The organism is Marivita cryptomonadis (genome assembly GCF_002115725.1).
GTDB classification, from domain to species: domain Bacteria; phylum Pseudomonadota; class Alphaproteobacteria; order Rhodobacterales; family Rhodobacteraceae; genus Marivita; species Marivita cryptomonadis.
Genome location: NZ_JFKD01000008.1, coordinates 111,244 through 202,269 on the forward strand (window position 1 = coordinate 111,244; position 91,026 = coordinate 202,269).

Consider the following 91,026-nt stretch of genomic DNA (forward strand, 5'->3'; position numbering starts at 1 on the left):
CGCGGTATTCTGCCCCCAGCGCATAGACCAGTTCGATCAGCGCATCGCCATTGCCGATAGACCCGTCCACACCAGTCGGCACATAGCCAAGATTGCCCCAGGTCCAGACATCATTGTCCACCGCGCCATGGTTCAAAATCCCGCGCGGCTTGTCATTGCCATCACCGTCGATGAAAGCCCCCGCTTCGGCACGTGCAAACGTGTCCGCAATCTTGCCAGCCAGCCAAGTCTCGATGTCGAACGCCGTATCGTCCAGCAAACGCTGGCTCGCTTTGGGCATCGCGCTCAGCTCGTGCAGCTTGATGGAAATACGGTCGATGGTCGGTGTCCCGGTCTCGGACCGCGACGCAACTTCATCGGCCCAGCCCGCCCCGGCATTGCCCTGGTCGATCAGCACGTCATAGCTCGACGCCTCGACATTCACGACCGAGGCCACCGCGCGCAGCGACGCGCTGCTTTTCAGAACACCCTGGATGGTCTCCGATGTCGCCGGATCGATCAGGAACCCGCCATCGCCGTTCACATTGGTGGACATGGATTTCACATCCATCTCCAAACCGCGCAAGGCATCATCGTCACCACTGCGCAGATAGGCGTCGAACGCCTGGTAATGCACGTCTTCGGTCTTAACACCACCCGCCAACGCAGGACGCCCCGCATAGGCCGTCTTTCGATCAATCTTGGTCATTCGCTCTTCCTGTTCCTGTAGCTTTCTGTCGAAGTCATCGCGCTGTCGGCGCATGTCGCCCACCAGCCCTGCCAACGCGGCACCCACCTGGGTGAACGGAGACAGATCTTCCCCGCTCCGCGACGTTGTCCCGGTCTCACTCATCCCGATTTTCCCATCTCTGAAGGGTGGCCCTAGCCGTCCACCAAGTCCCGGCGCGCCTCTTCGATCAGGCGTGCCATCTCCCGCAGGTCAGCCTCCACCGGGGTCTCCCCCTTGGCGGCCACCCGCGCACTGGGCAGCATCGGGAAGGTCACCAGCGACACCTCCCACAGCTCCAGTTCCGTCAGAACCCTGCGGCCCTGCTTGTCCTTCGTCGCGGCCTTGGTGCGATAGCCGATGGACAGCCCGTCAATCGCCCCCGCCGCCACCAGCGCCGCCGCCTCCCGACCGCGTGCGACCGTCTCTAGCAATCGGCCTTTCACGTACAAACCGACGCCGTCCTCGCGCACCACGTCCCAAATGCCGATGGGCTGCGCCGGATCATGCTGCCACAGCATCTTGACCGCCCGACCACTCTCGGCCAGTCGCTTCAACGACGCACCATAAGCCCCTGAAGAAACAACATCATTGCCCTGATCGCACTGCCCGAACCGCGACGCATAGCCTTCGATCACGCAGCCATCCGTGACCGTGATATCCGCATCGAACCGGCAGAATTTCCGTTCCAAATCCATCCCGTACTCCCTCATGGCGTCACCTGAACGAATTTCAGGAACACATCCGCCAACACCGCCGCCGCCACGCCGTAGACCGCCAGCCACACCCGCCGCTCCAGCCGCTCGATCAACACCTCGATCCGGTCCAGCCGCGCCGAGATCCCCTCGAACCGCAGCTGCGTCACCCGTTCATGCGCCTCAAGCCGCAAGGCAGGCGCACAGTCGAACGGCTCGTACCCGCCCCGCATGTCACTCATCGGCCAACACCGGCAGACCCAGCAGCGCACGCTTTTCCGCCGACGTCAGGAACTCCGCCCGCGCCACCCGCGCCCATTGCGCATCGCGTTCCGCCGCCAGTGCAGGCACCTGATCCAGATCGGGCTTCAGCACCAAATCCTGACCGGCATGCTCCGACAACCACGCCGATAGCGCCGCCGTCACCCGTGTCACCAGCGGCAACACCGTCAGGCGGTAGAACGCCCGATGCGCCTCTGCGTAATTGGCAAATGTTGCCTCTCCGGGAATCCCCAACAGCATCGGAGGAACTCCAAACGCCACCGCAATCTCCCGCGCCGCCGCTTCCTTGGTCTTCTGGAACTCCATATCGGACGGCGAAAACCCCATCGGTTTCCAGTCCAGCCCGCCTTCCAGCAGCATCGGCCGCCCCGCATTGCGCGCTCCCATGTGATGGCTCTCGATCTCCTCGACCAGCCGGTCGTACTGATCGGTCCCCATCCCCGACACACCATCGGTGCCGTGATAGACAATCGCCCCCGAAGGCCGCGCCGCGTTGTCGAGCAACCCCTTCGACCAACGCGACGCCGCGTTGTGCACATCGAGCGCCTGCGCCGCCGCCACCATCGGGCTCAGCCCGTAATGATCGTCCTGCGGATGAAACGCCTTCACATGGCACACGGGCCGGGCCCCCTCACCCATCTCGAACCGATGCGCCTTACCGCCCACACCGTATTCATAAGCCACTGGCCAGCCGTCCTGTCCCGGCACCAGCTTCATCCGGTCCGACCGCAGCACATGCAACTCGCCCGGAACGCCACCGGCGCCCACCGCCTCGAAATACCCGTCACCGGACAAGAGCAACTGACCGTAAAACGCCTCGAACAGCTCCGCCTGCCCCTGCGCCGGGTTCGGACGACGCAACAGGTCCAGCACCGGATGCACCTCGTAGCGCTGGCTTGCATCCTGCAACACCAACGGCATCGCCGCCGACGCCTCCGCAATCAGCTTGACCGCCCGGAACCCCACCGGGTTGCCGGTGAACCCCGTCCGCGTCAAAGACGCCGTGTCCCGCGCCGACCACGCCACGCGCCCCATGTTCTGCCAGGCCACGACTGGCCCGGTGGCACTTGCCTTGGCCTCGATCCCAGCCTCTTCTTTGCGTCTTTGACGAAAGATGTCCCACACCATGCTGCTGCGCTCCTCGCAAATCCCGTTTCAATTTCGGCGCGGTCGGGACGGTCTCTCGAACCTTCCCGACCGGCCTCGTGCCAAAGGCCCAAGCCCCCAAAGGCCCCCGGCACACCAGACACAGCGTTCCCGTCCTCAGCCTGCCCAAAGGCAAGGCCGGGCCCCCACTTCACCGCTCTGTCAAATTGCTTGGCGCGTCCCGTCCTGCGCCGTCTTGATGAAACCAACCTAGCCAGCAAAGGTTAACGGCTGGAAACCATACCGTGCGCTCAGCGGCGCAACGTCCGAACACGCGGCACACGCCATTCCGCCGCCCGCGCGATCACCAGATCGGTCAGAGCCCAAACCAGCGCGTCCAGACGATCCGGAGACCCCGTCCCTTGATAGCCCAACCGCGTCATCTGACACATCTCGTCCTCCAACGCGTCAAACGCCCCGTAATGCGCTACGCGCCCCTGCTCATACAAAGCCGCCACAGGCTCGGCCCGCGCGGCCTTGGACCGTGACGCATGGACCCGCACCACCGGCACCATCGGATCGACCTGTCGCAACACGGCCTCCACCATGTCACCGCCCTGATTGACCTCGGCCACCAAGGCATGCGCGCCCCACCGCTCCATCGCCGTGATCGCGCGGCGCGCCCAGACCAGAGGCGACACGCCCTGCACCGTGCAATCCTCCAGCACCACTGCGCGCCAGTCCTGCGGCGGCCCGTCCGTGACGACCCCCGCCACCACAATCCCACAGGCATCCGACCCCTTGCCGCTCGACGCCGTCGGATCAACCGCAACCACGATCCGGTCGAACACCGGCACCACCGAACAGCGCGCCGCCTCCAGCGCTTCCATCGACCAAAGCGCACCCTCGGCCTGATCCAGCAGATCGCCGTCCAACTCCTGCCGCCCCAGCCGCGTGCCCGCATAGCGCGCCCGCACCTCGTCCAGAAACGACGAGGCCAGATAGGCCCGGTTCGACTCGGTCGGGGCGCGCGTCACAACCGTCGAACGTGCCGCCAACAAATCCTTCAAAACACCCACATTCCGCGGCGTCGTTGTCACGCAAACCCGCGGATGCGTCCCCAGTCGCAGCGTGAACTGCAACATGTCCCACGCCTCCTGCGCACGCTTCCATTTCGCAAGCTCATCCACCCACGCACCGTCAAACTGCGGTCCACGCAAACTCTCGGGGTCATGCGCCGAACACGCCACAGCCTCGGCCCCGTTGGGCCAGCGCAACATCCGTCGCGTCGCCAACCATTCTGGTCGTCGGTCGGGCGGCGAACAGGCCATGATCCCGCTATCACCAAAAATCATCACCTCGCGCACTTGATCCAAGGTCTCACCCACAAGCGCCACGCGCCGGGCAGCCCCCTTGTCCAAAGGCCGCGATCCCTCGACCATCTGTCTCACCCATTCGGCACCGGCGCGGGTTTTCCCCGCGCCGCGCCCACCAAGGATCACCCACGACCGCCAGTCCCCCTCTGGGGGCAACTGGTGCGGATGCGCCCAGAACTCGAACAGGTAGGGCAACGCCAAAAGCGCCCCGTCCACCTCTTCAAGACTGCTCAGAAACGCGTCCCTCTCGGCAACACTGGCGGAGGCGATCAAGTCTGCACCCGACCGCAACCCGCGCCGCATCGAGGTCAAGCCCGTAAGCCCCTTCAATCGCGGCATGTTCTCGGCGATGTCTTTCAATCTGAACCTCCGTATCCTTGGCGTGTTTCAGCCAGGCCCGCAATTCGCTCAGCGCTTTGGCTGCCTCGGTTGCAGTGCCCGTTTCTCCGGCCTCCACCTTGCTGCGCAGGGCCGCCACCATCTCGCGGATGGTCCGCAGTTCCTGCGCAATAGCATCGCGCTCGGTCTCAAGCGCGCTGCCCGTCTCTTCTGCAGTGATCAAAACCATGCGATCCCTGCCTCCTGTGCTGAATGGATCTCCGTCCATCGACGCACCGGCAAGCCGCGGAATATCCCGCAACCTGTTGATGCCTAGCAGGCACGAAGCAATAGACAGTCAACAAGGAAACAAGCGCCTAACGCGCCGCGCGGAGGTTTAAGACCTCGGCAAGACCTCGCGTTTGAGGCCACAAAACCCATGGTCAGGTCACAAATTGAAGTGATTCAGGTTTCCTTAACCACAACAGACGCGGTTCAGAAAATCCCCCGCCGCAACAGGTTCAGCCCAAGGATCAGGAACACGTAGAGCACCAGCTTGCGGAAACTCTCGTTCGAAAACCTCGACCGCAGCTTTGCCCCCAAGGTAAAGCCCAGCAATGTCGGCACGACCAACGCCAACGACATAGCGCCCAGCTCTGGCGTCAGAAACCCCTGCTGCACATAGGCCAGCGCAAACGGCACCCCGCCGATCAACAAGAGCAATCCCACCGCGCGCACAAACTCGTCCTTGGGCACCTGCCGCGCGCTCATATACATGATGACGGGTGCCACCCAGACGCCGGACAACCCGCCAAGGATGCCGCCGGCTGTCCCGAACCCCAGCTGACCCAGCTTGTCGAACCGATCCGGCAAGCGCGGCATTGTGAACCGCAGGTTCAGCGCGGCAAACGACACAATAGAAAGCCCCAGTGCAAGGAAAATCACCCGATCAGAGATCTCTGCCGACAGGACAACCGTGACGAACACGCTGACCCCAAGCGCCAAGGCAAAAATCCAATAGCGCTGAAACGCGCCCCGGATATCGCCCATGGTCCAGACCTGCCACGCGTTGGACACAACGATCGGCACCAAGCCCATCGCAATCGCGGTTCGTGGATCAATGAACATGGTCAGCATGCTGATCGCGGCTGTCGGCAGCCCGATGCCCACCAGCCCCTTGACCGACCCGGCGATGACAAACACCACCGCTCCAATAAGCAGCAGTTCGATCATCCCCATGTCGAGGACGCGTCATCAGGCAAGATCAGGCTCAATTGTCCCGCTGCGCTTCAAGCGCCCGGTACGCCGCAACATTGGCATTGTGCTCGGCCAGCGTGACCGCGAAATTATGACCATCTGAAGGGTCCAGTGTCTTGGCCACGAAGAAGATGAAATCCGTATCATCCGGGTTCAAAGCCGCCTCAATGCTGGCCCGGCCCGGATTGGCAATCGGGGTCGGCGGCAGCCCGTCGATCACATAGGTGTTCCACGGGGTTTCGGCCCGCAATTCGCTCTGCCGGATACCGCGCCCCAACACACCCTGCCCGCGTGTGATGCCATAGATCACCGTGGGGTCGGTCTGCAGTCGCATCCCCTGTTCAAGGCGATTGACGAACACGCTCGACACAAGGAAGCGCTCATCCGGCGTGCCGGTTTCCTTTTCGATGATCGACGCCATCACCAATGCCTCTTCCGGGCTGTCATACGGCAACCCATCCTGACGGTTCGCCCATGCCTCGGCAAGAATACGCTCCTGCGCCGATTCCATCCGCGCCAAAAGCTCCGCCCGGTCGCTGCCCGGCGTGATCTCATAGCTGTCCGGGGCCAAAGACCCTTCGGCGGGGATCTCTTCGATCTCGCCCTCAAGAATGTCGATCTGCCCCAATTCCTGCACGATCTGCCAGCTTGTCACACCCTCGGCCAAAGCCACCCGATACCGCGTGTCTGCTTCGGCCTTCACATTGGTGTAGGCTTCAGGCGCGTCGTCTTCCGCCGGGTTGAATTCCGCAATCTCGACAAACCGCCCCGTCGCCGGGTCCAGCTCACGCACCTGCACCGTGGCGCGTGCAATGCTCACACGGTACACGACTTCCGTGCCACAGGTGCTGGCCCCGCCGCGCGTGACGATGTCGACAATCTGCTCCATCGAGGCGCCTTCGGGCACAAGGAACGACCCCGCCTTCAACTCGGATGTCTTGCCCGCATAATCCGCCCCGATCCGCAGCAACGACGCACTCGACACAGCACCGTCGTCGGCCAAGGCGTCGGACACGCGCCGAAAGTTCGACCCGCGATCGACCTGCACACAGATCGCCTGCTCCAACGGCCCTTCAGACACGTATTCATTCTGCGCCCAGATCAGGACGCCGCCAAAAAGGAAAACCAGCACGACCAAAAAGGTCAATGCGTTGGACGCGATGTGACGCCACATGACTTAGCGATCCACCTTTCCGAAGATGACGCTGGCATTGGTGCCGCCAAACCCGAACGAGTTGGACAGCGCATAGGTGATCGGACGTTCCCGCTTTTTCTTCGGCGCAAGATCAACCTTGGTCTCGACCGCAGGCGTATCAAGGTTCAACGTCGGCGGTGCCACCTGATCGCGGATCGCAAGGATCGAGAAGATCGCCTCGATCGCGCCAGCCGCACCCAACAGATGCCCCGTCGCGGATTTGGTCGACGACATCGTCACCTTGCCCGCAGCATCCCCCATCATCCGCTCAACCGCCGCCAGTTCGATCACATCCGCCATGGTCGAGGTGCCATGCGCATTGATATAGTCGATATCCGCAGGCTCTAGCCCCGCATGTTTCAACGCCGCGCGCATCGAGCGCTCTCCACCCTCGCCATCCTCGGACGGCGCAGTGATGTGATAGGCGTCACCCGACAGACCATAACCACAGACCTCGGCATAGATCCTCGCACCGCGCGCCTTGGCGTGCTCGTATTCCTCGAGCACCACGATGCCCGCGCCCTCGCCCATGACAAAGCCATCGCGGTCCGCATCATAAGGACGGCTCGCCGCCTTGGGATCGTCGCCGCGCTTCGTCGACAGCGCCTTGCAGGCGTTGAAGCCCGCGATCCCGATCTCGGAAATCGCCGCTTCGGCACCTCCGGCCACCATCACGTCGGCATCCCCGAACATGATCAACCGCGCCGCGTCGCCAATCGCATGCGCGCCCGTGGAACAGGCCGTGACAACCGCGTGGTTCGGCCCCTTGAAACCGTATTTGATCGAAACATTGCCAGAGATCAGATTGATAAGCGCGCCCGGAATAAAGAACGGTGACACCCGGCGCGGACCTTTGTCCCGGATCAGCAGCGCGGTTTCAGCGATGGAGTTCAGCCCCCCAATGCCCGAGCCGATCATCACACCGGTGCGCAAACGGCTTTCCTCGTCCTCAGGCATCCAGCCAGCGTCCGTGACGGCCTGCTGTGCTGCTGCCATACCGAACAGGATGAATTCGTCGACTTTGCGCTGTTCTTTCTTTTCGAGATAGGCATCCGGGTTGAACGTGCCATCGGTCCCGTCGCCATACGGCACTTCGCAGGCATAGGTCGTCACCAGATGGCTTGCATCGAACTTGCTGATCGTTCCCGCCCCGGACTGACCGTCCAGAATGCGCGACCAACTCGCCTCGACGCCGTCCGCCAGCGGTGTCACCAATCCCAAGCCTGTCACAACTACTCGACGCATGGTGTTGCCCTTCCCTCGAATGCACTTGCCCGCTCTTACCCCGTTCGCGGCGGCACCCGCAAGAGTCCAGCCGCCCGGCAGGGAATTCTTGCCGGTTCAACCTGCCGTCCGCCCTGTTTCCGTCAAAAGAAACACGCGATGCGTCGACGCATCGTCCGCCTACCCCCAGCGATTCCCCAGATCCGCCTTGGCCAGATCGACCCAGTGTTTCTGCAACCACGCTGTCGGCTTGGCGTAGCGGATCAGCGACCCGCGATAACCCTCAATCGCTTCCGGCATCTTGGGGCGTCCATGAAAGCACACCACCCGCGCGTCCTCAGGCAAACGCGCCGGATGCACGTAATTGCCCGGAAACGGATTGCAGTCATATTTGAAGCTCACCACCCAATTCCCCGGAATATAGGTGAATACCTCGTTCTCCATCGCCTTGTGCGACGTGTAGCGCTGCTCAGACCCACGCGCGATCTCGACCTCCGCATAGGCATCCGCCGCCAGATCGTGATAAAGAAACCCATGCACCGCCGGATCATACCGAAACACCGATCCGTGCCCCGTGGGCCGGCCCTTGCGCGCCTCAGTCCAATCGTGGCGCATCACCACGTGGCCCGGCGCCAAGGTCAGCAGATCATCCAATGAACCGGTGATCACCACATCCAGATCGAACCCCAGAACCGGCCCCTCCAGATCGGGGATCAACCCCGGCCGGAACAACGACACCTTGCGCATCGCCCCTTGCCGGTTCGCCACCTTGAGCGCCGCCGCCATTGGTTCAGCAAAGGGCTCCACTGGCAGGTCCAGCACTTCGATATCCGGGTGCAGCCCCTCGGCATGTTCCGTCATGCACACAAATCGCACCGCACAGGACAGGTTGCGCCGCACGCCAGAATAGAGCCGGTTCACGTATTCCGGCCCGAACAGCGTGCCCCATTTGATGCAAGCGACAGTGGCATGAGATGGCATGGTCATGCGTCCGCTTAGCAACGGTTTGACCGAATGACCAGATGTCGCTTGGCGCGCTGCACCCACACACGTATACTCCGAGTAAATCAAAGCTGAGATGCAGGAGGACATGATGGAGACTGTGTGCGCCCTGCGGGTGACAGGCTGATCGCCACACCCGGACCATGTGAACGCCCCACCGGGGCAGGTTTCTCAGCGACAGGATCAAACCCTTGACCAAATACACACGCGCCGACCTTGGATGGTCGGACCACTTTGCGCGTCAGCTCACCGAAGAGGACGCCCCCTTCATCCCTGCCCGCATCTCCGAGGTGCACCGCAGCCAGCTTGTCGCCTTGTCCGAAGCGGGCGAAATGCGTCTGATCCCCACCGACAGTGCCGGGGCGTATGCCGTGGGCGACTGGGTTCTGACCGATGGCACCAGCGCGATCCGCCGCCTTGACCCGGTCACCGACCTGCACCGCCGCGCAGCAGGCCACGCCGTGGGTGCCCAGCGCATGGCGGCCAATGTCAACACCGTGGGCCTTGTCACCAGTTGCAACGCCGATTTCAACGTCGCACGTTTGGAGCGCTATCTGGCGCTTGCCCTCGCATCGAACGCGCTGCCGCTGGTGATCCTGACCAAGGCCGACATATGCGATGATCCCGACAGCTACAGACGGAAAGCCGAACGCCTCTCCCCGCTGGTCACCGCCATCGCCGTCAACGCCAAAGACCCCGAAGACGTGGCACGCCTCAACGCGTGGTGCAGCAATGCGAAAACCCTCGCTCTGCTTGGCTCGTCAGGCGTCGGCAAAACCACCCTGCGCAACGCCCTGACCGGAGAGGCCGAGGCGACGCAGAACGTCCGCGAGGACGACGCCAAAGGCCGCCACACCACCACCCACCGCGCTTTACGGCCGACAATGTCCGGCGGCTGGCTCATCGACACGCCGGGAATGCGCGAACTGCAGCTCTCGGGAACCAGCGACGGTCTGGAAGAGCTGTTTGACGACATCGAATCCCTCGCGGCTCAGTGCAAGTTCTCCAATTGCGCCCATGACAGCGAACCGGGTTGCGCCGTCAAGGCCGCTCTCAAGGACGGCACGCTTGATCAAGCGCGGTTCGACCGCTGGCAAAAACTGCGGCGCGAGGATCAGCACAACTCGGAATCCATCGCCGCCGCCCGCGCCCGGCAGAAATCCTTTGGCCGGGTGGTGAAAGAGGCCGTCAGCACCAAGAGCCGCTACAAACGCGGGTATGAGGATTGACCAAATCAGCCGGCCGCAAGACCCGCTCATTTTTTCTGCCAGCCCAATCGAAGGTTCATCAGCCAAAAGCGTTATGGCTGCTAAGAGCCCTGATTGACCGATGCTATACTTTGCACCAATGGCTGCTATCCTTATGTCTCGGGCAACAATTCGCCTGTAATAAAGGTGTATGACCCACGCACCAAATTTAGCACCACGTCCAATTCAGCTTCGGAGATCGGAGTATAGATCATCACGAACCCCTCCCATCCTGTGCGCTGATCGGCCCATGGATGCGCCACGGCCCAACCGGCGTCTATCGCGGCGCGGGCTGTGTCTGGATGCAGCGACGCATGAAGGCTGCCATCAGGATGGAGATGCGCAAACTCACGCCCCCCGACAATTGCCTGTGGTTGGGCTAAAGAGACATCGCCTGCCAGTTGAAACCCGACGGCACCGGGGAGAGACACGCGGGTCGCTCCAAGAACAACTCCGGGAAACTCTGCGACCTGACGCAGCATCTCTTCGGATAGTTCGGGAACCGGCTGAATGCCAATCTGGACATGCGGCACGCCGCTCGTCGTCTCGGGGCGCACACCGTCGCGCACCGGGAAATTGATATTTTGGGCAAATACTGGCGCGGCAAGGGCGATTTCCATCGCCACTACGGCAGAGGCAATCCGTAGCCATATTCGCTGCATGATACTTTCCTTTCTCGAAGCTGAACTTTTTAAAACCAATCCGCTGTGGAGTCGTGCCGGTCTTCGACAGGGTGAAGACCGGCACAACTTGCGTGTCAGGGACATACCAGCGAACGCCGTCGATGCTGTGTCTTGGCAACGATTATTCTGCCGTTTCCGCCGGAACCCAAGGGTAAGGCCCCATCCATAGATCCAGCAGGACCCGCTGCGCATTCATGGCGAGCCAGTCATCGTAATGTGCCCAATGAGCATATTGTGGCAATTCGATGGATGTGGGGATTTCTGAAGCAGGCGTGCCTTTCTCGAATTCAGCAAAAATTGCACCCCGAAGGTCTTGAATATACGCACGTTCTTCGGCGACATGCTCTTTCGTACAACCGTTTTCGACTTCTCCAGCCGGCAGTTCGCTATGCGAGCAGACCGCGGTTTCGAAATTGAGCTCAAGGATTTCGCCCAGGGAACGTTCCCATTCACCGATATTAAAATCGGGCACGATGTTGAACATCACACGGTTGGGGGTGACAAGGTCACCGATATAGGCCACCTCCAACTCCGGCACGACAAACACCGTCATACCAAGGCCATGGTTGAGACCCAGATAATGATGCTCGATGGTAACCCCACCCAGTTCAATATCATGACGATCACCCGACCACACGATGTCGGGCGGAGAGGTGTCACGACCAGGATTGGCCTCGAGCCATTCCGCTGCCTGACGATGCATTACCGTTTCAGCTCCGGCGGATTGCAGCACTGCACCGCCACTCGCATGATCCCAATGGTTATGCGTCTGAAAGCCATATACGACTGGCTGATCGGTGATGCCGTTTATGGCTTCCAGCATTGATGTTGAGTGTTGGGAGTTTACAGTCTCAAATACGGCAACGCCCTCTTCGGTGACGACGAACATCGAGTGATAGCCATTGCCGGGGCTGTAGCTGTAAACGTTGGGAGCAATCTCATTGACGTATTCACCGCTTTCACCTGCGGCGATTGCGGCCGTCCCGCTGATCGAAGCGATGCTGGCGATGGTGATCGCACAGGATTGTAAGTATTTATTCATTTTAGGCCTCATTAATTGGGGGATGTGAGGTGATGCGAGGCGGGCTTGCCTCGACATCAATTAGTGGCCTCGCGGTACCGCCAGTTCGGGTGCCGCGAGGAATGGTGGGCTTAGTTGCCTGCAAGCTGCTGCAACGCACCGGCCCAGTCTTCGACGTGGTAGGTGCGGATCACCTTGCCGTCTTCAAGCTCGTGAATATCGATCGTTAGGATATCAAAGCCGCGACCTTCACCATCCACGCCAAACAGCGGGCCGACGGGGGTGCCTGTGGCACGGCTGCGCACGGTGACGAAATTGCCGTCTTGGTGCATCGCCTGAACGGACCATTCAAGATCGGGCATCAACTGGTCAAAGAAACCCATCTGGCCGACGAATTCATCGCGCAACTCGTTTGTGCCGGAATAGTTGCCGATGCTTTCCCAGTCTTCCGTGGTGGCGTCCAGAAAGGCCGCAACATGGGTTTCTGAGCCGGGATTGCTGAGTAGATCGTAGAAGGTTTGCACGGTGGCCATGTCGTCGGCTGCGGCACTTGTTGCGATGGATGCGAGGCCAAGTGAGGCTGCTGCGAGAGTTGTTTTGAACGTATTCATGGATTTATCTCCTGGTCTGCATATACAGGTGCCGCGCAACTGTGCGGGCGGTGTGCTACCAAGATGGACAAATTGCCATAAACTCATAAGATAGGACGGATAAATTTAACTGTTCGGAATTTTTGCATAATGATTGATCGCCTGCGTCAAATGGCAATCTTCGCCAAGATCATTGACCACGGGTCATTCCGTGGCGCAGCGCGCGAGCTTCGGCTGTCACCATCGGTGGTAAGTCATCATGTTTCACAGCTGGAAGAGAGCCTTGGTGTTGCCCTAATCTACCGATCTACCCGAAAGTTGACGCTGACGGCTGAAGGGCACAGGCTCCTCGCGGCGACCCACAAAATGCTGGAGGCTGTAGAAGGTGAACTGGTCGACCTTTCGGTATCCGCAAGTGCACCAAGCGGCGAGCTGCGGCTGACCGTACCATCCGTCCTATCACAGTCACTTTTCACCCAGCAGATTGCAGCCTTTTCGCAAGCGCACCCTCGGATAAAACTGTTTTTGGACTTCTCGGACACGCGGCGCGCATTGATTGATGACGGCTTTGATATTGCTATCCGAATGGGCCCGAAGGTCAAAAACTCTGCCACCACACGCAAACTTTTTTCGGTCGAGCGCAAGTTGGTTGCGTCTGCGGAGTACCTTGCAGAACGAACGAGTCCAAATGATCCCAACGAACTTGTCGACTGGGATTGGCTGGCACTATCACCCGCTCAAAATGTCCCGTTGGTGTTCAGCAAAGCAAAGGGCACTCATACAACAATCAGGCCGCAAGCGCGTATTTCTGTGAGTGATGCGCAAGCGCTCTATCAATTGGCGAAAGCAGGCGCAGGGCTTGCTATCGTTCCAGACTTTTTGGCAAACGAGGATGTCGGCTCTGGATCAATGAAGTACGTGCTGCCCAATTGGGAACTACATGCGATTGACGTTTTTGCAGCTTGGCCTGCAAATGCGCCGAAGCATGGTCTTATTCATCTGGCGCTGGATGCTCTGAGCCATAACATGTCCTGAAGCTGCCGCTCGCGCAATTGCGGCGAATGACGGCTTCGTCCGCAAAGCAGTCATTGGTCCTCTTTGGCTGAAAAGGGTTTCGCGAGGCTCTATCTCAGAAAACCGCTCACCAGCCCAGATAAGCACAAAACGCAAAACGGCGGGCCATCACAGCCCGCCGCTTCAAACCTACTGACGCAATCCTTATGCCGCAGGCATGCGCTGTTCGACAATCTCGGCCCACCAGGAACAGCCTGCGGGGATCGCCTCGTCGTTGAAGTTGTATTCCGGGTGATGCACTGCTGCGCTGTCGCCATTGCCGACAAGGATATACGCGCCGGGACGTTCTTCGAGCATGAAGGCGAAATCTTCGCCCCCCATGACCAATGGGGCCTCTTCACAGCCGCCAGACACGGACTTGGCCACCTCTGCGGCGAACTCGGTCTGTGCGTCGTGGTTCACCATGACCGGGTAACCGCGATGGTATTTCACGTCGGCCGACCCACCAAAGGTCGCGGCAATGCCCGAACAGATCGCCTTGATCCGGGTTTCCGCCAGATCGCGCATTTCCGTCGACATGGTGCGCACTGTGCCTTTCAGATGCACCCGCTGCGGGATCACGTTGAACGCCTTGGAGGAGGTTTCGAACGAGGTGACTGACACAACCACCTGATCAATCGGATCGGCATTGCGGCTGGCGATGGTCTGCAAGGCCAGCACCGCTTGCGAGGCCATTACGGTTGTGTCTACGGTTTCCTGTGGTTTGGCCGCATGGCCACCCTTGCCCTCGAAGGTGATATCGAACTGGTCGGTCGCGGCAAAGAATGCACCCGGGCGAATGGCAAAGCTGCCCACAGGACGGCCCGGCCAGTTGTGCATGCCGTAGACCTCCTGAATGCCCCAACGCTCCATCATCCCGTCTTCACACATCTCGCGGCCACCGCCACCGCCTTCTTCGGCGGGCTGGAAGATCACAACGACAGTGCCGTCGAAATTGCGCGTCTCGCTCAGGTACTTGGCCGCGCCCAGCAGCATCGCGGTATGGCCGTCGTGGCCGCACGCATGCATCGCGCCGTCGGTCTTGGATTTATACTCCAACCCCGTTTGTTCGTGGATCGGCAGCGCATCCATATCGGCCCGCAAGCCAATGACCTTGCCCGACGTGTCGCTCTTGCCCTTGATCACGCCGACCACACCAGTGCGCCCGATGCCGGTGACGATTTCATCGCAGCCAAATTCCTTGAGCCGCTCTGCCACCAAGGCGCTGGTGCGGTGCGTCTCAAACAGGATTTCGGGGTTTTCGTGCAAATCCCTGCGCCATGCGGTGATTTCGTCCTGGAGTTCGGCAAATCGGTTCTTCACGGGCATGAACTGCCTCCTTTCGTTGCGTGTCAGGCCGAGACCGGCATCCGGCATTCGACCAGTTCCGCGAACCAGCTACAACCAAGCGGGATCGCGTCATCTGAAAAAACATAGGCGGGATGGTGGCACATCGGGGTGTCGCCATTGCCAAGGAACATATAGGCTCCCGGTCGGGCTTCAAGCATGTAGGAAAAGTCTTCCGCCGGCAGGATCGGATCGGTGTCGTCATCCACATGGTCCGACACCGCCCGCGCCGCCTCGACCGCAAACGCGGTCTGGTCGGGGTGGTTCACCGTCACCGGATAACCCGGCGTCCAGATCACCTCGGCTGTCGCGCCATAGGCCGAAGCCGTATGTTCGCACAAGGCGCGTATCCGCTCTTCGGCCTGTGCCCGCACCTCGGTCGCCAATGTCCGCACTGTGCCTTCCATCCGCACCGAATGGGCGATCACGTTCGACGCGTTGCTGTCGGTCTGGAAGGTGCCGACGGTCACCACCGCAGGCCGCACCGGGTTGACGTTGCGCGACACCACCGATTGCAACGCAACCACGATCTGCGCCGCAACCAGCGTGGTGTCCACAGCCTCATGCGGAGCCGCCGCATGGCCGCCGCGCCCGGTCACAAGGATTTCGAATTCGTCGGAAGAGGCCAGCAACGGCCCCGGTCGGATTGCGAAGTGGCCCACGGGAATGCCCGGCGAATTGTGCAGGCCGTACACCTCTTGAATGTTCCAGCGGTCCATCAAACCGTCTTCGACCATCGCGCGCCCACCTGCGCCGCCTTCTTCGGCAGGCTGGAAAATCAGCACGGCAGTCCCGTCGAAATTCCGGGTCTCGCTCAGGTACTGTGCCACCCCCAAAAGGATCGCCGTATGCCCGTCATGGCCACAGGCGTGCATCTTGCCCGGAACGGTGCTCGCATAGTCCACACCCGAGGCTTCGCTGATGGGCAAAGCATCCATGTCAGCCCGCAGCCCGATCACTCGCCCCTTGGTATCGGTGCGCCCCTTGACAACCGCGACAACCCCGGTCCGGCCAATCCCGGTGACGATCTCGTCCGCGCCAAAGCTGCGCAGCTTGTCTACCACGAAAGCCGCAGTCTCATGGACGTCATACATCAGTTCGGGATGCTGGTGCAGATAGCGCCGCCACTCCGTGATGGTGCCCGAGTTTTGTGCAATGCTGTTCTTGACTGGCATGGGCCCTCCAATTTCACAGCGGCACACTGACCGACGCCAACATCGAGGACAAGCGCCTTAAAGCGCCGGCCCCAAATCCATCGCGCTGCCATCGCTGAAACGCGAGAGACGAAACCGCCGAAGGTCATGCCCCGGAGCGTCGCCGCAGACCAGATCGGCCAGCACCCGGCCCATGCCCGGCCCGATGCCGAACCCGTGCCCGCTCATACCCGTGCCAATGGTCAGGCCGGGGATCGCGTCCACCCGGTCCACCACCGGCACCACGTCCGGCATGGTGTCGATCATACCAGCCCACATCGCGCGATACCGGATCGGCCCCACCTCGGGGAACAGCTTTTCCACCTCTGCCGCCACCTTGCGCAGCTTGCCTGCATTGGGTTTCGGGTTCAGCACGCGGATGCCTTCGAAGGGGGTCACCTCGTCGCCGTCCCACTGCCGCTTGGTGCCCCACGCATCGGGATAACCCTTGGGCGCTGCAGGCAGAAACCGCGTCCCAAACGGAGACGCCATCAATTGCGCGCGGAACTTGGGCAGCGCGCGGAACGCGTCAGGCCCGACGAACAACTCGTGAAAGCCCCCTGCCGCCAGTGAGGCCCCATCATCGGCCCGCGTGCGAAAGGCATACTTGCCCGCAGCCGCCGCCCCTTGATGGGGCAGATGCACAGGCTCGGTCGCCCCGGCACTCGCCCGCACCGACAATTGCGGGATCGACACCCCATGCGCCCGCAGGAAGAGCGAGGACCACGCCCCACCTGCGACCACAACATCCGAACAGGCGATGCGCCCGGCTTCGGTGAACAGCCCGGTGATGCGCCCCGCCTCAAGGTCCAGCTTGCGCGCGGCACAGCCTTCGACAATCACTGCGCCCTCGCGCACGGCGATCCCGGCCAACGCGGGAACCGCGACCCACGGCTCGGCCCGCATGTCGGACGGGGTGGTGATCGCCCCGGAATAACCGCCCTTGGCCAATTCCGGGAACCGCGCCTTGAGGCCCGCCCTGTCCAAAAGGACCGTATCCACACCCTGCGCCGTGGCGTACGGCAACCAATCGGCAAAGCCCTGAAGCTCTTTCTCGCTTTCGGCCAAATAGGTCACACCTGACCGTTTCAGCCCGATATCCACATTGGTCTGGCTGGCAAGCTCGGTCCAGAGGCGGTTCGCCTCGACCATGATTGGCAACTCATCCGGGTCCCGCCCCTGTTGCCGGATCCAGCCCCAGTTGCGCGAGGATTGCTCTCCCGCGATGCGTCCCTTCTCCAACAGCACCACCCGCCGCCCCTTGCGGGCAAGGTACAGCGACGTGCAAACGCCTATGACGCCACCGCCGATCACCACAACATCGGTCTCGGACGGAGGCGGCCCGGCAAAGGCAATCGGGCTTTGTTCGGAAATCGGGAATGGGATCATGTCGAGAGGTGATCCAGCAAACGCTCCATGAACGCCTGTCCTTTGGTGAACTGATCAACGGTGATAAATTCGTCTGGCTGGTGCGCCACGGCAATGTCACCGGGGCCGCATACCACAACCGAATAGCCCGCACTTTGAAAGTGGCTCGCCTCGGTCCCGTAGGACACGTATTGCTTGCCGTTGTCGCCGGTCAGCTGGCGCACAAGCGTCTCGGCACTGCCCGCATCGTCAGACTTGAACGGCGGCAAGGCAGAGTTCGGCGTGATCTCGATCCATGTTTCGGGGCGCACGGCCTGCATCTGCGCTTCGACCTCGGCCACGGCGGCGCGCAAGCTGTTGTCCCAGTCCTCAAGCGATTCACCGGGAACGACGCGGATCGTCATGACCAGTTCACAATCCTTAGCCGTGATGTTGTGCGCGGTGCCGCCGTGGATCACGCCGACATGCACATTTGTATAAGGCGGATCGAACATCGCTGCGACTGGCGCGGGCGTTGCGGCGGCACTTTCGTCGTTCATGCGGTTGGCCCATTCGATCAGTTTGCCACCATACATGATCGCACTCACCCCGGTGTGCAGAACCGAGGAATGCACCTCAAACCCGTGCACGTGAATGGTGTAGCTGACACTGCCCTTATGCCCCGTCACCGCCTTGAGCATGGTCGGCTCACCCACGATCACCGTGTCAGCGCGCGGAACAATGCCCTGCATCGCCTCGATCAAGGGCGGCGCACCGGTGCAGCCGATTTCTTCGTCATAGCTCAGCGCGATCTGCACGGGGCGTGTCACGCCGCGATGCTGCGCCTCGACCAACGCCCAGATGGCGAGCGCATCAAAGCCTTTCATATCGGTGGTGCCGCGCCCGTACAGCTTGCCGTCCTTCTCGGTCACCGTGAAGGGATCGGTGCTCCACGGTTGACCATCGGTCGGCACAACATCCGTGTGACCCGACAGCACCACTCCGCCCGCAACCTCTGGCCCGACATGGGCAAACAGCCCAGCCTTCAAGGGATCATCGGATTTCACATGCCGATGGCTTTGAACGCCGTGTTCGGCCAGATAGGCCTCGACCCAGTCGATCAAAGGCAGGTTGGTGTCACGGCTGACAGTGGGAAATTTGACCAATTGGTCAAGAATGGCACGCGGGCTCAGGCGGTTTGGCATGGTCTCACTTTGCGGATCAGGGGAGCAGATAGTCGGCGTAGACGGGATGATGGTCCGAAGGCCATTCGCCGTCAAACTTCTCTTGCAGAACAACCGGCCCTGCGTCCAGCGTCACGTTCGGTGTGCGCGACAGATGGTCAATCGCCCCAAGCACATGCACACCACGATTGAGGTGATACGTTGCAGCGGGCGAGCGGTCAAAGACGACACCCGCCTCTTCCAGAATGTCCATCGTCTGCGCCCCGTGCAGCGCGTTCAGGTCACCCACAAGAAAAACGGTTTCACCAGCGTCGATCCACGGCTTCAGACGATCCCGCACCAAAGCGGCAGACAACAGCCTGTTCGACCGGCTGGAATATTCGAAATGTACGTTGGCCACACGGAACCTTTGCCCCGTCTCGCGATCTTCGAACTGCGCCCATGACGCAAAGGCTGGGAACGAGCCATTGAAGGTCCGCGAATAGATCACATCGGGTGTGTCAGAAAAGAAAAACCATCCCTGATCAACGGGTTGCAACCGCTCTTTCAGGTAAAATATCGGCTGCGTGGTGGGGAATGTCTGCCAATCACCCGTGGCGGCAACGCCGTAGGCCGGGTTGCCAGCCGTCAAGTGATCCCGGCCCAGATTAACCGATCCATCATCACCGCGCCGAAAGCTCTCCATTTCCTGAAACGCCACCACATCGGCGCGCAACGCCTTGAACGCGCTGTCCAAAGGCCCTTTGCGCCGTTCCCAATCACCGACCGACCACGCGCCGGTTTCCTTATCCAGCCGAATATAGTGCACGTTGTAACTGGCGATCCGCAGCGCCGCCCCTTCAGGCGGCGCGACAGTTACATTGCCTTCGGTCTGGGTCACGTGCAGCGCACATGCCACCAACGTCAAAAGCGCGAAGACCGCAATCAGGCCGCGGGAAAGCCATCTGAACACTCGTACCATGTGCGGACCTTAGCGGCGTTTACAGCAGGTTTCAGTAGCCGCTGTCGGTGATCAGCACTTTGTGACCGGGCTCCACCTCGCGGTAGATCGACGGCTCCGGTTCGTAGTCCAGCCCGTGTATCGGCGACGGAATCGGTTTGAAGTTCAAATCCTTCTCGGATTTGCGCTTGCGCGGATCGGCAATCGGCACCGCCTTCATCAATGCCTGCGTATAGGGGTGCTGCGGGTTTTCGAACACCGCGCGACGCGGGCCGATTTCCACGATCCGGCCCAGATACATCACGCCGACATGGTGGCTGACCCGTTCGACCACGGCCATGTCATGGCTGATAAACAGGAAGGAAATTCCCAGTTCCGCCTGCAATTCCAGCATCAGGTTCAACACCTGCGCCTGCACCGACACGTCCAGCGCCGACACCGCCTCGTCTGACACGATCAGCTTGGGGTTCAACGCAAGCGCCCGCGCAATCGCGATCCGCTGGCGTTGACCGCCGGACAGTTCGTGCGGATAGCGCTGCATGAAGCTGCGCGGCAGTTCCACCCGGTCGAACAGCATCTCGACCCGTTTCTGCATCTCGGCGCTCGATCCCATGCCGAAATTGCGCATCGGTTCGGACACCTGATCGGACAGCTGCATCTGCGGATTGAGCGAGGCAAACGGATCCTGAAACACCATCTGCATGTCGCGCCGCGCCTCGCGCAGTTCGGACTGCGTCAGCGACATGATGTCTTTGCCGTCAAGGAACACGCTGCCCTGCATCGGTTCGACCAGCCGCAGGATTGACCGGCCCGCCGTGGACTTGCCACAACCGGATTCACCCACAAGGCTAAGGGTCTGGCCCTTGTTCACCGAAAAGGACAAATCCTCGACCGCGTGTACATTCGCCACCGTCCGCCGGAAGAACCCGCCTTTGACTTCGAACCGCGTGGTCAGGTTCTTGACTTCGAGCAGGACCTCGTCCGACCCGGTGATCGGCGGCACTTCGGATCCGTCGCGCCCCAAAAGGCGCATCGGTCGCGGCAGGTCGGTGCCCGTCATCTCGCCCAGCTTGGGCACCGCCGCCAGAAGCGATTTCGTGTAAGGGTGCTGCGGGTTCTCAAAGATTTCTTCGACCGTTCCCTCTTCTACCTTATTGCCGCGGAACATCACCACCACCCGGTCGGCCATCTGTGCCACCACCGCCATATCGTGGGTGATGAACATCACCGCCGTGCCGGTCTCACGTTTGAGCCGGTCCATCAGGGCAAGAATCTCGGCCTGAATGGTCACGTCCAGCGCCGTCGTCGGCTCGTCCGCGATCAGCAATCGCGGCTCGCACGCCAACGCCATCGCAATGACCACGCGCTGTCGCATCCCGCCGGACAGTTCGTGGGGATATTGTTTTAACCGGCGCTCTGGTTCGGGAATCCGCACCTGCCGCATCAGGTCCAGCGCACGCTCTTCGGCCTGCGATTTGCTCATGTTCTTGTGTAGCCGCAGCCCTTCTGTCAGCTGCTTGCCCACGGTGAAGACCGGGTTCAGCGCTGTCATGGGTTCCTGAAAGATCATCCCGATCTCGTTGCCACGGATCGTGCGCATCAGGTCCTGATCAGTCTCAGACAGGTCCACCTCGCCCGCATCCTTGCGGTCGAACAGCAAACGTCCGCCCGCAATGTCACCGCCGCCATATTCAATCAGGCGCATCAGTGCCAGCGACGACACCGACTTGCCCGAGCCGGATTCGCCCACCACGCAGACGGTTTCACCGGGATTGATGTGGAACGAAACATCCTCGACGCCGACGACGGTGCCGGACTTGGTCTGAAATTCGACGCGAAGATTCTCGATTTTGGCGATGCTGCCATCCGGCATGGGCGCGGTCCTTTTTCATTCGTTGCTCAAACGCTAACCGACGCAGGGCCAGAGTCAAACTCTGTCTCGACGTCGTCCATGTTATCGCTCCCGCGGGACTTGCATTTTGCTCAAAAGCTGTTTCGATGCGCACACAGGGGGAAAAACCTGCGCGTTTTCAGGGCGGTTTCCGGGCTTTTGCACCGAAAACCTAACAGAACACGCGCCCAAGGCTCCCACCAAGGAAAACGACATGGGTAAACTATGTCCAACAAGGAGAGACGAATGAAACTCAAATCCGTACTTTTGGGGGCTGCTGCTGCCGTAGCCCTGGCGCCCGCCGCATTTGCCGAGCGTGGCTCAGACGGCGAAGTCAAAATCATTTACTGGCAAGCGCCTTCGATCCTGACACCGTTCCTGTCGGGCGGGACCAAGGACGTCGAAGCGGCGTCGATGATTCTGGAACCGCTGGCACGGTACAACGAACAAGGCGAACTGGTGCCGTGGCTGGCCGCTGAAATCCCGACCGTGGCCAATGGCGGCGTCAGCGAAGACCTGACCTCGATCACATGGAAAATCGCACCGGGCCTGCTGTGGTCTGATGGGACGCCTTTCACTTCGGCGGATGTGGCATTCACACATGAATACTGCACCCACCCCGAAGGCGGCTGTGCACAGCTGACCAAGTTCAACGGCGTGACAAGCGTTGAAACCCCGGATGACCTGACCGTGGTCGTCACCTTTGAGGGACCAACACCGAACCCGTATGGCCCGTTCGTTGGCGGCGAAAGCCCGATCCTGCAGGCTGCACAGTTTGCGGACTGCCTTGGCGCTGCGGCATCGACCTGCACCGAACAGAACTTCAACCCGATCGGCACCGGTCCCTTTGTCGTTGACGAATTCAAACCGAACGACGTGATCACCATGTCGGCCAACCCGAACTACCGCGACCCGGCCAAGCCTGCCTTTGCAAGCGTGACTTTCAAAGGTGGCGGCGACGCCCGCGCGGCGGGTCAGGCCGTGATGGAAACCGGCGAATTCGATTACGCGTGGAACCTCCAGCTGGCGCCCGACGTGATCGCGCAGATGGAAGCAGGCGGCAAAGGTGTGCCGGTGGCTGGCTTTGGCCCGCTGCTCGAGCGCATCATGATCAACCAGACATGGGCCGATCCGAGCCTGCCTGAAGGCGAACGCTCGACCGCGACCCACCCGCACCCGTTCCTGCAGGAACCGGCGGTCTACAAAGCGATGTCCATGGCCATCGACCGTCCTCTGCTGGTGGAAATCGGCTATGGTCAGGCCGGCAAGGTCGGGTGTTCCTGGGTTCCCGCGCCTGAAGCCTTCGCGTCCACATTCGAAGGCTGCGACGTGCAGGACATCGACGGCGCAAAGGCAATGCTGGATGAAGCTGGCATCGTCGACAGCGACGGCGACGGCGTGCGCGAACACAATGGCGTGCCGCTCTCGATCCTGTACCAGACATCGACCAACGCTGTTCGTCAGGATTTCCAGGCGCTGATCAAGGAATGGTGGGAACAGATCGGCTTTGAGGTCGAACTGCGCAACGTCGACAGCTCGGTGTTCTTCGGTGGTGACGCGGGTTCGCCCGACACGTTCCAGAAGTTCTATGCCGACGTGCAGATGTACGCCAACACCTTCAACGGCACCGACCCGCAATCCTATCTTGGCAACGGTCTGTGCGCCAACGCACCGCGCCCCGAAACGCAGTGGCAGGGTGAAAACATCAGCCGCTTCTGCATGGAAGAGTTCGACGCGCTGCATGCAGAGCTGAGCGCAACCGCCGATATGGCAGAGCGTCAGCGCATCGGTCGTGAACTCAGCGCGATGATGACCGACAATGGCGGGATGATCCCGCTGGTCCACCGTGGCCGTCTGTCCGCACATGCCAACACGCTTGGCGGTGTTGTGCTGAACGTTTGGGACAGCGAACTCTGGAACGTTGCGGACTGGTACCGCATCGAATCCAACTGATCGCAAACAGCGTTTCTCGTAGGGTGGGCCCCGTGCCCGCCCTACACGTTGCTTCCCTGTAAAAGACTTATGACCCGAGGCGCCATCCGATGCTGACCTTCGCCGTCCGACGACTTGTTCTCGCCGTTCCGACGCTTCTGTTCATCAGTTTTGTCATCTTCATGCTACTGCAACTCGCCCCCGGAGATCCGATGGCGCAGGTGCCGCTGACCGTTCCACCCGAGGTCAAGGAAAAGATGCGCCAAGCTCTTGGCGTGGGTGAACCGCCGCTGGTGCAATATTGGAAATGGCTGGTTCAGGTCTTTTGGATCGAACCCAAGGTCTTTATCGACTACCTGACCAATTCCAGCACCCTTCTGGGCTGGTTGCCCGACACGCAGCTGTACCAGAACGAACTGCGCGTGATCTCGTGGCAGACCCGCAGCCCGGTGATGGACATCGTGATCCAGCGTATTCCGCAAACCCTCTGGGTGGTCGGCATGGCCTATGTGGTGGGCATCCTGATCGCCTTGCCCATCGGCATCTATTCCGCCTACCGCCAGTATTCGGTGTTCGACCAATCCGGCACGTTCATCACGATGATCGGCTTTTCGATCCCACCCTTCTTCACAGGCCCACTGTTGATCGTGATCTTTTCGGTGCAACTGGGCTGGTTCCCGTCGATCTATGATACGACCCACGTGGTCAATGACTGGGCTAGCCTGAAATTCCAGTTAAGCCAGATGATCCTGCCGGTGATGGTATTGGCACTTCAGACGACGGCCCAGATCAGCCGCTACATGCGTGCCTCGATGCTCGACAACCTCAACCAGGATTATGTCCGCACCGCCCGCGCGAAGGGGCTTTCCGAAGCCGTGGTTGTGACGGTCCACGTCCTGCGCAACTCGATGATTCCGGTAATCACCGTGATCGCGCTCAACGTCCCGTCGATCTTCGGCGGCGCGATCATCACGGAAAACGTGTTCAAGGTGAACGGCATCGGGCAATTGCTGATCACAGCACTCTTTGCCAATGACCTGCCCATGGTGATGACACTGACCTTCATCTTTGCCGTGCTGATCGTTCTCTTCAACCTGATTGCCGATATCCTCTACGGCCTTCTCGACCCGAGGATCCGCTATGACTGAGCCCGTGCAAGCCACACCCACCCCGATTGAAGCGCTGGCCGACAAAGGCCCACTTGAGCCGCCGCGCAGCCAGTGGAAAGACGTCTGGGACCAGTTCCGCAAACATAAGGGCGCGATGTTCGGCGGCGGGTTCCTGCTGTTCATCACGTTGGCCGTGCTTCTTGGTCCATACATCTGGCAGGTCGACGCGCAAAAGCTCGACATCCGCAACAAGGACCTGCGCCCGATCTGGACAGCCCTGTGGGACGCCGGGGCCAAGACCGCGTGGAGCCGCCCTTTCGGCACCGACCAATTGGGACGCGATCAACTGGCCCAGATCATTCAGGGCGGGCGCACGTCGATGGCCGTGGGCTGGGCCGCCATGATCCTGAGCCTGATCATCGGAACAACCGTGGGCGTGCTGGCTGGCTTTGTTCGCAAAGCCGACGGTCTGCTGATGCGCCTGACAGACCTGTTCCTGTCGCTGCCGATCCTGCCGCTGTTGCTGGTTGCGGTGACGCTTTTCCGCCAGCCCCTGCGCGAGGCGTTCGGCCCAGAGGGCGGCATGTTCGTGCTGATCGTCGGCATCATTGCCATCACGAGCTGGATGCCCACCGCCCGCATCGTGCGCGGCGATATACTTGCCCTCAAGGAACGCGAATTCATCCTTGCCGCGCGTTCCATTGGCACGACGCCGTTCCGCATCGTACAGCGCCACCTGCTGCCCAACGTGCTGTCACCTATCATGGTCTCGGCCACTTTGGGCCTTGCGACCGCGATCATCACGGAAAGCGCACTCAGCTTTCTTGGCGTCGGCTTCCCGTCGGACTTCCCGACATGGGGCAAGATGCTGGCCGACGCGGTGCAGCGGATGCAGCAGTTCCCGGAACGGGTCTACCTGCCGGGCATCGCGATCTCGCTCACGGTGCTCAGCGTGAACTACCTTGGTGACGGTCTGCGCGACGCGCTCGACCCACGTATCCGGGGCCGCTGAACGGCGGGACCTAAAATAAGATCAATCGGCACGGCAAGCGGGTGATCCCTTGAACGTCCGTCACGGCGACAAAGCGGAAATCGGAATTCTGTTCCGGTTTCTGCGCTCGCGCCAAGATACCTTTCCTGAAATCCCGCCGTATACTGGCCGTGTATGCCTTGCCCAAAGGAAACTTTCCCTCCATCTGGCAGATCAACAGACGGAAGGACCGACCCATGTTCGAATCCCTTGGCTTTGAAAACTACACAGCACCGCAAGTCGCAGTGGGTGTTGCGCTGATCCTTGGCGCAGCCTTTGGCCTTCTGGCCGAGCGCACAAAATTCTGCTTCCGTCGCGGACTGGTCGGAGACGACCGCAAACAGGCGTTGGGGGTCTGGCTGACCGCTTTGGCCGTGGCCGTTCTGGGCACGCAAGCTGGTGTGCTGTCGGGCCTGATCACATTCGACGATCACCGCTTCATGGCCGGAGACCTGCCGATCCTTGCCATCGTTCTGGGTGGCCTGATGTTCGGTGCGGGCATGGTGCTGACACGTGGCTGCGTATCTCGCCTCACTGTTTTGTCCGCCAGCGGAAACCTGCGTGGCGTGTTTGTCCTGTTGGTCTTCGCAATCACCGCCCATGCCACGCTGAAAGGCGTGCTGGCTCCGGTCCGCACCACGCTTGGGTCGTTCACCGTCCCTCTGGGAGACACGGTGTCCTTGGCCACCCTGCCCGGCGGCGCGCTGGTCTGGTCGGTGCTGATCGCACTTGCGGCGCTGGCTGTGGCACTGCGCTCTGGCAACCGGGCGACCACGCTGGTCATGGCGGCCCTGCTGGGCGCGCTGGTGCCTGCGGGCTGGATTGGCACTGGGTTTGTGCTTTATGACGACTTCGACCCGGTCGCACTGGAAAGCCTATCCTTCACCGCGCCGTATGCTGACACACTATTCTGGACCGTGGCCTCCACCTCGATCCCCGCGAATTTCGGTGTCGGTCTGATCGGTGGCACCGTGATCGGCGCGCTGGTGGCCTCGTTGATCTTTGGCAGCTTCCAGTGGCAGTCGTTCCACACCCCGGCGGAAACAGGCCGCTATGCAGGCGGTGCAGTGCTGATGGGCATCGGCGGCGTTCTGGCCGGCGGCTGCACCGTGGGCGCGGGTCTGGCCGGTGTGCCGACGCTGTCCATTGCGGCACTTCTGGCGATCCTGTCGATCGCAGCAGGCGCGCTTTTGGCCAATGCGGCGCTCAAGCCATCACGTCAAAGCGCCTACGCCCAACCAGCGGAATAAGTCTTAAATGTCGATCTCGTCGCCCTCGGGCGGCGGGAGACCTTCCAGCGGCGGCGCATCCTGTTTGCGTTTGAGCAGGATATCCCCGTTGGGCAAAACCACCGGAGGCTCATAGGCAGACCAGTCTTCCACCTGATCCATCAGATCGCGCAAAGCGGGGCCCATCTCCTCGGCAAAACTGCGCAACGCGGGCTCCATTTCATCAGCAAGGTTTTCAAGCTCGCGCAAGGCGGGCTCCATCTCGCTCATCAGCCCACGAAAGAAAAGCTTTGCGCCCTCTTCCATGAGGCTGGTGCCTTCGTCGTCCTGTGCCACAGCCCCAAGAGGGGTTAGCGCCACGGCGAGTGCAAGTGCGGAAATCTGTTTCATAAGACCAATATAAGCGATCTCACCCGGGATTTCACCTAAAGGTCGATATCCAGTGTCACCGGGAAATGATCCGACGCTGTCAGCAGCGCCTCTCGCAGCTCCGGCGTCTTCCAGCAGGTCGGATCGTCGAACGGATGCCAGATGCGCCACCGCTTGGCCTTGGATCGAAGATCCCGCGACACCATCACGTAATCCAACAGTGCCTGTAAAAACCGATCATCGTGCGGGATATAGAACCGCGCCGTGGTGGGCTGCGGCCCGATCCGCCGCAACAAGGCTTTTGACGCGTGCGGGTCGTAAAGCACTGCGTCCCCATCGCCAAGAATGATCTCGACCGAACTGCGCCCGAAAAGATGCTCGTACTCGTCAAGACCGGGGCCATCGTTCAGATCGCCCATCACGATCAGCGGATCTCCCAGCTCCAGATGTTCCGCCACCCGCGCCCGCAGCCAGATCGCCTGCGCCAATTGCTTGCGTCGATTGGCAATGGACAGCCGCATGACCTCATCGCGGTTATGCGCCCCATGTGGGGCTTTCGATTTCAGATGTGCGCCGATCAGGCGGATCACCTGTCCGGTCGCCAAAACGGTCATTTCGACCTCAAGCGGCGGTTTGGAAAACACGACCCGGTCCTCGGTCGCGTCGATATCAAGGTCGATGCGAAACGTCCCGTCAAAGCGCGGCGCACCGGCGATCTGGGGTGCACCGGGCACAGGCGCCTGCCCTTTGGGATCATGGCGCATATCCACAACGTAAGGATCATACATCACCGCGATTTCCTGCTGGGTGTCATTGCTGAACCCCAGAACCGCAGTGTGTGCGCGCAGATCGAACGCCTTGGCAAAGGTTTCAAGTGCGCGCACCGTGTCGCGCTGGCGGTTGGTGTCGGGCGCTTCGACAACCATCACCACATCCGCATCCATCGCAGTGAATACGATACCCAAGGCTTCGGTCTGCATCGCTTTGGTCACATTATGCCGTGCCGACCATGACCCGTCTGCGATCAAAGCACCTGTGTCATCGAACAGGGCGTCAAACCATTCGACGTTGTAGGTGGCAATTCTCATCGAAATCGCATCCGTACGGCATCAGGCATGTTCGCGCGCTGCGATCTCTTCCCACGCGCGGTTGATGTCGATCAGCCGCCGTTCCGACAGCTTGACCGCCTCTTCCGGCACACCCCGGGCGATCATCCGATCAGGATGGCTCTCGCGGACAAGCTGCCGCCAAGTGGCGCGGATTTCCTTCAGCGTCATACCCGGTTCGACCCCCAGAACGTCATAAGGGTCAGGTGCCGCATCCGGCACAAAGCGCGATTTCAGACGGCGAAAAGATCCGTCGGGCAGATCGAAAATCTCGGCCACGCGCAGCAGAAACGCATCTTCGCCGGGATGATAAGTGCCATCCGCCATAGCAATGTGGAACAGCCCCTCCATCAGATCGCACAGCGTGCCCTGATCCTGACCGAACATCGCACGAATGCGCTTGGCATATTCTTCAAAGCCCGCGACGTCCTGACGGGCAAGGTTGAATACGCGCGCCGCGCCCTCTTCGTCTTCGCGCGGGATGTGGAAGACTTCGCGAAAGGCCATCACCTCGTCGCGGGTCACCAGACCATCCGCCTTGGCCATCTTGGCGGAAAGCGCAATCACGGCAATGGTGAAGGCCACGGTCTTTTCCGGCGGTGAGCGCAGCCTGTCGAACACAGCTGTAAGGCCCTCGCCCGAGGCAAGGGCCGAAAGAGCATCCGCTATGCGCGACCAGATCGACATGCGCGCAGTTTACGGGAAAGCGCGAATTTTGTCAGTGCGGCATCAGAGCTTTTTCTGCATCAGCACAAGGTCGATCCACCGATCGAACTTGAACCCCACCTCGGGCAAAGTGGCGACCTCCACAAACCCGATTGCGGCATGAAACGCGCGCCCCGTGGGGTTTTCAGCGCTCACACCGGCCCAAAGCGAATGCACCCCTTCAGCCCGCGCCACGTTTTCAAGCGCCGCCATCAGCGCCCGCCCGGCCCCGGTGCCCCGCGCCTGCGCTGCCAGCGCAATGGAATGTTCCTTGGTCCGCGCATAGCCCGGCCCGTTGCGGAACGGGAAATAAGTGGCATAGCCCACCGCACGCCCATTGATCTCGGCCACGACAAACGCAGGGCCTCTTGCAGCGATGTCATCGCGCACGAAGTCGACGGTTTTCGGGGTCGAGGTAAATGTGATCGTGGTGTTCTCGATCACGTCGTTCAGGATCACCGTCAACGCCTCAGCATCATCGGCGCGCGCAGGCCGTATGATCATGTAAGAATACGCCGCCCGCTTGTGGTCAGGAACACAGCCTGCATCATCCGGTCCGCCATTGTCCGATAGATCACCCGATCATCATCCAAAACCGGAGCCAGCCGTTCTTGCAACGCCGCAACGTCTGGACCGCAGATCGTCAGCGCCTCAAGCCGCAGCCCTGCGCTGTGCAGCGTCATGCCCGGCGGCGTTTCCGTGTGCCACTGGATGATGGCGGGGAACAAACCGCCAAACGGCAAGCGCCCATCGGGCGGCACCAACATGGTCCAACTCAGGTCACCCCGGCTCAGATGCACCGGCTCGCCTGCTTCGGGGAACATGCGCTGTGCGGCGTCGATGTCATCACAGCGCAGAATCCATTTGTCGAGCTGTGCCGGACCGTCGAAATCGTCCAGCCCGAACCAGCGCGGATAGTCCGGCTTGGGTTGCGACGGGTCAGGCGCAATGGCTTCGAAATAGAGGTCTTGCTCCAGCCCCAACAAACGGTTGTGGGTGGCGTAGTGCGCGTGCTGCCCGCCAGCACCAAGCGTCACGCCCAGTGCCTCTTCACTGTGCGCAACCGCCTCGTCCAGCGTTTCGCCCGCAACCGCGATGTGATCCAATTCGAACTTCATGCGCACATTCACACATGCGGGCGGTATTCCGTCAACGGAAAATCGCGGACGCTGCCACGCGTCCGCGCGCCCCGTGCTTACCCGCGCGCCTCGCGGATCAGCCGCAGAATGTCCTGCGCCGCCTCGGGAATGTTGGTGCCCGGCCCAAAGATTGCCTTCACACCAGCATCATAGAGGAACTGATAATCCTGCTGCGGAATAACTCCGCCACAGATCACCAGAATGTCCCCCGCACCCTGCGCCTTCAGCTCCTGCACAAGCTGCGGCGCCAGCGTCTTGTGCCCGGCCGCCTGAGAGGAAATCCCGATCACGTGCACATCGTTGTCGATGGCATCTTGCGCGGCCTCGGCCGGGGTCTGGAACAAAGGCCCCACATCGACGTCAAAGCCGATATCGGCAAACGCCGTGGCGATCACTTTCGCGCCCCGGTCATGCCCGTCCTGTCCCATCTTCACCACGAGCATCCTCGGACGGCGACCCTCATCCTCGGCGAACGCCTCGACCGACCGCTGGATCGCGGCAAAGCCTTCGTCGCCCTCATAGGCCGCGCCATAGACGCCAGCCAATGTCTTCACCTCGGCCCGGTGACGGCCGAACACCTTTTCCATTGCCATGCTGATCTCTCCTACCGTGGCGCGTGCGCGAGACGCCTCGACCGCCGCCTCCAACAGATTGCCACCCTCGGCGGCGCGTTTCTCAAGCTCGGCCAAAGCCGCATCGCAGACGGCCTGATCCCGCGTGCTGCGAATGCTCTCGAGCCGCGCAATCTGGCTTAGGCGCACCTTGACGTTGTCCACGTCCAGAATGTCGAGCGCATCTTCCTTGGCGAGCCGGTACTTATTCACCCCGACGATCACATCGGTGCCCCGGTCGATCTGGGCCTGCCGCATCGCCGCGGTTTCCTCGATCCGAAGCTTGGGCATGCCGGACGCCACAGCCTTGGTCATGCCGCCCATCTCATCGACCTCTTCGATCAACGCCCACGCCGCTTCGGCCAGATCATGGGTCAGCTTTTCGACGTAGTAAGACCCTGCCAATGGGTCGACCACTTTGGTCACGCCGGTTTCTTCCTGCAAAATCAACTGCGTGTTCCGCGCAATCCGGGCCGAGAATTCAGTCGGCAAAGCAATCGCTTCGTCCAAAGCGTTGGTGTGCAGCGACTGGGTGCCGCCCAGAACCGCGCTCATCGCCTCGTAGGCGGTTCGGATCACGTTGTTGTACGGGTCTTGCTCGGCCAACGACACACCCGAGGTCTGGCAATGGGTGCGCAGCATCTTTGACTTGGGGTCTTTTGCGCCAACATCGGACATGATCCGATGCCACAGCAACCGTGCCGCCCGCAGTTTGGCCGCTTCCATGAAGAAGTTCTTGCCAATGGCAAAGAAAAACGACAACCGCCCTGCGAACTTGTCCACATCCATACCGCGATCCATCGCGGTTTTCACGTATTCCTTGCCGTCCGCCAGCGTATAGGCCAACTCCTGCACAAGGTTCGCACCGGCCTCCTGCATGTGATAGCCGGAAATCGAAATCGAGTTGAATTTCGGCATGTTGTCCGAAGTGTATTCGATGATATCCGCAATGATCCGCATCGACGGTTCGGGCGGATACACATAGGTGTTGCGCACCATGAATTCCTTGAGGATGTCGTTCTGAATGGTCCCCGACAGAACAGCCCTATCGTGCCCCTGTTCTTCACCGGCCACAATAAAGGACGCAAGGATCGGAATAACCGCGCCATTCATCGTCATCGACACCGACACCTGATCCAGCGGAATGCCGTCAAAAAGGATCTTCATGTCCTCAACGCTGTCGATGGCCACACCGGCTTTGCCGACATCGCCCACGACACGCTCGTGATCACTGTCATAGCCCCGGTGCGTCGCCAGATCGAAGGCGACCGACACACCCTGCTGCCCTGCCGCAAGGTTTTTGCGGTAAAAGGCGTTCGATTCCTCGGCGGTGGAAAAGCCCGCATATTGCCGGATCGTCCAAGGACGCCCCGCATACATCGTCGCCTTCACGCCGCGTGTGAACGGAGCCTCACCCGGAATGGTGCCCAGATGCGGCAAATCCTTGATGTCGTCCTCGGTATAAAGCGGCTGCACCTCAATCCCTTCGAGGGTCTTCCACGTCAGAGCATCCAGCGGCTTGCCACGCAGCTCTTTCTCGGCCAAGGCGCGCCATGTGTCTTTTTTGGCAGTCATAGGTCTGTTGTTCCTCTTGTCTTCAATGGCCCTGTGTCCTTGTGGAACCAAGGAACCAAAAGCATGGGTTCGGGTGCGCGCAGAATGGCATCGGTCACTTTTTTGCGGGCTGACCCGCTTCGTGCCTTCGCTTTGCGCAATGCGCGCCCTATATTTCGAGGCATGAACAAAGTCTTACCCGCGATGCTGGCCGCACTTCTGTTTGCCGTTCCCGTAATGGGACAGGCGCAGGATGACAGCGCGACAATAGATGATCTGTCGATTGACATGATCCGGTCTGCTGAAAACGTGACGCTTGAGGAATTCCTTTGGATCAAGCGTCCGATTGTGGTGTTTGCCGACAGCCCGGCAGACCCGCGATACGTGCAACAAATGCAGTACCTGACCAGCGATCTGAACGCGCTTGATCTGCGGGACGTGGTGATCATCACCGACACCAACCCGTCAGAACGCTCCTCCGCGCGCATCGCGCTGAGGCCGCGCGGCTTCATGCTGGCCATCATCGACAAGGATGGCGGCGTCAAACAGCGCAAGCCCCTGCCGTGGAGCGTTCGGGAAATCAGCCGCGCCATCGACAAGATGCCGACGCGCCAGCAGGAAATCCAAGACCGGACCGAGGAATCGCCGCGCGGGTGACATGAGTCACGTCCGGTGCGGTCAAACCGCACCGGACCAAAGACGTTTATGCTCGCCGCGCATGTCACAGGCTTATTCGAACTCCATGATAACATCGTCCACAGCAAGGCTGTCGCCCGCTGCTGCGTTGATCTTGGACACCGTGCCCTTGCGTTCGGCGCGCAGGATGTTTTCCATCTTCATCGCCTCAACGGTGCACAGCGCCTGACCTTCCTGCACCTCGTCGCCCTCTTCCACGTCGATCTTCACGATCAGACCCGGCATCGGGCAAAGCAGCAACTTGGACGTATCCGGGGCCACCTTTTCAGGCATCATACGGGCCAGCTCGGCCTGACGCGGGGTGCGGACATGCACTTTGAGTTCAGCGCCGCGTGACCGGATGCGGAACCCGCCCGACACCTTGCCCACCTTCATCACCAGCGGATCGCCATTGACCGTCATCCGGGCAAGCTGATCACCCGGCGTCCAGTCTCCGCTCACACGAATTTCGGTGCCATCGCCAAAGCGCACGGTAGACCCGTCATGGTCGGCGGCGATGGTGACGTCGAAATCCTGACCTTGCAGCGCAACGTTCCACTCTTCGCCCACCCGGCGTTCGTGGTTGTCGAGCGTTCCCGAGATGCGCGCCCGCCGGATCTCGGCCACCCGGTTCATCGCCGCACAGGCCGCCGCGATGTTGCGCAGTGCCACGTCGCCCAGCGTCACACCTTCAAAGCCCTCGGGATATTCCTCTTCGATAAAGGCCGTCGTCATCTCGCCCGCGATGAATTTCGGGTGATCCATCACAGCCGCCACAAACGGCAGGTTGTGACCGATGCCTTCGACCTCGAAACTGTCCAACGCGTTACGCATCGTCTCGATCGCCTCACCGCGCGTCGGTGCCCAGGTACACAGCTTGGCGATCATCGGATCGTAATACATGCTGATCTCGCCGCCTTCGAACACACCTGTGTCGTTGCGCACGATGCCGCCTCCCAGCGGGCCTTCGGCAGGCGGACGGTAGCGGGTCAAGCGGCCAATCGACGGCAGGAAACCGCGATACGGGTCTTCAGCGTAAAGCCGGTTTTCAATCGCCCAGCCGTTGATCTTCACATCGTCCTGCGTGATCGTCAGCGGCTCGCCGTTGGCCACGCGGATCATCTGTTCCACCAGATCGACACCAGTGATCAATTCGGTCACCGGGTGTTCCACCTGCAAGCGGGTGTTCATTTCGAGAAAGTAGAAATTCCGGTCACCGTCGACGATGAATTCGACTGTCCCTGCGCTGGTGTAGCCAACCGCTTTGGCCAACGCGACCGACTGTTCACCCATCGCCTTGCGGGTCGCCTCGTCCAGAAACGGGCTGGGCGCTTCTTCGACAACCTTCTGGTTGCGGCGCTGGATCGAGCATTCGCGTTCGTTCAGGTAAATCCCGTTGCCATGCGCATCGCACAGCACCTGAATTTCAATATGGCGCGGCTGGGTGACGAATTTCTCGATAAAGATCCGATCATCGCCAAAGCTGTTGGCCGCCTCGTTCTTGGACGACTGGAAGCCTTCGCGACATTCGGCGTCGTTCCACGCGATCCGCATGCCTTTGCCGCCGCCCCCGGCAGAGGCCTTGATCATCACCGGATAACCAACCTCGTTCGAGATCTTGACCGCCTCGTCCGCATCTTCGATCAGGCCCATATAGCCCGGCACGGTCGACACATTGGCCTCCTGCGCGATCTTCTTGGAGGTGATCTTGTCCCCCATCGCCTCGATGGCTTTCACCGGCGGACCAACGAACGCGACGCCAGCCGCTTCCAAGGCCTGCGCGAATTTCGGGTTTTCCGACAAGAAGCCATAGCCCGGATGCACCGCCTGCGCGCCAGACTGCTTGATCGCGTCCATCACCTTGTCGATGACGATATAGGACTGGTTCGCCGGCGGCGGGCCGATATGCACCGCCTCGTCTGCCATTTCGACATGCAGCGCGTGTTTGTCGGCATCCGAATAGATGGCCACCGTTTTGATGCCCATCTTGCGGGCGGTCTTGATCACGCGGCAGGCGATCTCGCCCCGGTTGGCAATCAGGATCTTGTCGAACATGTCTGTCCCTTTCCGTCAGTCTTTTCTTGGCCGGGGACCAATCCCGCAGCGATGGCATAAAAAAGACCGCCCGGACGTGTGGTCCGAACGGTCGAAATCCGTGAGTGGTTTGGGCGCGCTGAGGCGTCAGCAGCGTTCCGGGTAGGTCTGGCAATAGGCAACGTTGGCCGCAGCCCCGACCGCAGCCCCGGTGAGCGGATCGCCCCCCGCCGCAACGGCTGTGCCACCGCCAGCCGCGCCGCCAAGCAGGGCCTGTTCGCCAAGAGTGTCACCGCAGGCCGCGAGGCCCAGCAGCGCGACAAGGGCGAAAACGGGCGCCGGTTTGATTGTATGAGTGTCCATGTGTCTGCTCCTTTGCAGGTCTTTGCCTGTGCAGGAGTAACACCCCGGATAAGGTCTTGGTTCCAGCCCCTCGTGTCACAGGACGCGTTTTGGGCAAAACCTTGCCCGTCACTGTAACATACTGATTTAGAATGTAAAAAGTCGGGCCCTTGGCATGGGGTATGACCAAGGAGCCCGACAGGGGAAGGGTAACGGTGAACAAATGGCGCAATCTGCCAACGCCATGTCACTAGGAACATCTCCACAGTGCCACAACCGCCTAACGCGTCAATGGAAAATGCAACACAACCTATGGTATCGGCTTTTTCCCGCGCAAATTGACCAAAGGTAAGCGACATCACGCCCAATCCTCATTGTCATCGAACGCTTCTGGGAACGCGGCCCGCGCCACTGGTTCGTTGATGATCAACAGCGACTCGTAGCTGACAGGATCGAACGAATCGCCATAGGGCAGCACTTCCCGCCCGAAAAGCCAGCTCAGACGTCCGGCATCCAGATTGCCCCGCTCGAACGGCTCTGTTCCGAAATGTGCCCACAACGCTGCTATAAAGGCTGTGTCGGCCCGTTTGTCAGCCGGACGCCGGTCGCGATAGCGCTCTCGCTTGATCAGCGGCGTGACCCCCTTGGGGTTCGGTCTGCGAATGACAAATTGAAAATCTGAGCCCGGAAGACGGCCCGGGAAGCCGCGATGCTTCAGCATGGGACACCCCCGCTGCGCATCTGTGAAAAGGGGGCGGACGCCTCTGCCCGCCCCGTTTCAAGGTTACTTGTACTTGCCTGTGTGCATCGGCTCGTGGCTGATCGGCTCTGGGTCGATAACCACAAACTCTTCTTCGGCCTGCTTCTGTCCGCACGCGGACAAGACTGCAAAAAGACCGAACGCGGCAAGAAGCTTGATGCTCTTTGACATCTAGTTCTCCTGTCAGGTTCAAAAAAGGACCCAACAAGACCTGCTGGTCCTGCCTGTCCTCGGTTCGAGGTAATGACTGCTTGGGTGCAGTCCACCTCAGAATACCCTGAAATCACGGACAAAAGATATCCACAGCCCGCAACATCGCGGTCCTGTGACGCAAAAGACTCAACCCGAACGCGGCCTGAACGATGTGTCGCAACATATGGTGGAAGCATCAAAAAAACTCCAAGATGCAGGTCTCGTCTTCGACGCGATACGCTTCGAAAAACTGGGTGACGTCTTCAGTGGCGACGCCGAATTCGGTTTCTTCCTGGCTAAAGGAAATCACGATCTGGTTTGGCTGCGGGCCGACATCCGGGGACAGGCGCGGAATCGCGAAGGTTTCGCACAGATGATGCATGTCGATTTCCACATCCTCGTATTCCCGGCCATCCTGCCCGATCTCGGGCGTCACAAAACGAAAGCGGTAGACGAGGCCATTTCCCGGTCGGTCCCACAGCATTTCGTGGAACGTCACCGGTTGGCCCGAGGGCACATCCAGCGGCTCGGAGGCGAAAACAGGCAGCGCCAGCATCATTGCGAACACATGCACGGAGTGCTTGCACGCACCAGCCCAACAAAGCCAGCGATCCCGTTTACGCGGGTCGTTCAGCACCGCATCCAGCCGCTCGGACACCCAGGCGGACTGACTGGACCGGGGCAAACGGCCCCCTGCCGTGACGCGCATCACATCCTCAAGACGCTCCACGCGCACAACGGGCGAAAAGCCCCTCACCCGCTGCAACGCCCGCCACATATCCTGCCGAACCTGTCGCGCCAGACGGCCCGCATCACACAGCGGAAGGTCTGACACAACCGACACATCAAAGCGCGCAGGAAGGTGCCGCGCCATAGTAAGCCCTCCCTCATCGCGCAAAATATGCCACCCGTTTCGAGCCATTTGATCCCATTTGCCGCGCGCGTGGTTACACGCACCGCACCCCTTAAAGCGGAATGTTGTCGTGTTTCTTCCACGGCATTTCTTGCTTCTTCGAGCGAAGCGCAGCGAACGCCCGCGCGACCCGTTTGCGCGTGCTGCGCGGCTGGATCACCTCGTCGATGAATCCGCGCTCTGCCGCCACAAACGGGTTGGCAAAGCGGTCTTCATATTCCGCAGCATGGGCGGCAATCTTTTCGGCATTGCCCGAATCTGCGCGGTGAATGATCTCGGTCGCGCCTTTTGCCCCCATCACGGCAATCTCGGCGGTGGGCCAAGCATAGTTCACATCCGCCCGCAGGTGCTTTGACGCCATAACAACATAGGCCCCGCCATAGCTTTTGCGGGTGATGACCGTCACCTTCGGCACTGTCGCTTCGCCATAGGCAAACAGTAGCTTCGCTCCGTGTTTGATCACGCCGTTATATTCTTGGCTTGTTCCCGGCAAAAAGCCTGGCACATCCACCAGCGTCAGGATCGGGATACCAAAGCAATCGCAGAAGCGCACGAACCGTGCCGCCTTGCGGGCACTGTCGATGTCCAGAACACCCGCCAGCACCATCGGTTGGTTCGCCACCACACCCACGGTCTGCCCTTCGAGGCGAATAAAGCCGGTGATGATGTTCTTGGCGAAGTCTTCCTGAATCTCGTAGAAATCGCCCTCATCCGCGAGCTTGAGGATCAGCTCTTTCATGTCGTAGGGCGAATTCGCATTTTCTGGCACCAACGTATCAAGCGATGTTTCCACCCGGTCCACATCATCAAAAAACGGCCGTGTCGGGCTGGGCTGTTGGTTGTTGAGCGGCAGGAAATCCACCAGACGTCTCACCTCGGCCAACGCCTCTACATCGTTCTCGAATGCGCCGTCAGCGACCGAGGACTTCTTGGTGTGGGTGGACGCACCGCCCAGTTCCTCGGCTGTGACATGTTCGTTGGTCACGGTTTTGACGACGTCGGGGCCCGTCACGAACATGTAGGATGAATCCTTCACCATGAAGATGAAGTCGGTCATCGCAGGGCTATAAACCGCCCCACCCGCGCACGGCCCCATGATCACGCTGATCTGCGGCACGACGCCGGACGCCATGATGTTGCGCTGGAACACCTCACCATATCCCGCAAGGCTGTCGACGCCTTCCTGAATACGCGCACCACCTGAATCGTTGATGCCGATCACCGGCGCGCCGTTCTGCATCGCCATATCCATGATCTTGCAGATCTTCATCGCGTGGGTCGCGGACACTGATCCCCCCAGAACCGTGAAGTCCTGACTGAACACGTAAACCATGCGGCCATTGATCGTGCCCCACCCTGTGACCACGCCATCACCTGCGGGGCGGTTCTTTTCCATCCCGAAATCGGTGCAGCGGTGGGTGACGAACATGTCGTATTCTTCAAAGCTGCCTTCATCGAGCAACAGCTCGACCCGCTCTCGTGCTGTCAGCTTGCCGCGAGCGTGCTGCGCGTCGATGCGTTTTTGCCCGCCACCCAGACGGGCATCGGCGCGGCGGGTTTCCAACTCTTGCAGAATATCTTTCATGGACCGTCCCTTTGTCGCTTTGCGGCGAACATACTGTGGTGCGGCTATGCCTCAAGCGTTAATGAGCAAATTTGCAAACTCTGAAAATGGGTGCCTTTGCAAATTGCAAATCTGCAAATTGTATCGTTACGCCTGTGTATATGGACATTCCTCAACCGCAGGCGTAGCGATAGGTAATGAGTTACGCCTCTAAGGTCCGATTTCTCGACCGTTCCACACCGCCGCATATTGTCACACTGATCCTGCTCGCAGGGCTTTCGGCGTTGGTGATGAACATTTTCCTGCCGTCCCTGCCAAACATGACGGCCTATTTTCAAACCGAATACTGGCTGATGCAACTGTCGGTGGCGGTTTATCTGGCGGTGAACGCGGTTTTGCAAATCCTGATTGGTCCGATCTCGGACAAGATGGGCCGCCGCCCGGTGATCCTGTGGGGAATCGGCGGGTTCTGTGTGGCGACCTTGGGCTGCATCTATGCGCCTGACATCTACACCTTCCTCGGCTTCCGCATGGCGCAGGCTGTGATCGTGACCGCGATGGTCCTCAGCCGCGCCGTGGTGCGCGATTGCGTGCCGCAGGATCAGGCGGCGTCGATGATTGGCTATGTGACCATGGGTATGGCCGTGGTACCGATGATCGGCCCGGCCTTCGGCGGCGTGCTGGACCAGTATTTCGGCTGGCAGGCGAATTTCTGGCTTCTGTTGATCCTTGGGATTGCCCTGTTCTGGCTGACGTGGAGCGATCTTGGCGAAACCGCGAAAGTCAGCGGACTAAGCCTTGGCCAACAATTCGCACAATATCCCGAACTGCTGACCAGCCCGCGCTTTTGGGGCTACGCCATTGCGTCGGGCATGTCGTCAGGCGCGTTCTTCGCCTATCTCGGCGGCGCGCCTTATGTCGGCACCGAGGTGTTCGGGATGTCGCCTGCCGTTCTGGGCTTCTTCTTCGGCGCACCGGCCATCGGGTACTTCTGCGGCAACTTTATCTCTGGGCGCTTTTCAGCCCGGATCGGCGTGAACCGCATGGTGCTCGTCGGCACGCTGATCAATTGCACAGGCATCCTGTTGTCGATGCTGGTCTTCTGGCTTGGCCTTGGGTCGGAATGGACCTTCTTCGGCTTCATGACCTTTGTTGGCCTCGGCAACGGCATGACCATTCCAAATGCCACAGCAGGCATGCTGTCGGTGCGGCCGCATCTGGCAGGCACCGCGTCCGGCTTGGGCGGGGCGATCATGCTCGGCGGCGGCGCGGGGCTGTCGGCACTTGCGGGCGCATTGCTTGTTCCGGGCACCGGTGCATGGCCTCTTTTGTGGATCATGCTTGCCACGGCCATCTGCGCCATCATCGCAATCCAACTGGTGATCTGGCGGTCGGCACGGCTCGCGGGGCTGGACAGCGCGTAGCGAATTTGCAAACTCGGAGGTGACAGGCTGCAAAGCTGCAAACCCCCGAGGATGCCATGCCGACCCAGAAACTCTATGCAGGGGCCAAACTGCGCGAAATCCGAACCCGGCTTGGCATCACCCAACGGGATTTTTCGGCCAAGCTGGGCGTGTCCTTGCCCTATCTGAACCAGATGGAGAACAACAAGCGCCCGCTGTCCACCACGGTGGTGTTGGCCCTGGCACAGGAATTCGGGGTCGATGTCACCGAACTGGGTCAGGGCGATGCAGAGCGCATGATCTCGGACATGCGCGAGGCACTGGCTGATCCGGTCTTCGCTGATGCAGCCCCCCCGATCGCCGACCTGCGCCTGACCGCATCCAACGCGCCTGGTCTGGCGCGCGCGTTTCTGGAACTGCACCGCGCCTACCGTCAGACCCATGAACGGCTGGCATCATTGGATGAGGCTTTGGGCCGTGAAGGGGCACAGCTCCAACCCAGCCCTTGGGAAGAGGTCCGCGACTTCTTCCATTACTGTGACAACTACATCGACGCGGTGGACAAGGCTGCCGAACGCGTGGCCACCAAGCTGACCGGAACCGACCGGGTCCGCGCCGCCATTCGCGGGTTGGAGGCGGAAGGGCTGCATGTGCGCTTTGCCAACGTCCCAGACCTGCGCCGGTTCGATGAGTTGCGACAGGAACTGACCCTGTCGTCGCTGGCAGCACCTGAAACCCAAACCTTCCAGATGATGCTGCAACTGGCGTTGACACGGCATGGCAAGCTGCTGGATGCAACGCTTGATCTGGGCCGCTTCCAATCCGACGCCGCCCGCGACATCGCGCGGCTGGGGCTTGCGAATTACTTTGCCGGAGCGGCGGTAATGCCCTACGGCCAATTCCTGCAGGCTGCCCATGACACGCGCCACGATCTGGAGCTGATGGCCCGCCGCTTTGGCGCCTCTATCGAGCAGGTGGCGCATCGTCTGTCGACGCTGCAACGACCCGGCGCAAAGGGTATTCCGTTCTTTTTCGTGCGCGTCGATCAGGCGGGCACGATCACCAAGCGCCACTCGGCCACGCGGTTGCAATTCGCGCGCTTTGGTGGAGCCTGTCCTTTGTGGAACGTGCACCGCGCGTTCGAGACACCGGGGCGCTTCCTGCGCCAATTGGCGGAAACGCCAGACGGGGTACGGTATATCTCGCTCGCGCGGGATGTGTCCAAGACCGGCGGTCATTTCGGAGCGCCCGTGCGCCGCTATGCGATTGCTTTGGGATGTGAGGTCAAACATGCGGGCGCGTTGGTCTATGCGGATGGTCTGGACCTGAACAGGGATGGGGCCTTTGAGCCCATTGGGATCTCCTGCCGCATCTGCGAGCGGTCGAATTGTCATCAGCGCTCGGTCCCGCCGTTGGAGCGCAAACTGACGATCCAGACGCACCGACGCGGGATCTTGCCTTACGAGTTGAATTGAGCGCAGGGCGATGCGTCACCGCATCGCGTGTTTCCGTTGACGGAAACACTGGGGGCCAGCCCCCAGACCCCCGAAGTATTTTGAAACCAGAGAAGATCAGGACGCCGCGACAGGCCAGCGCAGTGCGAGGTTGGTCATGATCGCGCGGTCGGTAGCATCCAGCGGACCAGCCGCATAAGGGCGGAACCGCAGGCGAAAGCTGTGCAGCAGGGTGTCAAGCGGCACATCGGCGGTATAGCCGAAGCGGCGGGCGTTTTGTGTGAAATCACCATCGCCTTGCGCTTCGGGCCAGACCGCCAGCCCTTGGCGTGCAAGCCGCAGCCAGTCGAACCGTGCGCCCGGGTCGATCTTGCGGCCCGGCGCCATGTCGGAGTGACCGATCACCCGTTCCGGTGGAATGGCGTGGCGCTGCATGATACCCGCGACCAGCGTGTCGAGCGCATCCATCTGTTTCGCTGCAAAGGGCGTGCTGCCGGTGTTGGAGATCTCGATCCCGATAGAGCGGGAGTTCACATCCGTAACCGGCCCCCACGCCCCTGCCCCGGCATGCCAAGCGCGGTCGCTCTCGTACACCAACTGCCACACTGTGCCATCCGGCCCCAGCACGTAATGGGCCGAGACCTGCGCATCGGTATGGCAGAGCCAGTCCCGTGCTTTTTCAGCGCAGGTCATGGCGGTGTAGTGCAGAACAATCAGATCAGGCCGCGCGCCGTCGCGTCGCGGCCCGCAATTTGGCGAGGGATGCCAGAGCGGCGTCAGTTGCGCACCGCGCGGAACGGTGCCGGATCCCAAGCGCAGGCAAAGCCGTCACCATCGGGATCAAGGTTCTGGCGATCCCGTTCCGGCCCGCCATTGGCGAGGAATTCCTCTTGTGCCAAATCCGCAGACGTAAAGGCCGCGCAATTGCGCAGGTGGCGGTTCTCCGACGCAAAGGACGAGCGACGATAGATCGGCGCGCCCTTGGGGTTCGTCGTTTGAAGTGCGTAGGCCACGATGTTTGGTGCGTTTGTACCGGGCCGCGTCGGCAGCGCTTCGGGCGCGATCACCTGGTAGCGCGCGCGGTTCTGCGCGATCAGGGCTGCGTCGCCTTCGATGCTGCGGGTGTTGGCGACCGCGTCAAAGTTGTTTTCCTCGGATATTCCGGCAGCGTTGGCCACGATCTGCGGCGCCGGGTTGCCCGGGGAGGCCTGTACCGGATCGACGCCCGAATTGGCGCGGCGCGCCTCGATGTCGGCGGCGTCCAGCGGGCCCGTGGCGGACAATGGTGCCCCGGTGACCGCGGGTGGCGCGCCAATGGTGGTTGGGGCAGCACGGCCTTCGAGCACCGCATCGCGTTGCTGGTTGTAGCCGTCGATGCGGTCAAAACCCACAGCACTGTCTGGAATGCTGGGGCTGCACGCGGTCAGGGCCAACAGGGCTGCGCCCCCGGCCAATGTGCGGATAATGCCGTGTGTCTGGATCATGTCCTGCCTCATTCGGCGCAAAGTTACCACCATTGGGTGGGCTTTGCCACAAAGCCTGCTGCCTGTTCCAAGGCGTAGGCGGTATTCAGCAAATCGCCTTCTTCCCATGGGCGGCCAATCAGTTGCAGGCCCAGCGGCAGGCCTTGGCTGTCCAGCCCGGTCGGCACCGAAATGCCTGGCAATCCGGCAAGGTTGACGGTCACTGTAAAGACGTCGTTGAGATACATTTCCACCGGGTCGGTGTGTTGCTTGCCCAGTTCGAACGCCGAAGACGGCGTGGCCGGTGTGAGGATCGCGTCCACGCCTTCGGCAAAGACATCTTCGAAGTCTTTCTTGATCAAGGTGCGGACCTTGCGTGCGCGGTTGTAATAGGCGTCGTAGAAGCCTGCGGAGAGCACATAGGTGCCAACCATAACGCGGCGCTGCACCTCGGGGCCGAAGCCCTCGGCGCGGGTTTTCTCGTACATGTCGGTGATGCCGTCGCCCTGCGCGAGTTTCGCGCGGTGGCCATAGCGCACGCCGTCATAACGCGCGAGGTTCGACGATGCCTCGGCGGGCGCGATCACGTAATAGGCAGGCAGCGCGTATTTGGTGTGCGGCAGGCTTATATCCTTGATGACCGCCCCTGCATCTTCGAGCATGCGGCGGCCTTCGGACCAGAGCGTTTCGATCTCGTCCGGCATGCCGTCCATGCGGTATTCGCGGGGGATACCAATGGTCTTGCCTTTGATGTCGCCGGTCAGCATGGCCTCGAAATTGGGCACGGCCAGATCGGCGCTTGTGCTGTCTTTCGGGTCGTGGCCGCACATCGCCTCCAACATGATTGCGGCGTCGCGCACATCCTTGGTCATTGGTCCGGCTTGATCGAGGCTGGAGGCAAAGGCGACGATGCCCCAACGCGAGCAGCGGCCATAGGTCGGCTTGATGCCGGTGATCCCGGTCAAGGCGGCGGGCTGGCGGATGGAGCCGCCGGTGTCGGTGCCGGTTGCCGCAAGGCAGAGGTCGGCGGCGACGGCACTGGCCGACCCACCTGAAGACCCACCCGGCGTCAGTGCCGTGTCGTCATTGCCGCGCCGCCACGGATTGATCGCATTGCCGTAGGTCGAGGTCTCGTTCGAGGACCCCATGGCGAACTCGTCCATGTTGAGTTTGCCCAGCATGACCGCGCCCGCATCGAACAGTTGGCTGGTGACGGTGCTTTCATATTCCGGCTTGAACCCGTTGAGGATTGCGCTGGCGGCCTGAGACGGCACGCCTTTGGTGCAGAACAGGTCCTTGATGCCCAGCGGGATACCGCAAAGGTCGGGCGCCCCCCCGGCCTTGATCCGGTCATCGGCGGATTTCGCCTGACGCGTCGCCACCTCGGGCGTCTTATGCACAAAGGCACCCAGGGCGTCGGCTTTGTCGATCGCCGAGAGGCACGCTTCGGTCAGTTCCACAGAGGTTACGTCACCCTTGCGCAGCGCGTCGCGGGCCTCAGCGATTTTGAGCTTGGTCAGATCGGTCATTATTCCACCACCTTCGGCACGGCGAAAAAGCCCTCGCGGGCGTCGGGGGCGTTGGCGAGAACCTTGTCCTGCATGCCGCCGTCGGTGACGCCATCCTGACGGCGCTTGAGGCGCATCGGCTCCACGCTGACCATCGGCTCTACACCTTCTACATCGACCTCGTTCAGCTGCTCGATAAAGCCGAGGATGTTGCTGAATTCTTGCGCCAATGCAGGCAGCGCGTCGTCTTCGACGCGGATGCGCGCGAGCTTGGCCACGCGGGCGGCGGTTTCGATATCAATGGACATGAGGCGAGGTCCCCTCGGTTTCTGCGAACTGCGGATCTTTCGCAGCGTTTAGCCGTAGCCGGGGATGGGTTCAAGTGGCGCAACCACCGCTTCAACCCGACGTGACCCTGTGCCCTAGCTGTCAGCCCGGTGGGGATGCCGCGGGCGGCGTATCGGCGTCGAAGACAGACAACGGCAAGGTCAAGGAATGAGAGACACCGCCTTCGCCCCAATCTGTGTCGAGCGACCCGTTCATCTGGCGCGTCACGGTCGCTTCGATCAGCTTGCTGCCAAAGCCCTTGGCCAAGGGCGCGGCAGTGACCAACGGCCCACCCGCTTCGCTCCAGTTGAGCGTGACGGTGTCGCCACCCCGTTCGCCCGTGATCGAAACAGTACCCTGCGGATCGGACAGCGCGCCGTACTTGGCGGCATTGGTGGCCAATTCGTGGATCACCAAGGCCAGATCGGTGACAGCACGACCCGACAATCGCAGCGCTGGCACATCCAGCGAGACCTGTGCGCGGCCGGGCATTTGGTGCGGCTGCACCAAACGGGTGATCAGGTCGTGCACGTCCAGTCCTTGCGGATCAACCCGTCCGTTCGCCAAAGCGGGGCTGACCATCGAATGCGCGAGATCCAGCGCCGACAATCGTCCTTTGAGGTCGCGGGCCATATCAGCCGGGCTGTCGGCAGAACGCGCAGTCAGGGCGATCATCCCGCCGACAACGGAAAACAGATTTTTGACCCTGTGGTTCATCTCGCGTGCCAAGGTTTGCATGGCGTCGCGTTCGTGCCGCAAATGCAGTTCGGTTTCGATCATCGCGGCAAGATCGGTCAACACCTCGACATCGCTGTCGCGCCAGATGCGCGGGGCATCATCAATGGCGCAAAACGACCCGATCGGAGCACCGTTCGGGGCATGAATGGGAACGCCCAGATAAGCAACCACCCCCAGGTCGGACACGGCATCATTGGAAGCCAACAGCGCATGTTCACGCGCGTCAGACACGGCAAGCGGCCGGTCATGGGCCACAACATACTGGCACAAAGAGTGGCTCAACGGTGTTTCGCGGTCGGCATCCGCACCGCCGGGCAAGCCGCATTGGGCCTTGAAGAATTGGCGGTCCACATCGACGAAGGAAGCAAGCCCAACCGGCACGCCCAGAAATGTGGTGGCCAGACGTGCGGCGCGGTCGAACATTTCGTCAGCTGGTGTGTCCATCACCCTTGCGTCGGCCAAGGCGTTCAAACGGGCGGGATCAGACAGGCGATCTTCATGATCCGGCAAAGGCTTTGATGGAAATGGCGCGGCGCTGCTTGGTTTATGCATATTCATCCGCGTGGCCCCCAAGGTGACGCGACCTTCGATCAACTATTCCACAAAAATGCCTGCACTCCCCCTGAGCGCTGACAATCTTTACTGGCCAAGGGCACGGAGCGCACCCTAAAGCTGTGTCGGAGATAGATCATAACGCCCAATCTGAAGCAGGCAAAGCAGGAATGTCAGACCACGCGGGAAACCCTGCGTTTTCAGACTGTTCCGATTGTCAGTTCAAACTGACAGGCGCGGTGCCCGTGCATCGCACAGCACGTGGTTTCGCGGCAAAGGGCGCGCGGATGCACCAAGGTTCGGTACAGGTGTTGGAACACCGCCGCGTGCCAATGGCACAGAGGCACATCGCTGGTTTCGCCCAGCACAATAGGATTGTCCGCGATCTCGAACCGCCACGGCCCATGCGCAACAAAGGCCCCCGAGCCCGCGAAGGTCCACGCGTGTTTGGTGATTGCTTTCGACAGGCTGCGTGCCGCCAAAGGTGACGGCAACGCCTTTAGGATCCGCTGGGCAAATTTCGGGATACGATGCGCCAAAATGTAGTCCGCCGTCGCCCTGCCCGCCTCTGACGCCAATATTGGGGCCATGACAGGCTCGTCGCGGCGCAGCACCTGATGCAACCGTGCCGCGTCGCCTTCGGGGATCATCTGGCTGCCGTCCGGCACTTCGAACACGTGGGCTTTGGCCAGCAGCTGCACCACCCGCGCCTCGCCAAAGGTCCGCTCAATCTGCGGCAAAAGTTGCAGGATGGCGTTGGGCCCGATCAGCGCACCGGTCGGGCCACTGGGGCGGGCATCCTTAGACGTCCTCCATTTGCTGCGATCCGCCTCCACAAGCTTTGACCTCGGCTCCGTTCGGCATCTTGAAGTCCTGCGTGCGTTCGGCAGAGCGTTCTTTCATCTGTGCCTTCACCGCCTCGCGGCGTTCCTTGGCTGCAGCGGCCTTGTCAGCAGAGGACACCCAATCCTCCATCTGCGCCTCGGCGATGGTGCGGCTGTCGTCGAACTGGAAGTCGAGCTTGTTCTTCGATTGCGGCCCGGTATAGCCGACCTTGCCCAGATCATAGAACGTCCGGCCCACACCGGCCTTAAGGAAGGCATAAAGGCAGCCCAGCAGATACCGTCGCCGGAAGCCTGTGCCACGCCATGGATAGTGGAACAGCGCCTTTTTCATGTAGAACCGGCGGTAGTTGTTCATCACCCCGTCAAGCAGTTCCCCCCGCTCCATCGCGGCGGGTTTCATGATGGGTGTGACAAAGTTATAGCGACTGAAATCAAAGACTTCGACTTGGTCCTTCAACTCTTGGAATAAGGGCGTGAAGGGCCACGGCGTGTACATCGACCAGTTCGCCAGATCAGGCTGCCAGTCCCACGCCATCTGGTAGGTCTCTTCCAGCGTTTCGGGCGTTTCGTTGTCGAGCCCCACGATAAACTGCGCCTCGACCAGAATGTCTGCCTCACGGAGCAGGCGAATGGCGGTCTTGTTCTCGTCGACCTTGGTTTCCTTGTTGAAGATGTCGAGCTTCATCTGTGCGGCGGCCTCGGTGCCCAAGGACACATGGACCAGCCCCGCCTTGCGGTAGAACTTGAGCAGATCTCGGTCGCGGTAGATGTCGGTCACGCGGGTATTGATGCCCCACTTGACGCGGTCCGGCAGGCCCCGGTCGATCAGTTCCTGACAGAAGGCCACGAATTTCTTCTTGTTGATGGTGGGTTCCTCGTCCGCAAGGATGAAGAAGCCAACCCCGTGATTTTCAACCAGATCCTCGATCTCGTCCACGACATCCTTGGGATCGCGCACGCGGTAGTCGCGCCAGAACTTCCACTGGGAACAGAAGGAACAGGTGAAGGGGCAGCCGCGCGCAAGGTTGGGGATCGCGACGCGGGTGCCCAGCGGGATGTAGATGTATTTCGACCATTCCAAGACGGTCCAATCCGGTTTGATCTTGGACAGGTCTTTGACCGTGCTCGCCGCCGGGGTCGCGACGATCTGGTCACCGTCCAGAAAGGCCAAACCTTTGATCTTGTGCTTGTCGGCGGGCCAGCGCCCGTCTTCGATGGCGAGCATCAGTTCGGTGCAAATCTCTTCGCCTTCACCACGCACGATCACATCGACCCAAGGGGCTTCAGAGAAAACCTGCTTATACATGAAGGTCGCGTGCACCCCGCCCAGCATCCGCACCGCGTTCGGCACCACTTCGCTGGCGACCTTGAGCACGTCTTCGGCGCGGTAAATCGACGGGGTGATCGCGGTCACACCCACCACATCGGGCTTGATCTCTTCCATGCGACGGGCCAGATCGGCATCGTCGATATTGTCGGTCATGGCGTCGATGAAATGGATGTCATCAAACCCCGCCTGCCGCAGATGCCCTGACAGGTATGCCACCCAAGCGGGCGGCCACGTTCCAGCAATCTCGGCTCCGCCAGAGCGGTAATTCGGATGGACAAACAAAATGCGCATGGCGACTCTCCCCGTGTTGTAAACTTACCCTGACACATTGCGTGTCCGTTTTGATTGACATGGATCAAAACCGCATCAGGCCTTTCGCAGCGCGCGCGCTGTGTTAGCCTCAAGTCAAACATAAGGGGAGTTCTCAGATGGATATCATTTGGCTTGGACATGGATCGTTCCGCATCGAAATCGGCGATCAGGTGCTGCTTATCGACCCGTGGCTGAACGGCAATCCAATGATGGAGGATCACGACAAAGACGCGGCCATCGCGGGGGCGACGCATATTCTTGTCACCCACGGGCACGGTGATCACACGGCGGATGTTGTCGAGATCTCGGGCAAAACCGGCGCGCCGGTGTCGGGGATGGTGGAACTGGCCAAACACCTGCACGGTCTTGGTGCGAAAGAAGGCCACGCCTTCAACAAGGGGGGCACGATCACGCTGGGCAATACGGCCGCGACGCTGGTGCCCGCCTCGCATTCGTCGACCATGCAGGTTGGGGACACGCCGCGCTATATGGGGATGGAAACCGGCTTTATCCTGCGCGGCGATGGCAAGACGCTGTATTTCTCGGGCGATACGTCGATCATGGCCGACATGGACTGGATCGGGGATTACTACAAACCCGATATCGGCATCCTGTCAGCGGGCGGATATTACACCATGGACATGGCGGGTGTGGCCTATGCCGCGAAACGGTATTTCGACTTCAAGACGCTGATCCCCTGCCACTACCGGACTTTCCCGGCACTGGAGCAATCCGCCGAAGGGCTGGTGCGTGCGCTGCCCGAGGTCGACGTGATCGAACCGCAGGTTATGCAGGCGATCACTGTCTGAGGGGGGCAAGCCCGTTCGAACGGGCTTGCCGAAGTTTCGAAACTTCGGGAAAGGCCCTTTGAAGGGCCTTCCACATCACTTGGTTGCGTTCAGCGCCTGGTTCAGATCGGCAATCAGGTCTGCAGGATCTTCGATACCGATGGAAATCCGCACGACGCTGGGCCCCGCGCCTGCAGCTTCTTGCTGTTCCGGTGTCAGCTGACGGTGGGTGGTCGAGGCCGAGTGGATCACTAGGCTGCGCGTGTCGCCAAGGTTCGCCACGTGGCTGAAGATCTCGAGCGAGTCGACGAATTTCACACAGGCGTCATAGCCGCCCTTGAGCTTGACCGTGAACAACCCGCCCGCGCCATTCGGGCAAATGCTGGCCACGCGGTGATTGTAGGGCGAGGATGGAAGGCCTGCATAGGTCACCGCCTCGACCGCGTCGTGGGTCTCAAGCCAGCCCGCCACTTCCATCGCGTTCTCGACATGCTTCTGCATCCGCAAGCTCAGGGTTTCGATCCCCATCAGCGTGTAATGCGCGGCCTGCGGGTTCAGCGTCATGCCCAGATCGCGCAGACCAATGGCAATACCGTGGAAGGTGAAGGCCAGAGGGCCAAAGGTCTCGTGGAACTTGAGGCCGTGATAGGCGGGCTCCGGTGCGCTGAGTGACGGGAACTTGTCATTGGCGGACCAGTCGAACCGGCCCGAGTCCACCACGACACCGCCGGTCACAGTGCCATTGCCCGTGAGGTACTTGGTCATCGAATGCACAACCAGCGTGGCGCCGTGTTCGATCGGGCGGCACAGATACGGCGTGGCCGAGGTGTTGTCGACGATGAGCGGTATGCCCGCGTCGTCGGAAATCGCCGAGATCGCATCCAGATCGGTGATGTAGCCACCCGGGTTGGCGATGGATTCGCAGAACACTGCGCGGGTGTCGTCGTTGATCGCCGCTTTCACCGCGTCCAGATCGTCGAAATCGACAAAGGTCGCGGACCAGCCGAAGCGTTTGATCGTCTGGCTGAACTGGGTGATCGTGCCACCGTAGAGGCGCGTCGACGCAACCACGTTCTTGCCCGGCCCCATCAGCGGGAACAGCGCCATGATCTGCGCTGCGTGCCCCGATGAACAGCAGACCGCGCCCACGCCACCTTCAAGCGTCGCCATGCGTTCTTGCAGCGCGGCAACGGTCGGGTTGGTCAGTCGGGAATAGATGTATCCCACTTCCTGAAGGTTGAACAAAGCGGCTGCGTGATCGGCATCGCGGAACACATAGGCGGTGGTCTGATAGATCGGCACCTGCCGCGCGCCCGTGGCCGGGTCAGGCCGTGCGCCTGCGTGGATTTGAAGCGTGTCGAAACCGTAGCTCGGTCCGTCTGTCATGGTTCTCTCCCCTTGGAACTGGTTGGTTGCGCACAGGATTAGGGCATCGCGGGGTGGCTCACAACTGTTGGCGTGCGCGAAAGAACAGTCGCGCCGTGCTGGCCATGGCTTCCCGGAACAGGGTTTCGATTTCCCTTCGTCCTTCAAAACACTGTCCCGCAGCCTTGCGGAGCGCCCGGATTCTGCGACACAAGGAGGAGACACAAGACAGGATCCGCACCGCCATGACTCTTCCCGCGAATATGACAGCCATCGAAATCGCCACTCATGGCGGACCAGACGTCTTGCAACCCGTGACTGTCCCGGTGCCAACACCCAAAGCAGGCGAGATCCTGATCAAGGTGGCCTATGCAGGGGTTAACCGCCCCGACGCGCTGCAACGCGCGGGCCTCTACAATCCGCCGCCCGATGCTTCGCCCCTGCCCGGTCTCGAAGCCGCAGGCACGGTAGCGGCGGTCGGCCCCGGCGTAGCACGCTGGTCGGTTGGCGATGCGGTGACGGCCCTGCTGCCCGGTGGCGGTTATGCAGAGTATGTCACCACCTATGCGGATCATGCACTGCCGGTACCCAAGGGCATGCCGATGGATCAGGCGGCGGCGCTGTGCGAGACGTATTTCACCGTTTGGACAAATGTCTTCCTGCGTGGTGGATTGAAGGCAGGTGAGCGGTTCCTTGTGCATGGCGGATCAAGCGGCATCGGCACGACTGCGATCCAACTTGCCGCCCTGCGCGGTGCGCGGGTGTTCACCACCGCCGGATCGGAGGACAAGTGTGCCGCCTGTGTCGGTTTGGGCGCCGAGGCAGCGTGGAACTACCGCGAAGTGGATTTCGTCGATCTGATGAAGGCCGAAGGCGGCGCGGATGTGATCCTCGACATGGTGGGGGGCGACTACATCGCGCGCAACCTGCGGGCGCTGGCCGATGACGGGCGGCTGGTACAGATCGCATTCCTGCAAGGGCCAAAGGTCGAGCTCAACTTCACCCAGATGATGACCCGGCGGCTGACCCTGACGGGATCAACCCTGCGACCGCAGTCCGTGGCCGCCAAAGCCGCCATCGCGCGGGATCTGGAGGCCGAGGTCTGGCCGCATCTTGCCTCCGGTCGGATCGCACCTGTGATGGACAGTGAATTTGCCCTCGCGGACGCCGCCAAGGCCCATGCGCGGATGGAGGGGTCAACCCATATCGGGAAAATCGTGCTGAAGGTGGGGTGAGGCGCGAAGGGCTTTCGAAAGCCCTTCGTCACGCGGGCGCACGCCCGCGTTCAAGCCGCGTCGACGCGGCTTTTACCCCGCAAACCCGATCGTCGCGTCGATGGCCCGCTTCCACGCGCCGTACTTACGGTCGCGCACATCTGCCGCCATGTCCGGCTCGAACCGGCCATCGACAGCCCATTGCGCGGCAAAGGCCTCCATGTCGGGCAGCACGCCAGCCTTGTAGCCTGCAAGCCATGCCGCCCCCATCGCGGTGGTTTCCAGCACCTTGGGGCGCTCCACCGGGGCGTCGATGATGTCGGACAGGAATTGCATCGTCCAATCGGACGCGCTCATGCCGCCATCGACGCGCAGCGCGGTTTCGGACGTGCCGGACCAGTCGGCCTTCATCGCCTCAAGCAGATCGCGGGTCTGGTAGCCGACGCTTTCCAGCGCGGCACGGGCAAACTCCTCTGGCCCAGAATTACGGGTCAGGCCGAAAATTGCCCCCCGGCATTCGGCATTCCAATACGGTGCGCCAAGGCCCGTGAAGGCAGGCACCAGCACCACTTCCTGCGTGTCGTCTGCCTTTTCCGCCAGCGGCTGGGTCTCTTTCGCCTCGCGGATGATCTTGAGCCCGTCGCGCAGCCATTGCACCACGGCGCCCGCGATGAAGATTGACCCTTCCAATGCGTAGGTTGGCTTGCCGTCCAGCTGGTAAGCGATTGTCGTAAGCAGTCGGTTGGTCGAGGTCACTGGCGTGTCGCCTGTATTCAAAAGCGCGAAACACCCTGTGCCATAGGTGGATTTCAGCATCCCCGGCTGGAAACACGCCTGCCCTACGGTCGCCGCCTGCTGGTCACCGGCAATGCCACAGATCGGGATGGCACGGCCAAAAAGATCAGCGCGGGTCTCGCCAAAATCGGCGGCACAGTCCTTGACCTCGGGCAGCATGGACATGGGGATGCCCAGCTTGTCGCAGATCGTCTTGGACCAGCGGCCTTTGCGGATGTCGTAGAGCATGGTGCGCGCGGCATTGGTTGCATCCGTGACATGGACCTTGCCACCCGTCAGGTTCCAGACAATCCATGTGTCCACAGTGCCAAAGGCCAGTTCGCCCGCCTCGGCACGGGCGCGGACACCGTCCACATTGTCGAGAATCCACGCCAGTTTTGTTCCGCTAAAGTACGGGTCGAGCAAAAGCCCGGTGCGGTCGGTCACGACCTCTTCAAACCCTTCGGCCTTTAACCCCTTGCAGAACTCCGACGTGCGGCGGTCCTGCCAGACGATGGCGTTGAACACGGGCTTGCCGGTGGCACGATCCCAGACCAACGTAGTTTCGCGCTGGTTGGTGATGCCGATGGCGGCAATGTCAGCGGTGCTGCCGCCAGCCTTTTCGATCGCGGCGCGGCAGGTGGCGGCGGTGGTGGACCAGAGGTCCGACGGGTCATGTTCGACCCAGCCGCTTTGCGGGTAATGCTGGGTGAATTCTTCCTGCGCTGACGCGACAACGGTTAGGGTTTCGTCAAACAGGATGGCGCGCGTCGATGTCGTGCCTTGGTCGATGGCAAGAATGTGGGTCATGTGCGGCGGGCCTCCTGTGGTGACGTGTTGGGTCCGTCCACTGTTTCAGGACGGCGGAAAAGGATCAAATGGGAAAGGGACAAACGAAAATCGGGGCGCGATAAGCGCGCCCCGATCGTAAGGCAGCTTACTGCCAGGACTTGATCAGCTCGTCATAAGAGACGGTCTGAGGCTCTTCGTCCTCGTTGTCGAGCTTGGCATAAGGCGCACCCGGCTGGTCGAACCAATACTGCGCGTCACGCTCTTCGTTCATGACCGGGCCAAGATCGCCCTGGACGCCTGCACGCTCAAGACGCTCGAGTACGCGTTCCTGATCGGCACAGAGTGCATCAAGTGCTTCTTGCGGGGTTTTCGCACCGGACATTGCGTCGCCGATGTTCTGCCACCACAGCTGGGCCAACTTCGGGTAATCCGGAACGTTTGTGCCGGTCGGGGACCAAGCCACACGCGCCGGGGAACGGTAGAATTCTACCAGACCACCCAATTTGTCCGCACGCTCGGTGAAGCTGTCATGCTGCACTGTGGACTCGCGGATGAAGGTAAGACCCACATGGGACTTCTTCACGTCGACGGTCTTGGACGTCACGAACTGCGCATAGAGCCATGCGGCCTTTGCACGGTCCACCGGGGTGGATTCCATGAGTGTCCAGCTGCCTGCATCCTGGTAGCCGACCTTTTGGCCTTCTTTCCAGTAAACGCCATGCGGGCTGGGTGCCATGCGCCACTTGGGTGTGCCGTCTTCGTTCATCACCGGCAGGCCGGGCTTTACGGTGTCGGCTGTGAACGCGGTGTACCAGAACATCTGCTGCGCGATGTTACCCTGTGCGGGGATCGGGCCTGCTTCGGAGAAGGTCATACCGGCCGCTGCGGGCGGTGTGTACTTTTCCAGCCATTCGATCGCCTTGGTCACAGCATAGACCGCTGCGGGCGCGTTGGTGGCACCACCACGAGCAACGCACGAGCCAACCGGCTGCGAGTTCTCGTTTACACGGATACCCCATTCGTCGACCGGAAGGCCGTTGGGTTCACCCACGTCGCCCATGCCAGCCATGGACATCCACGCGTCGGTATAGCGCCAACCCAGCGACGGGTCTTTCTTGCCGTAGTCCATGTTGCCAAAGACGTCGCCTTCGACGCCCATGTGGCTCAGGTCGCGGCCCGTGAAGAATTCCGCGATGTCCTCGTAGGCAGACCAATTGACCGGAACACCCAGTTCATAGCCGAACTGTGCTTCGAAATCGGCCTTGTTCTTTTCGTCGTTGAACCAGTCGTAGCGGAACCAGTAGAGGTTCGCGAACTGCTGTGTCGGCAGCTGGTACACCTTGCCATCCGGGCCAGTGGTGAAGCTGAGGCCGATGAAGTCTGAAAGGTCCAGCGACGGCAGGGTCACGTCTGCACCCTCGCCCGCCATCCAGTCGGTCAGGTTGCGCACCTGCTGGTAGCGCCAGTGCGTGCCGATCAGGTCGGAGTCGTTGATGTAGCCGTCGTAGATGTTTTCACCCGACTGCATCTGAGTCTGGAGCTTTTCCACCACGTCGCCTTCGCCGATCAGGTCATGGGTGACCTTGATGCCGGTGATGCGCTCGAACGCCGGGGCAAGCACCTGGCTTTCGTATTCGTGTGTGGTGATCGTCTCGGACACGACCTTGATTTCCATTCCCTGGAACGGGGCCGCTGCATCGACGAAGAACTGCATCTCAGCTTCTTGCGCGGCACGGTCGATCGACGACAGCTCGCCAATCTCTGCATCAAGGAACGCACGGGCGGCGTCCATGTCGGCGAATGCCGGACCCGCAAGGATCAGCAGCGCCGCTGTTGAGGATTTAAGGTTCAAGTTCATTAGGTTCCTCCCGGTTATTGAGAACTTGGATGAAGTAATGTGGTCCCCCGTCGCCGGGAAATCACAAGCGTATCGGGTTACACCCAGCGGAACACCGCTGCAGCGTAGAGCGCGCAAACCGCCATGGCCCAGGGCTGGTTTTCTCCGACCAGTCCAAGCCACGCGAGATTGATGAACGCGCTGCCCAGAAGCGTGATGAACAAACGATCACCGCGCGTCGTTTCGATCCGCAAGATGCCCACGCGGGGCGTCTCGGGAAATTTGATTGCAAGGAACGTAAAGACGATCAGCAGGCTCGCGATCACCATGAAGAAAATCGCGGTCGGCCATGTCCATGCCATCCATGAGAGATCCATCAGGCGGCCCTCCTATTTGAAAATGTCACGGTGCAAAGGCGCACAGTCGCGTGTGTGACACGGCGCTCCATCACACCCTCCCCAGGGCAAAGCCCTTGGCGATGTAATTGCGGACGAAATAGATCACCAAGGCCCCTGGCACGATGGTCAGCATACCTGCTGCGGCCAACACGCCCCAGTCGATACCCGAGGCACCCTGCGTGCGGGTCATGATCGCGGCGATGGGTTTTGCATCCACCGTGGTGAGGGTCCGCGACAGCAGCAGTTCCACCCACGAGAACATGAAGCAAAAGAACGCCGCCACACCGATGCCGCTTGAGATCAGGGGCATGAAGATACGGGTAAAGAAGCGACCAAAGCTGTAGCCGTCCAGATACGCGGTCTCGTCGATCTCTTTCGGCACGCCGCGCATGAAGCCTTCCAAAATCCAGACCGCCAGCGGCACGTTGAAGAGGCAATGCGCCAAGGCCACGGCGATATGGGTGTCGAACAGGCCAACCGACGAATAAAGCTGGAAGAACGGCAACGCGAACACGGCAGGTGGTGCCATGCGGTTGGTCAGCAGCCAGAAGAACAGGTGCTTGTCCCCCATGAAGTGATAGCGGCTGAACGCATAGGCGGCAGGCAAGGCCACAGCCAAAGAGATCACCGTGTTCAACACCACGTAGATGAGCGAGTTGACGTACCCCATGTACCAGCTCGGGTCCGTCAGGATCGTGCGGTAATTGTCGAGCGTCAAATCATTCGGCCAGAGCGTGAAGGAATTGAGGATCTCTGTGTTCGTCTTGAGGCTCATGTTCAGCAGCCAGTAGATCGGCAGCAACAGGAACAGCAGATACAGCCCCATCACGATGGCCGATCCGTTGACCTTGACGCGCTTCTTGGTGCCGCCTGCGGTCAGATCGCCGGGAATGCTGGTGGTGGTTGCGTCAGCCATTGGTTCAGCCCTCCCGCTTATCGAGGTTGGTCATGACGGTGTAGAACACCCATGAAATCAGCAGGATCACGAGGAAATACATGATCGAGAACGCCGCCGCCGGTCCAAGATCGAACTGACCCAAGGCCATCTTCACAAGGTCGATGGACAGGAGCGTGGTGGTGCTGCCGGGGCCACCGCCGGTGACAACGAACGGTTCGGTGTAGATCATGAAGCTGTCCATAAAGCGCAGCAGGATCGCGATCATCAGAACACCCATCATCTTGGGCAGTTCGATGAAGCGGAACACTTTCCAGCGCGACGCCTGATCAATCTTGGCCGCCTGATAATAGGCGTCCGGGATGGATTGCAGACCTGCATAGGCCAAAAGTGCCACCAGCGACGTCCAATGCCAGACATCCATCACGATGATCGTGACCCATGCCGCGAAAGGATCGTTGGTGTAGTTGTAATCAATACCCAGCGCCGCCAGCGTGTGCCCCAGCAGGCCGATGTCGACTCGACCGAAGACCTGCCAGATGGTGCCGACCACGTTCCACGGGATCAGCAGCGGCAACGACATGAAAACAAGGCAGAAACTGGCCCAAAAGCCTTTCTTGGGCATGTTGAGCGCCACGAAGACACCTAGTGGAATCTGGATCAGCAGGATGATGCCCGAGAACATCAATTGCCGCCCAAGCGCGCCCCAAAGGCGGTCGTCGTTCAGCATTTCCTCGAACCACTCAAGGCCCGCCCAGAAGAACTGGTTGTTCCCGAACGTGTCCTGAACCGAGTAGTTGACCACCGTCATCAGCGGGATCACCGCCGAGAACGCGACGAGGATCAGAACCGGCAGGACAAGGAACCATGCCTTTTGGTTGACTGTCTTGTCCATTACGCGGCCTCCCCCACGGATTGCGCACCGTCGGGTGCCACGCGCCAATCGTTGACGTAGACATTCACTTGCGCTGGATCGAAACTGACATGGTTCATGTCGGCGCTGACGCGGTCGTCCTCACCGGCGATGATGTTGATGTCATGGCCTTCGAAACTGGCGCGGATGATCTTGTGTCGGCCCACGTCTTCGATCCGGCGAACAGTGACAGGCAGGCCTTCAGTCTGGCTGAGTTTCGCAAATTCCGGACGCACGCCGATTTCGACCTTGCCGCTTGTTGGCTTGTAACCGCCTGCCAGTTGGATCGTCTGCGACCCGACCTTGGCCGTGGTGCCATCCACTTCGGCAGGCAGCACGTTCATACCCGGAGAGCCGATGAAATAGCCGACAAACGTATGTTCAGGCCGTTCAAACAATTCTTCCGGCGTGCCGATCTGCACAACGCGGCCGTCATACATGACCACCACCTTATCCGCGAACGTCAGCGCCTCGGTCTGGTCGTGGGTCACGTAGATCATGGTATGGCCGAAATCGTGGTGCAGCTTTTTCAACTGCGTGCGCAATTCCCACTTCATGTGTGGGTCGATGACGGTCAGCGGCTCGTCAAACAAGAGCGCGTTCACATCCTTGCGGACCATGCCCCGACCAAGGCTGATCTTCTGCTTGGCATCGGCTGTCAGGCCACGGGCCTTTTTCTTGAGCATGTCTTCCATGCCGATCATCTTGGCAATTTCTTGAACACGTTCAGCGACATAAGCCTCGTCCCGGCCACGATTGCGCAGCGGGAAGGCCAGATTGTCTTGCACCGTCATGGTGTCGTAGACGACCGGAAACTGGAACACCTGCGCGATGTTGCGCTCGGCCGTGGGCGCGTGAGTCACATCTTGTCCGTCAAACAGGATGCGCCCCTGCGATGGGTGAAGAAGGCCCGATATGATATTGAGAAGTGTGGATTTTCCACATCCAGACGCACCCAGCAATGCATAGGCCGCGCCATCGTCCCAATCGTGGTTCAATTCCTTGAGGGCGAAGTCGTCCTCGGAGGTCGGATTGGGCAGATAGGAATGTGCCAGGTTATCAAGTGTGATCTTTGCCATGTCCGTTCCTTCAGGCCGCCAGCGCGTAAGACGCGGGGGCGATCATTTTGCCCTGTTCGTCGAAGACATAGACATGACGCGGATCAAGCCAAACGGTCAGGTCTTCGCCCAGTTTCAGGTCATGCACCCCGTGGATCAGACCAACCCAGCGTTGGCCGTGGTGATCCAGATGCACAAAGGTTTCCGACCCGGTGAGTTCGGTCACGGTCAGTTGCGTGGTGAACGCCATGGCGTCCGCCGCATGCTGACCGATTTCAAGGTGGTTGGGACGAAACCCGGCTGTATAGTTACCATCGGGCAAATCAGCCAAACGGCCCATCGCCTGCGTGGATTGATTGTTGCCAAAGGTCAGTTGGCCGCCTGCCTTGGTCACCGCAAGGAAGTTCATCGGCGGATCACTGAACACCCGCGCCGTGGTCGCATCGACCGGCTGGCGGTAAACATCGGGTGTGAGACCGAATTGCGTGACGCGGCCTTCCCAAAGGGTGGCGGTATTCCCGCCCAAAAGCAGCGCCTCTTCAGGTTCGGTGGTCGCGTAAACGAAAATGGAGCCGGATTCTTCGAAAATCTTGGGGATCTCGATCCGCAGCTCTTCGCGCAGCTTATAGTCGAGGTTGGCAAGCGGTTCGTCCAGAAGCACCAGCCCCGCGTTTTTGACCAGCGCCCGTGCCAAAGCGCAGCGCTGTTGCTGACCGCCCGAGAGTTCCAGCGGTTTGCGGTTCAGCATCGGGGTCAGCTTCATCAACTCGGCGGTGTCGCGCACGCGGCGGTCAATCTCGGCGCGGTCGACACCCATCAGCTTCATCGGGGATGCGATATTGTCGTAGACGGTCATTGACGGGTAGTTGATGAACTGCTGGTACACCATCGCGACCTTACGATCCTGCACGCGCATGCCCGTCACATCCTTGCCCTGCCAGATGATCTGGCCGGTCGCGGGCACATCCAGCCCCGCCATCAAACGCATCAGCGACGTCTTGCCCGACAAGGTCGGCCCAAGCAGCACGTTCATCGTGCCTTTTTCCAGCGTCAGGTCCGTCGGGTAGATATGGGTCTGCCCTTCGACCACTTTGGACACGCCCTTAAGCTCGAGTGTCATGTCCAGCCCCCTATTCTGCGGCCTTGGACAAGGATTGACGATGATCCGCCATCCAGGTGTCCAAGTCCTTGATCTGTTCAGCGCTCAGTCGCAGACCAAGCTTGTTGCGGCGCCACACCACATCTTCGGCGGTGTGGGCGTATTCATGGGTCATCAGCCAATGCACTTCAGCCTCAGTCAGGGTCGCGCCGAAATCGCGGCCCAGATCGCCTGCTTCCTTGGCGGTTCCGAGGATTGTCGGTGCCTCTGTCCCATAGGCGCGCACAAGGCGGCGGGCCCAGAAGGCATCAAGGAATGGGAACGCGTCCTGCAGCTTGGCCACTTGCGCATCGAACCCGTCGACCGGGAAATCGCCACCGGGCAGCGTGACACCCGCTGTCCACGGGCCTTTGACGTTCGGCAATTGCTCGGCGATCTTCTCAAGCGCGCTTTCGGCAAGGCGGCGGTAGGTGGTGATCTTGCCGCCAAAGATGTTCAGCACCGGCGCGCCGCCATTGGCATCGACCTTGAGCGTATAGTCGCGGGTGGCCGCCGTAGCACTGCTGGCGCCGTCGTCATAAAGCGGACGGACACCGGAATAGGTCCAGACAACATCTTTGTCCGACAGGTCTTGCTTGAAGTATTGGTTGGCGAAGTTCAGCAGGTAAGATTGCTCTTGCGGGGTACAGACAGGCTTGTTTGATGGGTCGTCATGTTCGGCATCGGTGGTGCCGATCAGGGTGAAATCAGTCTCATAGGGAATGGCAAAGATGATCCTGCCATCAGTGCCTTGGAAGAAGTAGCATTTGTCGTGATCATAAAGCTTGCGCGTAACAATGTGAGAGCCGCGCACCAGCCGCACACCTTCAGTTGAATTCAATCGAACCTTGGTCTGAATAATGTCCCCTACCCACGGTCCGCCGGCGTTCACCAGCATTTTCGCGTGGTGTGTGCGGGTCTCACCATTTTCGGTATTTTGCGTTTCGATGCGCCAGAGACCACCATCGCGCGCCGCTGACAGAACCTTGGTGCGCGGCAGGATGGTGGCGCCGCGCGCTTCAGCATCGCGGGCGTTCAGAACGACAAGACGCGAGTCTTCGATCCAGCAATCGGAATATTCGTAGGCTTTCGCAAACCGGTCGTCCAAAGGAACGCCTTCGGGTGCGTTTTCCAGCGCAAGTGTCTTGGTGCCGGGCAGAATTTTGCGTCCGCCCAGATTGTCATATAGGAAAAGCCCCAAGCGGATCAGCCACGCGGGGCGACGTCCCTTCATCCAAGGCATGATAAAGCTTAGCAGTCGCGACGTGGGTGTGTCGGATTCGAACCTCATATCCTCATGATAAGGAAGGACAAATCGCATCGGCCAGCTGATATGCGGCATCGCTTTGAGCAGGACCTCCCGTTCGACCAGCGCTTCGCGGACCAAACGGAATTCAAAATATTCAAGATAGCGCAAACCGCCGTGGAACAGTTTGGTCGAAGCCGACGAGGTCGCAGAGGCCAGATCGTTCATTTCTGCAAGCGTCACAGACAGCCCACGGCCAGCCGCATCACGTGCGATCCCGCAGCCGTTGATGCCACCACCGATAATGAAAAGATCTGTTGGTTCGACGTTTTGGTCGATCACCGCGCGCCACCTCCCAATGCCACGTATGTCCGGTGCAATGTATGCGGATTGAGTCGCGTTCACGCAAGGCGATTTTTTTCGTTTATGTTCGTTTTTTGCTATCCCCATGAAAGCAAACAAAATTTGACATTAGGTTTTCCTGACCTAAGCCCGTTAAGATCGGAAAACCGCGTGCAGCGACAAGCTGACGTTGCGGAATCGTCCATCGTTGACTTCGAAACCAGACCAGACTGAGCCCCTTATGTCCCACGCCTTTCGTCACCGTGATATTCTGGACATCGCGCGCAAGGAGGGGAAGGTCACGGTCGAAGGATTGGCTCAGCATTTCGGTGTGACGCTGCAAACCATTCGGCGCGACCTGTCCGATCTGGCCGAGGATGGCAGGCTCGAGCGGGTGCATGGCGGGGCGATGCTGCCCTCTAGCACCAGCAATATCGGGTATGAACAGCGCCAGACGCTTAATGCCAAGGCAAAGGCGGCGATGGCCAAGGCCTGCGCTCAGCGCATTCCCAACAACATTTCGCTGTTTCTGAACATCGGCACGAGCACCGAGGCTGTGGCACGTGAATTGCGCGGTCACAAGAACCTGCTGGTGGTCACCAACAATATGAACGTGGCGAATATTCTGGCCGAAATGCAGGATTGCGAAGTGGTGGTGACGGGCGGCAACCTGCGCCGCGCTGATGGCGGGCTGGTGGGCAAGCTGGCGACCGAGACCATCCTTCAGTTCAAGTTCGATCTGGCGATCATCGGCTGTTCGGCGCTTGATCGTGACGGCGATCTGCTCGACTTCGACATTCAAGAAGTCAGCGTCAGCCAAGCCATCCTGCAACAATCGCGCAAGACCTATCTGGTCGCGGATGCGTCCAAGCTGAAACGAAACGCGCCAGCGCGTATCGCCTCGCTGTCAGAGATCGACACCCTCTTCACCGATGCCGCCCTGCCCGCTGACTTGCCCGCGAAATGCGCGGATTGGGACACCGAAGTGGTGGTCGCGCGGCCTTAAGCCTTGATCGGGCGGGCCGCCGCCAACAGGCCGTCAATGTCGAGATGTGCCTCCATATGGGCCGCGAGTTCGTTCAGCGTGCGGTCAATGGTACGCGTATAATCTGCCCCTCCAGACTTGTGGCCCATCTGGCGCAGGAACGCTTGCCGGAACGCGCCATTGGCGAAAAGACCATGCAGATAGGTGCCCATCACCCGGCCATTCCCCGAAATTGCTCCATCCGGCGCATCGCCGATCCGCGCAAAGGCCCGCGCACTGTCGGGGCCATTGGTCTGACCGATGTGGATTTCATACCCGTCAAAACCGGTGCCCGTCGGCAGATGCACAGCCTCGACGCGGGTCAGCGTCTTGCGTGGTTGCATGGTGGTTGTCACGTTCAACAATCCCAGCCCGGGCGCTGTGCCCACATCACCTTCAAGCCCCTCGGGATCGTCGATCTGCGCCCCAAGCATCTGGTATCCGCCGCAAATTCCCAGCACCCGACACCCGCGCCGAAGATGGGCGAGGATGTCGATGTCCCAGCCCTGCGCGCGCAGGAAGGCCAGATCGGCGCGGGTGGATTTCGTGCCGGGCAACACGATCAGATCCGCGTCACCGGGCAGCGCCTGCCCCGGCGGTACCATCGTCAACCGGATATTCGGTTCCGCCTTGAGCGGATCAAGATCGTCGAAATTGGCGATCCGCGACAGCATGGGACAGGCGATGTGGAACCCCTGCCCGCCACTGGTCTCGGCAAGTTCCACCGCATCCTCGGCGGGCAGCAGATGCGCCGCGTCAAACCAAGGGAGCACGCCGTAACCGTTCCAGCCGGTATGGTCTTCGATGGCACGGTAGCCGTCTTCGAACAATGTCACATCACCGCGAAACTTGTTTACGAGGAACCCCACCACTTGCGCCACATCTTCGTCTGTCATTACAGTGTGCGTGCCGACGATCTGCGCAATCACCCCGCCCCGGTCGATATCCCCGGCAAGGATCACCGGCACATCCGCCGCACAGGCAAAGCCCATATTGGCGATATCGCCAAGCCGCAGATTGACCTCGGCCGGGCTGCCCGCGCCTTCGACAAGGATCAGGTCTGCGGTCTGTGCAAGCCTATGAAAACTGTCCAGAACCACGTCCAGCAACACGCCCCGGTCTTCGCGAAAGCGCTTTGCTTCGAGCCAGCCGCGCACCTGGCCTTGCACGATGACCTGCGAGCCCCGGTCGCTTTCGGGCTTCAGAAGAACGGGGTTCATGTGCACTGACAATTCGCGTCCGCAGGCGATGGCCTGCAAGGCCTGCGCACGGCCGATCTCACCCCCATCCGCGGTCACCGCGGCATTGTTCGACATGTTCTGCGGCTTGAACGGCGCGACAGACAACCCGCGCAACTGCGCCGCTCGGCACAGTCCGGCGACCAGCATAGACTTGCCGACATTCGACCCGGTTCCTTGGATCATCAGCGCCCGAGGTTGGGTCTTTTCGGATGTCATGACGCGGCCCTATCCGTTCGATCCTAAAACGAGGTACTGTGTCACGCCTGGCTTGTCGATGGCGCCGATCAGCAGGTCAGATCACGCAGGGAGTCGCGGAGTTGCACCGTGCTCTTGAGCTCTATCGTGTCGCCTGTCCCACGCTTTTCCACCATATCAATCAGGGCGATAGCGGCTTTGCGCCCCATCTCGCGGTGCGGGACATGCACGGTGGTGATCTGTGGCGCGACGATCCGTGCAAGTTCGATATCATCGAAGCCGGTGATCGACACATCTTCCGGCACAGACAGCCCCAGATCGCGGGCACCGCGTAGCGCGCCGACCGCCAAAACGTCGTTGCCGCACATCACCACGGTCGGACGGGTGTCGGCCTGCATCAAAGTCTGAAGCGCCACCGCGCCGTTTTCGATCTCGTAGGGCGTTTCGATGACCGGCATCGCGTCCGGGTCCAGACCGTTCGCCACCAGCGCATCGCGCAGCCCGGCCAGACGGGCTGCGGCACGGTCATTGCCCTTGGTGATGCCAGAGATCACTCCGATCTGGCGATGGCCATAGTCGATCACCTGCTGCGCCAATGCCCGCATCGACTGGCGGTTGTCGAAGCCAACTGTGGGCTGGCCGCTGTCGGGAAAATAGACCCATGCCGACAGCACCGGGATCGACCGCGCCCTGAGATAGTCATAGATCGCCGGATCGCGGTCATGGCCGATCAACAGCAAGCCATCCGCCCCGCGCGCCACCAATGCGCGGATCTGATCTTCCTCGATCTTCGGCTGATAGGCCGAACTGGCCACGAGCAGCATATAGCCCCGCGCGTGCAGCTCTTCCTGAAACGCCTGAAGCCCTCGTGCGAAGATCGCGTTCTCCATCGTTGGGATAATCGCGCCGATGGTGAAGGTGCGTTTCGCGGCCATCACGCGCGCGCCGAAATTTGGTGTGTATCCAAGAGCTTCGACGGCGGACATCACCCGCTTTCGCGTTTGTTCGACCACCCGTTCAGGCGAGTTCAGACAGCGCGAGACCGTAGCTGTCGACACGCCAGCCGCGCGTGCGACATCGTCCAAAGTGGGCACGGTGCGCAGGTCTGACATCGATCTCCTTTCCCACTCTGGAGCCAGTGAAGTGCATCGCAAGATAATCATAAAGAAACAGAAAGCGAAATGTAAGCGCTTGCAAGATTCGAATGTAAGCGCTTACACTAACCTCAGAATCAATCTGACATCCGGAGTCCAGAATGTTCCTTGCTGCATCCGCCATCGTCTTTGTCGTGTATTTCGCCAATGTCGCCATGGGTGCTTTTGCAGGAATGTCATTCCTTTCGGATGTCGGGGAGATGTTGGTTCTGTTTGCGGCGTCGATCCTGTTCGTCGTGGCAATTCTGCAAAAAGAGGCTGACCGAAAGAACAAAAACGGTAGCTGAGGTCAATTGGGAGGAGACCAGATGACTGACGAACGTAAGGAGCTCGCATCCGCCGAGCGTCGCAATTTCCTGAAGCTGATGGGCACCGGTGGCTTTACCGCTGCTATGGTAGCCGGCGCTGCTGGCGTGCTGTGGTCCTCTGAAGCGGCTGCACAGACAGCCAACGAAGAGCGAGACCGCGAAAACGCAGCCGAGCATACGATGGTGATCGCGACCGCTTATGTGCTGGGCGCTTCGCGCAGCTATCCGATCATGCAGCTTGACCTGAAGGAAAACCTCCAGAACGCCACCAACGGCAAGGTCTATGTCAAACTGGCCCCCGGCGGTCAGCTGGGCGCAGGCGGCGCGCTCGTTCAGGCAGTTCAGGGCGGCACGATCCAGGCGGCGCAGCACTCGCTGGCGAACTTCGCGCCTTTCGCGTCGACGGTTGACCTGATCAACATGCCGTATCTGTGTGGTTCGAACCAGCGGTTCACCAACCTTGTCACATCCGACTTCTGGAACACCGAAGTCCACCCCAAGATCGAAGCCAACGGCTTTAAGCCGCTGTTCTACGTCAACATCGACCCGCGCGTCGTGGCCGTCCGCAAAGGCGGAGCCGGTGCGGTTCTCAGCCCAAGCGATCTGGGTGGCGTCAAATTCCGCGTACCGGGCTCGAAGATGCTTCAACAGTACTACCGCATGGTCGGCGCGAACCCGACGCCGGTGGCATGGGGCGAAACCCCCTCTGCGATCAAGCAGGGTGTTGCTGACGCGCTCGATCCATCCGTTGGCGCGCTCTATGTGTTTGGCTTCAAGGACATCCTCAGCCATGTGACCTTCACACAGGCCGTGCCGGACAGTCAGGTCTATTCCTGTAACCTCGAATGGTTCAACTCGATGCCAGCCGACGTTCAGGAAGGCATCATGTGGGGCTCGGAAATGACCGCGCATCAGAACCTTGCCAAGGTTCCATCTGCACGCGCCTACGCAATGGCCGAACTGGCCAAGGCCGGTGTCGAATTCCACTCGCTGTCCGACGACCAGCTTGGCGAATGGCAAGAAGCCGGTGGCTACCAGCGCTCCGAATGGGACGAGTTCAAGGTCGAACTGGCCGGTTCCATGGATGCGTTCGCCAAGATGGAAGAAGCCGCTGGCACCCAGGGCAAATACTACGTCCACGACGCGTGACGGTATCGGCGGGCGCTGCAACACGCGCCCGCCCCTTTTTCTTTCCAAACACAGAGAGTCTGGCCACGCCTTATGCGTGATCCGTTGGCCTGTCCTCTTTGAAAGGATGCCCCATGTCTATCTGGCGCAGAATAGACCGCGATGCAGAACGGTGGCTGCTTCTGGTCTTCTACGTGATGCTGGTCATCACCATGGCCATCGAAGTGCTGCGACGCGAGATCTTCTCGTACTCCTCGATTTGGGGGGAAGAGATCGTGCGGTATTCCTTTATCTATCTTGCGTGGATTGGTGCTGCTGCGGCCGTCAAGGAACGGGCGCATATCCGCATCGACGTGATCATGCACTACCTCGGGCCGCGCACGAAGGCGTTGCTCTACATCTTCGGTGACATCGTCATGTTCGGGGTAGCGATCATCGCGCTCTATTGGTCGATGGAGACGGTCCATATCTCGTGGAAATTCGGATCGGTGACCCATGGGCTGCGTATCTCGAACGTGTGGTTCCTGATGGCGGTGCCTGTAGGGTTTGCCCTGATGATCTGGCGCCTTCTGCAATCCCTGCTGCGCGACCTGCGATCGCTTCGTGACGGAACACCCGTCTACGAAGGCGACAAGCTGTTTGATTAAGGAGCCGCACCGATGCTTTGGCAAACCATGAGCCAAACAGTGGAATTGGGCTGGGATTTCTACCTGCCGGTTCTGATCTTCGTTGGCCTGATAGCGCTGGCTGTACCTGTCTGGGCCGCCATCGGCACTGCCGCAATCACCATGCTGGTGATGTCTGGCGACCTGCCGCTGAGCCTTGTGGGCGAAAAGCTGTTTACCGGGATCGACGCGTTCGCGCTGACCGCTGTGCCGCTGTTCATCCTGACTGGCGACGTGCTGGTCCGCACCGGGCTGAGCCGCAAATTCCTCGACGTAGCCGAGGCCCTGACGCAGTTCGCCAAGGGCGGGTTCGGATCGGCGACCGTGCTGGTCTGCGGTATGTTCGCCGCCATCTCCGGCTCTGACGCGGCGGGTGCTGCGGCGGTGGGCCGAATGACAATCGCGCGGCTGGTTGAGTCGGGCTATCCCCGTCCCTATGCCTGTGCGCTTGTCGCGGCGGGCGCCTGTACCGGCATCCTGATCCCGCCCTCCATCGCCTACATCATCATCGGCCTTGTTCTGGGAATATCAGCGTCAACGCTGTTCCTTGCAGCACTGATCCCCGGCCTTGCGATCCTGATCTCGATCTTGGTCACAAACCTGATCGTCAACCGCATCCATGGCTACGAAGGCGGCGGCAATATCTCGATGGGCGAATACTTCTCGCGGCTCGCGGCATCGCTCAAGTCGGGCTGGTACGCGTTCATCGTGCCCGGGATCATCTTTTACGGCATCTTCTCGGGCCGTTTGACCCCTACAGAAGCAGGCGCCACCGCCGTGGTCGTGACCATCATCATGGGCTTTATCATGCGCACGCTGTCCTTTGCCGATTTCCCGGCGATGCTGGTCAGCTCGGCCAAGGTGAACGGGGTGATCCTACCGATCATCGCCTTCTCGGCCCCCTTGGCCGAAGCGCTGGCGATCATGGGTGTGCCGCAGGGCTTTGTGACCGCCGTGACCGGGCTCACAGATGAGCCGTGGATTCTGATCCTGCTGATGATCGGTATCCTGATCGCGGCGGGCTGCGTCATGGAAACAACGCCCAACATCGTCATCCTTGCGCCTATTCTCAAGCCGCTTGCCGACAATATCGGCATGAACGAGATCCAGTTCTGCATCATGATGATCACCGCGCTGGGTGTGGGCTTCATCACGCCGCCGCTTGGACTTAACCTGTTCGTGGTCTCCGGTATCACCGGAGAATCGATCCTCAAGATCGCTGCCCGCGCCATTCCCTTCGTTCTGGGCATGTTCGTTGTGGTGCTGCTGATTGCCTATGTGCCCGCAGTGTCCACGACGCTCTTGCCAGAAATCTACAAGTAGGACTTCCCGAAGATGACACGTGAATACCTGAAAAAAGCGACCCTGACGGCGAAATCGGATGCATCCGAAGTGCATGAAACGGTCAAGACCATTCTGGCTGATATCGAGGCAGGTGGTGACGACACGGCGATGGAATACGCCCGGAAGTTCGACAAGTATGAAGGCAATGTCCTTCTCACCGCCGAAGACATCGCTGCAGCCAGTGCGCTTGTTCCCGAGAAACTGAAACGGGACATCGAATTTGCACATAGCAACGTGAAGCGGTTTGCCGAGGCACAGAAAGCGACCGTGTCGGATGTCGAGGTCGAAATCGTACCGGGCATGATCGCTGGCCAAAAAGCGATCCCGGTGGATGCGGCAGGCTGCTATGTGCCCGGCGGGCGCTACAGCCACATCGCATCAGCCATCATGACGGTCACCACAGCCAAGGTGGCCGGTTGCCGTCATATCGCTGCATGTTCGCCACCTCGCCCCGGCGTCGGCGTGGCGCCTGCCATCGTTTATGCCGCGCATATTTGCGGCGCCGACAAGATCATCGCCATGGGCGGTGTGCAGGGCGTGGCTGCGATGACCTTCGGTCTGTTCGGCCTGCCCAAGGCAAACATCCTTGTCGGCCCCGGCAACCAGTTCGTGGCCGAAGCCAAGCGCATCCTGTTTGGTCGTGTCGGCATCGACATGATCGCTGGGCCCACCGATAGCCTTGTCCTAGCCGACAAAAACGCCGATCCGCTGATCGTGGCGACCGATCTGGTGAGTCAGGCCGAGCATGGCTACAACTCGCCTGTCTGGCTGGTGACCGATGACCGCGCACTGGCGGAAAAGGTGATGGAGATGGTTCCCGATCTGATCGCGGACCTTCCCGAAGTGAACAGCCAGAACGCAGCCGCCGCATGGCGTGACTATGCCGAGGTGATCGTCTGTTCCGACCGCGAGGAAATGGCCGCCTGTTCCGACGATTATGCCCCCGAACACCTGACCGTCCAGGCCGAGGATTTGGATTGGTGGCTGAATCGGCTGACCTGCTATGGTTCGCTCTTCCTTGGCGAAGAAACCACCGTGTCCTATGGCGACAAGGCGACAGGCACCAACCACGTGCTGCCCACGTCAGGGGCTGCCAGCTATACGGGTGGTCTGTCTGTCCACAAGTACATGAAGATCGTCACATGGCAGCGCGCCACCCGCGAAGGATCCAAGGCTGTGGCCGAAGCGACAGCGCGGATTTCCCGGCTTGAGGGCATGGAAGGACACGCTCGCGCGGCGGATGTGCGTCTGGCCAAATACTTCCCCGGTGTGAACTTCGATCTGACCGCAGATGGCTGAGATCGAACGACTCTTCCGCCTTGGAGGCAAGGTGGCTGTCATCACAGGGGCCAGTTCCGGCCTTGGTCGACGGGCCGCACTCACGCTTGCGGCTGCTGGTGCAATGGTGGTTGGCGTCGCGCGGCGGCAAGCCGAACTGGAAAGCCTGTGCCAAGAGATCGAATTGCCCTCCGCCTATGTGGTGGGTGACGTAACCGACCGCGACGGCCTGCCCGCGCTTGTTGAGACGATTTCGAACCCGTTTGGCCCACCGGATATCGTGGTCCATGCGGCAGGGATCAACACCCGCGAGACGGCGGATGACGTGACACCCGAGGGCTGGGACGTGACGCTATCCCTGAACCTCTCGGCACCGCTCTTCTTATCTCAGGCGCTGGTCCCGGCGATGAAGGAAAAAGGCTGGGGCCGCATCGTGAACTTCGCTTCGCTCCAGTCCTATCGCGCATTTCCGGGCGGCATCGCCTATGGGGCCACCAAAGGCGCGATCACCCAGTTAACGCGCGCTATGGCCGAAGCATGGTCGCCGCACGGGATCACGGCGAACGCCATCGGTCCGGGCTTTTTCCCGACCGAACTTACGCAGGCGGTGTTCTCAGACCCCGACCGCGCCGCTCGCAACGCAGCGCAGACCTGCATCGGGCGCAATGGCCGGGTGGAGGATATCGACGGACCGATCCTGTTCCTTTGCTCGGACGCATCGGCTTATGTCACGGGGCAGGTTCTCATGGTGGACGGAGGGTTTACCGCGAAATGAAGGCGTTGGTCTATGAAGGTGTTGAAACACTGGCCTTCCGCGATGTCCCTGACATCACGGCGCGCGATGGCGAACACCTGATCCGCATCGAAGCGGTGGGCATTTGCGGCTCTGACATGCATGCCTATCTGGGACATGACGCGCGCCGCCCTGCCCCGCTTATCCTTGGCCACGAGGCGGCAGGCGTGGTGCAAGGCGGGCCTTTGGATGGCACCCGCGTGACGATAAATCCGCTTGTGACCTGCGGCACCTGCCCCGCCTGCCAAGCTGCGCGGGAAAACCTGTGCCCGACCCGACAGATCATCTCGATGGAGCCAAGACCGGGGGCGTTTGCGCAATATGTGTCGATGCCTGCATCGAACCTTGTCACGGTGCCGGATGCCGTGGCGCTGGACAAGGCGTCGCTTGCCGAACCCTTGGCGGTCAGCTGGCACGCAGCGCGGCTTGCACTGGCAGCCCTCCACCCGTCGATGGAGCGAAACGCACTGGTGCTCGGTGGTGGTGCCATCGGTCTTGCTGCCGCTCTGGCGCTCAGGGCAATGGGAGCCGACAGCGTGACGGTGGTAGAGCCAAACCCGACGCGGTGCGCGTTCCTCATCGACACTTGCGGCGAAAGGGCCGTTGCCGAACCTGACGGGCTTTATCCCCTCATCATCGACGCGGTGGGGTATGCCGCCACCCGTGCCACCGCCTCGACCCATGCGCAACCCGGCGGGGTGATGGCGCATGTGGGCTTGGGCGAAGACACCGGCGGTCTGGATGTGCGGCGCATGACGCTGCAAGAGATCACCTTCATCGGCACCTACACCTACACCGCGCAAGATTTCCGCGACACCGCGCAGGCGATCTTTGACGGGCGGCTTGGTCCTCTGGACTGGTTCCAGACCCGACCGCTTGCCGAAGGCGCCGCCGCTTTCCACGATCTGCGCCACGGCGCGGTTGCCACACCGAAAATCGTCCTCGACCCTTGGGCCTGACCCATTCCCGACAGGAGACTCGACATGTACAAGAAGCTTCTCGTTCCCATGGCTCTGGATCACGACATCTCGCCCCAGACGCTTGAAGTGGCGCGTGTCTTATGTTCCGAGGGCGGCGAGATCATCGCGCTGCACGTCTACGAGTCCCCGCAAGGCACTGTGAGCGCCTATCTGGACGAAGAGGTGGTCAAAGCCGGGTTTGAACGCGCGCGGGAACGGCTGCAGGAAAAGCTGCAAGGTCTGGACGGCATCACGCCTGCCCTGGTCAAAGGCCACTCCGCCCGTACGATTATCGACTATGCGACCCAACATGGCACCGACTGCATCGTGATCGGATCACATAAACCGGGGCTGAGTGATTTCTTCCTTGGATCGACAGCCGCACGGGTGGTGCGCCACGCACCCTGCGCCGTGCATGTGCATCGCGACGGCGACTAATCTTTTAGAACAATGGCCGCAGCAGACCACATTCACTCTGCCGAGGATGCCCGTCGGCTGGCCAAACGGCGTCTGCCGTGGATGGTGTTCGATTATATCGATGGCGCGGCCGGGCGCGAAACCGGGATCACCCGCAATCGCGCGGCACTGGACGCGCTGACCCTGCGCCCCCGCATCCTGCGCGACGTGAGCCAGCGGTCACTGGCCACCACGGTTTTCGGTGCGCCTGCCGACCGCCCCTTCGGCATCGCACCCATGGGCATGTGCAACCTGTCCTGCCCCGGTGCCGACCTGATGCTGGCGCGATTGGCGCGGGATTTCAAAGTTCCGCATGGCGTGTCCACTGTCGCCTCGACGGCCTTGGAGCAGATCATCGACGTGGCCGAGGGGCATGCTTGGTTCCAGATCTACTTCAGCGGCGATGGCAGCGGCACGTTCAAACTGGTCGAACGCGCCCGTGATGCCGGGTATGAAACGCTTGTTGTGACGGTCGATGTGCCAGAAGTAGGCCGCCGCCCCCGCGAACTCAGGCGCGGGTTCAAGATGCCCTTCCGCATCGGCCCCAGCCAGTTTATCGACTTCGCCCTACACCCGCGCTGGTCGATCTCGACGCTTCTGAACGGTCGGCCAGACATGGCGAATTTCCAGATGCCCGGCTACAGCTTTGACCGTACCGAAAGCCGCGCCAAGGCCAATTGGGACACGCTTGCGCGGATGCGCGACATGTGGCCCGGCAAGCTGGTGGTCAAAGGTGTCTTGGACGTGGAAGACGCAGTGCGGCTCAAAGAAAACGGCTCGGACGCCATTCAGGTCTCAAGCCACGGTGCGCGGCAACTGGAAAGCGCGCCAACTCCGGTTGACGCGCTTCTTGCGATCCGCGAGGCGGTTGGCCCTGACTACCCGCTTTTCTTCGACAGCGGTTTGCGGTCGGGCGAAGACGCGCTCAAACTGCTCGTCCACGGCGCAGATTTCTGCTTCTTCGGACGCATTCTGCAATTCGCAATGGCAGCGGGCGGCGAAGCTGGACTACGTCAGATGTGGTCAGTTCTCGGCGACGAGATGAGCATCGCTATGGCGCAAACCGGAATGACAGGGCTGCACGCTGCCTGACATTACTGCACTGCGAACTTCTTGGACGTGTCCTTGGACACGGTTTCTTCCTTCTGGACCACCAGCGTCCTTGTCGGAAACGGGATATCGACCCCCGCCTTGTCCAGCGCCTCTTTCACCTTGCGCTTCATATCGGCCTGATACTGGAAATAGACCGACGCATCGCACCAGACCCGCACAAGAAAATCCACGCTGCTGCTGTTGAGGTTGTTGACCTGAATGAACGGCTCAGGATCGTTGTGCGACCGGGGATCAGACATGATCGTGTCGCGGATCACGCGCTCGGCATCGGCCAGATTGGCACCATACCCGACACCGAATTCCCATTCCGCGCGACGGGTCTTGTAGCCGGAATAATTCTTGATTGTGTTGCCCCAGACCTCGGAGTTCGGAACCACGACCTTTACGTTCCCGATATCCGCGATCTCGGTGTAGTTCAGCGTGATTTCCTTGACCGTACCGACCACATCGTTGACCTGTACGAAATCGCCGTTCTTCAAAGGCCGGAACAGGATCAGCATCACCCCAGCCGCAACATTCGACAGCGTGCCCTGCAACGCAAGTCCAATTGCCAGACCAGCTGCACCGATGACCGCCACGACAGAGGTCGTGCGCACCCCGAACGTGTTGAGAACAAACAAAGTGGTAAAGGCGAGGATCGTATACCTTGCGATATTGCCGAAGAACACAAAGAGCGTGTCGTCGAGGCTCGCGTGCATCGACCCGATCCGCGTGATCCGGCGGCTGACCACGCTTGAAATGGTGAAGCCGATGATCAGGATAAGGATCGCCGCAATCGTATTGCCAAGCAGCGACAACATAGCCTCAAGCGTCAGAAGGTCGGCGAATGATTTGCCGTTGTAGATCTCCATCGTGAAGATCGAGGCGATCTGGCCCCAAACGCTTGTTGCGACGGCTTCAACTTCTTCCATGCGGCTTTGTCCTGTGTTCCATACGTTTTACGCGGCGCAGGGCCACGTTTGACCTTGCAAACGCATGACAGGCCGACGGGTTCCCGATGGTTAGACAAAGAATTAGACCGCTTGGTAAAAAAACGGCCCAGCAATGACACCGCGCCGTTTTCGCAAGTTCGTTTCAGGTCACGCCGCTTCGGGCGCGTCCTTCGCTCCGGTCATGAAGGCCACCGCGTCGGACATTGTGTAGTCCTTGGGGTCGATCACGCACAGGCGCTTGCCCAAACGGTGCACGTGGATGCGGTCGGCCACTTCGAAGACGTGGGGCATGTTGTGGCTGATCAGGATGATCGGGATGCCGCGCGATTTCACGTCCTGGATCAGCTCAAGCACTTTGCGGCTTTCCTTGACCCCAAGCGCCGCGGTCGGTTCATCAAGGATGATCACCTTCGATCCGAATGCTGCCGCACGGGCCACGGCCACACCCTGACGCTGACCACCGGACAAGGTTTCCACCGCCTGGTTGATGTTCTGGATCGTCATCAACCCAAGCTCTGTCAACTTGTCCCGCGCCATCTTTTCCATCGCCGCACGGTCCAGTTGGCGCAGCCACTTGCCGCGCCATCCGGGTTTGCGGATCTCACGGCCCATGAACATGTTGTCAGCAATCGACAACGCAGGCGACATGGCAAGGGTCTGGTAGACGGTTTCGATACCAGCTTCGCGCGCTTCGATCGGAGACGCAAAACGCACTTCCTTTCCCTCGAGCGTGACGGTCCCTTCGTCCGGGATCACCGCCCCCGACACCGCCTTGATGAGCGAGCTTTTCCCGGCACCGTTGTCGCCGATCACGGCGAGGATTTCCCCCGGCATCAGATCGAAATCACAGCTGTCCAACGCGGTCACACGACCATAACGCTTGACCAGCCCGCGGCCTTTCAAAATCGGTTCCATTATGCTGCCACCTTTCTGATCCACTGGTCCACTGCGACGGCAGCGATGATAAGCACGCCAATCAGCAGGAAGGTCCATTGCGCATCTGCACCGGCCAGACGTAGGCCAAGGGTGAACACACCGACGATCAGCGCACCAAAGAATGTGCCAAGGATCGACCCGCGCCCACCGAAAAGCGAGATGCCTCCGATCACCACGGCGGTGATGCTTTCGATGTTCAGAAGCTGTCCCGATGTCGGCGACACCGACCCGATCCGGCCGATCAACGCCCAGCCCGCGAAGGCACAGATCAGACCGGCCAGCGCATAGACGGAAATCAGCGTGCGCTTGACGTCGACACCAGCGAGTTCTGCCGCTTCGGGGTCATCGCCCACGGCATAGACATGACGGCCCCAAGCGGTGTGCTTGAGCACGAAGGCCAGCACCATCACCAGCAACACCATGAACACCACACCAAGCGTGAACACCGCACCGCCCACTTCGAACTTGGCACCCATGATCTGCAGGAGCGGGGCCTGTTCCGCGATCTCTTGCGACCGGATGGTTTCGTTCTGTGAGTAAAGAAAATTCGCCGCCAGCACGATTTGCCACATGCCCAGCGTCACGATGAAGGGCGGCAGTTTCATCTGCGCCACCAGCCAGCCGTTCAGCGCGCCGATTGCAGTTCCCAGTGCCAGACCACAAACCACCGCAAAGCCCGGCGGCAGGCCGTAGCGAAAGGCAAACTGCCCCATCACAACCGACGAGATCACGGCAATGGCGCCGACGCTCAGGTCAATGCCTTTGGTCAGGATCACCAGCGATTGCGCGGCGGCGACAATGCCAACGATTTGCACCTGTTGCAGGATAAGTGTCAGCGCGAAGGGCGAAAAGAACCGTGTCCCCAGCGCGAGACCGAAAATGATGATCGCCGTGACAAGCACGATCAACGGCACCAAGGCCGGTGTCGTGTGCAACGCATGGTGAAACCGGTCGATCAGGCGTTTGTCACGCCCGGCAAAAGACGCGATTTCCGCGCTCGCCTTGCCGACAACCGATTCATAATTGTCTGATGATGGCATGGAATCCTCCCTCACGAAGAAACGTGTCGCTCTTGTGAAAAGGGCGGGTCGATCCCCGCCCTTTTCAAGACTGTTTAGTCAGATGTGAGTCGGATCAACCCCAGCAGAGGTTGGTGCCTTCGGTCGTGTCGATGGATTCGACACCATCAACCGGATTGTCAGTGACAAGAGCCACACCCGTGTCAAAGAAGTCCTTACCATCGGTGGCGGACGGCTTGGTGCCATCTGCAGCCCATGCAGCAATCGCTTCGATGCCTTTGGAGGCCATCAGCATCGGGTATTGCTGCGAGGTTGCACCGATCACGCCTTCCTTGACGTTCTGGATGCCGGGGCAGCCACCGTCGACGGAAACGACCAACACGTCGTTCTCACGACCGATCGAGCGCAGCGCCTCATAGGCACCGGCAGCGGCGGGTTCGTTGATGGTGTGCACGACGTTGATGGTCGGGTCTTTCGCCAACAGGTTCTCCATCGCGCGGCGACCGCCCTCTTCGTTGCCGTCGGTCACGTCCGATCCAACAAGACGCGGGTCGGTTTCGTCACCAATCACGTTCGGATCGGCCAGGTCGATGCCGAAGCCCTGAAGGAAGCCCTGGTTGCGCAGAACGTCGACGGTAGGTTGACTGACATTCAGGTCTAGTGTTGCGATTTTGGCGTTTGCCGCATCATCGCCCAGCGCCGCACGCGCCCACTGACCGATAAGCTGACCGGCAAGGAAGTTGTCGGTTGCGAATGTCATGTCAGCCGCATCAATCGGATCAAGCGGGGTATCGAGCGCGATCACGAGGATGCCCGCATCGCGCGCCTGCTGAACTGCGGGAACGATGGACGATGTGTCGGATGCGGTGAGCAGGATGCCCTTGGCGCCGTTCGCGATGCAGGTCTCGATGGCCGCAACCTGTGTTTCATGGTCGCCGTCGATCTTACCGGCGTAGCTGTTGAGCGTGATGCCCAGCTCTTCGGCTTTGGCGGTTGCGCCTTCGCGCATCTTTACGAAGAACGGGTTGGTGTCGGTCTTGGTGATCAGACACGCGCTGACGCCATGACCTGCGGCAAAGGCCGCACCGGACATGGATGCCAAAGCAATAGCCGAGCTTAACAGTAGTTTCTTCATGGTTTCCTCCCAGAAATCTTCACTTTTCAATCCTGCGGACGGCTTTTGGGCCGCCCTCCCTGCTGACGTCCTCCGCTGCAGGTTGCGACCGAAAAGGCCAGATTCTAAACCACCTGTCAATAAATAAATAAACTTTATTTATTAAATGCCACCTGCCATCATTGCGCGGAACGGTGGGTTGATTATGGTTCAAGTCATGGACGGTGGAAAAATCAGAGGGGCAAGTGGCGGCGTCAACCAAAGTGGTGTGCGCAACCATAACGAACGTTTGCTTCTTTCCATGTTGCAGCGTCGTGGTGGAATGGCCGGTATAGACCTTGCGCGGCTGACCGGCCTGTCGCCGCAAACCGTGTCCGTTATTTTTCGCAAGCTGGAACAGGACGGCTTTCTGCAACGTGGCGATCCTGTGCGCGGCAAGGTCGGCAAACCGTCGATTCCGATGGAACTGTCCCCCGACGGCGTTCTGTCTTTGGGTCTCAAGATAGGTCGTCGCAGTGCCGAACTGCTCTTGCTTGATTTTACCGGAAATGTCCGCGCGCAAGTCAGCACCGCCTATAAGTACCCCCTGCCCGACGATGTGTTCACCTTCCTTGAAGAAGGAATGGTGTCGCTGCTGGCTGATCTGCCGCCCGAAACGGTGGACCGTGTCTGCGGGATCGGGATCGCGGCGCCGTTCGAGCTGTGGAAATGGAACGATCTGATCGGTGCACCGTCACAGCGGTTCAAATCATGGAAGGATCTTGATTTCGGCGAACACGTGGCCCGTTTCAGCGATCTGCCCGTCTTTGTCGTGAACGATGCCACCGCCGCCTGTCGTGCAGAGCATCTCTATGGGCAATCCCATGATTTCCGCGATTGGGCGTATTTCTTTATTGGCTCCTTTGTCGGTGGTGGCGTGGTCGTGAACGACACCGTGTTCGAAGGCAATCAGGGCAATGCGGGCGCACTTGGGTCATTGCGCAGCACCGGGCCGTTGGGTGAAAGCCAGCAATTGATCGACGTTGCGTCGATCCATTTGCTTGAGGGACGTCTGGTGCAGGCGGGAGTCGACCCGAGGGTCTTGTGGCATCATCCGCAGGATTGGAGCGATCTGAGCCGATATGTCGATCCGTGGATCGGCGAAACCGCACAGGAATTGGCGAAGGCGTCGCTGTCGGTCTGCGCGGTGATCGACTTTGAAGCGGTGCTGATCGACGGCGCATTCCCGGCGTCGGTCCGAACCGAGCTTGTGGAACGGGTGCGGCGCTATCTTGCCAATCAGGACACGCGCGGTCTGATCGCACCAAAGATCGAACCCGGCAGCATCGGCGGCAACGCTAGGGCCATTGGCGCAGCAAGCAGCCCGATCTTCACCCAGTTCCTGCTCAACACGAATGCCGGGCTGGCTGCTTTTTGACCAAATGGTAAAAATTGCGATTGGGGCGGCAACCGATCAGGACTGGAACACGCCCGCATAGGTCTCGCGCAGTTGGTTCTTTTGCACCTTGCCCATCGTGTTACGGGGCAATGCATCGATCACGTCGATCACCCGGGGCCGTTTGAACCCGGCAAGGTTTTCGCGCACGGCTTCGTTGATTGCGTCGAGGTCAAGAGAGGCTGTGCCTTCGCGGACCAGTACCGCCACCACGCTTTCACCAAAGTCGGGATGCGGCGCGCCGATGACCGCGGATTCGCGCACGCCGGGCAGCGTGTCGAGGAACAGTTCAATTTCCTTGGGATAGATGTTGTAGCCGCCAGAAATAATCAGATCCTTACCGCGCCCAACGATCTGAACGTAGCCATCCGCGTCGATGAGGGCCAAATCACCCGTGATAAAGAACCCGTCCTCGCGCAGTTCTTCGCGGGTCTTTTCGGGCATGTTCCAGTAGCCCTTGAAGACGTTGGGTCCGCGCACTTCGAGAACGCCAATCTCGCCCTGCGGTAGCGTGCCACCCGTTTCGGGAGCGCAGATTTTGACTTCGACCCCTGGCAGCGCAAAGCCCACGGTTCCTGCGCGGCGTTCGCCGTCATAGGGATTGGAGGTGTTCATGTTGGTTTCCGTCATCCCATAGCGTTCAAGGATGCGGTGCCCGGTGCGCTGTTCGAATTGGACATGGGTTTCCGCCAGCAACGGCGCAGAGCCAGAAATGTAGAGCCGCATGTGTGACGCAAGATCGGCTGTGAACCGGGCATCGTCCAGCAAGCGGGTGTAGAAGGTCGGTACACCCATCATGGTCGTGGCCTTGGGCATCAGGCGCAGTACGGTGTCGAGATCGAATTTCGGCAGAAAGATCATCGCCCCTCCAGCCAAGAGCAGCGTGTTGGTCGCCACGAACAACCCGTGGGTGTGAAAGATCGGCAGAGCGTGCAGCAGAATATCTTGTTCCGTAAACTTCCAAGCCTCGACCAGAGCTTCGGCATTCGACAGCAGGTTCGCCTGCGTCAGCATCGCGCCTTTGGAGCGACCGGTGGTGCCGGAGGTGTAAAGCAGTGCGGCCAGATCGTCGGTCCCGCGTGTGGCGATATCTGAGTGAGACGACTGAGTGCGCGCAAGATCCATGAAGCTGCCGTCACCTTTGGCCCCTAGACTGTGCAAGGTGGCTCCGGTTGATTTGGCGATACCGGTGACGGCCTCAACCTCGGCCGGATCACACAGGAACAGCGTCGCGCCGCTGTCTTCGACGAAATAGGACAATTCCGCAGGCGTGTAAGCCGTGTTGAGCGGCAGAAAGACAGCGCCCGATTTCACGCAGGCGGCGTAAAGTGCGAGGGCTTCGGGGGATTTCTCGATATGCACCGCCACGCGGTCGCCCGGGACCACGCCCACTGCGCCCAGCGCGTTGGCCATCTGACTGACCTGCTCAAGGAAGCCCGCGTGCGTGACCCCGGTGCCATCAGCCAAGTGCAGGAACGGGGTCGCTTTACCCTCATGCGGAGCAAAAAGCGCGTCATAAAGCGGATTGGCCACAGGACGGATCCTCCATTAATCATCAGCGAACCCGGCGGAAAACGCGCCCGGCAATTCGCCAGACGCGTCTAGGGGACGATTGTAGGAAAATCAATCTGGCGCTGCCGGTGGATCACACCAACCGGGCGTGCGTCTGGGTCAGCCACAAAAGTCCGGTCAGAAGCAGCATGGCCGACAGGCCGCAGGCGATGGTCCGGACCGAGTTCCAGAAGGTCCAGCGCGGAAGGTAAGTTCCAGTCCAATAGCTGTGGGTGGTGTCCGCTACGAGGTCCATGCCAGCATGAGCTTCGTTCATTGGCACGTTGAACGCCACAGTGACGCCGAAACAGCCGAATAGGTAGACGAAACCAGACAGCAGGATCAACGTGCCTGCCGGGCCACTGAGCCAGACCGCCGCATAGCCGGAAATGAGCAGCGACACCGCCGCCATTCCAACAAAGAGCACCATAAAGACCCAGCGGAACACTTCGCGATTGATGACCTGCATCGCCTCGACCCCGCCGACACCGCCGGTCAGGGACAGCGACCGCATGATGAAGTCGGAAAAGGCAAGGAACACACCGCCGACCAGCGCATAGGCGAGGATAGCGAATTGCATGAGGAAAAAGAGAAACGGAGACATGAGAGAGCTTTCTGTTGAGGTGCAGTGCTGCGGGGAGGATCACCCTCCCCGCCTGATTGGGTGTCAACTGACAGCCATGCGGGCCGGAGCAGTGGTGCGTCGCCGAAATGCAAAGAGGCACAGCGCGGCGATTGCCAACTCAAGCCCCAGTGCCGACAGGATGCCCGTCGATGGAACGCCGTCCGCGAAAAGGCTCACAACACGGCCTGCGGGAAAGGCCAGAAACACGGTGAGCGCGGCGACAAAAGCCGTCTGACGCAGCGGGGACCAAATGATCCCGGCCAGCATCACAGTGCCGAAGCCTGTCAGCCCTGCACCAAGGGCACGCACTTCGCTAAGAAGGCTTGGGTCGGTGCCGATGGCGATGCCGTAGCTGGCGTAGAACACATGCGGCGCGCCCATGATGGTGGCACCGATGCCAAGCGACGTTGCCCCAGCCACGGCAAGCGCGATCTTCTGAAGTCGGGTGAAAGACATAGAATGTTCCTTTCTGGTGGGGGCTTCAGGCCGCTTGGGTCCATGCGCCAGATTGGGCAGCAGTTTGTGCGAATTCGGCGAAATCGCGCGGCGGACGGCCCAGCGCGCGCTGCACACCGTCGGCCAGATGCGCGTTGCGCCCGTCCAGCGTTTCGCGCGCGATGGCGGTGAACACGTCGGCGACGAAATCGCCGCCGGCCTGCGCCACGCTGGCGTGGAAATCCTCAAAGGTGATCGGGATATACTGCACGTCCCGGCCTAGTGCGGTGGACAGTTCAACCGCCAAATCGGCAAAAGTCATCAGGCGCGGGCCAGTCACTTCGTAAAGCTGGCCTTCGTGCCCCGGTTCGGTCAGGGCAGCCACGACCACATCCGCGATATCGTCAATGTCGATGATTGGTTCGGCCACATCGCCACCGGGCATGGGTAGCACCCCCGCCAGAACCGGATCGCGCAAATAGCCTTCGGAAAAGTTCTGCGCAAACCAGGCGGAACGTACGATGGTAAAAGCGGTGCCGGAATTACGCACCACGTCTTCGCCCAGACGTGCGTGGTGTTCGCCCCGACCGGACAACAGGACCAGATGCTGAACGCCAGCCGCAACAGCCGCTTCACAAAGCGCCTCGAGTTTCTCGACGGCACCGGGAAATGCCAGATCGGGGAAGTAGGTGACATAGGCGGCGCGGACACCGGCCAGAGCGGCGGGCCATGTTTGCGGCGCTTCCCAATCAAATGGTGTGGCCGAATTGCGCGATCCGCGACGGACGGTGTGGCCCAGCGCTTCAATCTTGGTGGCGACGCGGGCACCCGTTTTGCCAGTGGCGCCGATGACGAGGATGGTGTGGTCTTGCATTGGTCTATCTCCTTGGTGGGTTACGATGACCAAGGGGATAGCGTGACCAGTGCCGCACAATCTTGACCGATGCTGCCAGGGTTTTGACCGTCCTTGCCAAAGGACAGACCCAATGGCTTACGCCTTCAAGCGGTCTTTTCGATACGTGGCGGGGGTCTTTCCGACCCAGCGTTTGAACGCACGCGTGAACGAGCTTTGTTCGGCGAACCCGGTCAGGAACGCGATCTCGGCCAGCGAATGGCGTTCGTCGCGCAGCAGGCCTTCCGCCAATTCGCGGCGGGTTTCTTCGGCCAATGTCTGAAAGCTCATTCCGTGTTCGGACAAGCGACGATGAAACGACCGGGCGCTGTAGCCAAGCCCGCGCGCAATCTCGGCCATTTTGGGTGTGCCTTCGCTGAGCGCTTGGGCAATGGCGTCCTTTGCCTCGACCAGCAATGGACGGTCGACAACAATTTCGGACAACTCACGATCCAGATGCGAAACAAGGTATCGCGAGATCCCTTCATCTCCGAGGATGTTCGGTTGCGCCAACGCTTCGTGTGACACCAACAGCGCATCCAGATCGGCGTCGAACCGAACAGGGCAGTCAAAAAATGCCTCGTGATGGGCAATGGTGTCAGGCGCCGCATGTTGAACAAAGACTTCGAGCGGCGCGAAAGGCACAGGGCAGACTTGTCGTGCCAGTGACACCGTACTGGCCAATGTCGCTTCGTTCGACAGGCGCATCCCCAACCGACGCGGTCCCGCTCTGTGCAGAATGAATAAGGCCCCGCGATCGTGCTCTCGCAATTCGTATTCGACGACGCTGGTCCAAAGCCGGGCGTATCTTTCGACCCGCGACAGCGAACCGTGCAGTGTCGGTGCCGCTTTCCAAGCCAGCCCCAGCGCATCGTATTCGTCACATCGCATGGACGCGCCGACCCGCAGGGGAAGGTCTGTCGCGTCGATCTGCGCCGCGATGGTTTCCAGCATTGCATAGTACCGGGTGTCCGGCACCATGACCTTGGGATCCCAAGGGCCTGCAGGCTGCAACCCAGCCTCGGTCAAAAGCTCAGCCGCCTCAATGTCAGGCCCGGCCGCGGCAACCATTTTGCGCAAGAATAATGACGTCACATACCCCATGATCTTTACGCTACAAGTCACACGACCCAGCGCCAAGCGTTGGTCCAGATCTCAGCCAGCCGTCACGGTAAGATCCCTTGTTTTCAACAAGCGTATTTTCACTTGCCACGGGAATGATCCCGAACGTAACGTGAGACAAGGTCTCTAAATATGAGATTCTCGACATCATGCATCTCGACCGCCTCATCTCGATCATGGAACTTGTCGCCGTTGCCGGGCGGCCCGTCTTGGCGGCAGATATCCAAAAAGCCACCGGCCTGCCGAAACCTACCTGCTACCGATTGGTGCAAACCCTGCTGGATCACGGAATGATCGACAGCCCTGCCGAAGACGGGCGTGTTGTCATCGGGGAGCGCCTGATCCGCATCGCTTTGCTTGGCAAATCCGATGTGGATGTGCGTAAGGCGGCGGCCCCTTTGCTCAAGGAGGCGGCAGTCAAGTTCAACGAAACGGTGTTCCTGTCGCGGTTCCGCAATCACCAGGTCGAAATCATCCATGTCGAAACGCCAGACGACCCGGCCCGCGCGTACATTCACCCCGGCCTTGGCGTGCGCCCACTGCACGCCTGTTCGTGCTCCAAGGCCATCGCCGCCTTTGCAGAACCCGAATTTCAGGACAGCATCATCACCGGCACGCTGCGCGCCTATACCGAGTTCACCAAGACCACAGAGGCAGACCTGCGCCACGAATTCACAGAGATCGTCAAACGCGGCTTTGCCGATTGCGATCAGGAAATCGACATTGGTATCGCCAGCGTCGCGGCACCCGTGTCCATCGGCAATATCGGGGCCACGTTCAGCGTCGGCGCCGTTGGGCCGATCCGCAGGTTCGGCAGCACATACCGGGCCGAGATCGGCCAAAACCTGATAGGCTTGGCCAACCGCGTCAGCGGCGCCATTCAGCTCTGCAACGTGCCCGAGGTTTGAGGAGGCCTTAGTCACATCACCAATAAGAAAGGACCGTTTTCAGTTTAAGCCCAGCGCGGGCCAATTTTCAAAGGGAGGACACCATGAACTTAAGACCAGATCCGACATTTCACGCCACGGCCCAGCTTGCCATGCAAGCCCCGGTGGAGACCTATGGCTTTACCGTCATGCTTAGCCCGGATGGGTCGCAACCCGATGGGATCGCAGTGGTTGATCTTGATCCGAAATCCGACACTTATGGCACAATCGTCCACACAGTGATGATGCCCTACAAAGGAGACGAGTTTCACCATTTCGGCTGGAACGCCTGTTCTTCGTCGCTGTCGCCGCTGTCAGGTCACGCGTTCCTTGAACGCCGCTACCTGATCGTGCCCGGCATCCGGTCTTCGCGTATCTACGTTATCGACGTGAAGGAACCGCTGAAGGCCAAGATCCACAAGATCATCGAACCCGAGGAAGTCTTCGCCAAGACCGGCTATTCGCGCCCACACACCATCCATTGCGGTCCCGAAGGCATTTATGTTTCGACCCTTGGGGGCGGTGGCAAAGACGGCACCGACGGCCCTCCGGGCATCTTCATCATGGATTGCGAAACCTTCGAGATCATCGGCCAGTACGAGATGGACCGGGGCAAGCAGGACAAGCATTACGATTTCTGGTGGAACCTGCCGCAGGATTACATGGTCAGTTCCGAATGGGGCCTGCCGCCGCAATTCGAGAATGGCATCGTGGCCGAAGACCTGTTGTCGAACAAATACGGGCATTCGATCCATTTCTGGGATCTGCGCAAGCGCAAGAACATCCAGACCATCGACCTTGGGGCCAATCACCAGATGGCGCTGGAAATCCGCCCCGCGCATGACCCCAAGAAATCCTACGGCTTCTGCGGCGTCGTGGTGGATACCACCAACCTGCAAGGCGCGATCTTTACATGGTGGCGCGGCGAGGATGGAACTTGGCAGGCCAAGAAGACGATCACCATCGACCCCCGCCCCGAAGACCCCGCCAACCTGCCACCGCTGTTACAGGGCTTTGGCGCGGTGCCGCCTTTGGTGACGGATATCGACCTCAGCCTTGATGACAAATACCTTTATGTCGCCTGCTGGGGCATGGGCGAGATGCACCAGTACGACGTGTCCGACCCGATGAACCCGGTGCTGGCTGGCAAGGTCGAACTGGGCGGGATCGCACGGAACACCAAACATCCGGGCGGCGGCGAGTTTGCCTTTGGTCCCCAGATGGTCGAGGTAAGTCGCGATGGTAAGCGGGTGTACTGGACCAACTCGCTGTATTCGACGTGGGACGATCAATTCTACCCCGGTCAGGATGGCGGCCAAATGGTGATGGCGCGTGTCGGTGAAGGCGGTGGGCTAGAGCTGGATAAAGACTTCTATGTCCAGTTCCCCAAGGGCCTCAGGTCACACCAGATCCGGCTTGAAGGCGGGGACTGCTCGACCGACAGCTTCTGCTACCCGAACGTCTGAACACCTGAATGAGCTTTGATCCAAGCACTGTGACGGCCCTCTGGGGGGCCGTCATTCTGTCCGGCGTCTATCACGGCATCAATCCCGGTATGGGCTGGCCCCTTGCGGTGTCCGCAGCCCTGATGGAGGGACGCCCGCGTGCCATGGGCCGCGCACTGGTTGCCTTGGCGGTCGGGCATTTTCTTGCCATGACGGCGATCCTGTTGCCGTTTTCGGTGATGAGCGCACTGGTGTCCTGGGAGACGCAGATTCGCATCGGCGCTGGCGCGCTGGTGATCGCGATGGGCATCTACCTGTTGATCAACCGCCGCCACCCCCGGTTTTTGGCCCGCGTGCACCCTGCCCGGCTGGCACTTTGGTCCTTCCTTGCGGCGATGGCGCACGGCGCGGGTCTGATGCTGGTGCCGATTTATCTGGGGATCTGTGGCATCGACGTGGGCGGCGACGGCCATGCGGCGGCGGGGCAACTTATGGGCCAAAACATCACCACCGCGTTCCTTGTAGCGCTGGTGCATACCGGGGCCATGACCTTTGCCGGGGCCATTCTCGCTGTTGTGATCTACCTTTGGCTGGGCATCAAATTCCTGTCTCGCACATGGTTCAACCTCGACATTGTCTGGGCGCTCAGCCTTGTGCTGGTCGGAGCCTTTGGGATCGCGTCAGCTGTTTACGGGCATTGAGCCTTGTCAGCTGAGCGAGAGGGGCATTCAGGCCGACGCAGACGTTCCTAGAACGTGTTGATCGCGATGCCAAGAAACGCGACTTCGGACACGAATTTATAGCCCCCCCGCAGGATCACGGGCCCCGTTCCAAGGCGTTTGGACAGTGCCACTGTGGCCTCTTCGTAGGTGTCGCTGCCCCCTACGGACATTTCCAGCGACACACCGGACTGTCCGAGACCGAATTGAAGCAGACCGAAATACCCGGATTCGATCGTGTTGACCTCGGCCAAGGCAAACAGGCTGCCGTTTTCCAATGGCGTGAAATACTCGTACCCCAGTTTCAAACCGGCCAAAGAGTCGACATCGCCTTCGTCATCTTCGGAGACCTGAAAACTTGGCCCTATCTTGAACGTCCCCCCCCCTTCGACGGGGAAAAGACGCAGGACGGACAGGCCAACCGTCTTGCCGGAATCGTATTTGGAAAATGTCGCGCTGTAATTCATTTGCCCCCGCGTCATGGCCAGCACGGCGTCAAGCGACCCGTTGTCCGACCAGTCGAATTGCACGAACTCACCATCCGCCTGTGCGCGCCCCGGCGCTATTGCCAGAAAGAGCGCGAAGCACAGAACGACAAGGGAACCACTCAACCCTTTGAACACAGGTGACTTCGCAATCCGGCGGCGCATTTGCTTTGCTTTCGTCTGATCCAGCTCTGTTGCTAGGTCACACGTTTTTGAAGGGATTGGCAACGCGCCAACCGATGTCTTTTTTGGAAAATGCCAAGGCGGCCAGATTCCTAGTCTTTCAGCGCAAAGGTCAATGCGGGCGAGGTTTCGCTGTTCGCGACACGGCTCAGCATGTCGAGCATGGCGGGATAATACCCCTGCTCCACATCAAGCTCTGGCGTCTCGAAGCGCCGCCCATCGACCAGACGATGGACTGCGGCGAAGCCCTCATAGGTGCTTGTGTCGAGAACTGCGCCATCCTTGAGGTCGATCACAACCGGTGTATTCCGCCCAGCGGCTCTGGCGTAAATGCCCTTGGCAAGTGCGACAGCCGCATGATCGCGATGCCCGGACCAGACCAGATACAGCGGCACGCGCACCGCATCGTATCCGTAATGCGCCATATGTTCGGACGACGGCCTGAGACCGGCGATATCGACCTCGGCCCAATTCGGGATGCCGGTAGACGCGGCAAGTTCGTCCAGAAGCGCAAGGCCGTCATTGGCCGCCTGGGCCAGTCGCGGATCTTGAATTAATGCCGACAGGTCATACAGCGCACGGGGCATGATGTAAGACGGGTTGATGATCGCCTTGGTGCCCCGCAAAAAGCCTTCGGCCGCTGGCAGGATAATCAACCGATTGCGATCACGGGGATCGGGGTAAAGGCAGTGATCAGAAATCGCCTTTGCGATTTCGACGGCACGAAACCGCGCCTCGGGAATGTCGAAGCGGTCGGCCCCCATCGCCAAACCCCACGCGAAAAAGAGATCACCATCGGTTGCGTTCATCGATTCCGGTTCCGTCTGGCCCGGCACCAGCTTCCAGTTCAGAAGCCCGTCGTCGCGCCGGTTCAGATTGGCAGAGGTCCACGCCCAGATCGCATTGAATACAGCGTGATCCCCGTGTATCACGGACAGGACAAGCCCATAGCCCTGCGCTTCGGAATGGGTCGCCTGATCCTGCAAGTGGTCGACGACACGACCGTCAGGCATCAGAAACGCCGCTTTCCACGCCGTCCAATCCGGATCGTTCACAGTGTCTACCCCGTTCGACTGTGCCAAGGCCGGAAGGGGCGCACAGACCGCGAGCGCGGTCAATGTCGAAAGGAAGCTGCGTCTGTTCATGCGTCTACTCAAATCACCGAGCCCACTGGCCCAATTGCGTTGTCATACACAACGGCAAACTCTGGGCCAGTTTGATCAGTTTCAGGGCAAACCATGCTTTCTAACACCCCAAATATACTTAAGAATGGACTGGCATGCGCCTTTAGAGATGGCGCATACTCGAATGAAACAGATCGCGGGACAAAAATGCAAAAGGACATGCTCAAAGGTTTGAACCTCAACAAGGCATTCCTTGGCTTCATGGTTCTGGGCGCTGGCGTCTTTCTGGCGGCAACCGTGTTGTTCATCAGCAACCGCGTGACAGAATTCCATGACAGCGTCGTCAAGTCGGCTGTCGAAGTGCGGACGAGTCACCTTGCACTGGATATTGCGACCAGCCTCGACAGGAATTGGTCGAGCCTAGGAGACTTGTCTGTTGTCCTGCCCTTCACCGATCGCGTGACGTTCCGCAGCTTTCTGACGCGTGAAGTCGCCGATGGAACTGATGTGATCTGGGCGGGATATGTCGACACGGCCGGTCAGGTGCTGCTTGCTTCGCGGCGGCAGCGGGAAGGTGAAAACGTATCGACCGAAGACTGGTTCCTGCGGGCACAGGCCGGTCCGCTGATGGGCTATGCGCGCACCAGCGCTGGGGAAGACGTTCTTGTCCTGAGCCACCCGATCACGTCGACCGGAACCACACAGGCCGGCATCCTGACTGTCCACCTTCGCCCACAGGCGTTCGAGCAGCACCTGAGCGAACTGGCCGGCAGTCTTGGGCTTGATATGGTGGTCTTTGACGAACGCGGCATGCCGGTTCTGCACAGTATCGGTGCACAATATATCGATATGACCCAGCTTTCGGTCCAAAGGGCCTTGTCCGGCCAAGAGATATCAACCCGTGAAATCTGGCGGGGTTTGGGGGAACGGTTTGCCATGTCGGTGCCCGAAATACAGACCGCACCCAACCCCGCAGTAGGCTGGCGGATGGTGACATTGGCCTCTCCGTCTCAGTTCAACGATGCCAAGAACACGTTGATGATGTCTTTGACGGAAATCCTTGGCGTGATGGCGCTGGTGCTTCTGGTCCTGTCCATCGGCTTTATCCGGATTTTTCTCGACCCGTTGCACAAATTAGTTCTCAACGCACAAGAGATTGCTTTGGGCGATGAGGTGCTGCCGGTCGAAAACCATCGCACAACCGAGCTTTCGTTGCTGTCTTCTGCCCTTGCGCGGCTTCAGGGCAGGATGCTGCGTGCCGAAGACAAGGTCGTCGAACTGGAAGAAAAGCTGAGCGACGGGGTCAGCGCGGACCGGAGTTGAACGACAACCGACGCGCCAGATCGCGGATCAAGTTCGACGCCCGAACGACAGACACGCCCGGTGCGTCACCTTCTGTGTAAAATCGCAGCATCAAGGCATGGTACTGCTCATCGCTGGGAATCAATTCAAGGCGCATCCCGGCCCTCTCCGACGCCAGCACCAGAACCGGCACATCCCCGACACCGCGAATGTGCAACAGGCCTTCGGTGCCGATGGGCAGATCATGCCCTCTGATGCGCGCCGTGTCGCGGGTCAGGCTGGCCAGCCAGACATTGCCTGTCCATATATCGGACACGAACCGCGCGCGTTCCGGTATGTCTGCGACATGGCGTTCAGACCTCGGCAGTTCGATGCAGACAATGATGGTCAGAGCCAATACGAAAATGTTGTAGATGGTCCAGAAAAGCACGACGATCTTGCCGTCCCCGGCGTCATAATGGGCAAACTTGTCCGACGCGATGCCAAGGGACAGACCAAGCAAGGTCAGGATCAGCCCGATCAGAAAGGGCTTCATCAATCCCCATTGCACCACGATGCGACTGCGGTCACCACCTTTGGCCGTTACCTGGAACTGGTGCCCATAGGGCCGGATCAGACCTGTGACAGCGGCGATGGCGATCGGAAGAGCGCCGACGAGTTGGGTGACATCATGCAGCACGGGAATGATCGAACCGCGCGACATATAATAGGTTGCCATCAGGGCCCATGCGTAAAACGGGCCGAAATAGCGCAGGACATCCGGCACTGACGCGTTCACGACGATGATGTCGAAGAACCAGTACAGCAAAGGGTAAAAGATCACGGCCAGTCGAAAGCTGAACGTCGCAAGCCAGAAGACCACACTTTCCGCAACGCTCCAGCGATCCCGCCATCTCAGGTTGGCGGGGCCAAACGGGCCATGGTCACTGCGCGCGATCTGCATCAGGCCAAGACACCACCGTGCGCGCTGGGTCACGTATTCCTTTAGCCCTTCAGGCGCGAGCCCTTCTGTCAGGGGTTCGTTCAGATACACGGTTTTCCAGCCGTGTTCTTGAAGAACAAGGGTCAGCAAGAAATCCTCGGTCACGCTTTCCGTTGGAAAGCCGCCGATTTCCGCGACGGCCTTGAAGCGCATGATCGAAGAGGTGCCACAGCAGATCGCAATGCCCCACGCATCCCGCGAGGGCTGGACATGGTCGAAGAAGAAACGCTGCTCGTCTGGATAGGACCGACTGAGCCCAAGATTGTGCTGGATCGGATCGGCGTTGAAGAAGTGCTGCGGCGTTTGCACAAGACCCACTGTCGGGTCGTGAAACAAAGACAGGCTGCGCTGCACGAAGCCATGATGCGGCACGAAATCGGCATCCAGTACTGCAACGAAATCAGGCGGCTCCCCCGAGTCGGCCAGCATGCGCAGCGTATGGTTTATGTTGCCCGCCTTGGCCCCCTTGTTGTTCGGGCGGGTCACATATTCGACACCGATCTTTGCGCAATACTCGCGCAGCCAGTCGCGCTTGCCGTCATCAAGAT

Annotated in this window: 87 protein-coding genes (1 of these 87 only partly in view); 26 read left to right on the forward strand and 61 right to left on the reverse strand. The window is 60.3% G+C overall.

All coding sequences use genetic code 11. The annotated features are described in order from the left end of the window. The 10 genes from MCRY_RS10800 to MCRY_RS10845 all read right to left on the reverse strand — a co-directional run. Positions 1-832, reverse strand: partial view of a phage major capsid protein gene (locus MCRY_RS10800; protein WP_085629676.1) — the 5' portion only. 350 nt of this gene lie to the left of the window's left edge; the window shows 832 of its 1,182 coding nt (coding positions 1-832); it begins with the start codon at positions 830-832; the stop codon falls past the left edge of the window. Positions 833-861: 29 nt separating this feature from the next. Then, entirely contained in the window at positions 862-1,404 is a 543-nt protein-coding gene (locus MCRY_RS10805; protein WP_085629678.1) for an HK97 family phage prohead protease, read from the reverse strand. A gap of 11 nt (positions 1,405-1,415) precedes the next feature. Then, positions 1,416-1,643, reverse strand: coding sequence for a GTA head formation protein, RCAP_rcc01685 family (locus tag MCRY_RS10810; protein ID WP_085629680.1), 228 nt, complete (start codon positions 1,641-1,643; stop codon positions 1,416-1,418). After that, positions 1,636-2,811, reverse strand: coding sequence for a phage portal protein (locus MCRY_RS10815; RefSeq protein WP_085629682.1), 1,176 nt, complete (start codon positions 2,809-2,811; stop codon positions 1,636-1,638). The genes MCRY_RS10810 and MCRY_RS10815 overlap by 8 nt, the downstream gene beginning before the upstream one ends. 269 nt (positions 2,812-3,080) lie before the next feature. Next, positions 3,081-4,448 (reverse strand): DNA-packaging protein, encoded by a 1,368-nt coding sequence (locus tag MCRY_RS10820; protein WP_085629861.1) that lies wholly within the window; start codon positions 4,446-4,448, stop codon positions 3,081-3,083. Beyond that, positions 4,366-4,713: a hypothetical protein gene (locus MCRY_RS22880; protein ID WP_171046201.1), complete on the reverse strand. Its 348-nt coding sequence runs from the start codon at positions 4,711-4,713 to the stop codon at positions 4,366-4,368. The genes MCRY_RS10820 and MCRY_RS22880 overlap by 83 nt, the downstream gene beginning before the upstream one ends. A 245-nt stretch (positions 4,714-4,958) precedes the next feature. Beyond that, on the reverse strand, positions 4,959-5,696 hold the full coding sequence (locus MCRY_RS10830) for a sulfite exporter TauE/SafE family protein (protein WP_176234503.1): 738 nt from the start codon (positions 5,694-5,696) through the stop codon (positions 4,959-4,961). A 37-nt stretch (positions 5,697-5,733) separates the two neighbouring features. Next, complete coding sequence (mltG, locus tag MCRY_RS10835; protein ID WP_085629688.1) at positions 5,734-6,894, reverse strand: endolytic transglycosylase MltG; 1,161 nt, start codon at positions 6,892-6,894, stop codon at positions 5,734-5,736. A 3-nt stretch (positions 6,895-6,897) separates the two neighbouring features. Further along, positions 6,898-8,160, reverse strand: a complete 1,263-nt coding sequence (fabF, locus tag MCRY_RS10840; RefSeq protein WP_085629690.1) for a beta-ketoacyl-ACP synthase II — start codon at positions 8,158-8,160, stop codon at positions 6,898-6,900. Between the two features lie 159 nt (positions 8,161-8,319). Beyond that, positions 8,320-9,126 carry a glycosyl transferase gene (locus tag MCRY_RS10845; RefSeq protein ID WP_138488230.1) on the reverse strand — a complete coding sequence of 269 codons (807 nt, stop codon included), beginning with the start codon at positions 9,124-9,126 and terminating at the stop codon, positions 8,320-8,322. Between the two features lie 206 nt (positions 9,127-9,332). Here MCRY_RS10845 and rsgA point away from each other — a divergent pair, with 206 nt between their 5' ends. Next, complete coding sequence (gene rsgA, locus MCRY_RS10850) at positions 9,333-10,370, forward strand: ribosome small subunit-dependent GTPase A (protein WP_085629692.1); 1,038 nt, start codon at positions 9,333-9,335, stop codon at positions 10,368-10,370. Positions 10,371-10,501: 131 nt separating this feature from the next. Here rsgA and MCRY_RS10855 read toward each other — a convergent pair whose 3' ends face one another. From MCRY_RS10855 to MCRY_RS10865, 3 genes are all read right to left on the reverse strand, one after another. After that, positions 10,502-11,050 (reverse strand): luciferase domain-containing protein, encoded by a 549-nt coding sequence (locus MCRY_RS10855; RefSeq protein ID WP_085629694.1) that lies wholly within the window; start codon positions 11,048-11,050, stop codon positions 10,502-10,504. Between the two features lie 142 nt (positions 11,051-11,192). Continuing rightward, positions 11,193-12,113 (reverse strand): MBL fold metallo-hydrolase, encoded by a 921-nt coding sequence (locus MCRY_RS10860; protein WP_085629696.1) that lies wholly within the window; start codon positions 12,111-12,113, stop codon positions 11,193-11,195. Between the two features lie 110 nt (positions 12,114-12,223). Next, complete coding sequence (locus MCRY_RS10865; protein ID WP_085629698.1) at positions 12,224-12,703, reverse strand: ester cyclase; 480 nt, start codon at positions 12,701-12,703, stop codon at positions 12,224-12,226. A 129-nt stretch (positions 12,704-12,832) separates the two neighbouring features. Between MCRY_RS10865 and MCRY_RS10870 the strand changes: the two genes are divergently transcribed. Continuing rightward, positions 12,833-13,717: a LysR family transcriptional regulator gene (locus MCRY_RS10870; RefSeq protein ID WP_085629700.1), complete on the forward strand. Its 885-nt coding sequence runs from the start codon at positions 12,833-12,835 to the stop codon at positions 13,715-13,717. Positions 13,718-13,900: 183 nt separating this feature from the next. Here MCRY_RS10870 and MCRY_RS10875 read toward each other — a convergent pair whose 3' ends face one another. From MCRY_RS10875 to MCRY_RS10900, 6 genes are read right to left on the reverse strand one after another with little or no spacing between them, the layout of a single operon-like run. Further along, positions 13,901-15,064: a M20 aminoacylase family protein gene (locus MCRY_RS10875; RefSeq protein ID WP_085629702.1), complete on the reverse strand. Its 1,164-nt coding sequence runs from the start codon at positions 15,062-15,064 to the stop codon at positions 13,901-13,903. 23 nt (positions 15,065-15,087) lie between these two features. Then, positions 15,088-16,257 (reverse strand): M20 aminoacylase family protein, encoded by a 1,170-nt coding sequence (locus MCRY_RS10880; protein WP_085629704.1) that lies wholly within the window; start codon positions 16,255-16,257, stop codon positions 15,088-15,090. A gap of 57 nt (positions 16,258-16,314) precedes the next feature. After that, on the reverse strand, positions 16,315-17,664 hold the full coding sequence (locus MCRY_RS10885) for an NAD(P)/FAD-dependent oxidoreductase (protein ID WP_085629706.1): 1,350 nt from the start codon (positions 17,662-17,664) through the stop codon (positions 16,315-16,317). Further along, a complete protein-coding gene (argE, locus tag MCRY_RS10890) occupies positions 17,661-18,827 on the reverse strand; it encodes an acetylornithine deacetylase (RefSeq protein WP_085629708.1) in 1,167 nt (388 codons plus the stop codon). Before argE ends, MCRY_RS10885 begins: the two co-directional genes overlap by 4 nt. 16 nt (positions 18,828-18,843) lie before the next feature. Beyond that, complete coding sequence (locus MCRY_RS10895; RefSeq protein WP_085629710.1) at positions 18,844-19,767, reverse strand: exonuclease/endonuclease/phosphatase family protein; 924 nt, start codon at positions 19,765-19,767, stop codon at positions 18,844-18,846. Positions 19,768-19,798: 31 nt separating this feature from the next. Then, positions 19,799-21,619: an ABC transporter ATP-binding protein gene (locus tag MCRY_RS10900; RefSeq protein ID WP_085629712.1), complete on the reverse strand. Its 1,821-nt coding sequence runs from the start codon at positions 21,617-21,619 to the stop codon at positions 19,799-19,801. A gap of 264 nt (positions 21,620-21,883) precedes the next feature. Here MCRY_RS10900 and MCRY_RS10905 point away from each other — a divergent pair, with 264 nt between their 5' ends. The 4 genes from MCRY_RS10905 (at position 21,884) to MCRY_RS10925 (ending at position 26,958) form a co-directional block, all read left to right on the forward strand. After that, the gene (locus tag MCRY_RS10905; protein ID WP_085629714.1) at positions 21,884-23,590 is read left to right on the forward strand and encodes a peptide ABC transporter substrate-binding protein; all 1,707 of its coding nucleotides are present in this window, start codon (positions 21,884-21,886) and stop codon (positions 23,588-23,590) included. Between the two features lie 89 nt (positions 23,591-23,679). Beyond that, a complete protein-coding gene (locus tag MCRY_RS10910) occupies positions 23,680-24,717 on the forward strand; it encodes an ABC transporter permease (RefSeq protein WP_085629716.1) in 1,038 nt (345 codons plus the stop codon). Then, entirely contained in the window at positions 24,710-25,690 is a 981-nt protein-coding gene (locus tag MCRY_RS10915; protein ID WP_085629718.1) for an ABC transporter permease, read from the forward strand. Before MCRY_RS10910 ends, MCRY_RS10915 begins: the two co-directional genes overlap by 8 nt. A gap of 215 nt (positions 25,691-25,905) precedes the next feature. After that, the gene (locus MCRY_RS10925) at positions 25,906-26,958 is read left to right on the forward strand and encodes a YeeE/YedE family protein (RefSeq protein WP_085629722.1); all 1,053 of its coding nucleotides are present in this window, start codon (positions 25,906-25,908) and stop codon (positions 26,956-26,958) included. 3 nt (positions 26,959-26,961) lie between these two features. Here MCRY_RS10925 and MCRY_RS10930 read toward each other — a convergent pair whose 3' ends face one another. The 6 genes from MCRY_RS10930 to scpA form a co-directional block, all read right to left on the reverse strand. Then, on the reverse strand, positions 26,962-27,327 hold the full coding sequence (locus tag MCRY_RS10930; protein WP_085629724.1) for a hypothetical protein: 366 nt from the start codon (positions 27,325-27,327) through the stop codon (positions 26,962-26,964). 35 nt (positions 27,328-27,362) lie between these two features. Then, entirely contained in the window at positions 27,363-28,394 is a 1,032-nt protein-coding gene (locus MCRY_RS10935) for an endonuclease/exonuclease/phosphatase family protein (RefSeq protein ID WP_085629726.1), read from the reverse strand. Between the two features lie 21 nt (positions 28,395-28,415). Beyond that, positions 28,416-29,099, reverse strand: a complete 684-nt coding sequence (locus tag MCRY_RS10940; RefSeq protein WP_085629728.1) for a molecular chaperone DjiA — start codon at positions 29,097-29,099, stop codon at positions 28,416-28,418. Between the two features lie 42 nt (positions 29,100-29,141). Then, positions 29,142-29,621, reverse strand: coding sequence for a GNAT family N-acetyltransferase (locus MCRY_RS10945; RefSeq protein WP_138488231.1), 480 nt, complete (start codon positions 29,619-29,621; stop codon positions 29,142-29,144). Then, positions 29,618-30,235 (reverse strand): VOC family protein, encoded by a 618-nt coding sequence (locus MCRY_RS10950; RefSeq protein ID WP_085629730.1) that lies wholly within the window; start codon positions 30,233-30,235, stop codon positions 29,618-29,620. The genes MCRY_RS10945 and MCRY_RS10950 overlap by 4 nt, the downstream gene beginning before the upstream one ends. A gap of 77 nt (positions 30,236-30,312) precedes the next feature. Continuing rightward, positions 30,313-32,442, reverse strand: coding sequence for a methylmalonyl-CoA mutase (gene scpA / locus MCRY_RS10955; protein WP_085629732.1), 2,130 nt, complete (start codon positions 32,440-32,442; stop codon positions 30,313-30,315). 162 nt (positions 32,443-32,604) lie between these two features. Between scpA and MCRY_RS10960 the strand changes: the two genes are divergently transcribed. After that, on the forward strand, positions 32,605-33,078 hold the full coding sequence (locus tag MCRY_RS10960) for a DUF4174 domain-containing protein (protein WP_085629866.1): 474 nt from the start codon (positions 32,605-32,607) through the stop codon (positions 33,076-33,078). Positions 33,079-33,150: 72 nt separating this feature from the next. On the opposite strand, the gene MCRY_RS10965 is transcribed toward MCRY_RS10960, so the two are convergent. The 6 genes from MCRY_RS10965 to MCRY_RS10990 all read right to left on the reverse strand — a co-directional run bounded on the left by MCRY_RS10965 (position 33,151) and on the right by MCRY_RS10990 (position 38,922). After that, entirely contained in the window at positions 33,151-35,151 is a 2,001-nt protein-coding gene (locus tag MCRY_RS10965) for an acetyl-CoA carboxylase biotin carboxylase subunit (RefSeq protein ID WP_085629734.1), read from the reverse strand. Between the two features lie 126 nt (positions 35,152-35,277). After that, positions 35,278-35,493 carry a hypothetical protein gene (locus MCRY_RS10970; RefSeq protein ID WP_085629736.1) on the reverse strand — a complete coding sequence of 72 codons (216 nt, stop codon included), beginning with the start codon at positions 35,491-35,493 and terminating at the stop codon, positions 35,278-35,280. A gap of 337 nt (positions 35,494-35,830) precedes the next feature. Further along, positions 35,831-36,193, reverse strand: coding sequence for a hypothetical protein (locus tag MCRY_RS10975; protein ID WP_085629738.1), 363 nt, complete (start codon positions 36,191-36,193; stop codon positions 35,831-35,833). 63 nt (positions 36,194-36,256) lie between these two features. After that, positions 36,257-36,403, reverse strand: a complete 147-nt coding sequence (locus tag MCRY_RS22885; protein WP_171046202.1) for a hypothetical protein — start codon at positions 36,401-36,403, stop codon at positions 36,257-36,259. Positions 36,404-36,620: 217 nt separating this feature from the next. Then, a complete protein-coding gene (locus MCRY_RS23385) occupies positions 36,621-37,298 on the reverse strand; it encodes a DUF6497 family protein (protein WP_238939627.1) in 678 nt (225 codons plus the stop codon). Positions 37,299-37,389: 91 nt separating this feature from the next. Beyond that, the gene (locus MCRY_RS10990) at positions 37,390-38,922 is read right to left on the reverse strand and encodes an acyl-CoA carboxylase subunit beta (RefSeq protein WP_085629740.1); all 1,533 of its coding nucleotides are present in this window, start codon (positions 38,920-38,922) and stop codon (positions 37,390-37,392) included. A gap of 176 nt (positions 38,923-39,098) precedes the next feature. On the opposite strand from MCRY_RS10990, the gene MCRY_RS10995 reads away from it, so the two are divergent. Continuing rightward, complete coding sequence (locus MCRY_RS10995) at positions 39,099-40,325, forward strand: multidrug effflux MFS transporter (RefSeq protein ID WP_085629742.1); 1,227 nt, start codon at positions 39,099-39,101, stop codon at positions 40,323-40,325. A 56-nt stretch (positions 40,326-40,381) separates the two neighbouring features. Next, positions 40,382-41,779 carry a helix-turn-helix domain-containing protein gene (locus MCRY_RS11000; protein WP_085629744.1) on the forward strand — a complete coding sequence of 466 codons (1,398 nt, stop codon included), beginning with the start codon at positions 40,382-40,384 and terminating at the stop codon, positions 41,777-41,779. 96 nt (positions 41,780-41,875) lie between these two features. On the opposite strand, the gene MCRY_RS11005 is transcribed toward MCRY_RS11000, so the two are convergent. From MCRY_RS11005 to bchE, 7 genes are all read right to left on the reverse strand, one after another. Next, the gene (locus MCRY_RS11005; RefSeq protein ID WP_085629746.1) at positions 41,876-42,571 is read right to left on the reverse strand and encodes an N-acetylmuramoyl-L-alanine amidase; all 696 of its coding nucleotides are present in this window, start codon (positions 42,569-42,571) and stop codon (positions 41,876-41,878) included. Beyond that, the gene (locus MCRY_RS11010; RefSeq protein WP_085629748.1) at positions 42,535-43,242 is read right to left on the reverse strand and encodes a hypothetical protein; all 708 of its coding nucleotides are present in this window, start codon (positions 43,240-43,242) and stop codon (positions 42,535-42,537) included. Before MCRY_RS11010 ends, MCRY_RS11005 begins: the two co-directional genes overlap by 37 nt. Positions 43,243-43,265: 23 nt before the next feature. Then, positions 43,266-44,750 (reverse strand): Asp-tRNA(Asn)/Glu-tRNA(Gln) amidotransferase subunit GatA, encoded by a 1,485-nt coding sequence (gatA, locus tag MCRY_RS11015; RefSeq protein WP_085629750.1) that lies wholly within the window; start codon positions 44,748-44,750, stop codon positions 43,266-43,268. Next, positions 44,750-45,037 carry an Asp-tRNA(Asn)/Glu-tRNA(Gln) amidotransferase subunit GatC gene (gene gatC / locus MCRY_RS11020; RefSeq protein WP_085629752.1) on the reverse strand — a complete coding sequence of 96 codons (288 nt, stop codon included), beginning with the start codon at positions 45,035-45,037 and terminating at the stop codon, positions 44,750-44,752. The genes gatA and gatC overlap by 1 nt, the downstream gene beginning before the upstream one ends. A gap of 121 nt (positions 45,038-45,158) precedes the next feature. Then, positions 45,159-46,352: a sensor histidine kinase gene (locus MCRY_RS11025; protein WP_138488232.1), complete on the reverse strand. Its 1,194-nt coding sequence runs from the start codon at positions 46,350-46,352 to the stop codon at positions 45,159-45,161. A 194-nt stretch (positions 46,353-46,546) separates the two neighbouring features. Then, positions 46,547-47,182, reverse strand: coding sequence for a bacteriochlorophyll 4-vinyl reductase (gene bchJ, locus MCRY_RS11030; RefSeq protein ID WP_085629756.1), 636 nt, complete (start codon positions 47,180-47,182; stop codon positions 46,547-46,549). Continuing rightward, positions 47,148-48,812: a magnesium-protoporphyrin IX monomethyl ester anaerobic oxidative cyclase gene (bchE, locus tag MCRY_RS11035; protein WP_085629758.1), complete on the reverse strand. Its 1,665-nt coding sequence runs from the start codon at positions 48,810-48,812 to the stop codon at positions 47,148-47,150. The genes bchJ and bchE overlap by 35 nt, the downstream gene beginning before the upstream one ends. Before the next feature lie 137 nt (positions 48,813-48,949). Between bchE and MCRY_RS11040 the strand changes: the two genes are divergently transcribed. Further along, complete coding sequence (locus MCRY_RS11040; RefSeq protein WP_085629760.1) at positions 48,950-49,642, forward strand: metal-dependent hydrolase; 693 nt, start codon at positions 48,950-48,952, stop codon at positions 49,640-49,642. Positions 49,643-49,717: 75 nt separating this feature from the next. On the opposite strand, the gene MCRY_RS11045 is transcribed toward MCRY_RS11040, so the two are convergent. After that, the gene (locus MCRY_RS11045) at positions 49,718-51,007 is read right to left on the reverse strand and encodes an O-acetylhomoserine aminocarboxypropyltransferase/cysteine synthase family protein (protein WP_085629762.1); all 1,290 of its coding nucleotides are present in this window, start codon (positions 51,005-51,007) and stop codon (positions 49,718-49,720) included. A gap of 224 nt (positions 51,008-51,231) precedes the next feature. On the opposite strand from MCRY_RS11045, the gene MCRY_RS11050 reads away from it, so the two are divergent. Continuing rightward, a complete protein-coding gene (locus MCRY_RS11050; protein ID WP_085629764.1) occupies positions 51,232-52,221 on the forward strand; it encodes an NAD(P)H-quinone oxidoreductase in 990 nt (329 codons plus the stop codon). A 72-nt stretch (positions 52,222-52,293) separates the two neighbouring features. Here the strand turns inward: MCRY_RS11050 and glpK are convergent, their stop codons facing one another. From glpK to glpD, 8 genes are all read right to left on the reverse strand, one after another. Next, positions 52,294-53,784: a glycerol kinase GlpK gene (gene glpK / locus MCRY_RS11055; RefSeq protein ID WP_085629766.1), complete on the reverse strand. Its 1,491-nt coding sequence runs from the start codon at positions 53,782-53,784 to the stop codon at positions 52,294-52,296. A gap of 127 nt (positions 53,785-53,911) precedes the next feature. Continuing rightward, a complete protein-coding gene (locus MCRY_RS11060) occupies positions 53,912-55,624 on the reverse strand; it encodes an ABC transporter substrate-binding protein (RefSeq protein ID WP_085629768.1) in 1,713 nt (570 codons plus the stop codon). 77 nt (positions 55,625-55,701) lie between these two features. Beyond that, entirely contained in the window at positions 55,702-55,980 is a 279-nt protein-coding gene (locus tag MCRY_RS11065; protein WP_085629770.1) for a DUF2160 domain-containing protein, read from the reverse strand. 70 nt (positions 55,981-56,050) lie between these two features. Further along, a complete protein-coding gene (locus MCRY_RS11070; RefSeq protein WP_085629772.1) occupies positions 56,051-56,917 on the reverse strand; it encodes a carbohydrate ABC transporter permease in 867 nt (288 codons plus the stop codon). Between the two features lie 4 nt (positions 56,918-56,921). Further along, a complete protein-coding gene (locus MCRY_RS11075) occupies positions 56,922-57,791 on the reverse strand; it encodes a carbohydrate ABC transporter permease (RefSeq protein ID WP_085629774.1) in 870 nt (289 codons plus the stop codon). Continuing rightward, a complete protein-coding gene (locus MCRY_RS11080) occupies positions 57,791-58,888 on the reverse strand; it encodes an ABC transporter ATP-binding protein (RefSeq protein ID WP_085629776.1) in 1,098 nt (365 codons plus the stop codon). The genes MCRY_RS11075 and MCRY_RS11080 overlap by 1 nt, the downstream gene beginning before the upstream one ends. Positions 58,889-58,898: 10 nt before the next feature. Next, the gene (locus MCRY_RS11085; RefSeq protein ID WP_085629778.1) at positions 58,899-59,987 is read right to left on the reverse strand and encodes an ABC transporter ATP-binding protein; all 1,089 of its coding nucleotides are present in this window, start codon (positions 59,985-59,987) and stop codon (positions 58,899-58,901) included. A 10-nt stretch (positions 59,988-59,997) separates the two neighbouring features. Further along, positions 59,998-61,593, reverse strand: a complete 1,596-nt coding sequence (gene glpD, locus MCRY_RS11090) for a glycerol-3-phosphate dehydrogenase (protein WP_244897903.1) — start codon at positions 61,591-61,593, stop codon at positions 59,998-60,000. Positions 61,594-61,834: 241 nt separating this feature from the next. On the opposite strand from glpD, the gene MCRY_RS11095 reads away from it, so the two are divergent. After that, positions 61,835-62,599 carry a DeoR/GlpR family DNA-binding transcription regulator gene (locus MCRY_RS11095; protein ID WP_085629781.1) on the forward strand — a complete coding sequence of 255 codons (765 nt, stop codon included), beginning with the start codon at positions 61,835-61,837 and terminating at the stop codon, positions 62,597-62,599. Here MCRY_RS11095 and MCRY_RS11100 read toward each other — a convergent pair. Beyond that, on the reverse strand, positions 62,596-64,074 hold the full coding sequence (locus MCRY_RS11100) for a cobyric acid synthase (protein ID WP_085629783.1): 1,479 nt from the start codon (positions 64,072-64,074) through the stop codon (positions 62,596-62,598). The two genes, MCRY_RS11095 and MCRY_RS11100, sit on opposite strands and share 4 nt — an antisense overlap. 68 nt (positions 64,075-64,142) lie before the next feature. Then, on the reverse strand, positions 64,143-65,165 hold the full coding sequence (locus tag MCRY_RS11105; protein WP_085629785.1) for a LacI family DNA-binding transcriptional regulator: 1,023 nt from the start codon (positions 65,163-65,165) through the stop codon (positions 64,143-64,145). Positions 65,166-65,308: 143 nt separating this feature from the next. On the opposite strand from MCRY_RS11105, the gene MCRY_RS11110 reads away from it, so the two are divergent. The 9 genes from MCRY_RS11110 to MCRY_RS11150 all read left to right on the forward strand — a co-directional run bounded on the left by MCRY_RS11110 (position 65,309) and on the right by MCRY_RS11150 (position 73,230). Continuing rightward, a complete protein-coding gene (locus MCRY_RS11110) occupies positions 65,309-65,494 on the forward strand; it encodes a hypothetical protein (protein ID WP_085629787.1) in 186 nt (61 codons plus the stop codon). Positions 65,495-65,515: 21 nt separating this feature from the next. Continuing rightward, positions 65,516-66,664 (forward strand): TRAP transporter substrate-binding protein, encoded by a 1,149-nt coding sequence (locus MCRY_RS11115; protein WP_085629789.1) that lies wholly within the window; start codon positions 65,516-65,518, stop codon positions 66,662-66,664. Between the two features lie 113 nt (positions 66,665-66,777). Further along, on the forward strand, positions 66,778-67,290 hold the full coding sequence (locus MCRY_RS11120; protein WP_085629791.1) for a TRAP transporter small permease: 513 nt from the start codon (positions 66,778-66,780) through the stop codon (positions 67,288-67,290). A 12-nt stretch (positions 67,291-67,302) separates the two neighbouring features. Then, complete coding sequence (locus tag MCRY_RS11125; protein WP_085629793.1) at positions 67,303-68,631, forward strand: TRAP transporter large permease; 1,329 nt, start codon at positions 67,303-67,305, stop codon at positions 68,629-68,631. Between the two features lie 12 nt (positions 68,632-68,643). Continuing rightward, positions 68,644-69,951: a histidinol dehydrogenase gene (gene hisD / locus MCRY_RS11130; RefSeq protein WP_085629795.1), complete on the forward strand. Its 1,308-nt coding sequence runs from the start codon at positions 68,644-68,646 to the stop codon at positions 69,949-69,951. Continuing rightward, on the forward strand, positions 69,944-70,705 hold the full coding sequence (locus MCRY_RS11135; protein WP_085629797.1) for an SDR family NAD(P)-dependent oxidoreductase: 762 nt from the start codon (positions 69,944-69,946) through the stop codon (positions 70,703-70,705). Before hisD ends, MCRY_RS11135 begins: the two co-directional genes overlap by 8 nt. Then, a complete protein-coding gene (locus MCRY_RS11140) occupies positions 70,702-71,682 on the forward strand; it encodes a zinc-dependent alcohol dehydrogenase (protein WP_085629799.1) in 981 nt (326 codons plus the stop codon). Before MCRY_RS11135 ends, MCRY_RS11140 begins: the two co-directional genes overlap by 4 nt. 24 nt (positions 71,683-71,706) lie before the next feature. Then, the gene (locus tag MCRY_RS11145; RefSeq protein WP_085629801.1) at positions 71,707-72,120 is read left to right on the forward strand and encodes a universal stress protein; all 414 of its coding nucleotides are present in this window, start codon (positions 71,707-71,709) and stop codon (positions 72,118-72,120) included. A gap of 12 nt (positions 72,121-72,132) precedes the next feature. Beyond that, complete coding sequence (locus MCRY_RS11150) at positions 72,133-73,230, forward strand: alpha-hydroxy acid oxidase (protein ID WP_085629803.1); 1,098 nt, start codon at positions 72,133-72,135, stop codon at positions 73,228-73,230. A gap of 2 nt (positions 73,231-73,232) precedes the next feature. Here the strand turns inward: MCRY_RS11150 and MCRY_RS11155 are convergent, their stop codons facing one another. The 4 genes from MCRY_RS11155 to MCRY_RS11170 form a co-directional block, all read right to left on the reverse strand. After that, complete coding sequence (locus MCRY_RS11155; RefSeq protein WP_085629805.1) at positions 73,233-74,162, reverse strand: mechanosensitive ion channel family protein; 930 nt, start codon at positions 74,160-74,162, stop codon at positions 73,233-73,235. A gap of 168 nt (positions 74,163-74,330) precedes the next feature. Next, positions 74,331-75,098, reverse strand: coding sequence for an ATP-binding cassette domain-containing protein (locus tag MCRY_RS11160; RefSeq protein WP_085629807.1), 768 nt, complete (start codon positions 75,096-75,098; stop codon positions 74,331-74,333). Beyond that, positions 75,098-76,159 carry an ABC transporter permease gene (locus tag MCRY_RS11165; protein ID WP_085629809.1) on the reverse strand — a complete coding sequence of 354 codons (1,062 nt, stop codon included), beginning with the start codon at positions 76,157-76,159 and terminating at the stop codon, positions 75,098-75,100. The genes MCRY_RS11160 and MCRY_RS11165 overlap by 1 nt, the downstream gene beginning before the upstream one ends. Positions 76,160-76,253: 94 nt before the next feature. Further along, positions 76,254-77,273, reverse strand: a complete 1,020-nt coding sequence (locus MCRY_RS11170) for a sugar ABC transporter substrate-binding protein (protein WP_085629870.1) — start codon at positions 77,271-77,273, stop codon at positions 76,254-76,256. 196 nt (positions 77,274-77,469) lie between these two features. On the opposite strand from MCRY_RS11170, the gene MCRY_RS11175 reads away from it, so the two are divergent. After that, a complete protein-coding gene (locus MCRY_RS11175) occupies positions 77,470-78,669 on the forward strand; it encodes an ROK family transcriptional regulator (RefSeq protein ID WP_085629872.1) in 1,200 nt (399 codons plus the stop codon). Positions 78,670-78,705: 36 nt separating this feature from the next. On the opposite strand, the gene MCRY_RS11180 is transcribed toward MCRY_RS11175, so the two are convergent. From MCRY_RS11180 to MCRY_RS11200, 5 genes are all read right to left on the reverse strand, one after another. Continuing rightward, on the reverse strand, positions 78,706-80,220 hold the full coding sequence (locus tag MCRY_RS11180; protein WP_085629811.1) for a malonate--CoA ligase: 1,515 nt from the start codon (positions 80,218-80,220) through the stop codon (positions 78,706-78,708). Positions 80,221-80,332: 112 nt separating this feature from the next. Beyond that, positions 80,333-80,842 (reverse strand): anthrone oxygenase family protein, encoded by a 510-nt coding sequence (locus MCRY_RS11185; protein WP_085629813.1) that lies wholly within the window; start codon positions 80,840-80,842, stop codon positions 80,333-80,335. A 63-nt stretch (positions 80,843-80,905) separates the two neighbouring features. After that, positions 80,906-81,319, reverse strand: a complete 414-nt coding sequence (locus MCRY_RS11190) for a DUF4345 domain-containing protein (RefSeq protein ID WP_085629815.1) — start codon at positions 81,317-81,319, stop codon at positions 80,906-80,908. 25 nt (positions 81,320-81,344) lie between these two features. After that, the gene (locus MCRY_RS11195) at positions 81,345-82,172 is read right to left on the reverse strand and encodes an NAD(P)H-binding protein (protein WP_085629817.1); all 828 of its coding nucleotides are present in this window, start codon (positions 82,170-82,172) and stop codon (positions 81,345-81,347) included. A 117-nt stretch (positions 82,173-82,289) separates the two neighbouring features. Then, a complete protein-coding gene (locus MCRY_RS11200) occupies positions 82,290-83,261 on the reverse strand; it encodes an AraC family transcriptional regulator (protein ID WP_238939632.1) in 972 nt (323 codons plus the stop codon). A 200-nt stretch (positions 83,262-83,461) separates the two neighbouring features. Between MCRY_RS11200 and MCRY_RS11205 the strand changes: the two genes are divergently transcribed. From MCRY_RS11205 to MCRY_RS11215, 3 genes are all read left to right on the forward strand, one after another. Continuing rightward, positions 83,462-84,220 (forward strand): IclR family transcriptional regulator, encoded by a 759-nt coding sequence (locus tag MCRY_RS11205; protein ID WP_085629820.1) that lies wholly within the window; start codon positions 83,462-83,464, stop codon positions 84,218-84,220. Between the two features lie 83 nt (positions 84,221-84,303). Then, positions 84,304-85,704, forward strand: a complete 1,401-nt coding sequence (locus MCRY_RS11210) for a selenium-binding protein SBP56-related protein (protein WP_085629822.1) — start codon at positions 84,304-84,306, stop codon at positions 85,702-85,704. Positions 85,705-85,712: 8 nt separating this feature from the next. Then, a complete protein-coding gene (locus tag MCRY_RS11215; protein WP_085629824.1) occupies positions 85,713-86,384 on the forward strand; it encodes a hypothetical protein in 672 nt (223 codons plus the stop codon). A gap of 47 nt (positions 86,385-86,431) precedes the next feature. Here the strand turns inward: MCRY_RS11215 and MCRY_RS11220 are convergent, their stop codons facing one another. Together MCRY_RS11220 and MCRY_RS11225 are read right to left on the reverse strand one after the other, a co-directional pair. After that, positions 86,432-87,052: a hypothetical protein gene (locus tag MCRY_RS11220; RefSeq protein WP_085629826.1), complete on the reverse strand. Its 621-nt coding sequence runs from the start codon at positions 87,050-87,052 to the stop codon at positions 86,432-86,434. A gap of 110 nt (positions 87,053-87,162) precedes the next feature. Next, positions 87,163-88,215: a family 8 glycosyl hydrolase gene (locus tag MCRY_RS11225; protein ID WP_085629828.1), complete on the reverse strand. Its 1,053-nt coding sequence runs from the start codon at positions 88,213-88,215 to the stop codon at positions 87,163-87,165. A 186-nt stretch (positions 88,216-88,401) separates the two neighbouring features. On the opposite strand from MCRY_RS11225, the gene MCRY_RS11230 reads away from it, so the two are divergent. Continuing rightward, a complete protein-coding gene (locus tag MCRY_RS11230) occupies positions 88,402-89,517 on the forward strand; it encodes a cache domain-containing protein (RefSeq protein WP_176234504.1) in 1,116 nt (371 codons plus the stop codon). On the opposite strand, the gene MCRY_RS11235 is transcribed toward MCRY_RS11230, so the two are convergent. After that, on the reverse strand, positions 89,498-91,026 hold a 1,529-nt coding region (locus MCRY_RS11235; protein ID WP_085629832.1), incomplete at its 5' end, for a glycosyltransferase family 2 protein. The two genes, MCRY_RS11230 and MCRY_RS11235, sit on opposite strands and share 20 nt — an antisense overlap.

Bases quoted from the DNA above. Each gene is read 5' to 3' on its own strand.
- MCRY_RS10805 (WP_085629678.1), bottom strand. From the start codon at position 1,404: ATGGATTTGGAACGGAAATTCTGCCGGTTCGATGCGGATATCACGGTC.
- MCRY_RS10810 (WP_085629680.1), bottom strand. From the start codon at position 1,643: ATGAGTGACATGCGGGGCGGGTACGAGCCGTTCGACTGTGCGCCTGCC.
- MCRY_RS10815 (WP_085629682.1), bottom strand. From the start codon at position 2,811: ATGGTGTGGGACATCTTTCGTCAAAGACGCAAAGAAGAGGCTGGGATC.
- MCRY_RS10820 (WP_085629861.1), bottom strand. From the start codon at position 4,448: ATGCGGCGCGGGTTGCGGTCGGGTGCAGACTTGATCGCCTCCGCCAGT.
- MCRY_RS22880 (WP_171046201.1), bottom strand. From the start codon at position 4,713: ATGGTTTTGATCACTGCAGAAGAGACGGGCAGCGCGCTTGAGACCGAG.
- MCRY_RS10830 (WP_176234503.1), bottom strand. From the start codon at position 5,696: ATGATCGAACTGCTGCTTATTGGAGCGGTGGTGTTTGTCATCGCCGGG.
- mltG (WP_085629688.1), bottom strand. From the start codon at position 6,894: ATGTGGCGTCACATCGCGTCCAACGCATTGACCTTTTTGGTCGTGCTG.
- fabF (WP_085629690.1), bottom strand. From the start codon at position 8,160: ATGCGTCGAGTAGTTGTGACAGGCTTGGGATTGGTGACACCGCTGGCG.
- MCRY_RS10845 (WP_138488230.1), bottom strand. From the start codon at position 9,126: ATGACCATGCCATCTCATGCCACTGTCGCTTGCATCAAATGGGGCACG.
- MCRY_RS10855 (WP_085629694.1), bottom strand. From the start codon at position 11,050: ATGCAGCGAATATGGCTACGGATTGCCTCTGCCGTAGTGGCGATGGAA.
- MCRY_RS10860 (WP_085629696.1), bottom strand. From the start codon at position 12,113: ATGAATAAATACTTACAATCCTGTGCGATCACCATCGCCAGCATCGCT.
- MCRY_RS10865 (WP_085629698.1), bottom strand. From the start codon at position 12,703: ATGAATACGTTCAAAACAACTCTCGCAGCAGCCTCACTTGGCCTCGCA.
- MCRY_RS10870 (WP_085629700.1), top strand. From the start codon at position 12,833: ATGATTGATCGCCTGCGTCAAATGGCAATCTTCGCCAAGATCATTGAC.
- MCRY_RS10875 (WP_085629702.1), bottom strand. From the start codon at position 15,064: ATGCCCGTGAAGAACCGATTTGCCGAACTCCAGGACGAAATCACCGCA.
- MCRY_RS10880 (WP_085629704.1), bottom strand. From the start codon at position 16,257: ATGCCAGTCAAGAACAGCATTGCACAAAACTCGGGCACCATCACGGAG.
- MCRY_RS10885 (WP_085629706.1), bottom strand. From the start codon at position 17,664: ATGATCCCATTCCCGATTTCCGAACAAAGCCCGATTGCCTTTGCCGGG.
- argE (WP_085629708.1), bottom strand. From the start codon at position 18,827: ATGCCAAACCGCCTGAGCCCGCGTGCCATTCTTGACCAATTGGTCAAA.
- MCRY_RS10895 (WP_085629710.1), bottom strand. From the start codon at position 19,767: ATGGTACGAGTGTTCAGATGGCTTTCCCGCGGCCTGATTGCGGTCTTC.
- MCRY_RS10900 (WP_085629712.1), bottom strand. From the start codon at position 21,619: ATGCCGGATGGCAGCATCGCCAAAATCGAGAATCTTCGCGTCGAATTT.
- MCRY_RS10905 (WP_085629714.1), top strand. From the start codon at position 21,884: ATGAAACTCAAATCCGTACTTTTGGGGGCTGCTGCTGCCGTAGCCCTG.
- MCRY_RS10910 (WP_085629716.1), top strand. From the start codon at position 23,680: ATGCTGACCTTCGCCGTCCGACGACTTGTTCTCGCCGTTCCGACGCTT.
- MCRY_RS10915 (WP_085629718.1), top strand. From the start codon at position 24,710: ATGACTGAGCCCGTGCAAGCCACACCCACCCCGATTGAAGCGCTGGCC.
- MCRY_RS10925 (WP_085629722.1), top strand. From the start codon at position 25,906: ATGTTCGAATCCCTTGGCTTTGAAAACTACACAGCACCGCAAGTCGCA.
- MCRY_RS10930 (WP_085629724.1), bottom strand. From the start codon at position 27,327: ATGAAACAGATTTCCGCACTTGCACTCGCCGTGGCGCTAACCCCTCTT.
- MCRY_RS10935 (WP_085629726.1), bottom strand. From the start codon at position 28,394: ATGAGAATTGCCACCTACAACGTCGAATGGTTTGACGCCCTGTTCGAT.
- MCRY_RS10940 (WP_085629728.1), bottom strand. From the start codon at position 29,099: ATGTCGATCTGGTCGCGCATAGCGGATGCTCTTTCGGCCCTTGCCTCG.
- MCRY_RS10945 (WP_138488231.1), bottom strand. From the start codon at position 29,621: ATGATCATACGGCCTGCGCGCGCCGATGATGCTGAGGCGTTGACGGTG.
- MCRY_RS10950 (WP_085629730.1), bottom strand. From the start codon at position 30,235: ATGAAGTTCGAATTGGATCACATCGCGGTTGCGGGCGAAACGCTGGAC.
- scpA (WP_085629732.1), bottom strand. From the start codon at position 32,442: ATGACTGCCAAAAAAGACACATGGCGCGCCTTGGCCGAGAAAGAGCTG.
- MCRY_RS10960 (WP_085629866.1), top strand. From the start codon at position 32,605: ATGAACAAAGTCTTACCCGCGATGCTGGCCGCACTTCTGTTTGCCGTT.
- MCRY_RS10965 (WP_085629734.1), bottom strand. From the start codon at position 35,151: ATGTTCGACAAGATCCTGATTGCCAACCGGGGCGAGATCGCCTGCCGC.
- MCRY_RS10970 (WP_085629736.1), bottom strand. From the start codon at position 35,493: ATGGACACTCATACAATCAAACCGGCGCCCGTTTTCGCCCTTGTCGCG.
- MCRY_RS10975 (WP_085629738.1), bottom strand. From the start codon at position 36,193: ATGCTGAAGCATCGCGGCTTCCCGGGCCGTCTTCCGGGCTCAGATTTT.
- MCRY_RS22885 (WP_171046202.1), bottom strand. From the start codon at position 36,403: ATGTCAAAGAGCATCAAGCTTCTTGCCGCGTTCGGTCTTTTTGCAGTC.
- MCRY_RS23385 (WP_238939627.1), bottom strand. From the start codon at position 37,298: ATGGCGCGGCACCTTCCTGCGCGCTTTGATGTGTCGGTTGTGTCAGAC.
- MCRY_RS10990 (WP_085629740.1), bottom strand. From the start codon at position 38,922: ATGAAAGATATTCTGCAAGAGTTGGAAACCCGCCGCGCCGATGCCCGT.
- MCRY_RS10995 (WP_085629742.1), top strand. From the start codon at position 39,099: ATGAGTTACGCCTCTAAGGTCCGATTTCTCGACCGTTCCACACCGCCG.
- MCRY_RS11000 (WP_085629744.1), top strand. From the start codon at position 40,382: ATGCCGACCCAGAAACTCTATGCAGGGGCCAAACTGCGCGAAATCCGA.
- MCRY_RS11010 (WP_085629748.1), bottom strand. From the start codon at position 43,242: ATGATCCAGACACACGGCATTATCCGCACATTGGCCGGGGGCGCAGCC.
- gatA (WP_085629750.1), bottom strand. From the start codon at position 44,750: ATGACCGATCTGACCAAGCTCAAAATCGCTGAGGCCCGCGACGCGCTG.
- gatC (WP_085629752.1), bottom strand. From the start codon at position 45,037: ATGTCCATTGATATCGAAACCGCCGCCCGCGTGGCCAAGCTCGCGCGC.
- MCRY_RS11025 (WP_138488232.1), bottom strand. From the start codon at position 46,352: ATGAATATGCATAAACCAAGCAGCGCCGCGCCATTTCCATCAAAGCCT.
- bchE (WP_085629758.1), bottom strand. From the start codon at position 48,812: ATGCGCATTTTGTTTGTCCATCCGAATTACCGCTCTGGCGGAGCCGAG.
- MCRY_RS11040 (WP_085629760.1), top strand. From the start codon at position 48,950: ATGGATATCATTTGGCTTGGACATGGATCGTTCCGCATCGAAATCGGC.
- MCRY_RS11045 (WP_085629762.1), bottom strand. From the start codon at position 51,007: ATGACAGACGGACCGAGCTACGGTTTCGACACGCTTCAAATCCACGCA.
- MCRY_RS11050 (WP_085629764.1), top strand. From the start codon at position 51,232: ATGACTCTTCCCGCGAATATGACAGCCATCGAAATCGCCACTCATGGC.
- glpK (WP_085629766.1), bottom strand. From the start codon at position 53,784: ATGACCCACATTCTTGCCATCGACCAAGGCACGACATCGACGCGCGCC.
- MCRY_RS11060 (WP_085629768.1), bottom strand. From the start codon at position 55,624: ATGAACTTGAACCTTAAATCCTCAACAGCGGCGCTGCTGATCCTTGCG.
- MCRY_RS11065 (WP_085629770.1), bottom strand. From the start codon at position 55,980: ATGGATCTCTCATGGATGGCATGGACATGGCCGACCGCGATTTTCTTC.
- MCRY_RS11070 (WP_085629772.1), bottom strand. From the start codon at position 56,917: ATGGCTGACGCAACCACCACCAGCATTCCCGGCGATCTGACCGCAGGC.
- MCRY_RS11075 (WP_085629774.1), bottom strand. From the start codon at position 57,791: ATGGACAAGACAGTCAACCAAAAGGCATGGTTCCTTGTCCTGCCGGTT.
- MCRY_RS11080 (WP_085629776.1), bottom strand. From the start codon at position 58,888: ATGGCAAAGATCACACTTGATAACCTGGCACATTCCTATCTGCCCAAT.
- MCRY_RS11085 (WP_085629778.1), bottom strand. From the start codon at position 59,987: ATGACACTCGAGCTTAAGGGCGTGTCCAAAGTGGTCGAAGGGCAGACC.
- MCRY_RS11095 (WP_085629781.1), top strand. From the start codon at position 61,835: ATGTCCCACGCCTTTCGTCACCGTGATATTCTGGACATCGCGCGCAAG.
- MCRY_RS11100 (WP_085629783.1), bottom strand. From the start codon at position 64,074: ATGACATCCGAAAAGACCCAACCTCGGGCGCTGATGATCCAAGGAACC.
- MCRY_RS11105 (WP_085629785.1), bottom strand. From the start codon at position 65,165: ATGTCAGACCTGCGCACCGTGCCCACTTTGGACGATGTCGCACGCGCG.
- MCRY_RS11110 (WP_085629787.1), top strand. From the start codon at position 65,309: ATGTTCCTTGCTGCATCCGCCATCGTCTTTGTCGTGTATTTCGCCAAT.
- MCRY_RS11115 (WP_085629789.1), top strand. From the start codon at position 65,516: ATGACTGACGAACGTAAGGAGCTCGCATCCGCCGAGCGTCGCAATTTC.
- MCRY_RS11120 (WP_085629791.1), top strand. From the start codon at position 66,778: ATGTCTATCTGGCGCAGAATAGACCGCGATGCAGAACGGTGGCTGCTT.
- MCRY_RS11125 (WP_085629793.1), top strand. From the start codon at position 67,303: ATGCTTTGGCAAACCATGAGCCAAACAGTGGAATTGGGCTGGGATTTC.
- hisD (WP_085629795.1), top strand. From the start codon at position 68,644: ATGACACGTGAATACCTGAAAAAAGCGACCCTGACGGCGAAATCGGAT.
- MCRY_RS11135 (WP_085629797.1), top strand. From the start codon at position 69,944: ATGGCTGAGATCGAACGACTCTTCCGCCTTGGAGGCAAGGTGGCTGTC.
- MCRY_RS11140 (WP_085629799.1), top strand. From the start codon at position 70,702: ATGAAGGCGTTGGTCTATGAAGGTGTTGAAACACTGGCCTTCCGCGAT.
- MCRY_RS11145 (WP_085629801.1), top strand. From the start codon at position 71,707: ATGTACAAGAAGCTTCTCGTTCCCATGGCTCTGGATCACGACATCTCG.
- MCRY_RS11150 (WP_085629803.1), top strand. From the start codon at position 72,133: ATGGCCGCAGCAGACCACATTCACTCTGCCGAGGATGCCCGTCGGCTG.
- MCRY_RS11155 (WP_085629805.1), bottom strand. From the start codon at position 74,162: ATGGAAGAAGTTGAAGCCGTCGCAACAAGCGTTTGGGGCCAGATCGCC.
- MCRY_RS11160 (WP_085629807.1), bottom strand. From the start codon at position 75,098: ATGGAACCGATTTTGAAAGGCCGCGGGCTGGTCAAGCGTTATGGTCGT.
- MCRY_RS11165 (WP_085629809.1), bottom strand. From the start codon at position 76,159: ATGCCATCATCAGACAATTATGAATCGGTTGTCGGCAAGGCGAGCGCG.
- MCRY_RS11170 (WP_085629870.1), bottom strand. From the start codon at position 77,273: ATGAAGAAACTACTGTTAAGCTCGGCTATTGCTTTGGCATCCATGTCC.
- MCRY_RS11175 (WP_085629872.1), top strand. From the start codon at position 77,470: ATGGACGGTGGAAAAATCAGAGGGGCAAGTGGCGGCGTCAACCAAAGT.
- MCRY_RS11185 (WP_085629813.1), bottom strand. From the start codon at position 80,842: ATGTCTCCGTTTCTCTTTTTCCTCATGCAATTCGCTATCCTCGCCTAT.
- MCRY_RS11190 (WP_085629815.1), bottom strand. From the start codon at position 81,319: ATGTCTTTCACCCGACTTCAGAAGATCGCGCTTGCCGTGGCTGGGGCA.
- MCRY_RS11195 (WP_085629817.1), bottom strand. From the start codon at position 82,172: ATGCAAGACCACACCATCCTCGTCATCGGCGCCACTGGCAAAACGGGT.
- MCRY_RS11200 (WP_238939632.1), bottom strand. From the start codon at position 83,261: ATGGTTGCCGCGGCCGGGCCTGACATTGAGGCGGCTGAGCTTTTGACC.
- MCRY_RS11205 (WP_085629820.1), top strand. From the start codon at position 83,462: ATGCATCTCGACCGCCTCATCTCGATCATGGAACTTGTCGCCGTTGCC.
- MCRY_RS11210 (WP_085629822.1), top strand. From the start codon at position 84,304: ATGAACTTAAGACCAGATCCGACATTTCACGCCACGGCCCAGCTTGCC.
- MCRY_RS11215 (WP_085629824.1), top strand. From the start codon at position 85,713: ATGAGCTTTGATCCAAGCACTGTGACGGCCCTCTGGGGGGCCGTCATT.
- MCRY_RS11220 (WP_085629826.1), bottom strand. From the start codon at position 87,052: ATGCGCCGCCGGATTGCGAAGTCACCTGTGTTCAAAGGGTTGAGTGGT.
- MCRY_RS11225 (WP_085629828.1), bottom strand. From the start codon at position 88,215: ATGAACAGACGCAGCTTCCTTTCGACATTGACCGCGCTCGCGGTCTGT.
- MCRY_RS11230 (WP_176234504.1), top strand. From the start codon at position 88,402: ATGCAAAAGGACATGCTCAAAGGTTTGAACCTCAACAAGGCATTCCTT.